Source organism: Mesorhizobium sp. P2_F8 (assembly GCF_056403655.1).
The window spans coordinates 1-82,785 of sequence record NZ_JBFUFB010000019.1 but is presented as its reverse complement, the minus strand read 5'-3'; the positions used below and the strand labels follow the sequence as shown (position 1 = coordinate 82,785).

General features: G+C 60.3%; 68 protein-coding genes, 1 tRNA gene and 1 pseudogene. 49 read left to right on the top strand and 21 right to left on the bottom strand.

The window, feature by feature from the left end:
- Positions 1-189: ATP-binding protein (locus AC1DZP_RS31385; protein ID WP_477302916.1), on the top strand; the 189-nt coding region annotated here is incomplete at its 5' end.
- Between the two features lie 306 nt (positions 190-495).
- Complete coding sequence (locus AC1DZP_RS31380) at positions 496-954, top strand: hypothetical protein (RefSeq protein WP_477307718.1); 459 nt, start codon at positions 496-498, stop codon at positions 952-954.
- Between the two features lie 98 nt (positions 955-1,052).
- Here the strand turns inward: AC1DZP_RS31380 and AC1DZP_RS31375 are convergent.
- Both AC1DZP_RS31375 and AC1DZP_RS31370 read right to left on the bottom strand, forming a co-directional pair.
- Positions 1,053-1,127: transfer RNA gene (locus tag AC1DZP_RS31375), tRNA-Gln, on the bottom strand.
- A gap of 127 nt (positions 1,128-1,254) precedes the next feature.
- Positions 1,255-1,599 carry a VOC family protein gene (locus tag AC1DZP_RS31370; RefSeq protein WP_095091959.1) on the bottom strand — a complete coding sequence of 115 codons (345 nt, stop codon included), beginning with the start codon at positions 1,597-1,599 and terminating at the stop codon, positions 1,255-1,257.
- 223 nt (positions 1,600-1,822) lie between these two features.
- On the opposite strand from AC1DZP_RS31370, the gene ppdK reads away from it, so the two are divergent.
- From ppdK to AC1DZP_RS31355, 3 genes are all read left to right on the top strand, one after another.
- Positions 1,823-4,507, top strand: coding sequence for a pyruvate, phosphate dikinase (ppdK, locus tag AC1DZP_RS31365; protein ID WP_477307716.1), 2,685 nt, complete (start codon positions 1,823-1,825; stop codon positions 4,505-4,507).
- Positions 4,508-4,768: 261 nt separating this feature from the next.
- Positions 4,769-5,872, top strand: a complete 1,104-nt coding sequence (locus AC1DZP_RS31360) for a glycosyltransferase family 9 protein (protein ID WP_477307714.1) — start codon at positions 4,769-4,771, stop codon at positions 5,870-5,872.
- Positions 5,873-6,043: 171 nt separating this feature from the next.
- A complete protein-coding gene (locus tag AC1DZP_RS31355; protein WP_477307712.1) occupies positions 6,044-6,784 on the top strand; it encodes a polysaccharide deacetylase family protein in 741 nt (246 codons plus the stop codon).
- Between the two features lie 170 nt (positions 6,785-6,954).
- On the opposite strand, the gene AC1DZP_RS31350 is transcribed toward AC1DZP_RS31355, so the two are convergent.
- Both AC1DZP_RS31350 and AC1DZP_RS31345 read right to left on the bottom strand, forming a co-directional pair.
- Positions 6,955-7,344 (bottom strand): DUF427 domain-containing protein, encoded by a 390-nt coding sequence (locus AC1DZP_RS31350; RefSeq protein ID WP_477307710.1) that lies wholly within the window; start codon positions 7,342-7,344, stop codon positions 6,955-6,957.
- Positions 7,345-7,482: 138 nt separating this feature from the next.
- Positions 7,483-7,839: a hypothetical protein gene (locus tag AC1DZP_RS31345; protein WP_457154218.1), complete on the bottom strand. Its 357-nt coding sequence runs from the start codon at positions 7,837-7,839 to the stop codon at positions 7,483-7,485.
- A gap of 190 nt (positions 7,840-8,029) precedes the next feature.
- Between AC1DZP_RS31345 and AC1DZP_RS31340 the strand changes: the two genes are divergently transcribed.
- Both AC1DZP_RS31340 and AC1DZP_RS31335 read left to right on the top strand, forming a co-directional pair.
- Positions 8,030-9,658 carry a fatty-acid--CoA ligase gene (locus tag AC1DZP_RS31340; RefSeq protein ID WP_477307708.1) on the top strand — a complete coding sequence of 543 codons (1,629 nt, stop codon included), beginning with the start codon at positions 8,030-8,032 and terminating at the stop codon, positions 9,656-9,658.
- A 156-nt stretch (positions 9,659-9,814) separates the two neighbouring features.
- A complete protein-coding gene (locus AC1DZP_RS31335; protein ID WP_477307706.1) occupies positions 9,815-10,600 on the top strand; it encodes a DUF1499 domain-containing protein in 786 nt (261 codons plus the stop codon).
- A gap of 10 nt (positions 10,601-10,610) precedes the next feature.
- On the opposite strand, the gene AC1DZP_RS31330 is transcribed toward AC1DZP_RS31335, so the two are convergent.
- Complete coding sequence (locus tag AC1DZP_RS31330; protein WP_477307704.1) at positions 10,611-11,519, bottom strand: MBL fold metallo-hydrolase; 909 nt, start codon at positions 11,517-11,519, stop codon at positions 10,611-10,613.
- Positions 11,520-11,643: 124 nt separating this feature from the next.
- Between AC1DZP_RS31330 and AC1DZP_RS31325 the strand changes: the two genes are divergently transcribed.
- The 15 genes from AC1DZP_RS31325 (at position 11,644) to AC1DZP_RS31255 (ending at position 29,684) form a co-directional block, all read left to right on the top strand.
- On the top strand, positions 11,644-12,234 hold the full coding sequence (locus tag AC1DZP_RS31325) for a biotin transporter BioY (RefSeq protein WP_477307702.1): 591 nt from the start codon (positions 11,644-11,646) through the stop codon (positions 12,232-12,234).
- Positions 12,235-12,271: 37 nt separating this feature from the next.
- The gene (locus tag AC1DZP_RS31320; protein ID WP_477307700.1) at positions 12,272-13,297 is read left to right on the top strand and encodes an NAD-dependent epimerase; all 1,026 of its coding nucleotides are present in this window, start codon (positions 12,272-12,274) and stop codon (positions 13,295-13,297) included.
- 133 nt (positions 13,298-13,430) lie between these two features.
- Positions 13,431-14,312 carry a glucose-1-phosphate thymidylyltransferase RfbA gene (rfbA, locus tag AC1DZP_RS31315; RefSeq protein ID WP_477307698.1) on the top strand — a complete coding sequence of 294 codons (882 nt, stop codon included), beginning with the start codon at positions 13,431-13,433 and terminating at the stop codon, positions 14,310-14,312.
- A complete protein-coding gene (gene rfbC / locus AC1DZP_RS31310) occupies positions 14,313-14,867 on the top strand; it encodes a dTDP-4-dehydrorhamnose 3,5-epimerase (protein WP_095091969.1) in 555 nt (184 codons plus the stop codon). It abuts the gene before it with no gap.
- Positions 14,868-14,889: 22 nt separating this feature from the next.
- The gene (gene rfbB / locus AC1DZP_RS31305; RefSeq protein ID WP_477226129.1) at positions 14,890-15,960 is read left to right on the top strand and encodes a dTDP-glucose 4,6-dehydratase; all 1,071 of its coding nucleotides are present in this window, start codon (positions 14,890-14,892) and stop codon (positions 15,958-15,960) included.
- Entirely contained in the window at positions 15,957-16,838 is an 882-nt protein-coding gene (rfbD, locus tag AC1DZP_RS31300; RefSeq protein WP_477226130.1) for a dTDP-4-dehydrorhamnose reductase, read from the top strand. Before rfbB ends, rfbD begins: the two co-directional genes overlap by 4 nt.
- Before the next feature lie 21 nt (positions 16,839-16,859).
- Positions 16,860-18,194 carry a class I SAM-dependent methyltransferase gene (locus AC1DZP_RS31295; RefSeq protein WP_477307696.1) on the top strand — a complete coding sequence of 445 codons (1,335 nt, stop codon included), beginning with the start codon at positions 16,860-16,862 and terminating at the stop codon, positions 18,192-18,194.
- A 279-nt stretch (positions 18,195-18,473) separates the two neighbouring features.
- The gene (locus tag AC1DZP_RS31290; RefSeq protein WP_477307694.1) at positions 18,474-20,207 is read left to right on the top strand and encodes a hypothetical protein; all 1,734 of its coding nucleotides are present in this window, start codon (positions 18,474-18,476) and stop codon (positions 20,205-20,207) included.
- Positions 20,204-20,902, top strand: coding sequence for a class I SAM-dependent methyltransferase (locus tag AC1DZP_RS31285; protein ID WP_477226133.1), 699 nt, complete (start codon positions 20,204-20,206; stop codon positions 20,900-20,902). Before AC1DZP_RS31290 ends, AC1DZP_RS31285 begins: the two co-directional genes overlap by 4 nt.
- 1 nt (position 20,903) lies before the next feature.
- Positions 20,904-21,884 carry a glycosyltransferase family 2 protein gene (locus tag AC1DZP_RS31280; RefSeq protein ID WP_477307692.1) on the top strand — a complete coding sequence of 327 codons (981 nt, stop codon included), beginning with the start codon at positions 20,904-20,906 and terminating at the stop codon, positions 21,882-21,884.
- Positions 21,871-22,785, top strand: a complete 915-nt coding sequence (locus AC1DZP_RS31275) for a lysylphosphatidylglycerol synthase domain-containing protein (protein ID WP_477307690.1) — start codon at positions 21,871-21,873, stop codon at positions 22,783-22,785. Before AC1DZP_RS31280 ends, AC1DZP_RS31275 begins: the two co-directional genes overlap by 14 nt.
- A gap of 136 nt (positions 22,786-22,921) precedes the next feature.
- Positions 22,922-23,980 carry an NAD-dependent epimerase/dehydratase family protein gene (locus tag AC1DZP_RS31270; RefSeq protein WP_477307688.1) on the top strand — a complete coding sequence of 353 codons (1,059 nt, stop codon included), beginning with the start codon at positions 22,922-22,924 and terminating at the stop codon, positions 23,978-23,980.
- 51 nt (positions 23,981-24,031) lie between these two features.
- Complete coding sequence (locus AC1DZP_RS31265) at positions 24,032-26,005, top strand: rhamnan synthesis F family protein (RefSeq protein WP_477307686.1); 1,974 nt, start codon at positions 24,032-24,034, stop codon at positions 26,003-26,005.
- Between the two features lie 415 nt (positions 26,006-26,420).
- Complete coding sequence (locus AC1DZP_RS31260; RefSeq protein ID WP_477307684.1) at positions 26,421-27,518, top strand: acyltransferase family protein; 1,098 nt, start codon at positions 26,421-26,423, stop codon at positions 27,516-27,518.
- 324 nt (positions 27,519-27,842) lie between these two features.
- Positions 27,843-29,684, top strand: coding sequence for a rhamnan synthesis F family protein (locus AC1DZP_RS31255; RefSeq protein ID WP_477307682.1), 1,842 nt, complete (start codon positions 27,843-27,845; stop codon positions 29,682-29,684).
- Between the two features lie 125 nt (positions 29,685-29,809).
- Here AC1DZP_RS31255 and AC1DZP_RS31250 read toward each other — a convergent pair whose 3' ends face one another.
- Both AC1DZP_RS31250 and AC1DZP_RS31245 read right to left on the bottom strand, forming a co-directional pair.
- A complete protein-coding gene (locus tag AC1DZP_RS31250) occupies positions 29,810-30,511 on the bottom strand; it encodes an ABC transporter ATP-binding protein (protein ID WP_477307680.1) in 702 nt (233 codons plus the stop codon).
- Positions 30,512-30,516: 5 nt separating this feature from the next.
- A complete protein-coding gene (locus AC1DZP_RS31245) occupies positions 30,517-31,308 on the bottom strand; it encodes an ABC transporter permease (protein WP_095089707.1) in 792 nt (263 codons plus the stop codon).
- A gap of 341 nt (positions 31,309-31,649) precedes the next feature.
- Here AC1DZP_RS31245 and AC1DZP_RS31240 point away from each other — a divergent pair, with 341 nt between their 5' ends.
- From AC1DZP_RS31240 to AC1DZP_RS31230, 3 genes are all read left to right on the top strand, one after another.
- Positions 31,650-33,638, top strand: a complete 1,989-nt coding sequence (locus AC1DZP_RS31240) for an SDR family NAD(P)-dependent oxidoreductase (protein WP_477307678.1) — start codon at positions 31,650-31,652, stop codon at positions 33,636-33,638.
- Positions 33,639-33,817: 179 nt separating this feature from the next.
- On the top strand, positions 33,818-34,750 hold the full coding sequence (locus AC1DZP_RS31235) for a glycosyltransferase family 2 protein (protein ID WP_477307676.1): 933 nt from the start codon (positions 33,818-33,820) through the stop codon (positions 34,748-34,750).
- 121 nt (positions 34,751-34,871) lie between these two features.
- The gene (locus AC1DZP_RS31230) at positions 34,872-35,411 is read left to right on the top strand and encodes a sugar transferase (protein ID WP_477307674.1); all 540 of its coding nucleotides are present in this window, start codon (positions 34,872-34,874) and stop codon (positions 35,409-35,411) included.
- A gap of 49 nt (positions 35,412-35,460) precedes the next feature.
- Here AC1DZP_RS31230 and AC1DZP_RS31225 read toward each other — a convergent pair whose 3' ends face one another.
- The 3 genes from AC1DZP_RS31225 to AC1DZP_RS31215 form a co-directional block, all read right to left on the bottom strand.
- Positions 35,461-36,408 (bottom strand): NAD-dependent epimerase/dehydratase family protein, encoded by a 948-nt coding sequence (locus AC1DZP_RS31225; protein WP_477307672.1) that lies wholly within the window; start codon positions 36,406-36,408, stop codon positions 35,461-35,463.
- Entirely contained in the window at positions 36,405-37,730 is a 1,326-nt protein-coding gene (locus AC1DZP_RS31220) for an O-antigen ligase family protein (RefSeq protein ID WP_477307671.1), read from the bottom strand. The genes AC1DZP_RS31225 and AC1DZP_RS31220 overlap by 4 nt, the downstream gene beginning before the upstream one ends.
- Positions 37,731-37,929: 199 nt before the next feature.
- Complete coding sequence (locus tag AC1DZP_RS31215; RefSeq protein WP_477307669.1) at positions 37,930-38,073, bottom strand: hypothetical protein; 144 nt, start codon at positions 38,071-38,073, stop codon at positions 37,930-37,932.
- Between the two features lie 138 nt (positions 38,074-38,211).
- On the opposite strand from AC1DZP_RS31215, the gene cysD reads away from it, so the two are divergent.
- From cysD to cysQ, 3 genes are read left to right on the top strand one after another with little or no spacing between them, the layout of a single operon-like run.
- Positions 38,212-39,117 (top strand): sulfate adenylyltransferase subunit CysD, encoded by a 906-nt coding sequence (gene cysD, locus AC1DZP_RS31210; RefSeq protein ID WP_095089719.1) that lies wholly within the window; start codon positions 38,212-38,214, stop codon positions 39,115-39,117.
- Positions 39,118-39,119: 2 nt separating this feature from the next.
- Positions 39,120-41,057 (top strand): sulfate adenylyltransferase subunit CysN, encoded by a 1,938-nt coding sequence (gene cysN, locus AC1DZP_RS31205; RefSeq protein ID WP_457151336.1) that lies wholly within the window; start codon positions 39,120-39,122, stop codon positions 41,055-41,057.
- A gap of 10 nt (positions 41,058-41,067) precedes the next feature.
- A complete protein-coding gene (gene cysQ / locus AC1DZP_RS31200) occupies positions 41,068-41,880 on the top strand; it encodes a 3'(2'),5'-bisphosphate nucleotidase CysQ (protein ID WP_477307720.1) in 813 nt (270 codons plus the stop codon).
- 14 nt (positions 41,881-41,894) lie between these two features.
- Here the strand turns inward: cysQ and AC1DZP_RS31195 are convergent, their stop codons facing one another.
- The 4 genes from AC1DZP_RS31195 to AC1DZP_RS31180 form a co-directional block, all read right to left on the bottom strand.
- On the bottom strand, positions 41,895-43,037 hold the full coding sequence (locus AC1DZP_RS31195; RefSeq protein WP_477226146.1) for a DegT/DnrJ/EryC1/StrS family aminotransferase: 1,143 nt from the start codon (positions 43,035-43,037) through the stop codon (positions 41,895-41,897).
- 257 nt (positions 43,038-43,294) lie between these two features.
- Entirely contained in the window at positions 43,295-44,218 is a 924-nt protein-coding gene (locus AC1DZP_RS31190) for a carbohydrate kinase family protein (RefSeq protein ID WP_477226147.1), read from the bottom strand.
- The gene (locus AC1DZP_RS31185; protein ID WP_477307667.1) at positions 44,215-44,661 is read right to left on the bottom strand and encodes an RbsD/FucU family protein; all 447 of its coding nucleotides are present in this window, start codon (positions 44,659-44,661) and stop codon (positions 44,215-44,217) included. Before AC1DZP_RS31185 ends, AC1DZP_RS31190 begins: the two co-directional genes overlap by 4 nt.
- Positions 44,661-45,887, bottom strand: coding sequence for an ROK family transcriptional regulator (locus AC1DZP_RS31180; protein ID WP_477226148.1), 1,227 nt, complete (start codon positions 45,885-45,887; stop codon positions 44,661-44,663). Before AC1DZP_RS31180 ends, AC1DZP_RS31185 begins: the two co-directional genes overlap by 1 nt.
- Before the next feature lie 210 nt (positions 45,888-46,097).
- Between AC1DZP_RS31180 and AC1DZP_RS31175 the strand changes: the two genes are divergently transcribed.
- From AC1DZP_RS31175 to bglA, 10 genes are all read left to right on the top strand, one after another.
- Positions 46,098-47,114, top strand: coding sequence for a substrate-binding domain-containing protein (locus AC1DZP_RS31175; RefSeq protein WP_457151332.1), 1,017 nt, complete (start codon positions 46,098-46,100; stop codon positions 47,112-47,114).
- 97 nt (positions 47,115-47,211) lie between these two features.
- On the top strand, positions 47,212-48,330 hold the full coding sequence (locus AC1DZP_RS31170) for an ABC transporter permease (RefSeq protein ID WP_477307665.1): 1,119 nt from the start codon (positions 47,212-47,214) through the stop codon (positions 48,328-48,330).
- A complete protein-coding gene (locus tag AC1DZP_RS31165; protein WP_477226149.1) occupies positions 48,306-49,109 on the top strand; it encodes an ATP-binding cassette domain-containing protein in 804 nt (267 codons plus the stop codon). Before AC1DZP_RS31170 ends, AC1DZP_RS31165 begins: the two co-directional genes overlap by 25 nt.
- 132 nt (positions 49,110-49,241) lie before the next feature.
- Positions 49,242-51,710: a glycogen/starch/alpha-glucan phosphorylase gene (locus AC1DZP_RS31160; protein WP_477307663.1), complete on the top strand. Its 2,469-nt coding sequence runs from the start codon at positions 49,242-49,244 to the stop codon at positions 51,708-51,710.
- A gap of 182 nt (positions 51,711-51,892) precedes the next feature.
- Positions 51,893-54,106 carry a 1,4-alpha-glucan branching protein GlgB gene (glgB, locus tag AC1DZP_RS31155; RefSeq protein WP_477307661.1) on the top strand — a complete coding sequence of 738 codons (2,214 nt, stop codon included), beginning with the start codon at positions 51,893-51,895 and terminating at the stop codon, positions 54,104-54,106.
- 50 nt (positions 54,107-54,156) lie between these two features.
- Positions 54,157-55,422, top strand: coding sequence for a glucose-1-phosphate adenylyltransferase (gene glgC / locus AC1DZP_RS31150; RefSeq protein ID WP_477226152.1), 1,266 nt, complete (start codon positions 54,157-54,159; stop codon positions 55,420-55,422).
- A gap of 91 nt (positions 55,423-55,513) precedes the next feature.
- A complete protein-coding gene (gene glgA / locus AC1DZP_RS31145) occupies positions 55,514-56,959 on the top strand; it encodes a glycogen synthase GlgA (protein WP_457153596.1) in 1,446 nt (481 codons plus the stop codon).
- A 3-nt stretch (positions 56,960-56,962) separates the two neighbouring features.
- A complete protein-coding gene (locus tag AC1DZP_RS31140; protein WP_477307659.1) occupies positions 56,963-58,591 on the top strand; it encodes an alpha-D-glucose phosphate-specific phosphoglucomutase in 1,629 nt (542 codons plus the stop codon).
- 11 nt (positions 58,592-58,602) lie between these two features.
- Positions 58,603-60,639: a glycogen debranching protein GlgX gene (gene glgX, locus AC1DZP_RS31135; RefSeq protein WP_477307657.1), complete on the top strand. Its 2,037-nt coding sequence runs from the start codon at positions 58,603-58,605 to the stop codon at positions 60,637-60,639.
- A complete protein-coding gene (gene bglA, locus AC1DZP_RS31130) occupies positions 60,626-62,251 on the top strand; it encodes a beta-galactosidase BglA (protein WP_477307655.1) in 1,626 nt (541 codons plus the stop codon). The genes glgX and bglA overlap by 14 nt, the downstream gene beginning before the upstream one ends.
- Positions 62,252-62,308: 57 nt before the next feature.
- Here bglA and AC1DZP_RS31125 read toward each other — a convergent pair whose 3' ends face one another.
- Together AC1DZP_RS31125 and AC1DZP_RS31120 are read right to left on the bottom strand one after the other, a co-directional pair.
- Complete coding sequence (locus tag AC1DZP_RS31125; RefSeq protein WP_477307653.1) at positions 62,309-64,075, bottom strand: hypothetical protein; 1,767 nt, start codon at positions 64,073-64,075, stop codon at positions 62,309-62,311.
- Positions 64,076-64,531, bottom strand: coding sequence for a TadE/TadG family type IV pilus assembly protein (locus AC1DZP_RS31120; protein ID WP_477226157.1), 456 nt, complete (start codon positions 64,529-64,531; stop codon positions 64,076-64,078).
- Positions 64,532-64,900: 369 nt separating this feature from the next.
- Here AC1DZP_RS31120 and AC1DZP_RS31115 point away from each other — a divergent pair, with 369 nt between their 5' ends.
- From AC1DZP_RS31115 to AC1DZP_RS31100, 4 genes are all read left to right on the top strand, one after another.
- The gene (locus AC1DZP_RS31115; protein WP_477226158.1) at positions 64,901-66,493 is read left to right on the top strand and encodes a peptide ABC transporter substrate-binding protein; all 1,593 of its coding nucleotides are present in this window, start codon (positions 64,901-64,903) and stop codon (positions 66,491-66,493) included.
- A gap of 164 nt (positions 66,494-66,657) precedes the next feature.
- The gene (locus AC1DZP_RS31110; RefSeq protein WP_477226159.1) at positions 66,658-67,581 is read left to right on the top strand and encodes an ABC transporter permease subunit; all 924 of its coding nucleotides are present in this window, start codon (positions 66,658-66,660) and stop codon (positions 67,579-67,581) included.
- Positions 67,574-68,695, top strand: coding sequence for an ABC transporter permease (locus tag AC1DZP_RS31105; protein ID WP_477226160.1), 1,122 nt, complete (start codon positions 67,574-67,576; stop codon positions 68,693-68,695). Before AC1DZP_RS31110 ends, AC1DZP_RS31105 begins: the two co-directional genes overlap by 8 nt.
- A gap of 1 nt (position 68,696) precedes the next feature.
- Complete coding sequence (locus AC1DZP_RS31100; RefSeq protein ID WP_477307651.1) at positions 68,697-70,316, top strand: ABC transporter ATP-binding protein; 1,620 nt, start codon at positions 68,697-68,699, stop codon at positions 70,314-70,316.
- A 27-nt stretch (positions 70,317-70,343) separates the two neighbouring features.
- On the opposite strand, the gene AC1DZP_RS31095 is transcribed toward AC1DZP_RS31100, so the two are convergent.
- The 3 genes from AC1DZP_RS31095 to AC1DZP_RS31085 form a co-directional block, all read right to left on the bottom strand.
- Positions 70,344-70,688, bottom strand: a complete 345-nt coding sequence (locus tag AC1DZP_RS31095; protein ID WP_477226162.1) for a hypothetical protein — start codon at positions 70,686-70,688, stop codon at positions 70,344-70,346.
- A gap of 287 nt (positions 70,689-70,975) precedes the next feature.
- A complete protein-coding gene (locus tag AC1DZP_RS31090; protein ID WP_477226163.1) occupies positions 70,976-71,296 on the bottom strand; it encodes a hypothetical protein in 321 nt (106 codons plus the stop codon).
- Positions 71,297-71,421: 125 nt separating this feature from the next.
- Complete coding sequence (locus tag AC1DZP_RS31085; RefSeq protein WP_477307649.1) at positions 71,422-71,844, bottom strand: hypothetical protein; 423 nt, start codon at positions 71,842-71,844, stop codon at positions 71,422-71,424.
- Positions 71,845-72,266: 422 nt separating this feature from the next.
- On the opposite strand from AC1DZP_RS31085, the gene AC1DZP_RS31080 reads away from it, so the two are divergent.
- Genes AC1DZP_RS31080 through AC1DZP_RS31070 form a run of 3 tightly spaced genes read left to right on the top strand, consistent with a single transcriptional unit; the run spans position 72,267 to position 74,445 of the window.
- Complete coding sequence (locus AC1DZP_RS31080) at positions 72,267-73,622, top strand: selenium-binding family protein (RefSeq protein ID WP_477307647.1); 1,356 nt, start codon at positions 72,267-72,269, stop codon at positions 73,620-73,622.
- Positions 73,619-73,990, top strand: a complete 372-nt coding sequence (locus AC1DZP_RS31075) for a 2Fe-2S iron-sulfur cluster-binding protein (RefSeq protein ID WP_095089772.1) — start codon at positions 73,619-73,621, stop codon at positions 73,988-73,990. The genes AC1DZP_RS31080 and AC1DZP_RS31075 overlap by 4 nt, the downstream gene beginning before the upstream one ends.
- Positions 73,991-73,995: 5 nt before the next feature.
- Positions 73,996-74,445 (top strand): CoA-binding protein, encoded by a 450-nt coding sequence (locus tag AC1DZP_RS31070; RefSeq protein ID WP_206073782.1) that lies wholly within the window; start codon positions 73,996-73,998, stop codon positions 74,443-74,445.
- 65 nt (positions 74,446-74,510) lie between these two features.
- Here the strand turns inward: AC1DZP_RS31070 and AC1DZP_RS31065 are convergent, their stop codons facing one another.
- Positions 74,511-75,725: an NAD(P)-binding domain-containing protein gene (locus tag AC1DZP_RS31065; protein ID WP_477307645.1), complete on the bottom strand. Its 1,215-nt coding sequence runs from the start codon at positions 75,723-75,725 to the stop codon at positions 74,511-74,513.
- A 53-nt stretch (positions 75,726-75,778) separates the two neighbouring features.
- On the bottom strand, positions 75,779-76,336 hold the full coding sequence (locus AC1DZP_RS31060) for an OsmC family protein (RefSeq protein WP_095089778.1): 558 nt from the start codon (positions 76,334-76,336) through the stop codon (positions 75,779-75,781).
- Positions 76,337-76,822: 486 nt separating this feature from the next.
- On the opposite strand from AC1DZP_RS31060, the gene AC1DZP_RS31055 reads away from it, so the two are divergent.
- From AC1DZP_RS31055 to AC1DZP_RS31040, 4 genes and pseudogenes are all read left to right on the top strand, one after another.
- Positions 76,823-77,710: a transglutaminase family protein gene (locus tag AC1DZP_RS31055; RefSeq protein WP_477307643.1), complete on the top strand. Its 888-nt coding sequence runs from the start codon at positions 76,823-76,825 to the stop codon at positions 77,708-77,710.
- Between the two features lie 431 nt (positions 77,711-78,141).
- Entirely contained in the window at positions 78,142-79,965 is a 1,824-nt protein-coding gene (locus AC1DZP_RS31050; protein ID WP_477307642.1) for an SLC13 family permease, read from the top strand.
- A 791-nt stretch (positions 79,966-80,756) separates the two neighbouring features.
- On the top strand, positions 80,757-81,839 hold the full coding sequence (locus AC1DZP_RS31045) for a transporter substrate-binding domain-containing protein (RefSeq protein WP_477307640.1): 1,083 nt from the start codon (positions 80,757-80,759) through the stop codon (positions 81,837-81,839).
- Between the two features lie 396 nt (positions 81,840-82,235).
- Positions 82,236-82,785 (top strand): annotated as a pseudogene (locus tag AC1DZP_RS31040) (tyrosine-type recombinase/integrase); the annotation flags it as partial.

Genomic DNA, 82,785 nt, shown 5'->3' with positions numbered 1-82,785 from the left:
GAGTGGGCCAGTGTCTTCGGCGATGCCAAGATGACGACCGCGCTTCTCGACCGACTGACCCACCATTGCCACATCCTGGAAACCGGGAACGACAGCTTCCGGTTCAAAAACAGCTCCGCACACGAGCCTAAAAAAGCGAAGGAGAAAGCCAGAACCTTGACCGTCAACACCGAACCGAAACATACATGAGAGGCGGGTCACTTCTCGGTGGAAATGCCGGGTCAGTTCTCGGTGGAAATCAACAGAAAGGACGACAACGGCGTTCTTGTAGCTGAAGAACTCATACTTCTGTCGAATGTCGTCAGGGATCCTTGCATCGACGGCCGCCTGCGGATCGGCGAACTTGGTCGATAGCGAGGTGTCGGGAAGGGCCTGTGCAAGGTCGTCCTCGCTATCAAGTTCGTCCTCGAAATCATCAGCCATGATATTCTCCCGAAAGGCGGGATAGCTGATTCTGTGACGGTGAGCTAACGGCAGTAGCTGGAGGGGTATCACATGCCAATGACACGCGAGGAAGCTATCGAGGTTCGGAAGCTGACTTATGAGGATTACCAGACGAGCAAGCGTCACGCTTTCCAGCTAAATGCCGACTATGGCCGATGGTTGATAGCTTCGCTCTTGCTGGTGCATGGTGCCGCTGTCGCCTTCCTCGCGCAAAACGATCGGCTGTCGAAGTCCATATTGCCTTCTGTGTTCTGGTGGCACGTCACCGGGCTGCTTCTGGCCTTCTTATGCGGCTTTCTCGTTTGGGCGAATTGGAGCTTTCAGGCTCGCGTTTATGAAGCCGTGAACCCCGGCATGATCTTCGAAGATGAGCATTGGCCAAAATTCGATGACGGCACAAACCGCTGGATCGGCTGGACCTTTTGGGCTGGCATAGCTGCGGGTATCCTGTCGGCGCTCTGCATTCTCGGATCGGCGCTACAGGCGTATTGCCTGATGAATACGCCGTGAATGCCGACTGAATGAGACCTAGATAGGTGACCTAGAATACCCCGCGCCTAGAAATTGAAATCTCTGTAAGTATGTGATTTTATTGAATTAAATGACGATGGCTGGGGCGCCAGGATTCGAACCTGGGAATGTCGGTACCAAAAACCGATGCCTTACCACTTGGCGACGCCCCAATTGCCGTCAGAGTCGCTTGTGCGGCGCGTTCTTAGCAGAGCAGCCGAAAAGCACAATCCTTATGAGCGACGATGGGAACGCCCAAAATGGGCAGGCAACGCAGTGCTGCCAGATGACATGCGATGGCTATTCGGCCCACACCGCCATCTCRTTTCCGGCCGGATCGACAAAGTGAAAGCGCCGGCCGCCGGGGAACGAGAAGATCGGCTTGACAATCGTGCCGCCGGCACTTTCGACGGCGTCGAGTGTCGCTTCCAGATCCCTGCTGTAGAGCACGGGCAGCGGCTTGGCGGGGGCTTCCGCCGCGTCGGCCTGGAAGCCTCCGTCCAACCCCTCGGCAAAGGCTGAGTAGGTCGGTCCATAGTCGGTGAACGACCAGGCAAAGGCAGCGCTGTAGAAAGCCTTGAGCCGGTCCAGCGTTCCGCCTGTCGCCGGCATTTCCAGGTAATCGAGTTTTCCGTGTAGTTTCATGGCGCACCTTTGTTCCGGTTATGTTCTATTCCAAAAGCTCCGGAATGACAAGTCTTTTTGCCGCATCCTTGGACAGAGCTTTTGCTTAATCGATTGTAGCGGCCGCACAACTTTGCCGACGCCTTGCGTTTCGCACTGCAGCATCATATCGCTCCACAGTCGGACACGGCGGAACTTTCCGTTTCGCCAATCTTTCCAATCTCCTGCAACCGGAGAGCAAAGCATGACCAAATGGGTTTTCACCTTTGGCGATGGTGCGGCGGAAGGCCGTGCCGGCGACAGGAATCTGCTGGGTGGCAAGGGCGCCAATCTGGCCGAGATGTGCAGTCTGGGCCTGCCGGTGCCGCCCGGGTTCACCATCACCACCGAGGTCTGCAACGCTTACTACGCCAATGGTCGCACCTATCCGGCAGGGTTGGAAACGGATGTCGCGGTCGCGCTCGATCATATCGGACGGCTGACCGGCCGCCGGTTCGGCGATCCGTCGAAACTTCTGCTGGTCTCGGTGCGTTCGGGTGCCCGCGCCTCGATGCCCGGCATGATGGATACCGTGCTCAATCTCGGGCTGAACGACGAGACAGTCGAGGCGCTGGCCGCCGATTCGGGTGACGCGCGCTTTGCCTATGACAGCTACCGTCGCTTCATCCAGATGTATTCCGATGTCGTGATGGGTCTCGACCATGAGGTGTTCGAGGAAATCCTCGAAGACCAGAAGGGCGGGCTCGGCTATGAGCTCGACACCGAACTGACGGCTCTCGAATGGCAAGGCGTCATCGCGCTCTATAAGGCCAAGGTCGAGGAAGAACTCGGCAAGCCGTTTCCGCAGGATCCGAATGAGCAGCTCTGGGGCGCCATCGGCGCGGTGTTTTCGAGCTGGATGAACAACCGCGCCATCACTTACCGGCGCCTGCACGACATCCCCGAAAGCTGGGGCACGGCGGTCAACGTCCAGGCCATGGTGTTCGGCAATATGGGCGAAACCTCGGCCACCGGCGTTGCCTTCACCCGCAATCCGTCGACCGGCGAAAAGATGCTCTATGGCGAGTTCCTGGTCAACGCGCAGGGCGAGGACGTCGTTGCCGGCATCCGCACGCCGCAGAACATCACCGAGGCGGCGCGCATTGCCGCCGGATCGGACAAGCCGTCCTTGCAGAAGCTGATGCCGGACGCGTTTCAATCCTTCGTCACCATCTCCGACAGTCTGGAGAAGCACTACCGCGACATGCAGGACCTCGAATTCACCATCGAGCGCGGCAAATTGTGGATGCTGCAGACCCGTTCCGGCAAGCGCACCGCCAAGGCGGCGTTGAAGATCGCCGTCGAAATGGCAAGGGACAAGCTGATCACGAAGGAAGAGGCGGTCGCCCGCATCGATCCGGCCTCGCTCGACCAGCTGCTGCATCCGACCATCGATCCCAAGGCGGCGCGCGACGTCATCGGCGTCGGGCTGCCAGCCTCTCCCGGTGCTGCCACCGGCGAGATCGTCTTCTCCTCTGCTGACGCCGAAGAGTTGAAGACGCAAGGTCGCAAGGCGATCCTGGTGCGCATCGAAACCAGTCCTGAAGACATTCACGGCATGCATGCGGCCGAAGGCATCCTGACCACGCGCGGCGGCATGACCAGCCATGCCGCGGTCGTCGCCCGTGGCATGGGCAAACCTTGTGTGTCTGGCGCGGGCTCACTGCGCGTCGACTACAAGGCCGGCACGCTGATGGCGATGGGGTCGACCTTCCGCAAGGGCGACATTGTCACCATCGACGGCGGCAACGGCCAGGTGCTGAAGGGTGCGGTGCCGATGCTGCAGCCGGAACTGTCCGGCGATTTCGCCGCCATCATGGAGTGGGCGGACGCCGTTCGCCGCATGAAGGTGCGCACCAATGCCGAAACGCCGCTCGATGCGCGCATGGCGCGCTCCTTCGGCGCCGAAGGCATCGGGCTTTGCCGCACCGAGCACATGTTCTTCGATGGCGACCGCATCGTCGCCATGCGCGAGATGATCCTGGCCGACACCGAGAAGGACCGGCGCACGGCACTCGCCAAGCTGCTGCCGATGCAGCGCTCGGATTTCCTCGAACTGTTCGAGATCATGGCAGGCCTGCCGGTGACGATCCGCCTGCTCGATCCGCCGCTGCACGAATTCCTGCCGAAGACCGAGGAGGAGGTGGCCGAGGTTGCCGCCGCCATGAAGGTGTCGCCCGACAAGCTCCGCCAGCGCACCGACGCGCTGCATGAATTCAACCCGATGCTCGGCCATCGCGGCTGCCGGCTTGCGGTTTCGTACCCCGAGATCGCCGAGATGCAGGCACGCGCCATTTTCGAGGCCGCCGTGGAGGCGGGCAAGAAGGCCGGCGCACTTGTCGTTCCCGAAATCATGGTGCCGCTGGTCGGCCTGGTGAAGGAACTCGACTACGTCAAGGCGCGCATCGATGCCGTCGCCAAAAGCGTCATGGAGGAAACCGGCGTCAAGATCGACTATCTGACTGGAACCATGATTGAACTCCCCCGCGCGGCGATCCGCGCCCATGTCATCGCCGCTACGGCCGAATTCTTCTCCTTCGRCACCAATGACCTGACCCAGACCACATTCGGCATCTCGCGCGACGATGCGGCCTCGTTCCTGGAGACCTACCGCCAGAAGGGCATCATCGATCAGGATCCGTTCGTCTCGCTCGACATCGACGGGGTTGGCGAACTGGTGCGCATGGCTGCCGAAAAGGGCAGGGCGACACGGCCCGACATCAAGCTCGGCATCTGTGGTGAACATGGCGGTGATCCGGCCTCGATTCGGTTTTGCGAAGAGGTCGGCCTCGACTACGTGTCCTGCTCGCCCTATCGCGTGCCGATTGCGAGGTTAGCGGCCGCGCAGGCGGCGGTGCTGGTTGCGAAAGCAATTCCCGGAAAAGTGTGAAGCAGTTTCCGTCCCGAATTGCGTCAAAGCAAAGAGCTGGAGCAATTCCAGGAAAAGTGTGATACGCTTTTGCCTCGGGAATTGCGTCAAAGCAAAGGAGATTCGCCGTTTCCGTGAACGGTGAATTGCTCTAAGGCCGGCCGCGGATAGGATCCATCCGGTCGAGCTTACCGTTTTGTAAAGCAATTCACACGAACGTGCTGACGGTATTGCGTAATCATTGCGTAATTTCGAAATCCCGCCAATTGTCCTGGGAAACAGATGTTGCAGACTGCACCCGCGCCGATTCGCTCGATCCTGGTCATTCAAACGAAGTACATTGGAGATCTCGTTCTCGCCTCGGTGCTCTCAGAAAACCTGCGGCTCGAATTCCCCGATGCCAGGCTGGTGTTTCTGTGCGACGCTCGCTTCGCGAGCTTCGTCGTCGCCCATGACATTGCCTCCGAGGTGGTCACGTTCAAGCGTGCCCACCTGCGCGGCACTCCCCTGCAGCGCGGTAAAGAGCTTTACGCCGTCGTGCGGGCGCTGCGCCGTTTCCATTTCGATATGACGATCGACCTGACCGATTCAAAGACGTCACGCATGCTCACCGGGCTGGTCAATGCAAAGACCCGTGTCGGCTACAATCCCACCGAGAGACCATTGCGTCTGCTGGAGCGGCAGCCCGCCAACGTGTTTGCCAAGCCATTTGGCTTTGGTGAAGAACATTTCGTCTACCGCTATCTTTCGCCGCTCCAGGCGCTTGGCGTCGGTCTCCATGTGACGGTTCCAAACCTCCAACCGCTCCCGCCCGAGACGTCAAATGCGTTGGCGCTGCTGGGCAAGCATCATCTTCATCCAAACGCTTTCATCGCCGTGCACGCCGGCGCAAGCTTCGAAGGGCGACGTTGGCAGCCGGAGCGGTTTGCCGAGGCGATTGGCGAGATTGTCGGCGAAACCGGTTTGGACGTCGTTCTGGTGGGCGGCCCGGACGAGCGGGAGATTGCCGAACGCATCGTCGCCAGGACAGCGTCGCCCGTCGTCAATCTCGTTGGAGCGCTGTCGCTTGAGACGTTGCTGGCGGTGCTGAAGCAGGCCCGGCTGTTTCTCGGCAATGAGAGCGGCCCGATGCACATGGCGGCTGCAGCCGGAATCCCGGTTGTCGGCCTGTTCGGCTTGACGCCGCCGTCGCAGTGGGGTCCCGTCGGCGTGCCCAATATCGCGCTTCAACCGCCGATGCCTTGCGACTGCGTGGCCAGCGACCGTTGCGGCCGGCCGGATTTCGGCAGGGCCTACTGCGTCTGGCGACTGGAGGTCAAACCAGTCGTCGATGCGGTGCGCGAACTCCTTTCGCGCACCGACGTGAAGCTCGAACGCGCCATCTGAGTTCATGCGTCGCGCGGACAACGGCCATCGCTGGTCGCGGAACAAGCCGCTCACACCGCGGACAGTCAAATTGTCGCGCCGGGCGCTTTCTGCTATGCACCAACCCGATTTTCGCCTTCATGCGGGTCTTGGTATGCCTGCTTGAAAGCACCCGGTCGGGAATTCGGTTTGATGCGCCTGCTGCAAAAAACTCTCTGCATGATCGCCATGTCGTTGGCCGTGGTGTCCAGCGGCCATGCCGCGCCGCTCGTCGAGCCGACATTGCACATCAGGCCCGAGGCAAGCGGAGCCGGCCGCGTTGCGCTCACGCTCGATGCCTGCGGTGGACAGACCGACACCCGGATCCTTTCGGCGCTGGTCGAAAACAAGATACCCGCCACCATTTTCGTGACCGGCATCTGGCTGAAGCGAAACGCTGCCGCGGTCGAGGTCATGCGGGCGCATCCCGACCTGTTCGAACTGGAAAACCACGGCGGCCATCATATCCCTGCCGTCGACACGCCGCAAAAGATCTACGGCATCCGCAGCGCCGGCAGCCCTGACGCCGTGCTGGCCGAGGTCCAGTCGGGTGCCGCCGCCCTTGCCAAGACCGGCGAGCCGGCGCCGAAATGGTTTCGTGGTGCGACCGCCGAATACAGCCCGTCGGCGATCGCCATGATCCGCAAGCTTGGCTTCAAGATCGCGGGATTCTCGATAAACGGCGATGGTGGCTCATTGCTCGGCGCCAGGGAAACCGCGCGGCGCATCGCGGCGGCCAAGGACGGCGACGTCATTATCTCGCACATCAACCAGCCGACCCATGCGGCCGGCGAAGGCGTGGTGCAGGGGCTTCTGGCGCTCAAGGCCAAGGGCCTGACCTTCGTGCGGCTCGACGATGCCGACGGCTTCGGCAATCACGGCACCACGGACTAGAGCAATTCCAGGAAAGTGTGAAACGGTTTTCCGTCCGGAATTGCGTCAAAACAAAGAGTTAGAGCCGTTCGCCGTTTCCGTGAAACGGTGAACTGCTCTAGGTGCGTTGAGATTCGGGTGATGTCGGCCCGACCTGACTCCCGATGCACCTGAGAGGCAAGTCGAAGCGCTCAGCCCGGGTTTGCTTCGATGCTGACCTTGCTGGCGTAGAATGCGCCGTGGTCGCGGATTTCAGCCATTTCGTCGAAAGGCTGCTCGTAAGCCCACATCGCGTTCTGGCCGGTCTCGCCCGCAGGCAGCACGCTCCAATAGCTGGCATCGCCCTTGTAGGGACAGTGGGTCGAGTGTTCCGTGCTGCTGAGCTTGCCGAAATCGATGTCGGCGAACGGAATGTAGAAGGCTGCGGGATAGGGAGGCTCGGTCAGCACCTTGGCCTTCGTCGATGAAGCTATGACCGTGTCTCCGACTCGCACCGTAACCGTGCCGACATAAGGCTCGATGGTGATGACCTTGTCGGGATTGCGCTGGAACCCGGGTGCCGGGTTGACGATCTGATCCATGCGGGTTCTCCTTGCCTCGGCTTTAAGGTGTGTCGCGCAAACGCGTTGCGCAAGCCCTGCTGCCGCCACGCAACACGCAAACAATTAGCCCAGGCCGGGTGCAGGCCCGATCACGGTTTCGAAGATTGCCTGAGATGGTCAGGCGGCGGTCTTGAACGCATCCATCAGCCCGGCATAGGCGGCTGCGATACCGGCCACCGGATTGCTGCTTCTCGACGTGGTCTCGACCTTCAGGGGGCCGCCACCGGTTGGCAAGGTGAGCAGCAGGAACTGGCGGTTGCCACCGTCGCCGATCGACGCGGCCGCGACGTGCTGGCCTTCGCCTTCGTTCTGGACGCACATCTTGAACAGCAGTGTGCCGCCGACCGCTTCCAGCGCGCCGCCGACAACTTCAACAAATTCATCTTCGGAAACAGTCTTTGTATCAGGGCCCAGATCGGCCAGACTTTCGGCAAGCGTATTCTCAAGGGACTTGTCGTCGAGCTGCGCGTCCATGCGAACCTCTTTCAGTCGCCAATCGCCCCTTGCCCGTTAACGAACCTTAACGCCGACGATGGCCGGATTGTGGCGGTCTTGTCCGTCATGCCGATCAATGCTGGGCTTGCCGGTGCTGGTGGCTGGACAATCCGCCGGTTCGCTCCACAATGGCACGAAAAGCACGACGCAAAGCGCAGGGGAGGAACGAATGCTGGGACTGATGCAGGAATGGCCGCTGCTTTGCCATAAGCTCATCGACAATGCCGAGCGGCAGCATGGCGTGCGCGAAATCGTGTCGCGCTCGATCGAGGGGCCGATCGTGCGCACCAGCTATGCGGACATCCATCGCCGCGCCCTGAAGGTCGCCCAGCGGCTGGAACGCGACGGCTATCGCCTGGGCGACCGCATTGCCACACTCGCGTGGAACACGGCGCGCCACATCGAGGCCTGGTACGGCATCATGGGCATCGGCGCCATCTACCATACGCTCAATCCACGCCTGTTTCCCGAGCAGATCGTCTGGATCATGAACAATGCTGAGGACAAGGCTGTCTTCGTCGACCTGACCTTCGTGCCGTTGCTCGAGAAGATCGCCGGCGCCGTCAAGTCACTGAAACAGGTGATCGTGCTGACCGACAAGGCGCACATGCCGCAGACGACCCTGCCGAATGTGGTTGCCTATGAAGAATGGCTTGATGAGGCGGATGGCGACTTCGCCTGGAAGACCTTCGACGAAGGCACGGCTGCCGGCATGTGCTACACGTCGGGGACCACGGGCGATCCGAAGGGCGTCGTCTACAGCCACCGCTCGAACGTGCTGCACGCCATGATCGCCGCCATGCCTGACGCCATGGGGCTGTCGGCACGCGATACGATCTTGCCGGTCGTGCCGATGTTCCACGCCAATGCCTGGGGCCTTGGCCAGAGCGGGCCGATGATCGGCGCCAAGCTGGTCATGCCCGGCTGCAAGATGGACGGCGCCTCGATCTATGAATTGCTCGACACCGAGAAGGTGACCTTCAGCGCTGCTGTGCCGACCGTCTGGATGATGCTGCTGCAGTATCTGGAGGAGACCGGCAAGAAGCTTCCCTATCTGAACAAGGTCGTCATCGGCGGCTCGTCCTGCCCGCGCGCGATCATGACCAAGTTTCAGCAGAACTACGATGTCCAGGTCATCCACGCCTGGGGCATGACCGAAATGTCGCCGCTCGGCACACTGTGCACCTTGAAGCCGGACTATGCCGGTCTCCAGGGCGAAGCCCGGCTCGATGTCCAGCAGAAACAGGGCTATCCACCCTTCGGCGTCGAAATGAAGGTGACCGACGACGACGACAACGCTCAGCCCTGGGATGGCAAGACATTTGGCCGCTTGAAGGTGCGTGGACCTGCCGTTGCCCGCGCCTACTATGGCGGTGTTGGCTCGGAGCAGTTCGACGAGGACGGCTGGTTCGACACCGGCGACGTCGCCCACATCGACGCCGGCGGCTATATGCAGATCACCGATCGCGCCAAGGACGTCATCAAGTCCGGCGGTGAATGGATTTCGACCATCGATCTAGAGAACCTGGCTGTGGGTCATCCCGACGTCGCCGAGGCAGCAGCCATCGGCGTCCATCATTCGAAGTGGGGCGAGCGGCCGTTGCTGGTCGTTGTCCGAAAGCCAGGCAAGGAACCGACCAAGGCTGACATTCTCGACTTCATGGATGGCAAAGTTGCCAAATGGTGGATGCCGGACGATGTCGCCTTCGTCGGCGAAATACCGCACACCGCCACCGGCAAGATCCAGAAGATCACCTTGCGTCAGCAATTCCGGGACTATCGCTTGCCGACGGATTGACGGGAATGTTGCGTCTTTCGGCTTCAAGCCGCCAGCAAAAGATTCTAGAGCAATTCCGGGAATTGCGTCAAAACAAAGAGATAGAGCGGTTTATCGTTTCCGTGAAACGACGAACCGCTCTAAGTCTCCGTTCGGGTTGGGGTGGTGCGGCAATTGATGGCAAGTATTCCTGAACGGCAGACCTCGAAGGCGGCCGGATGGTCGCGACGCACGGCCGCCTTTTCGGCGGTGCTGCTGTTGACCGCTTTCGTCGGCCATCGCTTCGACCTCGTCGAAACGCCTGTCTTCCTGTGGGTGATGGGTATTGTGGCGCTGCTGGCGGCCCTGGCGCTGTTGTTTGCCGGGTTTGCCTTTTCGCGGCTGTGGAACTTCGGCGACCTTGGTGGTCGTGACCTGACAGTCGGCGCCTTGCTGGCGCTGCTGGTGCTCGCACCCTATGGCATTGCCGCCTACTGGGCGACGATCTATCCGCCGCTCAGGGATATCTCGACGGATTTCGACAATCCGCCCGCGCTCGACGTGAGCGACCGGACCAAAGACATGAATGTGCTCTCCCCATCCACGCCTGGCGAACAGCGGCTGCAGACGGAGAGCTATCCGCTGGTTAGCGCACGCAGCTACGACCTGCCGTTCGACACCGTCGTGGATGCCGTCGAGACCGTGCTCGACCGGCGCGATTGGGACCTTTCCGAGCCCTATCCAGACCTCAGGGGGCAAACCGAGGTGACGATTACCGCAGTGGCCAAGGGTTTTGTGCTCGGTCTTCCCGCCGACGTCGCGATCCGCGTGACCGACGACGGGGACACGATCATCGTCGACATGCGGTCGGCCTCTCGCTACGGCCGCTACGATCTCGGCGACAATGCCGCGCATATCGTCGATTTCCTCGCTGAACTCGACCAGGAAGTCGCCGGTCAGGTTGGCGCGGCTCCGGCCGAATGAGCTTGGCGGCCTATCTGGCCGGCGTGAAATTGCCGTCAATGGCCGGTGCGGCGTCTGTCACGACCAGGCCGCGTTCCACCAGGTGCTCGAGATGGGCAAGCACCGACAATCCGGCAGCGCCATGCAGCCGCGGGTCGGTATCGCGATAGATCGCCTTGACCATGTCCACGATCGTCCGATCGCCGGCTCTGACCCGCTCCAGGATGGCGCGCTCGCGCATCTTGCGATGCGTCTTCAACCCGCGCATGAAACGGCGCGGTGCGGTCACCGGCCCGCCGTGTCCCGGCAGCAGCAGGCGGTCCCCACGTTCGATCAGCCGGTCCAGCGAGGCCATATAGTCGGCCATCGCCCCATCCGGCGGCGCGACGATCGACGTCGCCCATGCCATGACATGATCGGCCGAAAACAGGATCCCGCTTCCTTCCAACGCGAATGTCGCATGATTGGCGGTGTGGCCCGGGGTCAAAATCGTCCTGATCGACCAGCCGTCGCCGTCGACCACCCTGTCGTCGGGCAATGCGATATCGGGAACGAAAGCCGTGTCCGCACTGGCGTCGAGCGCGTTGGTCTCGCCGATATGCAGGGGTCTTGCAGGGCGATGCGGTCCTTCCGCCAGCACGGCGGCGCCGGTGCGTTCTTTTAACCGGGCCGCCAGCGGGGAATGGTCGCGGTGCGTATGGCTGACGAAGATATGGCTGACCGGCCGGCCTGCAATCACCTCGAGCAGGGTTTGCAGATGCGCCTCGTCGTCCGGCCCAGGATCGATCACCGCCAGCGTATCGCGGCCAACGATGTAGCTGTTGGTGCCGTGAAAGGTGAAGGGGCTTGGATTGCGGGCGGTGATGCGCTGGATATCAGGCGCGACGCTCACCGCCTTGCCATAGGCGGGATCGAAGCCGGTTTCGAATTTGAGAGCCATGGCAGGTGCATCGGTGCCTTGTTCGAGGAGACGGCAAAACCGATTGCCGCATAACACACAAGCCAATATAGGAGAACGCGAGGCCGCGAACATGAGATAGCGGCAATCGGATTGGGGAAATACGATGGCAATTGCAACAACGATGCGTCCGCTTGTGTCTCTGGCTTTGCCGCAAGAGGGCGCGGCGCGGCTGGCAACGCAGCTTTTCCTGGCGATCGCCGGAACGCTGCTGCTGACCCTGTCGGCCAAGACCAAGGTGATGCTCGGGCCGGTCGACATTTCGATGCAGACGCTGGCCGTGTTGCTGATCGCCGCTGCCTTCGGGATGCGTCTGGGCGTCGCCACCGTGCTGCTCTACATGGCAGAGGGCGCAATGGGCTTTCCGGTCTTCCAGAGCACCCCGGAAAAGGGTATCGGCATTGCTTACATGCTCGGCTCGACCGGCGGCTATCTCTTGGGTTTCGTGGCCATGGCGGCGATTGTCGGCTGGGCCGCCGATCGGGGCTGGGACCGTCATCCGGGCAAGCTTTTCAGCGCGATGCTGGTTGCCGAAGTCGTCATGATGGCGATGGGCTTTGCCTGGCTGGCGCTGCTGATCGGTCCCGAAAAGTCGTGGCAGTTCGGCGTCGTGCCATTCATCGTCGGCGATCTGATCAAGGTTGCCCTGGCGGCAAGCCTGGTGCCGGCCGTGTGGTCGCTGCTGAAGCGCTCCTGAACACCGGGAGAGATCGAGGACTGGACGGGCGCTTCTGATGAAGGTCCTGGTCACCGGCGCCGCCGGCTTTATCGGCTGTCACGTATCGAAGCGCCTGCTGGAGCGCGGCGACGAGGTTGTCGGCATCGATAGCGTCAACAGCTACTATGATCCGCAGATCAAGGAGGCGAGGCTGCGGCTGCTGGAGGAAGCCAGCCGCAAGACCAATGCGAGCTATCATTTCATCCGCGGCAATCTCGCCGACAAGGGCGTGGTCGATGGTTGCTTTGCGAACCACACGTTTGACCGGGTGATCCATCTCGCCGCCCAGCCAGGGGTTCGCTACAGCCTGGAAAACCCGCATGCCTATGTCGAAAGCAACATCATCGCCTACACCAACATGCTCGAGGCCTGCCGCAGCAGCGCCGTTGCGCATTTGACCTATGCCAGCACCTCGAGTGTCTACGGCGCCAACACCGACATGCCGTTTTCCGAGCATCGGCCGGCCGATCATCCGCTGCAATTCTACGCCGCGACCAAGCGCGCCAATGAGCTGATGGCGCATAGCTACAGCCATTTGTTCGGGTTGCCGACGACCGGGCTTCGCTTCTTTACGGTGTATGGTCCCTGGGGGCGTCCGGACATGGCGCTTTTCCTRTTCACCAGAAGCATTCTTGCCGGYGAGCCGATCAAGCTGTTCAACAACGGCAACCACACGCGCGACTTCACCTATGTSGATGACATCGCCGAAGGCGTCGTCCGGGCCAGCGATARCCCGGCTGTCGGCAATGCYGCCTGGGACTCCRGCCGTCCGGATCCGGCCACCAGCAGCGCCCCCTGGCGCATCTTCAACATCGGCAACAGCAAACCGGTGAAGCTCACCGCCTATGTCGAGGCGCTGGAAAGCGCACTTGGCAGGAAAGCCATCATCGAAATGCTGCCGCTGCAGGCCGGCGACGTGCCCGATACCTTTGCCGACACATCGGCGCTGGAGCAGGCGGTCGGCTACCGCCCGGTGACGACGGTTGCCGATGGGGTAGGGCGGTTTGTGGACTGGTACCGGGCGTATTTTGGACTGACCTAGCGGAGGGCGCGCCTGGCGCGCCAATAGTCCGGCTGTTTGTCGATCGCCGAGATTGACAAGCCATTGCATGGAACCTAAGCACGAGCGCGGTTTATGTCAGGGCTGGGGGTTTAGGCATGTCAAGGAGAACTTCTTGAAAGGAATTATCCTTGCTGGAGGCAGCGGAACGCGGCTCTATCCGCTAACGTTGGCAGTCTCCAAGCAAATCCTCCCGATATACGACAAGCCGATGATCTATTATCCGCTGAGCGTTTTGATGCTCGCGGGTATCCGCGAGATTCTGATCATTTCAACGCCGCGTGATCTGCCGATTTTCCGCGAGTTGCTTGGCGACGGATCGGAGTTCGGGCTTGATTTGTCCTACGCCGAGCAACCGCAACCCAACGGACTTGCGGAAGCCTTCATCATCGGCCGGAATTTCATCGGCAAGGACAGCGTGTCGATGATCCTCGGCGACAACATCTATTTCGGTGAAGGCCTGTCGCAACTCTGCCGTGCGGCGGCATCGCGCGAGACGGGGGCTTCCGTGTTCGCCTATCATGTCGAAGATCCCCAGCGTTACGGTGTCGTTTCCTTCGACAAGGTCACCGGAACCGCCCTGACGATCGAGGAAAAGCCAGACAATCCGAAATCCAACTGGGCCGTCACCGGCCTCTATTTCTATGACAACGATGTCGTTGACATTGCCCCGGCGATCCGGCCTTCGGCGCGTGGCGAACTTGAGATCACGGCGGTCAACAATGTCTATCTCGAGCGTGGTCAGTTGCATGTGCATCGATTGGGGCGTGGCTATGCCTGGCTCGACACCGGCACCCACGACAGCTTGCACGAAGCGTCTTCGTTCGTGCGCACGATCGAACATCGCCAGGGCATCAAGGTTGCCTGCCCGGAGGAAATCGCCTTCGAACAGGGCTGGTTGACGGCGGACGATGTCCTCCAGCGCGCCACCCGCCTGGGAAAAAACGAGTATGCCGTCTATCTTCGCCGGCGCGTCGTCGAGCGGTTGGAGGAGTAAATGCTGGAGGTCAGGTCCCTTGGCATCGAAGGCGTGCTGGAAATCATTCCGAAACGACATGGCGATGCGCGTGGTTTCTTCGTCGAAACCTATCATGCCGAGCGCTTTTCACAGGCCGGCATAGGCTTGAGTTTCGTCCAGGACAATCAGTCCTATTCCGCCGCGGCGGGCGTTCTGCGCGGGCTGCACTACCAGCTTGCGCCGCGAGCCCAGGACAAGCTGCTGCGTGTCGTGCGGGGTGCGCTGCTGGACGTGGCGGTCGACATTCGTCGCAGCTCGCCAACGTTCGGAAAATGGGTTGCGCTCGAAATTACCGCCGAAAAGGGCAACCAGATTCTGGTGCCGAAGGGCTTTGCGCATGGCTTCGTGACGCTCGTGCCGGACACCGAAGTCTTGTACAAGGTGACCGATACCTATTCGCCCGAGCACGACCGCTCGATCCGTTTCGACGATCCTGCCATCGGCATCGAATGGCCGTCATTGGCTGGCGGATTCCAGCTTTCGGACAAGGACCTCAAGGCGCCGGTGTTGGCCGCCGCCGAAGTGTTCGCCTGATGGGTTGCATGAGGACAGCAACATGAATTTTCTAGTGACAGGCGGTGCCGGTTTCATCGGTTCTGCGGTGTGCCGGCATCTGTGCGCCAACCCGGCCTATCGCGTGACCAATCTCGACAAGCTTACCTACGCGGGCAATCTGGCCTCGCTGCGGCCGATCGAGAATGCCCACAATTACCGCTTCGCTCATGCCGATATCTGTGACGAGAGGGCGGTGCTCGACATTCTGCATCGGGACGAAATCGACATCGTCATGAACCTTGCTGCCGAAAGCCATGTCGACCGATCGATCGACGGACCTGGCGCCTTCATCGAGACCAACATCGTCGGCACCTATAAGGTGCTGAATGCTACGCTGGAATATTGGCGCGGCCTTCCCGACGACAGGAAAAGCCGCTTCCGCTTCCATCATGTCTCGACCGACGAAGTGTTCGGCGATCTTCCCTTTGACGGCGGTCTGTTCGTCGAGGAAACGCCTTATGCGCCGTCTTCGCCCTATTCCGCTTCGAAGGCGGCGTCGGACCATCTGGTGCGGGCCTGGCACGAAACCTATGGCCTGCCGGTCGTGCTTTCCAATTGTTCGAACAATTACGGACCCTACCACTTTCCCGAGAAGCTGATCCCGCTGGTCATCCTCAATGCGCTCGACGAAAAAACGCTGCCGGTCTATGGCGCCGGCGCCAATGTGCGCGACTGGCTGTTCGTCGAGGACCATGCGCGTGCGCTGGAGCTGGTTGCCACCAAGGGCACGCCAGGCGAGAGCTACAATGTCGGCGGCAATTCGGAGCGCACCAACCTGGGCGTCGTCGAGACGATCTGCGATCTGCTCGACATCAGGCGTCCTCGGGCCGGCGGCAAGAGCTATCGCGATCTGATCTCTTTCGTCACCGATCGTCCAGGCCATGACCGCCGCTATGCCATTGACGCCTCCAAGATCGGTCGCGAGCTTGGCTGGGCGCCGAAGGAGAATTTCGACAGTGGCCTGGCGAGAACCGTGGACTGGTTTCTCGAAAACAAGTGGTGGTGGGGGCCGATCCGCGAAGAGCGCTATGCCGGTGAGCGATTGGGCGAAGCGCGCAAGGGGGCCGCGTGAGGCTCGTTGTCACTGGGCGCGAGGGCCAGGTCGCGTCAAGCCTTCTTGAGGCCGGCCAGAGGCACGCCGGCGTGGAAGTCATCGCCATCGGCCGTCCGGAGCTCGACCTGGCAAAGCCCGATACCGTCATCGATGCTATCGCGGCCGCGAAGCCGGATATCGTCGTGTCGGCTGCCGCCTACACCGCCGTGGATCAGGCTGAGGATGAGCCTGACCTGGCATTTGCTGTGAACGCTGTCGGCGCCGGCAAGGTGGCCGAAGCCGCAGCGCAGCTTGGCATTCCCGTCATCCATCTTTCGACCGACTATGTCTTCGATGGCAGCGCTTCCGGTGCCTATGTCGAAACCGACGCGACCGCACCACGCAGCGTCTATGGTGCCTCCAAGCTCGCCGGCGAACAGGCGGTGGCAGCCGCCAATCCGCGCCATCTGATCCTGCGCACGGCTTGGGTCTACAGCCCGTTCGGCAAGAATTTCGTCAAGACCATGCTGCGGCTTGCCGCCGACCGGGATGAGATATCGGTGGTCGCCGATCAGTGGGGAAATCCCACCTCCGCGCTCGATATCGCCGACGCAGTCCTGCATGCGGCGGCGACGCTGCATGGCAACAAGAGCTTCGCTGCGTTCGGTGTCTATCATCTGGCCGGCACGGGCGAGGCCAACTGGAGCGGCTTTGCCCGCCATATCCTGGACACAAGCCGAGTGTCTGGTGGCCCTTGGGCGCGAGTACGGGACATTGCTACGAAGGACTACCCGACCAAGGCGCGACGCCCCGCCAATTCCCGGCTATCAAGCGCGAAATTCGCCTCCGTCTTCGGATGGAATGCGCCTGACTGGCGGCAATCGACTGAAGCGGTGGCGCGTCGTGTCCTGGTCTGAAAGACGGGATGGGCTTGAGGCATGAAGAAGGACCTATCGCCGAAAGACATGCGCGATGCAGAGGCCGGCTCACAGGCGGTCGACTTAGACGCGGTCGGCCCGGAGGCAGTCGGCCCCGAGGCGGTCGGTGACGTCCCGGCGATTGTTCGGACCGAGGCGCATGCCATGCCGGTCAATGCGCACGCCCCTTCGCTTCACGACCTGTACAATGCCCATAGCGGCAAAGTGTCGGACAAATGGTCTAGCTATCTGGATGCATATGACCGCGTTTTTGTGGACTATCGGAAGAAGCCGGTTCGACTCCTGGAAATTGGCGTCCAAAACGGTGGTTCTCTCGAAATCTGGCCGCGATATTTCCCGAATTCGGAACTCATTCTTGGCTGCGATATCGACACGGCCTGCAGCGGTCTGGTCTTCGACGATCAAAAGATTGCTTTGGTCATCGGGGATGCCAATACTGATGAGGTAGAAAGAAAAATTGTTGCGAAATCCGCGACATTCGACATCATAATCGATGACGGGTCGCATACTTCATCAGACATAGTGCGCTCTTTCGCCCGTTATTTCTCTCATCTTTCTGATGGCGGGGTTTTCATAGCGGAAGATTTGCATTGCAGCTACTGGCGGGAATTCGAAGGCGGTCTCTATGATCCGCTTTCGTCGATGTCGTTCTTCAAGCGCCTGCTCGATGTGGTCAACCATGAGCATTGGGGACTGCCCCGCTTTCGGGCGGATGCCTTAGCCACGTTCTCCGACAGGTATAAGACCGTATTCGGGGAAGCCTTGCTGGCCTCCATTCATTCCGTCGAGTTTTTGAACTCGCTCTGCATTGTGACCAAGCGACCAAGTCCGCAAAATGTTCTTGGGACTCGCAATGTGCAAGGCCGGATCGCGCTCGCCGAAAGGGAAATGATTTCTCTTGCCGGCACGACAAGCAAAGCGTTCGATCAAGCCGGAAATCCATGGTCTCTAGCGTCGACGACCATGGAAGAGGAAATCGAGACCAACAGGGCGTTGGTGACGAGCCGCGGGGCGCGGATACAGGAACTCACCCGCGAGGTGGCCGAGATACGTGAACAGCTCCACAGCGGTCACGCCCAGATCGCACGGATGGAGTCGGATCTCGTCGAGAGGGCCGAAGAGATTTCAGCCGCGCACGCGACTGTTAGTGCGCTGCAGACCGAGCGCGACAACGAGATAGCACGTGGGCAAGCGCTCCAGGAAAGAATGGAGCAAAGTGAACGGGTCGTTCAAGAGTTCAAGGACTCAACGAGCTGGCGAATAACCAGCCCCCTGCGAGCGCTGTCTGCGATTGTCACGCTGTTGCTGAAAAGGATCGCCGCGGTTTTTCGTTGAAAGCGAAATTCAATTGGAGAGAGGCGAGCTCTGCTCTTGGCCTCTCCATCGGAAATCGGTTTCTTCAGAACAGGGGCAACATCAAGCCACCGGATATGCTTTCTCATTCATGCGACGGCTGATCGTTCCAGTCGCGCCAACTTGTGGCGTTTGAGACGCACACCGGACCGATCCGCCGGTCCGCTTGCCAAGTCGTCGAATTTTTGTTGCGCAGTCTGGCGGTGTGTGCGAGGTGCCACCTATGCCAACGCAAGGCAATACGCAGCAAACGCAGGACTAATGTCGGCCACCGTTCGCACCCTCTCTGTCAGCCGTTCAACCCCCGCTTTCGCGGTCGCGTTTGTTGGTCCGATCGCGGTGTTCGTGGTTGCGCTCCTGCTCACGGTGCAGGCGAGAGGTGTTCCGGATAACGACTATTGGGGCATTCTCCCTTCAATGGTCGGATCGCTGGACGGGGTACCGACGCTGAAGGACCTGTATGTAACGGCAAACGAGCATATTATTGCCGGCGCAAAACTGTTTTATCTGCTGAATTTTCACCTTACCCAAGGGGACAATATCGGCCTGTCGGTCACTGTTGTCGCGTTCTCCCTTCTCATAGCGTTGGTTTTTTCGGGCGCATTGTCGCTCTTTGCGCGATCCTGGTTTGAAGCATTTGTCGTCGGGATAGCCGTGTCGGTGTTTGTATTCAGTCCGCTTGCCGCACACAATTTCTTTGTTGGCATGAGTGGAGTAGCCTGGATCGGTGCAAATCTCTTCACCGTGCTGGCTGTATTGGCTTTTTGGCAGTCGACCGAAAAAGACATGCCTATAGGTTATGTGGCTGCGATCGCGTTGGCCGTTTTTGCCACGCAATTCTACAGCACGGGCCTGACCGCATTGTGTGTGATCGGCATCCAAGGATTTTGCACTGCCAAAACACGGCGGCTCGGCATCTTGATTTTCGCGGCGGGCTTGGCCCTCGTGATTTTTGTCGCGATGAATCAGAAAGTCCCCGATTATCACGCCGCACGCAGTTTCGATCCAATTGGGATTGCGCTGTTTTGCCTGACATTCATTGGTGGCGGCATCGTAACAACCGAAGCAGCCGCAATTCCGCTGGGCGCAATCGGAATCGCAGCGGCCGCTTTGATCGTTGGGTTTTGCCTTTTGCGGCCTGGCGAAAGCAGGTACCGATCAGCCTTCTGGATTGCGATCATGGCCTATGCCGTCATGTCGGGCGTGCTGGCCGCTATTGGTCGATCGAATATGGGAGGAGACGCGGCAGCCTTAGCCAGCAGATATGCAACCCTTCCGGCGCTTTTTTGGGTCGGACTGTTTGGAGCTGTTTCGTGTCTGGTGTGGCAAGTTGATTTCAAGCGTCGTCTGTCGATCGCCATATTCGCGGCGGTAGCCGCACTGATCGTCGTCAACGGCATGCCGAGGCTGAATGACGCTCTTGTCAGGGCTGAAGGAAAAGATCTCGCAACATTGGCATTGTCGCTCGGCGTCAAAGACCCCGACTTGATGCGATACGTTACATTGGCTGGGGTCGATTACTACAATGTCGAAGACAATCTGAAGAAATTCAATCACGTCCCGTTCAACGGCAGAGACTTCGGCTGCCCCTCGCTCGGCGCCGGGCTGGCAATCCCTACCCAGCCGAACAGCTTGACGGGCCACATTGATGCCGTGTCCAAAATAGAAGATCCGCAGTGGGGACGCGTCTCCGGTTGGGTCGCGGACACCTCGAACAAGTGGCCCCCACTGCTGGGCAGCGATATTCTTACCACCTACCGCTGCATTGCCTTCGTTGACGGCACGGGAACAGTCGTGGGGTTGGGATTGGGAGGAGCGCATCGGCCGGACGTGGCGAAGTTCCTCGGGCGAGGGCGTGACGACTATGGCTGGAGTGGCTACATAGATCTTCGACGTGTGCCGGCTAGCCCTGCTTCTCGATCGATATATGCAGTTTTGCTCACGCCGTCTGGGTGGACGAGATTGCAGGCACCTGGGGTTGGATTTCAGTTTTGAAAAGTACCTATGTAAGCGTCGTCAGATTCGCCCGGAAAGTAGCTGAGCGCTGTGGATTGCTTGCGGCGTTGGAGCGGTCGAACAACCGCTTTGCCCTCTGGATCAGAAGTCTGTTCGGCATATACGACAGCGCTGACCTGGTTCGGCTTGACATGCCGTGGTGGACATTCTCCGCGATTGATGCCGTGAACAGTTTTCTGGCCTCGCGCAATCACAAGGCCCGCGTTTATGAATTTGGTGCCGGCGCCAGCACAGTTTGGTTGGCGAAACGAAGCGGCTCAGTCGATTCCGTCGAGCATGACGCTCCGTTCGCGCAAACAATGGGCGGCATTTTTGGCGCCTATCCCAACATCGCCGTGCGAGTTGTGGAGCCGGTAGCCGCCTCTGCTTCCAGCAAGGCCAGGTCCAATCGAAAGGGTTATACGCAATGCTCTTTCGATCAATACGTGTCATCGATCGACCGGGTCGACGGCACCTTCGACCTCATTGTGATCGACGGCCGGGCCAGGGTTTCCTGCTTGGCGAAGTCAGTTCGCCGTCTGTCTCCGGGCGGTATGATTCTGTTCGACAACAGCAACAGGCCCGAATATCGCCAGGCCATCAATTCTTGCGGCCTGCAGGAGCGCGTGACACGGGGGCTTGCGCCTGCATTGCCATTCCCCAGCCAGACCTCCATTTTGACGCAGAGGGCCTGACGTGCAGACAGTCTCGATACTGGTGCCTGTAAAGGACGAGCAAGACACTGTTCAGGCTTTGATTGCCCAGATCGAGGCCGCCTTCGAGCAGATCGATGCCGCCTCGCTCGAGGAGGTCATCTTTGTTGACGACGGCAGTCGGGACAATACCTGGAAGGAGATTCTGGCCGCCACCAAGGCTTACCCCCATGTAAAGGGCGTTCGGCTTCGGAGGAATTTCGGCAAGGCAGCCGCGCTGCAGGCAGGGATCTCCAACGCGTCGGGCAATATCATCGTCACGATGGATGGAGACCTGCAGGACGACCCGAAGGAAATTTCACGTTTTCTGGACGAAATCCGAGAGGGCTCCGATGTCGTTTCGGGTTGGAAGCAGGTGCGCCACGATCCGCTCGGCAAGACGCTGCCCTCGAAGCTGTTCAATCGAGTGACGGCCAAGGTCACCGGCGTCAGCCTGCACGATTTCAACTGCGGCTTTAAAGCCTATCGCTCCGAGGTCTTTGACAACATCCGCCTCTATGGCGAGCTTCATCGCTTCGTTCCAGCCCTGGCCTACGCGACTGGTTTCAAGGTCAGTGAGATCGTCGTGCAGCACCACCCGCGCCGATTTGGAAAATCCAAATATGGGGTTGGTCGCCTGCTCAAGGGCTTCCTGGACTTGCTCACAGTCGTGACCATCACGAAGTTCAATTCGCGCCCCGGCCATCTTTTCGGTGGCTTGGGTGTGGCCGTCTTCTCGATCGGCTTCCTGATTTTCCTGTTTCTCTGTGCGCGATGGTTTGGCGGTGAAGCCATTGGCGGCCGGCCGTTGCTGCTTGTTTCGACACTCTTGATGATCGTCGGGGTGCAGTTCACGCTGTTTGGCATGGTCGCCGAGTTGATTGTTGCGACCCGTGGCAATCGCGACCCGGGCATTGTCGCCGAAATTGCAAGTTCCGACGGCAGGCTGCCTGTGAAGCCGATCGGCGCTCGTGCCGAACTCTAGGATCATTCGCGCCGGCGGTACCGTCATTGCCATTGCGGCAATGTACTTTGTCATACGCTCCGTCTACGGATATGCCGATCAGCTCGCCGATATGCTGCAGCGTCCTCGGTTCGTTGCTGTGGTCGTGTCCTGTGCGCTTCTTTACGCGCTCGCTCTGCAGCTGGTGGGCTTTGCCTGGTTCACCCTGTTGGTTTCGGTCGGAGAAAAGGCAATCTCCGCGGTCCGTGCAATGCGCGTTTTCGCGCGGACCCAAGTCTACAAATATCTGCCGACCAACGTCATCCATCTCGTCGGACGCTTTGTCCTGGCGGCCCGATATGGTGCTGCAAAGGATGCGCTTTCTTACGCGCAGGTGATGGAGATCGTTTTGATGGTCCTCGCCTCCGGAAGCGTGGCACTGCTCTTCTCCTTCTCCTTCCTGCTCAAGATCGGCGAGGACTACGGAATAAGCCGCTATCTGGCATCAGCAGTCTATATCGGCGCCGGACTGGCGGCCCTTATGCTGGCCCCCCTCGTTGCGGGCCGATATTTCAAGCAGAGCCGAAAACACCTCGCATTTTCGATGGCTGCGATCAGCGTCGCTTGCTACGGCCTGTTTTTCCTTGCCAATGGCTTGATCGTCGTCCTCCTTGTCCATGTGCTGTACGGACCCACGATCGAGTGGCAGATGGTGATCGGGGTCTCAGCCGCCGGCTGGTTGCTTGGTTTTGTTGTGCCTGGGGCTCCCGGCGGTTTGGGTGTGAGGGAAGCGGTTTTCATCGCGGGCCTTTCCTCGATCGGCATACCCGCGGCCGCGGCCACCGCCGTTGCGGTTACGCATCGGATTATCACCCTTCTGGGCGATGTTCTGTTGTCGGCTGGCGAGTTTGGCTATCGAAAATGGACCGCGGAACCAGATTAGCGCATGGCATTGCGCGTGGCTGCCCGAATGCGACACCTCAAATCCAATTCCACCGGAGAGGTGCTCTATACCTGTTCAAATGAGGTTGACGCTGATAACGAACAGCCTGGTTAATGGAACACGGAATGCTGCTTGAATGTCCAAGACATGTATGGTTACCGGTGGAGCCGGATTCATTGGATGCGCGTTGTCCACCAAATTGGCAGATCGCTTCTATCGCGTAGTTGTCATCGACAGTTTGCATCCGCAGATTCACGCTGAGCGAAAGCGCCCTGCCGAACTTGATCCTCGCGTTGAGCTCATGGTTGCGGATGTGACGGAGGCTTCCACCTGGGCGCAGGCATTGGAAACCACCCGACCTGAAGTTGTCGTGCATCTGGCGGCTGAAACGGGCACGGGACAGTCGCTCACAGAGGCTTCTCGCCACGCGATAGCAAATGTCCTCGGCACAACCCGCATGTTGGATGCCTTCGCCACGGTATCGCATGTTCCCGAGCGCTTTGTCCTGGCTTCGAGCCGCGCCGTCTACGGAGAAGGGGCATGGCGGTCCAGAAATCCAGGAGAGGTAACCTATCCGGGTCAGCGATCGAAGCAGCAGCTTGAACGCGCGGAGTGGGATTTCCCTGGGCTCGAGCCTCTGCCGATGGACGCGGAAAAAACGATACCGAACCCAACCAGCATCTACGGAGCCACCAAACTAACCCAGGAACAGATATTGCGAGCTTGGGCTCTTTCGTTCGGGACAACCGTCAACGTGCTCCGCCTCCAGAATGTATACGGTCCTGGCCAGTCCTTGACGAACAGCTACACGGGAATTGTGTCGTTGTTCATCAGGATGGCCAAGGAAGGCAAGAGCATCCCGATCTACGAAGACGGAGATATCGGAAGGGATTTTGTCTTCATCGACGACGTCGCCTCGGCGATTGACAAGGCCACAAGAGCAAATCTGTCGCAATCGTTCGCCTATGATGTCGGCACTGGCTACAAGACCACGGTTCTCGATCTGGCGAGGATCATCGCAAAGCGGTATGGGGCGCCGGAGCCGCACGTCAACGGCATGTTCCGCAACGGCGACGTGCGGTGCGCTGTCGCCAACATCGACAGGACGGTCCGCGAACTGGAATGGCGACCTTTGAAAAGTGTGGGCGAGGGGATCGACCAGCTTTCCGAATGGATAGATGCACAGCTCGGCTAAAATTTGGGCCCTGCTGGTTTGGAAAATCTGGATTTCTTGAGGGGACGACGAATGAGCTCTGTATTGCGTCGTGTTGCGGTGTTTTCTCTGTATAACGAACGCGGCATCGCGGACGAGTATGTCATATTTTTACTGACCAAACTGAGAGAACTGGTTGAAAGAATTGTCGTTGTCTCCAACGGCAATCTTTCAAAACATTCTGAAGTCGCGGTTGCAAAAGTGTGTGATCAGCTCCTGATTCGTAAGAACGAGGGATTTGATGTCGGTGGATACAAGGCCGGAATCGAAGCCATCGGCTTTGATGAGCTTTCCAAGTATGACGAACTTATCCTGCTGAACGATACTTGCTACGGACCTCTTTTCCCCTTTTCAGAAATGTTTTCGGAAATGGAAGGGCGGAACACTGATTTCTGGGGCGCTTCTGCCCATCGGGAAATGACGCCAAACCCATTTACCGGGACAGGCCATCTGCCCCGTCATCTCACGGCAAACTTCATTGCAATTCGCAACGAGATGCTGAAGTCGCGCGCCTTCAAGAGATATTGGGAGAACCTGCCGGAGATAAAAACCTACACCGATGCTGTTCTGCTTCATGAGTCGCAGTTTACCAAGCATTTTACAGACCTTGGCTATTCCGCAGAAGCATATGTTGATCCGGATCAGTATGGCTCGCACTATCCGGCGTTCATCAACGTCGACGAAACAATCATCAACCGCTTCCCCCTGCTAAAGCGGCGAACGTTTTTTCACGATCCGACTTTTCTGGAGCACAATGCCGTCGATCTGCCGCGCGCTTTGCGGATACTTAAAGAGACATCCGACTACGACGTTAATTTGATTTGGCGCAACGTTCTGCGCGTTTCGGAATTGAGGAACCTCAACAGCAACGCGGCGCTGATGAGCGTCCTGCCGGACAAGCGGATCAAGGATGACGACGCTGCTGCCGACTACGGCAAGGTGGCCGTCTGCGCGCATATTTACTACACCGAGTTGCTCGACGAGTTGCTGGCGCTGACCGAGAACATTCCGGTTCCCTACGACTTCATTGCCACCACGAATACGCCGGAAAAGAAGGCCGAGATCGAAGCCGCCTTGGCAAAGCGCCCTGGCGTGAAGAAGGCCATCGTTCGCGTTGTCGAACAGAACCGCGGCCGTGACATGTCGTCGCTTTTCATCTCGTTCCGAGATCTGTTCATCGACGATCGCTACGACCTTGTCTGTCGTTTGCATACAAAAAAATCGCCTCAAGTTCAGTCGTCGAGAGGCAATCTGTTCAAGCGGCACATGCTCGACAATCTGCTGAATACCCGGGGTTACGTGCAGAATGTTTTGGACATGTTTCACGACAATCCTTCAGTCGGCGTCGCCATTCCGCCGATCTTTCATATCTCGTACCCGACCATGGGGCACTCGTGGTTTGTCAACAAGCCTAGGGCCGAGGAAACGGCGCGCCTGTTGAACATCGACGTCAAATTCGATGACACCACTCCGGTGGCAGCCTATGGCACCATGTTCTGGTTCCGGCCGCGCGCGCTGCGCAAAATGTTCGAACACAAATGGAAATGGGAAGAGTTCAATGCCGAGCCCGATCATATTGACGGAGGCTTGGCTCACGTGCTGGAGCGGCTGATCACCTACTCTGCTCAGGATGCCGGATTTACCACGCAGCACATTATGTGCGCGCATCAGGTGGCGCACAACTACTCCATGCTGGAGTTCAAGATGCAAAGGCTTGTCGGCATGCTGCCACTCCACGACTTCCCGTGGCATGCTCATCTTTTGTCTGAGTGGAAGAACGCCGGTTATCCCTTGGGGGCGTCAACGATGCAGATTCCAATGACGCCAGCGACGCAGACGGCGCTGATGTCAGGGCCGCAGACGTCAGTGAAACACGCTCTGGCCAGACTCAATTTCGCCATCAAGAGCTCTCTGAAGTTCAGATCGCCTATCTTGTTCAGAATACTCAGACCGTTCTATCGCGGCATAAGGGCGGTCCTGAAGCCAATTCTCGGCGTACTTCTGTAGCGAAAAGAGTAGCGCTTTTCCTGCAGCCTACATTGATGCGCACGCTAGGCAATTCACGCCCCGATGTTCCGATCCGCAATAGGGGCACTTGCCAATCTCGGTCTCATTGGCCTGGACATGCAGCAAGTCAATGCCACGCCGCACCTTTTGAATTTCGCGCAATCTTAGAGCGGCGGCTGGGGCCGAAGGCGCCGGAACAGATTTGACCGCTGCCAATGGTATGCTGTCCGCCGATAGTCATAGTCCTCCCGGTGTCGATGGTGGCGCCGGCCTTGACGTAGCGCCTTTGCCGATGCCCCTCGCAAAGCCGACAGGTTGCGTAGCCGCCTTGTTCCAAGTAGGGGTGCTGCTAAAATCTCCGTGAGGTCCTAAATTGGCAGGCAGGTACAACGCAGCTCCAAATCGGGTGCCCTTCTTGGACGCCTTGCGTGGGCTGGCAGCCATTTGGGTCGTCGTTGTGCACGTAGCGATGCTTCCATCTCCGCGACTTCAAGTTGCACCGTTTCTCGATCTGTTTGTCGTAAACGGCACCATGGGAGTGGAACTGTTTTTCGTGGTGAGTGCGTTTTCACTCTGCCTCAGTATGCCGGTTCATGATCGGGAAGTTCGACCGATTCTGGGGTTCGCGCTTCGCCGTTTTTTTAGGATTGCTCCCCTATTTTACTTGATGATCCTGGTCATGTGCATTCACAATTTCAGCGGCGTAAAGATCGACGGCAAATCGATCCTATTGAATATGACATTTCTATTTAATCTGGTTCCAGGCTACCAGACGTCCATTGTTCCTGCGGGTTGGACGGTTGGCGTGGAAATGGTATTTTACATGATATTCCCCTTGTTGTATCGGTTTTCTAAAGGTGTAATTCTGTCGGTTTCGGTATTTTTTGTTTCTATATGCATAGCCACCCTTTTCTTTATGAATATAAATCTATTTGTTGCTGATCCATTCAATTACTATCTGTATTCAATTCTTTATCGCGCTCCAATTTTTACATTAGGCCTTATCGCTTTCTATTTGTTGCCGATATTGGAAAAGCGTCCGGAAAGGAAGCAGATAGGGTTGGCTCTACTGACGTTTGTGCCTGTGATGTTTTTTGCAATCACCGCAAATAAGGTTGCGATATTCGACAAGTATTATTGGGAAGGGGTGATGTTTGGTGCGTTGGTGGTCGGGCTTGGCCTTCTCCCCGTTGCTGTCATCGTCAATCCTGTTTCGGCATGGCTGGGGAGAATCAGTTACTCGGTCTATCTGCTTCACAGCATTTTTATCGTCGTGCTCATTCCGACCATGAGGTCGATCCAGGGGATGGTCGAGAGTCCAACGATTGCTTTCATACTCAGTCTGACGATGACTTTAGCCTTGGTAATCCCGTCTGCCTTCCTGCTCAATTATTTCGTTGAAGATCCAGTCAACAAATGGGGCAAGCGCTTTTCGTCTCGGGTCGCCGGCCGCAAAAACGTCGGCGCGCTTGCAACGGGGGAGCCGGTTCTCGCTGAGTCTTCAAGGGGGTAGGCCGCTTGTCCATTCCCAAGGCTTCTTTGGAGGTAACTCCGGTTACCTTCTGCATGGCTGATGTGTGGGGTCATTTGGCACGCCGCATGTCGGCGCCGGACAGGATCGCGTCCCTCCGGCCTTTTTTATCGGCATCGAATGGTCTAATGCGTGCACCTGATGTCCTCTGCAGGATAGCGCCCATATCACGGACTTCGACGAGACGACCCGGAGACATCATCCCTCGATGACGCCTGGGTGGCAGGATGCGGCCAACGCCTCTTTCGATCCGGTATCGGGGCGCTCCAATTTCAAGTGCTATATGCACCAAAGAGAGATACGTCGATGAGGCGTCTGGCTATCGCATTTTACTACGACCAGCACGGCAAGATAGATGAGTATTATTTTCACCTGATTGCATCGATCAAACCTTTTGTTGAGAAGGTTTTGGTGGTTTGCAACGGTCCGGTGGACAAAGAGGCCGAATCTCGCCTTTCCGAGGCCGCCGACAGCTTCCTGATCAGGGAAAACAAAGGGTTCGATGTGTGGGCCTATCGGACTGCGCTCGAACATATCGGGTGGGACGAACTTTCGAACTTCGACGAGATCTTGCTCTTCAACCACACCTTCTACGGGCCGATTTTCCCTTTCTCGGAAATGTTCTCGGAGATGGACCAGCGTCAGTGTGATTTCTGGGGGATCTCCGCTCACGGGGCGATGAGGCCCAATCCGATCGACGTCAGAAAAGCGGAGCTGCCCTTCCATCTCAACTCCCATTTCATCGCGGTGCGGCGGTCCCTGCATCAGTCAAAGGCGTTTCGGGATTATTGGACCCAGATGGGGCCCATCAACTCCTACATGGACTCAATCGCGAAGCATGAGACGGTGTTCACAGGGCATTTCCAGGCCCTGGGCTATGCCTGTTCGGTTTTGCTCGATCCCGCACGATACAAGACGTCATATCCAGTGCTGATGGAGCCGGACAAAACGCTGGAGGATCGCAGCCCGATCCTGAAGAAGCGGCTGTTTTTTCATGACACGCTGTTCCTTGAGCGCGAGGCCATCAATCTGCCGCGCGCGCTGGAGATCATAGAGAACCAATCCGATTATGATCTGTCGCTGATATGGAAGAGCGTTGGCCGCCTAGGCTCGCCTCGTACGCTAAATGGCAACGCTGCGTTGCTCTCCGTCCTGCCGGATGTACAGGTCGGTCCGCAAAGGAACTGGGACGACTATCGGATAGCGGTTCTCGCGCACGTATATCACGTCGACATGATCGACGAGATTCTAGGCTACACCGAAAACGTGCCGAAGGGTTACGACCTGATCATCACGACCGACAATGCAAACAAGCAGGCGTTGATCCAGCAAGCAATCGCAAAGGTGCCGAACGTTGGAAATGCCGTCGTTCTGGTTGTCGAGAACGACGGCAGGGATACCTCTGCTCTCCTCATCGGGTGCCGCGATTTCGTGCTTGAGGACCGTTACGACCTGATCTGCCGGATACATTCCAAGCAATCTTCCCAAGACGGCGCAAAGGGGGAACTGTTCAAGCTTCACACCCTTGAAAACCTTCTTCATACGCCTGGGTATGTCTCGAATTTGCTCGAGCTTTTTGCCAACAACCCAGCGCTTGGTCTTGTCATGCCGCCAATGATTCATATCGGCTACCCGACCATTGGAAACTCATGGTTTGGCAACAAGGACAACGTCCAAAAGATAGCCAAACAGCTGAATCTGATCGTGCACCTGGATGCCAATTCGCCGGTGGCTCCTTACGGTGGAATGTACTGGTTTCGTCCTGCCGCTCTCAGGAAGCTTTTCGAACATAAGTGGACCTGGGACGACTTCGCCAACATGGATTATCGGGATGGGAGTTTGGTCCACGCCATAGAGCGGATCATTGCCTATGTCGCAATCGACGCCGGATACACCTTCCGGCATGTGGTGACCGCGAGGAATGCGGCTCACAACTACGTCATGTTGGAAGCCAAATTGCAGGCATTGTTAGCGGACGGAGCGCCAGCGGAATTCGGAAACTTGGGAGTGGCAAGGTCCTTTCGTGGCCTTCTCTTCTCGATCAAGAGATCGATCGTGACCACATCGCCAACTGCGTTCAGGATCCTCAGGCCGATCTACCGCGGTCTGCGAAGGATGATCACGCTTGGTCGCGGCGCGACAAACTAAGCTCACCCCATGGCCAATTCACTCGGGAAAGGCTCCAGGCGACCTAAGGCGAATTTCGCTCAGGCGATATCCCATTTGAGGTTTCGGCACCCGAGGATAGGAGGCCAATCAATCGCGAGGCGCTGTTAAGTCAGCGACTCTACCCGGCCAGCTCGAAGCGTCATCTTCTTCGTGCAAACGCGCTGGATGAGCGACTCGTCGTGGCTGGCCAGCACGATGATGCCGGCCTTTTCCGCCAACTCGTCCATGCGTCGCTTGGCTTTTTCCTGGAATGACGCGTCGCCGGCGCCAATCCATTCATCCATCAGCAGAATTTCAGGTTCGAGCGCGGTCGCCGCTGCAAATGCCAGCCGTGCCGCCATGCCCTGGCTGTAAGCCTTGAACGGCAGGTCGATGAAATCGCCCAGCTCGCTGAAATCGATTATTTCTTCCATCTTCTCTTCGATCTCGGCCAGCGTCCAACCGCTGATCAGCCCCCTCAGCACGATGTTTCTGCGCCCGGTGGCCTCTGGACGAAACCCTATGCTGATGTTGAACAAGGCATCGACCTTGCCCGCGATCGATATCGTGCCGCCCGATGGCTGGTAGATTCCATAGAGAACCTTGAGCAGCGTGGTCTTGCCGGAGCCATTCGGACCGACGAGCCCCAACCGGTCGCCCGCCTTGAGTTCGAAACTGACATCGTCGAGCGCCTGCACGACCTGCTTGGTGCCCGACTTCGATATGTTGCCGCCGAGCGCGCTCCGACGCCGGCCAGGCGCCGAAAGCGTCAACTTTTCGAACAGGCGATAAACGAGGCTGACATTGTTCAGTTTGATGGAGGTCATGGAACTCAGATCAGGAAAACGATGCGCTTGCGATAAAGGCCCAGCAGCAGCAACGCAAGGGCCCAGACGCCGAGACAAACGTAGCCTGTCACCGTCAACGCATGCGTCGGAAAGATGCCCGCCGTGATCGGCTCACGCACGCCCTCCAGGAAGTAGGTGAACGGGTTCCAATGATAGGCGTATTTTTGAACGCCCTCTTGCCCGCTGTAGACCCAGAAGACCGGCGTCAAGAACATGCCCACCCGCATCAGGTTCCCGACGATGAACTCGCTATCGGGAAAGAACGCACCCAAGAACGCAAAAACCGTGACAAGTGCAGGCGTTGCCACGACGATGAGCAACAGACCCAGCAACGACAGCAGCCAGTTTGAGTTGATTCCGTAACCGGCCAGCAGCAGAATAAGAACGCAACCCGCCAACGAATAACCAGCCCGGATGATGCATTGCATCGTCAATCGCATCACATACACGAACAACGGCAGCGTCGTGCCTTGAATGAAGCTCGCTTCGCGCTGGAAGAGTGACACGCTCATGGTGATGGTTTCGGTGAGGTAGAACCACACCAGCATGCCGATGGCGACATAGGCTATGTAGCTTGGATCGCTGGCGTCCTTGGTCACGAAAACGAAGACAAATGTGCCGACGAAAGCAAAATAATTGACCAGCATCCAAAGCGGACCCAGGGTCGTGCGCCGGTGCTGGTCGCCGATGTCCTCATGGGCGAGCGCGACCCAGACCCGGTGCAACCGCACGGCCTTGGAGATATCGTCAAAAGCGCCGTTTAGTGCCGCAATCATCGTTGGGAGTATCGCAATCTGCTTTTTTCCAGCGCTTGGTTTTTCCGGCGCTTCATCGCTTCAAGGCCCGTGACGAACCACCACGGAGCTCTTAATAGCCATTGCGACGTGCTTATGGCAACGCACTGCGTTTTAATGTCGCGAGTTGGGCGTCGGGTCCGATCGCTTGCCCTCGCGCTCTCTTGAAAAAACATCTAGCTATGACTTCGAGGCCGCAGTATGCGATACAACAGGGCAGGGGCCAGGGATAGCACTTTGAAAGAGCGATCGGCCACGAAGCATATTCGTGCTCGCACCTTGGTGATGTTGATGTCCGTGAGCCTGGAGTCTAGTGCAGTCCAATGAATTCTTACCTCGAAGCTGTATTCGGACTCAGGCCGGAAATGCGGCGCGCCTTCATCATGGTCCAGGACGTGGTCATGGTCCTGGTCGCCGTGGCGCTCAGCCTTGTGCTTTCGCGGTCGAATCTTTCGTTCGATCCGCTCTCCAACCAGGGTTTGGGAACCTGGGGCGGCATTGTCGTCATCAGCCATCTCCTGTTCAGATATTGTGGTCTCTACAAGACCGTCTGGCGCTTCGCTTCGACGCCCGACTTTTTCAATATCCTGAAGAGCTGCGCGATTTTGACGTTGGCTCTGTACGCCACGTCGATGCTGGCTCGTTCCTTCCAGCCTGTGCAGGGGCTCAACGAGCGTCAGTTCATCGTCTTCTTCCTCGTCTCCTTCACGATCATATCGGCGCCCCGGCTGTTCTACCGCTTCCTGCGTGACGGCGCGAGCTGGGGCATTCTGAGCACCAAGACCGGCAAGACGCAGGCCAAGCAGGCGTTGTTCGTTGGCCGACTCGGCGAAGCCGACCTGATCATTCGCTTCACGCGCACGGCGGAGCCGGCGGACTATTCCATCGCCGGGATCATGGCGACCGAGCGCGCCGTACAATTGGGCACGCGGATTCAAGGTGTTCCCGTGGTGGCGACCCGACCGCGGCTGATCGACGTCCTGGAAGACTATGCGACAGGCACCGAAAGCCTGGACTTGCTGATTTTCGGCAGTGGCGCCGAGCACGAGATCGAGGAGTATTCGGAACTCGTCCGCGTCGCCCGGCATGGCGACATAAGTGTGGTGCAGTTCTCAGGTCTTTCGGAACTGGAACAGCAGGGAAAACTGGTTCTCGACGCGGTCGAGATGGAAACGATCCTACGCCGCCCGACAGTGCCTTCCGATGTCGAGCGTATCGGGACCTTTATTGGCGGCAAGCGCGTTCTGGTGACGGGCGGTGCCGGGTCGATCGGCCGAACATTGGTCAAACGGTCGTTGGAACTGGGGGCGGAGGCGGTGCTCGTCGCCGACAACTCCGAGTTCGGCATCTTCCAGTTGAGCCAGTACATTGACGAGAAGGACCACGACCGCCTCAAGGTCCGCATCGTCGATGTCGCGGATCGGCGCCAGATAACGCGTGTCGTCACGGAATTCAGACCGGACATCGTCTTTCACGCCGCGGCGCTCAAGCATGTTCCGCTGCTCGAGGAAAACTGGGATTCGGCCATCCAGACCAATGTCTTCGGCACGCTTGTCTGTGCCGAAGTCGCCGCCGAATGCGGGGTTGCCCAGTTTGTCCTGATATCGAGCGACAAGGCGGTGGATCCCTCATCGGTGCTTGGCGTGACAAAGCGGGCTGCCGAACAGATCATCAGCGCCTTGCATGGGCCCCCAGCCAGCGAGCCGGGCGCGCGTCGTTCGGTCACCAAGTTCGTGGCCGTTCGCTTCGGCAATGTCTTTGGCAGCAACGGTTCGGTGGCGACCATATTCCAGGCGCAGATCGAGGCCGGAGGGCCGGTCACCATCACGGACCGGCGCATGACACGCTATTTCATGACAGTGGCCGAAGCCGTCGATCTCGTCATCATGTCGGCCGCCGATGCCGCATCGCGGCAAAGCGGGGACGATTATGCCGTCTATATGCTCGACATGGGCAAGCCGGTGCCGATCCTTGAAGTGGCCGAAACAATGATCCGCCTGTCCGGAAAGAGCCCTTACACGGACATCCCGATCCGGTTCACCGGTATAAGGCCGGGCGAGAAACTTCACGAAATGCTGCATGGCGAGGATGAGGAACTCGTCGAGCTCGGCATTTCGAAGATCTTTGGCCTGAGCACGGATGTCGTGGAATGGTCGGATGTCCAGGCCGCGCTGGCAGCGCTGCAGCAGTCGGTCAAGAATCAGGACAAGGATGCTGCGCTGGCCGTGCTGGCAGGCCTTGACCAGGCCAAGAAGGCCAGGGGGAGCATCCATCAGGCCGTGATCCCGAAAACGGCCCGCCAAGCGACCTAACCCGATCCAGAAGCGATCTTGATCGTGGATTGGACAAACCTAGAGCAATTCCAGGAAAAGTGTGAAAACGGTTTTCCGTCCGGAATTGCGTCGAAACAAGAGATTGAGCGGTTCTGCGTTTCCGTGAGACGATGAGCCGCTCTAGCCATTCCCAGGCATTTGCAGGGTGTTTGAAGCTCGTGAGCAAAGAAGATCCGCGCATCGCAGTCCTGATGGGCACGAAAGACGGCGCCGCCTTCATCGATGAGCAACTGCAATCCGTGCTCGCGCAGTCGCACCCTCTGATCGACCTGTGGATCTCCGACGATGGCTCCGTCGATGACACGATCGCCATCATCGAGACGTGGAAATCCCGCTGGCCCAAGGGTCGAGTGACCCTGGTGGAAGGGCCGCGGCAAGGCTTCGCCCCCAATTTCCGGTCGATGATCCTTGATCGGCGTATCGATGCGGACTGCTATGCCTTCTGTGACCAGGACGATATCTGGGAGCCCGACCGGCTGGAGAGCGCTGTCCGCTGGATGCAGGCTTATGACGCAAAAATCCCGCTGATGTTTTGCTCGCGAACCGCGACCATGACCGAATCCGGAAGCCTCGTCGGCCATTCGCCGCTGTTTCGCCGGTCGCCATCCTTTCGCAACGCGCTTGTGCAAAGCATCGCCGGCGGCAACACCATCCTGCTCAACGCCGCGGCCCGCGACCTGCTGGCCAGGGCCTCAGCGCAAACCGAATTCGTCAGCCACGACTGGTGGGCCTATCTCATCGTGACCGCCGCCGGCGGGATCGTCCGCTACGATCCGCAGCCGCTGGTGCGCTACCGCCAACATGCAGCAAACCTGGTTGGCGCCAACGTATCGTGGAGGGCGAGGGTTTCCCGGCTTGGCCGTCTGTTCAAGGGCGACTTTGCCGGCTGGACGGATCGCAATCTTGACGGACTTGCCGTTAACCGCGACCTGCTGACCGAGGATGCAGCGGCTTGCGTCGACCTGTTCACAAAAGGGCGGCAGGGCAATCTTTTCCAGCGTTTGGACGGCTTGCGCAAAAGCGGTGTCTATCGGCAGACCCTTGCCGGCACCTTGGGGCTCTATCTCGCATTCATCCTGGGTCGCATCTGAGCATCGAACGGCTGCATGGTGTGCTTGGCCAGGAGATGACCTCATGCTACGTCGACCGTATTGACCGGCTTCGTCTGCGGCGTTGTCTCGGGGCTTTGGCAGGGAGCGCTATCGGCCGTTCATGAAGGCAACCAAGCAAATTTTCGATCTTGCCGGCGCGGCTCTGCTGCTGGTGGTCACATCGCCTGTTCTGGTGCTTGCCTTCCTTGCCGTTCGCGCATCATCACCCGGTCCGGCCATTTTTTCGCAGACGCGGGTCGGTCGCGACGGCCTGCTTTTTCGCTGTCACAAATTGCGCACGATGTATGTTGGAACGCCGTCATTGCCCACGCACGAGGCGCCTACGAATTCCGTCACCTCGGTTGGCAAGGTCTTGCGGAAATTCAAGCTCGACGAGTTGCCCCAGTTCTGGAACGTTCTGAAGGGCGAGATGAGCCTGGTTGGGCCGCGTCCCTGTCTGCCGACGCAAACGGAATTGATCGAGTGTCGCAGGCGACTAGGGGTCTTGGCGGCACTTCCAGGCATAACGGGTCTCGCCCAGATCAGGGGCATCGACATGTCGAACCCCGAGCTTTTGGCCAAAACGGATGCCGCCTATCTCAGCACAGCATCGTTCTGGCTCGACCTTCGGATCCTGTTTGGAACGCTCTATCGAAGCTGAGCAGGCCATGATCCCAAAACCGGAAGCCGGGTTTGGGACGAGATCATGGTCAAGCGAGAGGTCGACGTTCATGGAGCCGCGCAAGTTCGGCCAGCCGCTCCAGCGTACCGGTTTCCGGTGCCCAGCCCTGCGATATCAGCAGCGAAGGATCGCATATCTGCGTCGCGGTCATGCCGTCCCAAAACGCCCGCTTGCCCAGCACGGCCGCGGCCGGCCGCATCAGGCCGGCCGGCACCGTGATCAGGCGCGTCGGACGTCCGAAACCCCTGCGAAAGGCGGCAATGACGGCAGCGACCGTGACCGGTGGCACATCAGCGCCGACATAGATCGGGCGAAGCGGTTCCGAATGGCTCAGCAGGTGCGACACGGCTCGCGCCGCGGCTTCGGAGGACATCAGCGAGCGGATTCCCGCCAAGGCGCCTGTCGGCAGCGGCAGCGCCGTATCGGCCAGGCGCATCAGCGTCGCCAGGTTTCCCCTCATGCCGCTTCCATAGACCGGAGGCAGGCGCAACACGGCGGCATCGGAACGGCCGTGCGACGCATAGGCGCTCAGAACCTTGATTTCGGCTTCGCGCTTCGAGCGCCCATAGACGCATTGCGGGGCAGGAAGCGTGTTCTCGTCGATCGTTGCGCTGGCGCGAGCGCCGATCACGGCGCGGATCGACGAGAGGTGGATGAAACGTCCGCTGACCTGCGCGGCCGCTGCCTGCGCCAGCCGCGCGCTCAATTCCACATTGGCCGCCCGATAATCGGCTTCGGTGGCGTCGCCCTGATCATTGTTGAGGCCGGCGCAATGGACGACATGGGTCACATCCCTGGTCAGCGCCAGGAAGGCCGCGGCCGGCGCGTCGAAACCGGGCATAGCCACAGCTTCGCTTCCCGAACCCAGCCTCTCCGGGTGACGGGAGGCGAGGCGAAGCTCGGCGCCGGCGTCGCGAAGGTGGTGCACGACAAGACGTCCGATGAAACCCGTCGCACCTGTCACCAAGACTTTCATTGCCTTGCTCGCGACAGCTCTTGGGTGGCTTGTGGAAGCGCCTGCCCTTCCACCTCTGGTGGAAGTGCTTGCCCTTCCGCCAACGGAGCCTGACGTCCGGAGGCAAGATATGTCCCGCACACCAGGAAGACCATCAGCACCGAGTCCAGAATGTCATGGCCGATCAGGATGCCTGTCATCCCGGCTGTGAGATAGGTGATCACGACGATGACAATCATGGTCGCGCCGAACCGTTCGACCGGATCGCTGCTGTTTCGCAAGACCCGGACGGCATTTCCAGCGGCAAAGACAAAGATCGCCGCCAGCGTGATGGCGCCCAGAATTCCTGCTTGCACCAGGGCGGTCAGGAAGCCGTTGTGGAAATGGTTGAAGCCTGTGTCCATTGCGAACTGGTCATGAAAGCCCTGCTTGATCAAAAGCTGGCTCGCGCCCACACCATGTCCGAACACCGGCATGTCATGGAATGCCTTGAGGCCGATGTCCCAAAGGGCAACACGTATTCCCAACGAGGTGTCGTAGTTGTCGTGGGTGCCAAGCGCATCCCAATCGGAGCGCAGAAAGTCGACGCGCCCGGATATCGCCTGGGAGCCGAAAGCCGCGATCACGACACCGACTGCCGTCAGCAGCAGCAGCACGCGAACGGCATTCCTGCCTCTGAGCCTCTGATGGTTGATCAAAAGAACAGCGATGCCGGCAATCAGCAGCGCCAGCCAGACAATACGCGAACCGGAATAGATGATGGCGATCGTCCCGGCCAGTGCGGCGTAGAAGAGGGGGTTCCGGGCTCGCTCTATGCCTGACAAGGCACCGGCCACGCAGACCACCACGGCAAGGCAGACGACGGTTGCGAAGACGATCGGATTGCCGGCCCCGCCCTCGGCCCTGACCCCAATCCAGTATTGCTGGATGACAGCCATCAGCAGCGCGACAAAACAGGCGGCCATGCTGCTGAGCACGATAGTACGCGCAAGCGTGGCTTTCTGCGTGATGCTCCAGGTCGAATAGGAGATTGGGAAAAACAGGAAGGTAACGAGCGGGATCAGGTGTGGCGCATCTCTGACCAACGCATTGTTGACGATGGAAGCCATGATATTGGCCGCGCAATAGGCATAGATCGCGACCGTCAGCCAGATCATGGGCCGGTCGATGTTGAAGCGCCTTTTCCCAGCGGCAATCAGCGCGAGGGAGGCGAGGGCTCCGCCATTGAACACAAAACTGACCAACGATCCCAGAACCGGTGGAAAAAAGAAGCAAAGGATGGAGAAGTAGACATTCACCCGCGAGGCAGTGAATTGCTGTCTTATCGATGAAAACCGGTTCAATGCTCTAGGTCACAATTCTCTGGGAGCGATAGGTGTCGTCAGCGGCAACGGATATCGCCTCGAAATTGCACGTGTTCCATCATGCTTCGTGCTCGTCTTCAGCAGCCGGTATAGCGGCTTGGCCGTTTTTTCGATAGTGCGGCAAGGTGGGATTGGCGCCAGAAATCGATGGCCACAGACGATGGCCTGGGTGAGGCTATCACGTAGCAATTTGCATCTTCAGCCAGGCAATATTTTCCCTCGCTTTTCCTGGCGGCTCGCCCTGTGAGCAGGAATTTCCGGGTTTTGCCGCGGCCATGGAAAATTCATTCCCGAACCGTGCGCCGTGGGGCCAGTCCAGCATTGTTCTCTCCGACGGCGATCTGCTAGAACGCCGGCACGAGAGAGATTGTCCAGAAGCAAGGCTTGAACCGGGCGCAAAAAGCCCGATGATTTGAGGCAAGGTCTTCTGTCGGAAGGCACGAAAGAACGCTTACAGTCCATGACCATTGCACTTACGCATCTTCAACGGCTTGAAGCCGAGTCCATCCATATCTTCCGCGAGGTTGCGGCCGCCTTTGCCAAGCCGGTCATGCTCTATTCCGTCGGCAAGGACTCTTCGGTGCTGATGCATCTGGCGATGAAGGCGTTTTATCCCGCCAAGCCGCCGTTCCCTTTCCTTCACGTCGACACGACGTGGAAATTCCGCGAGATGATCGCCTTTCGCGATCAGATGGCGCAGAAACTCGGTTTCGATCTGCTGGTTCATGTCAACGAAGACGGCGTGCGCGACAACATCAATCCATTCGATCACGGTTCGAACACGCATACCCATGTGATGAAGACCGTGGCGTTGCGCCAGGCGCTCGACAAATACGGTTTCGACGCGGCCTTTGGCGGCGCCCGTCGCGACGAGGAGAAATCGCGCGCCAAGGAGCGCATATTCTCCTTCCGCAACGCGCAGCACGTGTGGGACCCGAAGAACCAGCGGCCCGAGATGTGGAAGATATTCAACACCCGCATCGCATCGGGTGAATCGATCCGCGTCTTCCCACTGTCGAATTGGACCGAGCTCGACATCTGGCAGTATATTCTGCAGGAAAACATCCCGATCGTGCCGCTCTATTTCGCCAAGCAGCGGCCGGTGGTCGAGCGCGACGGCATGCTGATCCTGCGGGACGACGAGCGCATGAAACTGCGTCCCGGCGAGACGGTGGAGAACCGGCTTGTGCGGTTCCGCACGCTCGGCTGCTATCCGCTGACCGGCGCCATCGAATCGGATGCTGACACGCTGGAAGCCATCGTCGGCGAAATGCTGACCGCGCGCACCTCCGAACGGCAGGGTCGCCTGATAGACCGCGATGAAGCCGGCTCTATGGAAAAGAAGAAGCGCGAGGGGTATTTCTGACCATGCGCCACATCATGGCAAAGAGCCTCGCACCCACCGACGGCGTCCGCGACTACCTGGCGGCGCAGGAGAAGAAGTCGCTGCTGCGTTTCCTGACCTGCGGTTCGGTCGATGACGGCAAGTCGACGCTGATCGGGCGCCTGCTGTCGGACACCAAGCAGATTTTCGAAGACCAGCTCGCCGCGCTCGAACGCGATTCGCGCAAACACGGCACGACCGGCGACGACATCGATTTCGCCCTCCTGGTTGATGGTCTCGAGGCCGAGCGCGAGCAAGGCATCACCATCGACGTCGCCTACCGCTTCTTCGCCACGCCGAAACGCAAGTTCATCGTTGCCGACACGCCCGGCCACGAACAATACACGCGCAACATGGCGACCGGCGCCTCGACCGCCGACCTGGCGATCGTGCTGATCGATGCCCGGCAAGGGGTATTGCCGCAGACGAGACGTCACTCGATCATCGCCTCGCTGCTCGGCATCCGGCACATCGTGCTGGCGGTCAACAAGATCGATCTCGTCGGGTTCGACCAGGCGGTCTTCGAACGCATCACCGAGGCCTACGGGCAATTCTCGCGCGATCTCGGCTTCCAGACCATCGTGCCGATCCCGATGTCAGCCCGCTACGGCGACAACGTCACCAGCCGCTCGGACAGCATGGCATGGTATTCTGGTCCGACGCTGATCGAGCATCTCGAAACCGTCTCGGTCGAGGAAGCGGTGGTCGAACTGCCGTTCCGTTTCCCGGTCCAGTATGTCAACCGCCCCAATCTCGACTTTCGCGGCTTTGCCGGCACGATCGCGTCCGGTTCGGTTGCACCCGGTGACGAGGTCGTCGTCGCCAAGTCCGGCAAATCCTCGCGCGTCAAGCGGATCGTCTCCTATGGCGGCGACCTGGCCCAGGCGGCCGCCGGCCAGGCCATAACGCTCGTCCTTGACGACGAGGTCGAGATCTCGCGCGGCAACATGCTGGTTTCGCCGGCCGCACGGCCGCAGGTCGCCGACCAGTTCGCCGCCAACATCGTCTGGTTCGACGAGCATGCGCTGCTGCCCGGCCGCTCCTACATCCTGCGCACCGAGACCGATCAGACCAGCGCCACCGTCACCGACCTGAAGTACCGGATCAACGTCAACGACTTCGCCCATGAGGCGGCCAAGTCGCTTGACATGAACGAAGTCGGCATCTGCAACATCTCGACGCGGACGCCGATCGCCTTCGATACCTTCGCCGAGAACCGCACCACCGGCGCCTTCATCCTGATCGACCGCATCAGCAACGCCACGGTCGGCGCCGGCATGATCCTGCACTCGCTGCGCCGGGCCGAGAACATCCATTGGCAATCGCTCGATGTCGGCAAGCGCGTCCGTGCCGACATGAAGAACCAGCGGCCCGCGGTGTTCTGGTTCACCGGACTGTCGGGCTCCGGCAAGTCGACCATCGCCAACCTGTTCGAAAAGAAGCTGTTCGCCACCGGCCGCCATACCTATATCCTGGATGGCGACAACGTCCGTCATGGTCTCAACCGCGATCTTGGTTTCACCGACGCCGATCGTGTCGAGAACATCCGCCGCGTCGCCGAAGTGGCGCGTTTGATGGCCGATGCCGGATTGATTGTCATTGTCTCGTTCATTTCGCCGTTCAGCGCCGAGCGGCGCATGGCGCGCGAATTGATGGCCGACGGCGAATTCATCGAGGTGTTTGTCGACACGCCCTTCGAGGAATGCGCCAGGCGCGATCCGAAGGGCCTCTATGCCCGCGCGCTGAATGGCGAGATCAAGAACTTCACTGGCGTGGATTCACCCTACGAAGCGCCGGAAAAACCGGAAATCCATCTGCAGACGCTCGGCAAATCGGCCGAACAGATGGTAGACGCCCTGGAACACTGGCTGAACGAGCGCGACATTGCCGAAGACCAATACGACAACGGCGGCGGCATCTGACGACAGGCTGATGCTCGAAATCTTCGAGCGGCTGGCCCTGGCCGCCGGCCGCGAGGTCATGCGTGTCTTCCATGCCGGCTGCGCGGTCGACCGCAAGTCCGACGCCTCGCCGGTGACCGAGGCGGACCGTGGGAGCGAGAAGATCATTCTCGCCGGGCTGCGCGCCGCATTTCCCGACATCCCGTGCGTGGCCGAGGAGGAAGCATCCGCCGGCATAGTGCCGCCGGACCTGCATGGCGCCTTCTTTCTTATCGATCCGCTCGACGGCACCAAGGAATTCGTCAACCGCCGTACAGATTTCACCGTCAACATCGCGCTGGTCCGCCATGGCGTACCGGAAGTCGGTGTCGTCTTCGCTCCATGCAGCGGCCGTTTTTTTTCGGGCCGGCCTGGCAGGGCGGAAGCGATCGAGGTCGACAACGACTACCGGATCACAGGCCGCCGGCCGATCTCGGTGCGGACGGCCGTGGAACCATTGGCCGTCGTCGCCAGCCGCTCCCACAACACGCCGGAAACCGAGGCCTATATTCGCGACCTCGGTGCTGCCGAGATCGTCTCGGTCGGCTCGTCCTTGAAGTTCTGCCTTCTTGCCAGCGCCGAAGCGGATGTCTATCCGCGCTTCGGCCGCACCATGGAATGGGACACGGCGGCGGGCGATGCCGTGCTGCGCGCGGCCGGCGGCATGACGCGCACGCTGGACGGCCAGCCCCTGGTCTACGGCAAGCGCAAGCAGAGCGATGACGAGGATTTCGCCAATCCGCATTTCATTGCCAGTGGCAAGGTTGGCGCCAGCAGCAGGGCAGGCGAGGCCAGCCGCAACTGAGGCGGGCCGGCAGCTTACTCGGCTGCGGCCTGCGCCGAATTCGAGCCGATATAGTTGCGGATCGTCTCGATGATCCGGTCTTGGTCGGCTTCGCCGAGATAGGGGTGCATCGGCAGGCACAGGATCCGCTTCGGCAGGTCCTCCGACACGGCAAGGCCGGTCGGCGTGCGCGGGTAGTCGCGATAGGCGACTTGGGTATGCAGCGGCTTCACATAATAGATGACCGACGGAATGCCCTTTTCGCCGAGATGCGCCTTCAGCCCGTCACGCTTGGGCGTCTCGATCGCATACTGTGCCCAGGCCGACCGGCTGCCGTCCAGATTGCGGGCCGCGGTGACGATATCGCCAAGCCCTTCGGCGTAGCGGTTGGCCACCACCTGGCGGGCCACCATCTCGTCTTCGAGGATGGCCAGCTTCTCGATCAGGATCGCCGCCTGTAGGGTGTCGAGCCGCGAATTGATGCCGACACGGACATTGTCGTACTGCGTCTCGCCCTTGCCGTGGAAGGCGAACGACCTGAGCTGTTCGGCCAGCGCATCGTCATTGGTGAACATCGCGCCGCCGTCGCCATAGCAGCCGAGCGGCTTTGCCGGGTAGAAGCTGGTCGAGCCAACCGCGCCGAACGAGCCGCACATCTTGCCGTCGCTTGACCCGCCCATCGACTGGGCGGCATCCTCGATCACCATCAGCCCTTCGCGGTTGGCGATCGCCATGATGGCATCGTAGTCGGCGGCAAGGCCGAACAGGTCGACGGGAATAATCGCCTTAGGCTTCAGCCGGCCTTCCTTCTTGATCATGGCGATGGCTGCCTCGAGGCTGGCAATGTCGATGTTGTAGCTATGCGGGTCGACATCGACGAACACCGGCTCCGCCTTGGCCAAGGCCACCACTTCGGCGGTGGCGGCGAAAGTGAAGCTTGGCACGAACACCGCATCACCCGGGCCGACGCCGGCCGCAAACAGCGGCAACAGCAGCGCATCGGTGCCGTTGGCGCAGGCCACGACATGCTTGGTGCCGACATAGGCGGCGAGCTTGTTCTCGAATTCGGTGACTTGCGGGCCGAGTATATAGCGGCCTTCTTCGACGACACGGTCGATCGCGGCCTTCAGCCGGTCGCGGATTCGTTCGCGCTGCGCGCCAAGATCGATGAACTGCATGTCGGCCTCAAAACGGGTTAGCCAGATAACCGGCCGCTGGTATCAGAGTTGTGCCGGGCGAGAAAGCCGCAGCAGCAAAACCGCGAATTGCGCAAGTGTCGCAGTCTGTTACCTGTATTTTCCGGCGTGTTCTTCGCGATATGCCGGAAATCCGGCCTTCGTCGGGCCCGATCCTACCTTGATAATCCCTGAGATCGGCCCTGCGAAACATAAAGTGATCGAGAAGCCCGATCTGTCTTGAGCCCTTCGAGACCTGGTCAGGCGATCTCATGCCGCCAGGGCGGATTGGCGCCAGCCCGCGAGACGGTCACGGCCGCCGCCTTGTTGCCAAGCGCCAGTGCCTTGCCGATGGCGTCCTGCGAAAGGCCGGCGATTGCTGTCTTTGTCAGCAGGCCTTGTTCCTGCAGCGAAGCGAGGATGCCGGCATTGAACGTGTCGCCGGCGCCGACCGTGTCGACCACCTTGACCTTCTCCGTCATCACCGTCACGGCGTGTTCCTTGGTGTAGCCTATGGCGCCTTCGCTGCCATGCGTGACGACGATCAGCTTCGGGCCGCGGTCGAGCCAGTTGCGGATAACATCCTCGTGCGAGCCAGCTTCGCCGAACCAGTTCAGGTCTTCATCCGACAGTTTCACGATATCGGCCATCGCCATCATGGCGCGGATGCGCCTGAGGTGCTTGGCCTTGTCAGGGATGAAGTTCGGCCTGATGTTGGGGTCGAGCATCATGACGCGGCTGTCATGCTCGCGCTTCATGAACTCCTCATAGGCACTGCCGGCTGGCTCGGAGATCAGGCTGATGGCGCCAAACAGCATGGCCTCGATCTCGTTGCCGAGCTGCGGCAGGTCGTCGACGGTCAGCATGCGGCCGGCGGTGTTTTCATCATAGAATGTGTAGGTCGCCTGGCCGTTGTCCAGCTTGACGAAAGCAAGCGTCGTTGGCCGTGGTGACGTGTGCGCATAGGTGGAGCTGACCTTGCTCGCCCCAAGCGCATCCCTGAACTGACCGCCGAACAAATCCGACGACAGGCCGGAAAAGAACCCGGCCGGCGCGCCCAGCCGCCCGAGCGCGATGGCCGTGTTGAACACGGCGCCGCCGACATAGGGGGCAAAGGCCGGCTCGCCGTTGGTCGTCGTGCGCGGCAGCATGTCGATGAGGGCTTCGCCGCAGCAAAGGATCATGGCTTCCTGGTCTCCGGCGGATAGATCACGCCCTTGCGGATGATGATGTTGGCGTAGAGCCGAGGCTCGCTTGTCGCGACGATGGCATGCGCCGATTTGACCCGTGCATAGAAGTCGGCGCCGGCCAGCGCAACCACCTTGCGACCGGGCGCGCGTTTTGCGCACAGCGCCTCGATCTCGTGATGCACGGGATCGGCAAGCGAGGGATCTCCCTTGACCGAGGCGCGAAACAGCGCCTCTGGCACGGAATCGTCGACCGGCAGCACGCTCAAGATCGCGTCGAGCACCGGCAGGAGATGATGACCATCGGCTCGGATGAGCCGGTTGGCCTGCTCTTCTGCCGGATAGTTTCCGTCGACAATCGCGATCTCGTCGCCATGGCCCATGGCGCGCAATGTCGCCAGAAGCTCCGGACCAAGCAGCGCCGGGATTCCGATCAGCATCAGGCACTCCTGGAAATCGTCGTCGAACCAATCAGGAAGCGTTCGGAGAGCGGCAGGCTGGCGCCGCCGAGCGCCCGGGCGTGGATGCCGACGGTTCCCTCGCGGACGGCAGGAAGCTTCAGGCCTTCTCCGTCGATCGTGGCGATGGCCGCGATGATGGCGTCGACCAGCCGGCGGCGCACTGCCGTCGGCATCCATCCGTCGATCACCGCTGCCTCGAAATCGATGACCGAGGATGCTGCAACGATGGCATAGGCGAGCGCCCGCGAGGCGCTGGCAATCCAGTCATCGAGTTCGGGGCCGATCTCGCCCCAGTCTTCCGGCGACGTCCACAGATGCGAAGCCTCGACGCCGCGCGCATTGAGCGCCTTTTCGAGCATGGCGATGGACGCCACATCGATCAGCTGGGTCGGCTTGCCATCCGTCCCCGGCACGGGCATCGAGCCGAGTGCTCCGGCATTGCCGGTTGGCCCGCCGAAAAGCCGGCCATTCAGCACGATGCCGCCACCGGCAAAGGCGCCGATGTAGAAATAAACGAAGTCGCGCGCAGCACCGGTCTGGCCGAAGACGAGTTCAGCGCCGCAGGCCGAAGTCGCATCGTTCTGCAGGTAAACCGGAAAATCGCACTGTGCCTGGATGTCCGCCCTGATGTCGCGATGACGCCATTCGTCCATGGCATCGCGCGGCGCGCCTGCGGTATCGGCCCAGTTCCACAATTCGAACGGCATGGCGATGCCCAGACCGGCGATGCGCTTGTCCTGCGCGGGCGTCAGCTCGCCACGCATCTTCTTCATGCCGGTGGTGACGAACTCCACGGTCTCGCGTGGCGCCGGGTAGCGGTAGGAATGCTGCAGCATCGAACGGACTTGGCCAAGGAAGTCGATCAGCACGAGTTCGGCGCTGCGGCGGCCGATCTTCAGGCCAATGAAGTAGGCGCCGTCGGGGTTGAGCGCCATCGGGATCGAGGGTTGGCCGATCTTGCCGCGCAGCGGCGCCTGCCGCAGCAGAAGGCCTTCTTCCTCCAGTTCGCGCATGATGACCGAAACCGTCTGCGCCGAAAGCCCGGTCATGCGGGCGATGTCGGACTTCGCCAGGCTGCCGTGCTGGCGCACCAGCGAGAGCACCAACCGCTCGTTGTGGTCCCGCATGCCGCTCTGGTTGGTGCCACGGTGCAGACGGCTCTCGGCTGCCTCAGGCGAACCGTGCCTCGCAATGCCGGTCTCCACCTTTGTTCCTCCCGTCGTTTCCCCTCACTGCTTTTGGGTCAGAATGGGTGAATGGCGCAAGGCTGTCAATAATAAATAAGAGTGATTTAATTATTGACAGCAATCGTCGACTGGTGTCTGTTGCGATAAGGCGTCCATGCTGGGAGAATGTCGTGGATGCCATGGAGGCCGGTTGGCCGGCACCCGAAAATGCATCACTGGGAGGAAGTCATGGGTAAATGGAATATCATGAAGGCGGCTGTTGCCGGCCTTGCCTTTTACGGCGCGATGGCAGGCGCCTCGTATGCGGCCGATACCGTCGGCCTGATTACCAAGACCGAAACCAATCCGTTCTTTGTGAAAATGCGTGAGGGCGCTCAGGCCAAGGCTAAGGAACTTGGCGTTACCCTGATCGCCGCCGCCGGCAAGTTCGACGGCGACAATGACGGCCAGGTGGCGGCGATCGAGAACCTTATCTCGGCCGGCGCAAAGGGTTTTGCCATCGTGCCGAGCGACTCGAAGGCGATTGTGCCGACCATCAAGAAGGCGCGCGACGCAGGCCTCAAGGTGATTGTGCTCGATACGCCGCTCGATCCGATGGACGCTGCGGACGCGACCTTTGCGACCGATAACCGCAAGGCCGGCATGCTGATCGGTCAGTGGGCTGCCAAGACCCTGGGCGACAAGGCAGCGGACGCCAAGATCGTATTTCTCGATCTCGCGACCAACCAGCCGACCGTCGATTTTCTGCGCGATCAGGGCTTCATGCAGGGCTTCGGGATCGACGTGAAGGATCCCAACAAATACGGCGACGAAGACGACAAGCGTATCTGCGATCACGAAATCAGCCAAGGCGACCAGGAGAAGGGCCGCACGGCGATGGAGAACGCGCTGCAGAAGTGCCCGGATGTAAACGTGGTCTACACAATCAACGAGCCCGCCGCGGCCGGTGCGTGGGAAGCGCTCAAGGCAGTAGGCAAGGATGACGGCAGCGTGATGATCGTTTCGATCGACGGTGGTTGCCCTGGCGTGAAGAACGTTCAGGCAGGCGTAATCGGTGCGACCAGCCAGCAGTATCCGCTGAAGATGGCGGCGATGGCGCTAGAGGCGATCGTCTCGGGCAAGATTCCGGATATCGACCCGAAGATGGGCTTCCTTGACACCGGTGCGCAACTCATCACAGCCAAGCCGGTTGAGGGCGTGACGTCGATTTCGGTCGAGGAAGGCCTGAAGCTCTGCTGGGGCTGAGCGCCTTTCAACATCATTCCATGAAGACTATTGTCCAGAACTCAAAGGGGGCGCACGTGGCGCCCCCTGACAGCGAGGCGTTGGGGAGGATTGCCTGATGAGCGACGATACCGCGGGTTCGGTCACCGCCGAACGCGGGCTGAAGGGTGCCACTGAAGCCCTGGCCAGTTTTGATGAGTCGGATGCCGGCGCGATCCGCCGCCTCCAGGCCTTCCTTCATCAATTTCCCACGTCCATTCCCTTTTTCGTTCTGCTGTTGGGTGTGGTCATCTTTTCGATTGCAGCGCCGGACAAGTTTTTTGCTCCGTTCAACTTTTCGTTGGTGCTGCAGCAGGTGACGATCATCGCTGTGCTCGGTGTGGCGCAGACGCTGATAATCCTTACGGCCGGAATCGACCTGTCCGTCGGCGCTATCATGATCCTGTGCTCGGTGGTGATGGGGCGGACCGCGGTCRTCTACGGCGTTCCGGTATTGATCGCATTTCCGCTCGGGTTGCTCTGCGGTCTGGCATGCGGCGTCGTCAACGGCCTGATCGTGACGATGCTGCGCTTGCCGCCCTTTATTGTCACGCTTGGCACCTGGAGCATTTTTGGCGCGCTGAACGTTTGGTATTCCCAGAGCGAAACCATTCGCCAGCAGGACATGGAGGCGGCGGCGCCATTCCTGCAGTGGACGGGTACGATCTTCAAACCTTATGATTTCTTCTCAAAAACGCTCGGGCTCGACTGGACCTTTTTGAAAGGCTGGGTGCTGACCTATGGTTCGCTGGTCATGTTGATCCTGGCGTTCGTTATTTGGTACGTGCTGAACAGAACGGCGTTGGGTCGACACATCTACGCCACTGGTGATGATCCGGATGCAGCCAGACTGGCCGGTATCAACACCAAACGGACCCTGATCGCCGTGTACGGGCTCGCCGGTTTCATCTGCGCGATCGCCGCCTGGGTGCTGATCGGGCGCATCGGTGGCGTAAGCCCGCAGGCAGGCCAGACCGCAAACCTCGACTCCATCACCGCTGTCGTGATCGGCGGCACCTCCCTGTTTGGCGGCCGCGGCTCGATCGTTGGAACGCTGATCGGCGCCTTGATCGTCGGCGTTTTCCGCAACGGCCTTGCGCTTTCCGGGCTTGAGTTGCTGTGGCAGGACTTCGCCGTGGGCGTGCTGATCATCGTTGCTGTCACCATCGACCAATGGATCAGGAGAATTTCGGCATGAACGACACTCCGGTCCTTCAAGCTAGAGGCCTCAACAAGCGCTACGGCAGGGTTGTTGCCCTCGACAATGCCGATTTCGACCTGTTGCCAGGCGAAATCCTCGCTGTCATCGGCGACAACGGTGCCGGCAAGTCGACGCTGGTCAAGGCGCTATGTGGGGCGGTCATTCCGGACTCAGGCACGATCGAACTCAATGGCCAGCCGGTGCATTTCCGCTCACCGATCGAGGCGCGTGTGGCCGGCATCGAGACCGTCTACCAGAACCTTGCGCTGTCCCCGGCGTTATCGATCGCCGACAATATGTTTCTCGGCCGCGAGATCCGCAAACCGGGCTTTGTCGGACAGTGGCTGCGAAGGCTCGACCGCTCGGCGATGCAGAAGATCGCCCGTGAAAAGCTCTCCGAACTGGGGCTGATGACCATCCAGAACATCAACCAGCCCGTCGAAACGCTCTCCGGCGGTCAGCGCCAGGGCGTTGCGGTGGCGCGCGCCGCCGCTTTTGGCAGCCGCGTCGTCATCATGGACGAGCCGACCGCCGCCCTCGGCGTCAAGGAAAGCCGCCGTGTGCTTGAGTTGATGCTTGACGTGAAGAGGCGCGGGCTGCCGATCGTGCTCATCTCGCACAACATGCCGCATGTCTTCGAGGTCGCCGACCGCATCCACATCCACCGCCTGGGCCGTCGCCTCTGCGTCATCGATCCCAAGCAATATACGATGTCGGATGCCGTGGCCTTCATGACGGGAGCCAAGGTTCCGCCGGAGGCGGCACTGGCGGCCTGAACTGTCAAATTGCCGCAGGGTAACTCCGCGCGGGTTCATCTAAATCGATTGAACATGTGGGAGTATCGGCTAGCATGGGCTGGGAGGAACGATGAAAGCCGGTATGATCATGGCAACCGTACGAGAGGCAGCATGACGCGCGCTATGACATCCGAACCCCTCCCGCCACTGCTCAAAAATCCTGACCCGCAGACGCTCGCAAGGGAAGTCTTGATGGCCCTCAAATACAGGGTCGGCAAGGATACCACCGTCGCGACCCAGTACGACTGGCTCACCGCCTCGATCAAGGTCGTGCGCGACCGTATTGTCGATCACTGGATGCAGGCGACGAAAGAGGCCTACGACCAGAAGGAAAAGCGCGTCTACTATCTGTCGCTGGAGTTCCTCATTGGCCGTCTGATGCGCGACGCCTTCTCCAATCTCGGCCTGATGGACAATATGCGCGAAGCCTTGTCCTCGCTTGGCGTCGATCTCGACCTCATCGCCGCACTCGAGCCGGATGCGGCACTTGGCAATGGCGGCCTCGGCCGGCTCGCGGCCTGCTTCATGGAAAGCATGGCGACCGTCGATATTCCCGCGCATGGCTACGGTATCCGCTACGCCAATGGCATGTTCCGCCAGGAGATTCACGACGGCTGGCAGGTCGAACTGCCCGAGACCTGGCTCGATCACGGCAACCCCTGGGAGTTCGAACGGCGCGAACGCTCCTTCGAGGTCGGTTTCGGCGGCTCGGTGGAATCGATCACCTCGAAGGACGRCCGGCTCGAACGCCATGTCTGGAAGCCGACCGAGCATGTCCTGGCCGTCGCCTATGACACGCCCGTCGTTGGCTGGCGGGCCAACCGCGTCAACACGCTGCGGCTGTGGTCGGGCATGCCGGTCGATCCGATCCTGCTCGACAAGTTCAATGCCGGCGACCACATCGGCGCGCTTGCCGAAAGCAACAAGGCTGATGCCCTGTCACGCGTGCTCTATCCCGCGGATTCGCACAAGGCCGGGCAGGAGCTGCGGCTCAGGCAAGAGTACTTCTTCTCCACCGCCTCGCTGCAGGACATCGTCCAGCGCCATCTCAGCCAGTATGGTGATCTTAAGTCGCTGCCCGACAAGGCGGCGATCCATCTCAATGACACCCATCCGGCCATCGCGGTGCCGGAGCTGATGCGTCTGCTGATGGACGTCCACGGTATGGACTTCGACCAGGCCTGGAGCATCACCAAGCGCACCTTCGGCTACACCAACCACACGCTGCTTCCCGAAGCGCTGGAAAGCTGGCCGGTGCCGCTGTTCGAGCGGCTTTTGCCGCGCCACATGCAGATCGTCTATGCGATCAATGCCGAAGTGCTTCTGGAGGCGCGTGCCTCCGACCAGTTCTCGGACGAGCAGATCAGCCGCATCTCGCTGATCCAGGAAAATGGCGACCGCCGGGTGCGCATGGGCAACCTGGCCTTTGTCGGCTCGCATTCGATCAACGGCGTTTCGGCCCTTCACACCGACCTGATGAAGGAGACGGTGTTCGCCGACCTGCACAAGCTCTATCCCGATCGCATCAACAACAAGACCAACGGCATCACGCCGCGGCGCTGGCTGATTCAATGCAATCCCGGGCTTACGTCGCTTGCCYGCGAGGCGATCGGCGACCGTTTTCTCGATGACATCGACGCCATCAAGGGTCTCGATGCCTTCGCCGACGATGCCGCCTTTCGCGACAAGTTCGCCGCTGTCAAACGCGCCAACAAGACGCGGCTGGCCAATCTCGTTGCCGACCGGCTCGGCATCAAGGTCGATCCCTCGGCGCTGTTCGATATCCAGATCAAGCGCATCCACGAATACAAGCGTCAGCTCCTGAACATCCTCGAAGCGATCGCGCTCTACGACCAGATCCGCTCACACCCGGAACGCGAGTGGATGCCGCGCGTGAAATTCTTCGGCGGCAAGGCGGCGCCCAGCTACCACAACGCCAAGCTGATCATCAAACTCGCCAACGACGTCGCCAAGGTCATCAACCGCGACCCGGCCGTGCGCGGTTTGCTGAAGGTGGTGTTCGTGCCGAACTACAATGTCAGCCTGGCCGAGATCATGATGCCGGCAGCCGACCTTTCCGAACAGATCTCGACCGCCGGCATGGAAGCGTCGGGCACCGGCAACATGAAGTTCGCGCTGAACGGCGCGCTGACCATCGGCACGCTCGACGGCGCCAATGTCGAGATCAAGGAGTGCGTCGGCGACGACAACATCTTCATCTTCGGCCTGACCACGGCCGAGGTCGCCGAGCGGCGCAACAATGGCTACAACCCACGCGCTGTGATCGAAGCATCGCCCGAACTGGCACAGGCCGTGGCCGCGGTATCTTCGGGCGTCTTCTCGCCGGACGATCCGGAGCGTTACCGCGACTTGATCAACGGTCTCTATCAGAGCGATTGGTTCATGGTCGCCGCCGATTTCGACGCCTACACAGCGACGCAGCGCGAAGTCGATGCCGTCTGGCGCAACAGTCCCGACTGGTACGCCAAGGCAATCCGCAACGTTGCGCGTGTCGGCTGGTTCTCCTCCGACCGCACGATCCGCCAATATGCGAAAGAAATCTGGAACGTGCCCGTCTGATGTGATTGCATGAGGCCACGAACAATCGGTCTCGTTGCATGTCGCCCAAAGTGCATAGCCGTTTTGGGACAATGACAGGCACGAAACAAACATTGGTGTATGTCGCCCAAAAGTGCCTAGCGGTTTTGGGATAACGACATGCACAAGAACAAAGAGTCGTGCCCGGGGAGGGACACTGCCTGATGAAGAAGCCGCGCGCGACCGCTGCGACAAGCGGGCCGGACGGACTGGCGGCAGCCAGCGATGTCGCGGCGATTGTTGCCGGCACGCATGGCGATCCCTTCGCTATCCTTGGCGTTCATGAGGTCGGCAAGAGCCTGTTTGCCCGCTGCTTTGTCCCGCACGCGGAGTTCGTCACCGCCTATACGCTGACCGGCAACATCGCCGGTGAACTGTCGAGGCGCGACGACGGTGGGTTTTTCGAAGGCAAGCTGTCGATCCGCAAGCGTCAGCCGCTGCGCTATCATGCCAGGAACGCGGGCGGCGACTGGTGGCTGACGGATCCCTATTCGTTCGGTCCGGTGCTCGGGCCGATGGACGATTACTACATCGCCGAGGGCTCGCATCTGAGGCTGTTCGACAAAATCGGCGCGCATGTCATCGAGCATGAGGGTGCCACGGGCGTGCATTTCGCCGTCTGGGCTCCCAACGCGCGGCGCGTCTCGGTGGTCGGCGATTTCAACGAATGGGACGGCCGCCGGCATTCGATGCGCGACCGACGCGACACCGGCATCTGGGAAGTGTTCATTCCCGATATCGGCGCCGGCCGGCCCTACAAATACGAGATCATCGGGCCCGATGGCGTCAGGCTGCCGCTGAAGGCCGACCCGTTCGCCTTCAAGTCCGAATTGCGGCCGGCGACCGCCTCGGTGACCGCGGTGCCGCCGGCCCATCCGTGGGGCGACGAGGCCCATCGCAGTTTCTGGCGCAATGCCGATCATCGGCGCGAAGCCATCTCGATCTACGAGGTCCATGCCGGTTCCTGGCAACTTCGCGACGACGGCACGTTCCTGTCATGGGACGAACTGGCCGACCGGCTGATCCCCTATGCAGTCGAGACCGGCTTCACCCATATCGAGTTCATGCCGATCTCCGAACACCCCTATGATCCGTCGTGGGGTTATCAGACAACCGGACTTTATGCGCCGTCGGCCCGCTTCGGCGATCCCGACGGCTTTGCCCGCTTCGTCGATGGCGCTCACCGCGCCGGCGTCGGCGTCATCCTCGACTGGGTGCCGGCGCATTTTCCGGTCGACGAGCACGGCCTCGTTCATTTCGACGGCACCGCGCTCTATGAGCACGCCGATCCGCGCAAGGGCTTTCATCCCGACTGGAACACCGCGATCTACAATTTCGGCCGCCGCGAGGTGGTGTCGTTCCTGGTCAACAACGCGTTGTTCTGGGCCGAGAAATATCATGTCGACGGGCTTCGCGTCGATGCGGTCGCCTCGATGCTCTACCTCGACTATTCGCGCAAGCAGGGCGAATGGATCCCCAACGAGAAGGGCGGCCGCGAGAACCTCGAGGCGGTCAGCTTCCTGCAGAAGATGAACAAGGAGGTCTACGGCCACCATCCGGGCGTGATCACCATCGCCGAGGAGTCGACCTCATGGCCGAAGGTCTCGGCACCGGTGCATGAAGGCGGGCTGGGCTTCGGCTTCAAGTGGAACATGGGCTTCATGCACGACACGCTGGAGTATTTCTCCAAGGAGCCGATATTCCGCAAGCACCACCACAACGATCTCACCTTCGGCCTGACCTACGCCTTCTCGGAGAATTTCGTGCTGCCGCTCTCGCATGACGAGGTCGTGCACGGCAAAGGTACGCTGCTTGGCAAGATGGCCGGCGACGACTGGCAGAAATTCGCGACGCTGCGCGCCTACTACGCCTTCATGTGGGGGTATCCCGGCAAGAAGCTGCTGTTCATGGGGCAGGAGTTCGCGCAGCGCCGCGAATGGAGCGAGGCACGCGCGCTCGACTGGAACCTGCTTGAGTTCCGCCCGCATCGCGGCGTCTGGCAAACGGTGCGCGATCTCAACTATCTCTACCGTTCGCGCCCGGCGCTGCATGGCCGCGATTGCGAACCGGAAGGGTTTTCCTGGCTGATCGTCGACGACAGCCAGAATTCGGTTTTTGCCTGGCTGCGCAGTGCACCGGGCGGCAGCCCGGTGGCGGTCATCTCCAATTTCACGCCGGTGCCGCGCGACAATTATCGCGTGCCGTTGCCGACGGCCGGAAACTGGCGCGAAATCATCAACACCGACGCCGCGGAATATGGCGGTTCCGGCAAGGGCAATGGCGGCATGGTCGAGGCGCTGGCGGAGGGAGGCGGCATCTCGGCAACGATGCTTCTGCCGCCGCTGTCGACGATCATGCTCGAACTCGTTGCGGACTGACCCCCGAAACCGGGTAACATGTCGAGACTGAGTAACTTGGGAGGCTAGAAATGGCAGACTTGAAACGGACCCAGCCGCTGGCGCGCGATGCCATGGCCTATGTACTGGCCGGCGGCCGCGGCAGCCGCCTCAAGGAACTGACCGACCGACGCGCCAAGCCGGCCGTCTATTTCGGCGGCAAGACGCGCATCATCGACTTCGCGCTCTCCAACGCGCTCAATTCCGGCATTCGCCGCCTGGGCGTCGCCACCCAGTACAAGGCGCATTCGCTGATCCGTCATCTGCAGCGCGGCTGGAACTTCCTGCGACCCGAGCGAAACGAGAGTTTCGACATCCTGCCGGCCAGCCAGCGTGTTTCGGAAACGCAGTGGTATGAGGGCACGGCCGACGCGGTTTACCAGAACATCGACATCATCGAGGCTTACGGGCCCGAATACATGGTCATCCTCGCCGGCGACCACATCTACAAGATGGACTACGAGATGATGCTTCGCCAGCACGTCGACGCCAATGCCGACGTCACCGTTGGCTGCCTCGAAGTGCCGCGCATGGAAGCCGTCGGCTTCGGCGTCATGCATGTCGACGCCAAGGACAACATCATTGCCTTCGTCGAAAAGCCCGCCGATCCGCCCGGCATTCCCGACAGGCCGGAGTTCGCGCTGGCCTCGATGGGCATCTACGTCTTCAAGACCAAGTTCCTGATGGAGCAACTGCGCCGTGATGCGGCCGAGCCGGGCTCGAGCCGCGACTTCGGCAAGGACATCATTCCCTATATCGTCCAGCACGGTAAGGCGATCGCCCACCGCTTCGCCAAGTCCTGCGTCCGTTCGACCGCCGAGAACGAGGCCTACTGGCGCGATGTCGGAACGGTCGACGCCTATTGGGAAGCCAACATCGATTTGACCGACGTCACGCCGGAACTCGACCTCTACGATCGCGACTGGCCGATCTGGACCTATGCCGAATTGAAGCCGCCGGCAAAGTTCGTGCATGACGAGGATGGCCGCCGCGGCTCCGCCGTTTCCTCGCTGGTCTCGGGCGATTGCATCGTCTCGGGTGCCTCGCTGAAGAGAAGCCTGATCTTCACCGGTGCGCGCATCAATTCCTATTCGACGCTCGAAGAAGTGGTCATGCTGCCCGACGTTCATGTCGGCCGGAACGCAAAGTTGAAGCGCGTCGTCATCGACCATGGTGTTAGGATACCGGAAGGGCTGGTGGTCGGCGAAGACCCCGTCCTCGACGCCAAGCGCTTCCGTGTTTCTGAAAAGGGCATCTGCCTGGTCACCCAGGATATGATCGACAAGCTGGCGCTTTAGAGCAATTCCAGGAAAAGTGTGAAACGGTTTTCCGTCCGGAATTGGGTCAAGACAAAGGGCTCTAGGACAGACAGGATCGGATTGTAGGCGCATGCAGGTTCTGTCGGTCACGCCCGAGATTTTTCCGCTGATCAAGACCGGCGGGCTTGCCGACGTGACCGGTGCGCTGCCCATCGCACTGGCGGCCAAGGGCGTGACCATGCGCACGCTTATTCCCGGCTTTCCGACCGTGATGGCGGCCTTCAAGAAAAAGAAGGCCGTTCTGCAATATCCCTTGCTGCAGGGCGCCAAGGCCTCCGTCCATTCCGTCCAGCTCGCCGGGCTCGAACTGTTCGTGCTCGACGCGCCGCATCTGTTCGACCGCCCCGGCGGCCCCTATGGCAATGCGACCGGCGTCGATTGGCCTGACAATTGGCGGCGTTTCGCGGCGCTGAGCCAGGTCGGCGGCGACATCGCCGGCGGGGCCATCTCCGGCTACCAGCCCGACATCGTCCATGCCCATGACTGGCAGTCGGCGATGACGCTTGCATACATGCGCTACGGCAAGGCGGTTGGTGTCCCCTCGATGATGACCGTCCACAACCTTGCCTTCCAGGGCCAGTTCGGCGCCGGCATCTTCGGCGAGCTTGGCTTGCCGGCGGTGGCGATGGCGCTCGACGGCGTCGAATATTATGGCGGCGTCGGCTTCCTCAAGGCCGGCCTGCAAGCGGCCTGGGCAATCACCACCGTCAGCCCGACCTACGCGCAGGAGATCCGCTCGGCCGAATTCGGCATGGGCCTCGACGGCCTTATCAACATGCGCTCCAGCGATCTCTATGGCATCGTCAACGGCATCGACACCGGCATCTGGGACCCGGAAACCGACAAGCATCTGGTCTCCGACTATACGGCCGCGACGCTGAAGGCGCGCGCGCCCAACAGGGCTGCCGTGGAGGACCGCTTCGGCCTCGAGCGCGACGACAGCCCGATCGTCTGCGTCATCAGCCGCCTGACCTGGCAAAAGGGTATGGACATACTGGCGATGGTCGTCGACGGCATCGTTGCCAGGGGCGCCCGGCTGGCCATCCTGGGTTCGGGCGATGCCGGCCTCGAAGGCGCGCTGCTCGCAGCCGCAGCTCGACATCGTGGCCGCATCGGCGTCGTCATCGGCTATGACGAGGGGCTGTCGCACATCATGCAAGGCGGCTGCGACGCCATTGTCATTCCCTCGCGCTTCGAACCCTGCGGGCTGACGCAGCTTTACGGCCTGCGCTATGGCTGCGTGCCGCTGGTTGCCCGCACCGGCGGCCTGGCCGATACGGTCATCGATGCCAACGAGGCCGCCGTCTCGGCCGGCGTCGCGACCGGCTTCCAGTTCGCGCCCAACAATGGCGGCGCCCTGCTGCACGCCGTGCGCCGCCTCGTCGACGCACATGCCAGTCCGGCGGTCTGGGAATCGCTGCAGCGCCAGGGCATGAAAGCCGATGTGTCGTGGGACAAGAGCGCCGAAAAATATGTCGAACTCTATCGCTTGCTGCTTTCGAAAAGGGTTGCCTGAAGCATGATACGGACCGTCCCCACCAAGCCCTATCCCGACCAGAAACCCGGCACGTCGGGCCTGCGCAAGAAGGTGCCGGTGTTCCAGCAGGAGCACTATGCCGAGAACTTCATCCAGTCGATCTTCGACGCGCTCGACGGGTTCAAGGGCAAGACCCTGGTGATCGGCGGCGATGGCCGCTTCTACAACCGCGAGGTCATCCAGAAGGCGATCGCCATGGCCGCCGCCAACGGCTTCGGCAAGGTGATGGTCGGGCAGGGCGGCATCCTGTCGACGCCGGCCGCCTCGCATATCATCCGCAAATACAAGACCTTCGGCGGCATCATCCTGTCGGCCAGCCACAATCCGGGCGGTCCGCACGAGGATTTCGGCATCAAGTACAATGCCGGCAATGGCGGTCCGGCGCCGGAAAAGCTGACCGACGCGATCTTCGAAAAGACCAAGACGATTGCGAGCTTCAAGACCACCGATATCGAGGCGATCGACATCGACAAGATCGGCACGGTCAAGGCCGGCGGCATGACGGTCGAGATCATCGATCCGGTCGCGGACTATGCCAAGCTGATGGAAAGCCTGTTCGATTTCGACGCCATCCGCGCCAATTTCAAATACGGCTTCCGCATGCGCTTCGACGCCATGCACGCGGTGACGGGCCCCTACGCCAAGGAGATCCTGGAAAACCGGCTTGGCGCGCCCAACGGCACCTGCCGCAACTTCAAGCCGCTACCCGATTTCGGTGGTCACCATCCGGACCCCAACCTCGTCCATGCCAAACATCTCTATGACGAGATGATGGGGCCGGACGCTCCGGATTTCGGCGCCGCCTCCGATGGCGACGGCGACCGCAACCTGATCATCGGCAAGGGCATATTCGTCACGCCGTCGGATTCGGTCGCCATGCTTGCCGCCAACGCCCGCCTGGCTCCCGGCTACAGCGAAGGCCTGAAGGGCATCGCCCGCTCGATGCCGACCAGTGGCGCGGCCGATCGCGTCGCCGAAAAACTCGGCATCGGCATCTATGAAACTCCGACCGGCTGGAAGTTCTTCGGCAACCTGCTCGACGCCGACATGGCGACGATCTGCGGCGAGGAAAGTGCCGGAACCGGCTCAAACCATGTCCGCGAAAAGGACGGCCTGTGGGCGGTGCTGCTGTGGCTCAACATCCTCGCCGCGCGCGGTGAGAGCTGCAAGCAGATCGTCACCGAGCATTGGGCGACCTATGGCCGCAATTACTATTCGCGCCACGACTATGAGGAGGTCGAAAGTGACCGCGCCAACGCGCTGGTCGACGAACTCCGCGCCAAGCTCGGTTCATTGCCGGGGACCAAGGTGCGCGGCATGACGATCGCCAGCGCCGACGACTTCGCCTATCACGATCCGGTCGACGGTTCGACCAGCGAACACCAGGGCATCAGGGTGCTGTTCGAAGGCGGTTCGCGTGTCGTCTTCAGGCTTTCGGGCACGGGCACGTCGGGCGCGACTTTGCGCGTCTATATCGAGCGCTACGAGCCGGACACGTCGCGGCACGATCTCGATACCCAGGCCGCCCTTGCCGATCTGATATCGGCGGCCGATGATATTGCAGGGATTCGCAGCCATACCGGCCGCGCCAAGCCGAGTGTCATCACTTAATGAAATCTGCGATGCCGGCCGATCAGCGGCCGCGATTTGGCGGGCTTGTTTCGGAGGGCGGCATTCGCTTTGCCGCATGGTCGCAGGCCGCCCGTCGGCTCTGGGTCTCGATTTTTGACGAGCAGGGCAACCAGGAAATCGAACGGCTTGAGCTGCAGCTGGAAGGCGAGGGCGTGCATGCGCTCTTCGTCGCCGGTCTTGGCCCAGGCACCCGCTACGGGTTTCGCGCCGATGGCGACTATGCGCCGGATCGCGGCCTATGGTTCGACCCCGAAAAAATGTTGATCGATCCCTACGCCCTCGGGATCGACAGGCCTTACGCCTATGACTGGCAGCTGACCCGGCGCCGGGGCGAGGGCCTCGATACCGCGCCGCTGATGCCAAAGGCCATTGCCGCTGCCTTGCCGAAACCAGTGCCGGCAGCGCCGCCGCTGTTCCAGCCCGGCGGCCTGATCTACGAAGTGCCGGTGCGCGCCTTCACCATGCTGCATCCGGACATTCCCGAGAACCTGCGCGGCACGGTCGCTGCTCTCGCCCATCCTGTGGTTATCGAGCACCTGAAAAAGCTCGGCGTCAGTGCTGTCGAATTGATGCCGGTGACGGCGTCGATCGATGAACGGCACCTGCCGCCGCTCGGGCTGCGCAACGCCTGGGGCTACAATCCCGTCACCTTCATGGCGCTTGATCCACGCCTTGCGCCTGGCGGCATCATGGAATTGCGGAACGCGGTCGCCGCGCTACGGCAGGCCGGCATCGGCGTCATTCTGGACCTTGTCTTCAACCACACCGGCGAGAGCGACCGGCTCGGGCCAACACTGTCGCTGCGCGGTTTCGACAACCAGGCCTATTACCGGCACACGCCGGACGGCAGGCTGGCCAACGACACCGGGACGGGTAACACGGTGGCATGCGACCACCCGATCGCTGGGGAGATGGTCCTCGACACGCTTCGCCATTTTGTCCGCTATGCCGGCGTCGATGGTTTCCGCTTCGACCTGGCGCCCATTCTGGGACGGGTCGAAGGGACATTCGACGACGAGGCGCCGTTGCTGAAGGCGATGGGCGAGGACGTGCTGCTGGCCGATCGCGTGCTGATCGCCGAACCTTGGGACATCGGTCCGGATGGCTATCAGCTCGGGAATTTTCCGCCGCCTTTCCTCGAATGGAATGACAAGTATCGCGATGATATCAGGCGCTTCTGGCGCGGTGACGCCGGCATGGTCGGCGCACTAGCGACCCGGCTTTCCGGTTCGTCCGATGTGTTTGCGGCAAACGAACAAAGCGCCAGCCGCACGGTCAATTTCATCGCCGCCCATGACGGCATGACCCTGACCGACATCGTGCGCTACGAGCGCAAGCACAACCAGGCCAATGGCGAGCAGAACCGCGACGGCCACAATGAAAACCTGTCCTGGAACAACGGCGTGGAAGGCGATGCGGACAAGCCGGCCGTAGCTACGGCGCGCCTCAACGATCAGCACGCGCTGCTCGCCACCTTGTTTGCCTCGCGCGGCACCATCATGCTGACGGCCGGCGACGAATTCGGCCGCAGCCAGCAGGGCAACAACAATGCCTATGCGCAGGACAACGCGATCACCTGGCTCGACTGGGCCGGGCGCGACCAGGCGCTGGAGCATTACACGGTCCTGCTTTCGACGCTGCGCCGAGCGGTGCCGGCACTCTCCGACACGCGCTTTCTCACGGGCCGGCCACCAGGAAATTCCGACATAGCGGACGTCGCATGGCTGACCGAAACAGGCGCGCCGCTCGACCAACAAAGCTGGCAGGACCCGCAGCGGCACCGCCTGGTCATGATTCTGGGCGGCGACAGCGATGACGAACGCCGTCTTGCGGTGCTCATCAACGGCGACCGCCGGGCCTGCATTTTCACCCTGCCGCCTCGCGAGGGATTTTTCTGGGAGCCGGCCATTGAAACGGCTGAGGCGGCCGACATCGAGCGGCCGGTATCGGGGCGGTCGGTGATCTTCATGATCGAACGCGCAGCTGCACAGGCCGGCACAGGGGAGAAGCGCAATGGCGGCAGGTGACCGGATCGGATGGTGGCGTGGCTGCGTCATCTATCAGATCTATCCGCGCTCCTTCCAGGATACGACCGGCGACGGCAGCGGCGATCTGCGCGGCATCGCCAACCGCCTGGAGCATGTCGCCTCCCTTGGTGTCGACGCCATCTGGCTGTCGCCCTTCTTCAAGTCACCGATGGCTGACATGGGCTACGACGTGTCGGACTATTGCGCCGTCGATCCGATGTTCGGTGGCATGGAGGATTTCGATGCGCTGGTCGCCGAGGCGCATCGGCTCGGCCTGAAAGTCATCATCGACCAGGTATTGTCGCACTCATCCGACAAGCACGAATGGTTCGTCGAAAGCCGCTCCAGCCGCGACAACCCCAAGGCCGACTGGTATGTCTGGGCCGATACCAAGCCCGATGGCGGCGCGCCCAACAACTGGCTCTCCGTCTTCGGTGGCCCGGCCTGGGAGTGGGATTCGACCCGCCGGCAGTACTACATGCACAATTTTCTCGCTTCTCAGCCGGATTTGAATTTCCACAATCCGGAGGTCCACGACGCGCTTCTGGAAACGGTACGGTTCTGGCTGGAGCGTGGCGTCGACGGCTTTCGGCTCGACACGGTCAACTACTATGTCCACGACCGCTGGCTGCGCAGCAATCCACCCTTGGCGTCAAGCGTCGCCGGCACCAACAGCGAGACCAACACCTACCTCTACCAGGAACATCTGTTCGACAAGACGCAGCCGGAAAACCTGGCGTTCCTCAAGCGCTTCAGGGCGCTGCTCGACGAGTATGACGACCGCGCCGCCGTCGGCGAGATCGGCGATGAAGGCCGCTCTTTGCAGACGCTCGCCGCCTACACCACCGGCGGCGACAAGCTCCATATGTGTTACACCTTTGACCTGCTTGGCCCACAATTCTCGGCGGCGCATGTGCGGGGCTGTGTCGAAGCCTTCGAGGCGGCGGTGTCCGACGGCTGGGTCTGCTGGGCGTTTTCCAACCATGACGTGGTGCGCCACGTCACCCGCTGGACGAGGCCCGACAGCGATCCCGATACGGTCGCAAGGTTCTCGATCATGCTGCTCTCCTGCCTGCGCGGATCGATCTGTCTCTACGAGGGCGAGGAACTCGGCCTGGAGGAGGCGGAACTCGCCTTCGAGGATCTGCGCGATCCCGTTGGCATCCGCTTCTGGCCGGGCGTCAAGGGCAGGGACGGCTGTCGCACGCCGATGGTCTGGGAGGCCGGTGCCGACAATGCGGGCTTCTCCACCGGTAAACCGTGGCTGCCGATACCGGCCAGCCATCGCGACCGCGCGGTCGACGTCCAGAACGCCGACACCGCCTCGGTGCTCGCCTTCTATCGGACCATGCTCGCCTTGCGCAGGGGGCATCCGGCGCTGGTCGGCGGTTCGATCCAGTTTTTCGATGCGGACGGCGAAATTCTCGCCTTCATCCGCGAAGACGGCGGTGAGAAACTTCTCTGTGTCTTCAACTTCGCCGAGGAGCCGGCGAATTGGCCGTTGCCGCCGGATACAGGAGCTGTCGTGGCTATTGATGGTGGCCGCGGGGTTGTTGAAGAGAGCCAGATCTCGCTGCCGGCGCTTGGCTGTTTCCTTGGTCAGCTCGACTGATTCAGTGCTTCGGCCGCCGCTTGCGAGGAAGGTGATCCCGCTTGGGCTGCTGATGCCTTATTGAACGAGAACCGCGCGCCCGCAGGTCGCACCGGTGACACGCACATCGGCCTGGCCGACGCCGATACCGAGCGCCGAAAGCACGTTGTAGAGCAGGTCGTCGACCGGCGCCGTTACGCCGTTCAGCACGGCCATGACTGCCGGCTTCACCGTTGCGAGCAGTGCGGTCAGATCGATTCCGAGACCAAGCGCATTGACCGAAAGCGACAGGTTGCCGACCAGCGATGTGGTCAGCGACTGCGATATGTTGCGCGTCGAAACGGTCTTGACCGTCTTGTTGGCGATGTCGGTCGCATTGAAGTTCAACGTCGTCGGGCTATTGTTGGTGATCGCGGTGGCGGCGGAACCCATCACCTGTATCAGCGGAATGTTGATCAGCAGCATATGGAGGCTCACATCCGCGATCTCCGCGTCGGTGAACGTCTGCGGCTGACTGAAATCGCCGAAGCCTGAACTGTTGCTGTTGGCCAGATGCAGCGAGGCGATACCCGGGTGCGCGGCGATGGAAACATTGATGCTGGAAGGCCCGGTCGGACAGGTGATGTCGGTCAGTTTGGCTTCGGCATAGGCGACTTCCACATTGAGCGGCAGATTGACGGCCAGCAGGCTGATACCGCCGCCGAGACCGGGCGTGCCGACACCGACGCTGGCAACCAGTTTGATGCGCGTCTGGGCGGTGCGCACCACGGTTCCGATGCCATCGACCGCCAGCCATGGCGAAGATTGCATCGGCTCGCCAATGGCAATGGTAAGCGCCGTGGACAGAAGCCCGGGTACGGTGGCGCCAAGATTGACCTGGGCCTGGTTGGTGCCGTTGGCCAGTACGGCGGCAGCGGTCAGCATGCCCATGGCGTTGGTGTCTAGCCCAAGGCCGGTTGGTCTTTGCCCGAGAGCCAAGCTGCCGACTGAACCGAGATCGACAAGCTTGTTGAGCGGGATCTTGCCCGTGCTGGTCGATTTCGAGGCGATGGTCTGCAGCGCCAGCTTGGCCGTGTTGCCAAGCCCGGGCACGTTGGCCATGGCGGTGGCGATCTGGCCGACAGTCGCATTCGATGCCAGCACGTCCGAATAGGTGACGCCGGTCAGGCTCAATTGTGTGGCAAGACCGTCTATGAACGAGAGCACGCTGACATCGGCCGAGATCAACCCGTTGTAGTCCATGACGCTGAGCGAGATGTTGCCGCCGAGAAGTCCACTGAGCAGCGCGTTGAGAATGCCGCCATTGACGCTGAGCAACCTCGACCCGACCGAGAACGTCGCCTGCGGCGTCATGCTGGCGGTGGCCTCGGTGCCGATGACGGGAGTGGGGAGCAGCGAACTCGCGAAATAGCGGGCAGGGATCTTCTTCAGGGTGACACGGACGGCATTGTAGGGCGTTACGCCGGACTGGAAGCGTTGGCTGACATTGGCGGTTGATGCCGCGTAGCGGCCGGGCGTGACCGACACGACGGTTTTGCCGACGGCCGGCGCGATCGTCTGTCCCGAGCCTTGAACGACCACGCCTGGCATGCCGTTGTCGGTCAGCGTGGTCACGACAGCGGTGTCGACTTTGGTGATGTTCGAGGCAGCGGTGATCGCAGCAAGGTCCACCATTGCCTGGGCTTCGCGGCGCTCGGTATAGATCGAGGCTTCGTCGATTGCCACCGCAGCCAGCGCCAGCGCGACCGGCGCGCTCAACGCGGTCATGACGGCGATGTTCGCCTGTCTGTCGGCCAGCATCAATCGGGCGAGCCGGCCGATCGCATCGCAAGCCCGCAGCAGCATTCAGATGCCCCCGACCCTTATCGTTGACTGGCGCTTGATCGTACTTCCCGGCATGGCAATGCCCGGGAAGAGATTCCAGATCGGCAGGTTGCGGGCATCGTACTGGATGGACACCACGAACTGGCTTCCGTCGGCCGTGCTGTCGTTGGCCTGGTAGGTCAACTTGCTGGCATCCACGAAGGGATACCCGCCGGCATTGTTGGTGACGAAGCTGGCGACGAGCGTCTGGCGCTCGGTCTGGTTCAGTCCGGCAATTGCTGTGCGGGCCGCATCCGCCGCGATCTGCTGGATCGAGTTTGCGGCGCCAAAATATATGCCGTATGCAACCATTCCGAGTAGAAGGAGGATGAAGATGGGCGAGAGCAGTGCGAACTCAACCGCAGAAGTACCGGATTCTTCTTGAAATTTCCGCATTAACTGACGGATTTCTATTGATTTACTTGTCCAGGTACTCATGACTGCCACGCGTCTGAGATGGAATCGTATAAAAGGCACCCATAATGTAACTTATGGTTGCTTAAGAACGCATTAACACATTCCGGCAAACTGGCGCGGCCACAGATTCCGGGTGAAGAATGGCGTCGAGATGAGGAAACCAAGTCAAGCTTCTGGTTTCGGCTGGTGTTTCGGCCGTCACGGCACAACTTTCGTGCCGCCTTACTTTGGGTGACCCAGAGAGTCTGTTGAAATAAAAATTCTCCGCGTTAGTGTCTGGGCACCAGCCGCAGGAAGGGAACCGGCGGCGCGCTCAAAGGGGTCAGACATCGGCTCCGGGGCGTCAACACTCAAAGGCGCGCCGACGGCAGCGCCGACAGGGAGAACTTCATGCTGAGAAACATGCTGAAGGCGACGGTGTTCGCCACGACGATGGCATTGGCAGCCGGCACATTCTACACGCCGGCTTTCGCCGAGACCGTCTACAACAGAGGCGCCGCCGCCGAGGCGGAGACGGTCGACCCGCACAAGACCTCGACCGTCTACGAAGCCGATATCATTCGCGACCTGTTCCAGGGACTGGTCATGCACGATCAGAAGACGAACCTCATACCGGGCGCCGCCGAAAGCTGGACCGTATCGGATGACGGCACCGTCTACACCTTCAAGCTGCGCAAGGACGGCTTGTGGTCGGATGGCAGCCCGGTGACGGCGGACGACTTCGTCTACTCCTTCCGTAGGCTGGAGGATCCGGCCACCGCCGCCGAATACGCTTCCATGCTCTATCCCGTGAAGAACGCCGAGGAAGTCAACACCAAGAAAGGCAAGCCCGAGGATTTGGGCGTCAAGGCGATCGACACCAACACCCTTGAAGTGACTCTGAAGGCGCCGACGCCCTACTTCCTGGAGATGCTGACCCACCAGGCCACCTATCCGGTCAACAAGGCCTCAATCGAAAAGCTCGGCGCCGACTGGATCAAGGCGGGCAATCTCGTTTCGAACGGCGCCTATACGCTGGCCGAGTGGATTCCCAACGACCACATGAAGCTGGTCAAGAATCCGAAATTCTGGGACGCCGCCACCGTCAAGATGGACGTCGTCAACTATATCCCGACCGAAGACCGTTCATCGGCGATGAAGCGCTTCGAGGCCGGCGAACTCGACAGTTACGGCGACCTGCCGACCGAACAGCTCGCTGACCTCAAGGCCAAGTTCGGCGCTCAGGTCCGCGTCGGACCGTATCTCGGCACCTACTACTATGCGATCAAGACCGACAAGGCGCCTTGGGACAATGTCGAGCTGCGCAACGCCATCTCGATGGCGATCGACCGCGATTTCATCGCCGAAAAGGTCTGGCAGAACTCGATGCTGCCTGGCTATTCGATGGTGCCTCCGGGCATAGCCGGCTACACGCCGGCAATGGCCAAATACGCCGACATGCCGCAGATCGACCGCGAGGACGCCGCAAAGAAAATCCTCGAGAAACTCGGCTATACCCCCGAGCATCCGCTGAAGATGGAGATCCGCTACAACACCTCGGAAAACCACAAGAACACCGCGGTCGCCATCCAGGAACAGCTGAAGCCGCTTGGCGTCGAGGTCACGCTGCTCAACACTGACACCAAGACCCACTATTCCTTCCTCGAGCAGAAGGGCAATTACGACGTGGCGCGTGCCGCCTGGATCGCCGACTACAAGGATCCCGAGACCTTCCTCGGCATCACACGCAAGGCCAGCGGCAACAACTATTCGAGCTATGTCAGCCCGGCATATGAAGCGGCAATGGACAAGGCGGCGGCTGCCGGTGGCAAGCCAGAAGAGCGCATGAAGGACCTTACTGAGGCCGAGCGCATCCTTGTCGATGACGTCGGTAACATTCCGCTTCTCTACTACAGCTTCCACGATATCGTTTCCTCGAAGCTGCATGGCTTCGACGACAATGTGATGGATGTGCATCCGTCGCGCTTCATCAGCAAGGACTGATCCCTGGCCAAGCCGCCGCGCATTGAATGCGCGGCGGCGCTGGTTTGCCATCGCATCGGCCCGGGAACCGGAATCGCTTTTCGGCAATGTCGGTGCGAAGATTTGAAGGCTAGAGTGCAATCGTCCAACTGGACGCGCGCTGCTCTGGATCAAGCGGGGCACCGATGCTGCGATATGTACTAAGGCGGCTTTTGACCGCCATTCCGACGCTGTTCGTCATCGTGACCATGGCGTTCTTCCTGATACGCGTCGCGCCGGGAGGCCCGTTCAACCAGGAGCGAGGGCTGAGCCCCGAGATCAGGGCCAATCTGGAAGCGCAATTCGGCCTAGGCGATCCGCTCTGGCTGCAATATGTCCACTATCTCGGCAATCTGCTGCGCGGCAATTTCGGACCGAGCTACAACATGCCGGATTTCACCGTCACCGAACTGTTCGCCAAGGGGCTGCCGATTTCGATCCAGCTCGGCACCTCGGCGCTTGTCCTTGCACTTCTGCTCGGTTCGGTGCTCGGCACCATTGCCGCGCTCAACCAGAACAAGCTTGGCGACTATACTGTGATTGCGCTGGCAACCGCCGGCAGCACAATCCCCACCTTCGTCATCGCGCCGGTGATCCAGCTCCTGTTCGGGCTGACCTGGAAGCTCCTGCCGATCGGCGGATGGGGCGATGGCGCCTTCATCAACAAGGTTGGCCCGGTGCTGACGCTCGCTCTGCCGCAGATCGCCATCGTCGCCCGGCTGATGCGTGGCTCGATGATCGAATCCTTACGGTCCCATCATATCCGCACAGCCCGCGCGCTCGGCCTCTCCGACTGGTCGGTGGTGGTCAAGCACGCGCTGCGCGGCGCCATCCTGCCGATCGTCTCCTTCACCGGCCCGGCAGCCGCCGCGCTGCTGACCGGCTCGGTCATCGTCGAGACGATTTTCTCCATTCCGGGCGTCGGCCGCTATTTTGTCGATGCCGCGCTCAACCGCGACTACACGCTGGTGATGGGAACGGTGGTGGTGATCGCCATCTTTACCATCGTCTTCAACCTGATCGTCGACGTCATGTACGCGGTCGTCGACCCGAGGGTGCGCTATGACTGACATTGCAGCCACGGCTCCCGCCGTCATCGGCCGCTCGCTCTGGGCGGACGCCTGGGCGCGCCTCAAGGCCAATCGCGCCGCCATGTTCAGTCTGTATTACCTTGCCCTGATCGGTGTCGTCAGCGTGTTCGGACCCTGGTTCGTGCCGCATCAATACACCACCATCTATGCCGACTATGTGCGCATGCCGCCCAGCCTGTCGGCCTATCCGAAGGCCGAGATGATCGAGACGGCGCTCACCGAAGCGATCAAGCGCATGCGTGTCGACATCAAGGAATGGCGGCAGGAAGGCAACCAGGTCTTCGTCACCGTCAAGTCGACCAAGCCGATCGACGACCGCAACATCCGCTATCTCGACCGTTCCGACGCCTTTGACGACACCAAGATCGAAAGCAAGTCGCCCGACGGCCTCGAAGTGACGATGAGCGCCTCGGTCAAGCAGCAGTATTTCCTGTTCGGCACCGACAACACCGGCCGCGATCTCCTGTCGCGCACGCTGATGGCCGGGCGCATCTCATTGGCCATCGGTCTGCTCGCCGGCGTCGTGGCGGTGGTCATCGGCGTCGTCTATGGCGCGGCGGCCGGCTTTGCCGGGGGCAAGGTCGACGAGGTGATGATGCGCATCGTCGATGTGCTCTATTCCTTACCCTTCATCTTCTTCGTCATCATGCTGGTGGTGTTCTTCGGCCGCAACTTCGTGTTGATGTTCCTGGCCGTGGGCGCCGTGCTGTGGCTCGACATGGCCCGCATCGTGCGCGGCCAAGCGCTGTCGATCCGCCGCCAGGAATATGTCCAGGCGGCGGAAGCCATGGGCGTCGGCCAGCGCGGCATCCTGCTGCGCCACGTCATTCCCAACCTGCTGGGTCCCGTGGTGATCTACATGACGCTGCTGGTGCCACAGGTCATCATCCTGGAGAGTTTCCTATCGTTCCTCGGGCTCGGCGTGCAGGAGCCGATGACCAGCTGGGGCGTGCTGATCTCGGTCGGCGCCAAGAACATCGGCACCGCCAACTGGCTGCTCCTGTTTCCCGCCTTCTTCCTCGTCTCGACGCTGTTCGCCCTGAATTTCGTCGGCGACGGCCTGCGCGACGCGCTCGACCCCAAGGACCGCTGAGATGGCTGCTTCCGAAACGATCCTCAGCGTCAAGGACCTGCGCGTCCGCTTTCGCACGCTCGACGGCGCGGTCGAGGCGGTGAAGGGTATCAACATCCACGTCAATGCAGGCGAAACCGTTGCCGTGGTTGGCGAGTCCGGATCCGGCAAGAGCCAGACGATGATGGCGGCGATGAGCCTGCTGGCGTCGAATGGCGAAGCCACCGGCAGTGTCGACTATCGCGGCCGCAACCTTCTGACATTGAGCAAATCCGAACTGAACAAGGTCCGCGGCGCCAAGATCAGCATGATCTTCCAGGAGCCGATGACCTCGCTCGATCCGCTCTATTCGATCGGCAACCAGCTGATCGAACCGATCCGCCGGCATCGGGGCTTGAATGCCGCCGAGGCGCACGAAGAGGCGCTCAAGCTGCTGCGCCTCGTGCATATCCCCGATCCCGAGCGGCGGATGAAATCCTACCCGCACGAAATGTCGGGTGGCCAGCGCCAGCGCGTCATGATCGCCATGGCGCTTGCCAACGACCCGGACATCCTGATCGCCGACGAGCCGACGACGGCGCTCGACGTGACCATCCAGGCGCAGATCCTGATGCTTCTGGGCGAGCTGCAACGCAAGCTCGGCATGGCGATCGTCTTCATCACCCACGATCTCGGCATCGTCCGGCGCTTCGCGGATCGCGTCTATGTCATGCGCCAGGGCGAGGTCGTCGAGGAGGGGGAGGCGGAAGCCATCTTCGTCAATCCGCAGCATGCCTATACGAAAATGCTGCTGGCGGCCGAGCCGACCGGCAGCAAGGCGCCGCCGCCCGCCAACGCCCCGGTGGTGCTCGAAGGCAGGAATGTCGAAGTGACATTCAGGATCGGCGGCGGGTTTCTTGCTGGCGAGCCGCTGATGCTGCGCGCCGTCGACCACATTTCGATCCGGCTGCAGCGCAACCAGACCATCGGCATTGTCGGTGAATCCGGCTCGGGCAAATCGACGCTCGGCCGCGCCTTGCTGCGGCTGTTGCCGAGCGATGGCCTCATCCGTTTCGGCGACCGCGACATTTCCACCGCCGACCGACAAGCGATGCGGCCGCTGCGGCGCGAGATGCAACTGGTCTTCCAGGACCCGTTCGGCTCGCTATCGCCGCGCATGACTGTCGGCCAGGTCATCACCGAAGGATTGCTGGTGCATGAGCCGAACCTGTCGGGCAAGCAGCGCGATCAGCGCGCGGTCGAGGCCCTGAACGAAGTCGGCCTCGATCCCAATGCACGCAACCGCTACCCGCACGAATTCTCCGGCGGGCAACGGCAGCGCATCGCCATCGCGCGGGCCATGATCCTGAAGCCCAAGCTGGTGGTGCTGGACGAGCCGACCTCGGCCCTCGACCGCTCGGTGCAGAAACAGATCGTCGAACTGCTGCGCAAGCTGCAGGCCGACCACGAACTGTCCTACCTCTTCATCAGCCACGATCTCTCGGTCGTGCGCGCCATGGCCGACTACATCATCGTCATGAAGCAAGGCAAGATCGTCGAGGAGGGGCCGACCGAGGCGATCTTCAGCAACCCGCAGCACGCCTACACACAGACGCTGATGGCCGCCGCGATCGACGTCACACGCTTCAGGCTGAGCGCCTGAAGCGCGCCCGCTCGGGAGAACTCAAGCTCATTGCGAAGGCGAGGTGCATCGGCGTGCCCTGGCGCTGGCAAGAGCCGCTTGCTGCTGTTTCAGGCGGTCGATCCTGGCCGTTTCGCGCTCCGCGACCGCGCCCTTCACGCGCGCGCCGCCCAGCAGCCAGCGTGGGACGCTGGTGTTGGCGACCTTGCCGCGGGTGATTGCTGTTTGCGAGATGTCGCGCGCGACGACACCCATCGCGCTGTTGAGCTCGGCGCAGCTCATGCTGTCGTATTTCGCCGGATCGACGGTTCGGCCGATCGACGAACAGCCGGCGAGAAGAAACAGTGCAATCACAAGAGCCGGTGGTGAGGCTGTCGTTGAAATCAGATTCATGTCCGCACCCGGCACAGCCGTTTCACTGGCTCCATCATATGCATCGAACTACTAGAGCCGACGGCCATCTTCGTCAAAGTTTCCGATCGCTGCGGAACCCATCACAGAGGCGAGCCCATCGCCACATGAACACACGGGGTTCCCGCAAATTTCAGGAACGTTCTCTGTCACTCGAAGTTGGTGTTCGTCGAGTGCACTAAAACAATGACTGGTAAACGGGAAAGCCCGTCCCGGCTGACGCTGGGGCGGGCTTTCTTTTCGTGTTCGCTTGGGCAGGCAGTGGGCGATCAGTAGCCGTCGTTTTCGATGACCACGGGGTGGTGGCGATAGTGACGGTGAGTGGAAACGGAGCCTGTCACGACGACGGTGTCTGGGCGATGATGCCGTCTCACGACGACCATGTCTCCGCGATGATGCCGGCGTCCATGGTCATAGAACGCAACTTCGCCATGGCGGCGGTGATGCAAGCGCTGACCGTCCTCGTTGATGATCCTGACGCTGTTGTGGTGTCGATGGTGGGTTCTGATAACCACATCGGCCTCGGCTGCCGAAGCTATGGCCGGCAAGCCGACGGAAAGCGCCAACGCGCACATGATCATTGTTTTCATTGCAGTTTCTCCATTTCCTGAATTGGCCCTTCGTTTGGATAACTGCCTGTGATCAATTTGGTTCCGGCCTGCTTGGGCCAGCCCGAAACGCTTGCGGCATGTCGAAAGAGGGGCGATCGCATCGCCTAGGGCTGAGAAGGGGCTGCCTCTCGCTGATGGTATTTGCAAAGAACGATGCGTCTCGACGCGTCGGTCTCGCTCACGTCGGGCAGCACAACGATCTGCCCCCAAAAATCGCAATATCTGGCTACTGCCTCCGGCAGCTCCTTGCCGCTCATGCCAGAGATCGCAGCGATATCACCTTCGCTACAGTTGGTCTTTCCGGAGAGCTGCGCTGCCGCCGCTACTATCTTGCATGACCGCTCGTCGTTTGCTTGCGAGGGCGCGCAACCGCAGGCAAGTGCGATTGCTGCTGTGACAACCAATTTGCGCATGATGGCTCCGGACCTGACCGGCATTCTGTCGCCGCCGTAACAACAAATATGAAGCGCAGCTAATACAAAGGCAAATTCACCAGGCCATCTCTCGATTTGCCAATGGCGGAACATTAGGCGCGCCTAATTGTTCTACTCCTCACAGCCGACATCCGTGTCTGCTGAAGATCAGCCGGCAAAGGCTGGTCGGCCCGCGTTCTCCGCCAGAGGCGCGGGCTTCCCCAGGCAACAGGAGAACGATTATGAACAACATCATTTGGCTCGTTGGCGCGGTGGTCATCGTAATTGCGATATTGAGCTTCTTCGGCCTCCGATAGGTGCGACGCGGGTTCTGGCCGGTTGCCCGTTGATCGGCCAGTCGGCCTTTCGTCGACTTTCCTGTTCCTCTGACGCTTCCGTGGGGAGGAGCGGGGGTGTTCGCATTCCGTCCCCCCGGCGGCCAACCCGGCCGTAGCGCCGATGCCAAGCATGCACTAACATTCCAGCCTGACCCCGTAGGGGCTGCCCAGTGATCTGTTCAAATTGGGGACATACCCATGACCAATCATTGCTGTGGACCGGGCTATGCTTCCCCAGCCGAGGCGATGACCGCACCTCGCGAAAAGCTGCTCTATACGATTGCCATCTACACCGGCACGGGCATTCAGAAGCCGGACTATTTGTGCACCATTGATGTCGACCCGGAGAGTTCGACCTACAGCCAAGTGATTTCACGTTTGCAAATGCCGGGTATTGGCGATGAGCTTCATCACTCGGGCTGGAATGCCTGTTCGTCGTGCCATGGCGATGCGAGCATGGAGCGGAAATATCTGATTGTGCCGGGTGTGCGCTCGTCCAATCTGCACATTGTCGATTGCGGCACCGATCCTCGCAATCCGACACTGTTCAAAGTCATAAGCGGCGCTGACATCAAAGCCAGGACCAACTTGTCGGCACCGCACACGGTGCATTGCCTCGGCTCGGACATCATCGTTTCCATGCTTGGCGACGCTCAGGGCAATGCCCCCGGCGGCTATTTGCAACTCAGCAAGGAGTTCGAGATTGTCGGCCGTTGGGAAAACTCCATGGGCGGTATCAAGTTTGGTTATGATTTCTGGTACCAGCCGCGACACAACGTAATGGTCAGTTCGGAGTGGGCCGCTCCCAATACCTTCATGCCGGGTTTTGACCTGGAAGAGGTTGGCCATCTAAAATATGGCCGGGAGATCCATTTCTGGGATTTTGAAAAGAAGGAGCCGAAGCAAACATTCTATCTCGGTGAAGATGGCCTCATCCCACTGGAAGTGCGGTTCCACCACAATCCCGACAGCAGTCACGGCTTTGTTGGCGCGGCCCTTTCAGCAAATATCATCCATTGGTGGAAGGATTCGGCGGGTGATTGGCAATGGGAAAAAATTATCGATGTCGACAATGAGCCACATCCCGAATGGCCGATCCCGATTCCGGGCGTGATCTCGGTCATCCTGCTCAGCATGGACGATAGATACCTCTATTTTTGTAACTGGTTACACGGCGACATCCGTCAGTACGACATCTCGGACCCTCACAATGCCAAGCTTACTGGACAAGTGTGGATGGGCGGACTTCTCGGCCGTGCGCCTGAGGTCAATGGCGTGAAAGTGACTGGCGGGCCCCAGATGATACAGCTCAGCCTCGACGGCAAGCGCCTGTATGTGACAACCTCACTTTTCTCCACCTGGGACAATCAGTTCTATCCGGAAATCCGCACCAATGGCGGATGCATGCTGATGGTCAATTGCGATACCGAAAACGGCGGCATGGAAATCGATCCGCGATTTGTTGTCGATTTTGGCAAGGAACCAAATGGACCAAGCCGCTGCCATGAAACCCGTTATCCCGGCGGTGATTGCACGAGTGACATCTGGGTATGACCAGCTTCACCATCACTCTCGCCAACCAAGGCGGTGCGGCCTTTGACGTCGATCACCGCAAGCCCCTCTTGCAAAGCTTGCGCGAGCAGGGCGTGGATTTGCCCTACGGGTGCCAGTATGGCGGCTGCATAAGCTGTGCGGCCAAAATAATCAGCGGCAAAGTCAATCAGCAAGCGCAGCGGGCGTTGAACAACCGCCAGATCAACAATGGCTACATAATCCTCTGCGTCGCCCGCCCTTTGAGCGACTGCACGCTGGAGGTCGGCGTTGAAAGTCACGACAAGCTCTACCGCAACCCCTTCCTTGACCCCCTGGCCGCTCATGAATTGAAAGCCGATATTGCGACCCCGTTGGACGAACAGAAATGACCCATATGAACCATGATGAGCCCTATCCGGAGGCTTATCTGCAAGGAATTCTGAAATCGGTCAAAACCATCGCGATGGTGGGGGCCAGCCCCGACAAGACCAAGTTCTCCTATGGTGTACTGCGGGTGCTGCACGAGATCGGCTACGATATGATCCCCGTCAACCCCAGTCCCGGCCTGGATGAAATCCGAGGGCTCAAGGTGTACCCGTCGCTGGCGGCCATCGACCGGCCTGTCGATATGGTCGAGGTTTTTCGTCGTTCCGAAGATCTGTTGGACGTTGCTGAGGAAGCCATCGCCATCAATGCCAAGGTTCTGTGGGGTCAGATTGGCGTGCGCGATGACGCTGCCGCCCAGTTGGCGGAGGAAGCAGGCTTGAAAGTGGTGATGAACCGCTGTCCAAAGATTGAGTTGTTCCGCCCCTTCTGGAAGCCGAAGTTGCACTTGGGAATATGATTGCGGGTCACCGAATTCGGAGCTGTCGCGGCAACCGACCTGTTCCCCTGGTCTTGGATTGAATTCTACCCGAGGTACGATGCCAGATGGGCGCTGAGATCACGCGCGTCGTCGCCAGCGCCGTCGATCAGCGCAGATTTGCGGCGGCGCAGAAACTGCATCCCCATCAGGTACAGGCCCGGATGTTCAGCAACTCCGCCGTCGTGACGGACGTAGCCCTTGCGATCGATGACCGGCAGTTCCAGCCACGAGTAGTCCGGACGGTAGCCGGTGGCCCAAATGATCGTCCTGATCGCGCCGCTGGCGAGGTCGAGGCCGAGCGGCGGGTTGTCCTCGACATGGGTCGGCGGCGGGCGATCCGGCGGCCCGACCGTCGCGTCCAGGCCGTTGTCGCGCGCCCATTCGTCGATGAGGTCGAGCAGCCGGGCCATCTTCAGATCAGAAAGCGCGCACATGTTGCGCAATGACCCCGCAAACTGGGCCTTGCCGTCTTCGGTGATGCCGGCGAGGCGGCCGACGAGCCGGACCCCGAGGTCGACCAGCGCATTGAGGTCGAGGGTGGTGCGGTCGGGCGTGCCGGCAAGCTGCAGCGAAGGAACCCGTCGTGCCCGCCTGATGTCGTCTACCTCGTCGTAGCGCTCGTTGAGCACGCCGGCGGCGTCCATCCACCACTCCAGGTCCTTGCCGCGATAGACGCGGGGCGCCCGGATGTGCTCGCCCACCGACAGGGTCACTTGGCGCCCCGAACGCTGCAGTTCCTGAGCGATCTGGGTGCCGCTGGCCGACGCGCCCACCACCAGCACGCCACCGTCGGCGACCTGACCCGGATTGCGGTAGGACTGCGCCGTCAGGATGGTGACCGACGGCGGCACGCGGACGGCGAAATCGGGCAGGCGCGCGATGTTGCACGCGCCCGACGCCAGCACCACGGTCCGGCACCGCCACTCGCCGCGATCCGTGCGCACAAGATATCCCGCCCCGTCGCTGCGAACCGAGGTGACGGTCGTGTGGGTTCTGACCGGAGCCGAGATCGCCTTGGCATAGTTCCCGAGGAAATCGATCACCTCTGGCATCGTCCGGTAGCCATCGGGGTCGTCGCCGTCATAGCGGAAGCCCGGTAGCCGGCTCTGCCAGTTCGGGGTGAGCAACCGCAGCGAATCCCACCGCTCGGTGCGCCAGGTATGGGCAATCTCGCCGCGCTCCAGCAGTACATGGTCGATCGAACGCTCCGCGAGGCAGCGGCTCATCGCGAGCCCCGCGTGCCCTGCACCGACGATCACGGTGGTGACGGAACTAATCGCGCCCTCTCAGAGTCTACCGCTCGAAGTGCCTTTCAATTCACCACGACCGTGACGTTCGTCGGATTGGTGACAATGTCATAGACCGCAGATCGCTTCTGCGACTGAGCGACGAGAGCCTCGATGTCCTCGGGCTTGGCGTCGGCGTCGATGTTGTACTTTACCGTGATGCCGCTGAAGCCGTTGCGGACGTCGCTGTCGATGCCGAGTATGCCGGCGAGATCCATGTCGCCTTCGATTGTAGCCTTCACCGACTTCAACTGGATGTTGCGGTTCTGGGCAACCGCGGCGATGCCGGCGGTCAGGCAACTCGCCAGCCCGACCAGCACGTATTCGACAGGCGTAGCGCCCTTATCCAAGGAAGCGAAGACCTCCGGATGGTCGGCGTCGAATGCGAACGTGGTCTTGCGATGCTGGTCCTGGCCGAGACCGTAGAAGCTCTCGACTGTCGAGTGGCTGTGGGTGCCATCCTTCCATTCGCAAGCCGCGCGCCACTTGAATTGCGCGGCCTCCGGGGCGTTGGAAAGCGCTTCCTTTGCGGCGAGAAGCGCCTCTACGTTAACGCCATTATTGGCCTGTACTTCGGAAGCCATGATTATCCTCCCTACCTTGCACTGGCTCAAACCCGACCGATTCCACTGACCTCCTGATCAGATTTCACCAAGGTGTGGCATGGTATGGGTAGCGAAGTTTTTCATCAAGTTGTTTCCGCAGGGATACAGTCGTCCCTCGCGCACCGAGTTGCGCTTGCCGGCGAAGGAGTGCCCTGCATGTCGGTCGACGGCGACCGTGGGACTGCCACAAGGGCATGCCGCGCGTTCACGCCCCCGACCACTGTGGGCGCGGTGGATAAATAGGCGAAGCAATCTGTGGGGTATCGGGAGAAACAAATACCTAAGTATCTGTTTTTTCTGGTCGGAGTGGCAGGATTTGAACCTGCGACCCCCTCGTCCCGAACGACGGGGTCGGCCAGCAAAAGCCCGGATTTGCTTCCGATCGGTCGCCTTGGCTGTGCCGCGAAATACCTGTACGCAGAAATCAGAACCGAATAGACCATTCGGAAGCTGGACGGACGCGAAATGGCGCGAATCAAGATTGTCCATACGACCGAGTACACCTACCGCAATCCGGTCGGCCTTTTGCGTCACCGGCTGATGGTGCGGCCCGACGACAGTCACGACTTGAGACTGCATCACGCCGATCTCAAGATGGAGCCGGAGCCAGCCTCCATCTACTGGAAGCACGACACATTCGACAATTCCATCTGTTTCGTCGAATGGCCCGAAACGCTCAGGACCAAGCGCCTAAGCATCATCTCGACGCTGGATCTGACGCATCATCCCGAAGGCCCGCTACTCCCGCAGTACAGCCTTGAGACCGCGGCTGAAAAGTTCCCGCTCTCTTACACCCAAAGCGAAACTGCTGATCTTGGGCGTCTGACCGGACTGCAAATGCCGGACACGGACCGCAAGGTTGAGGCCTGGGCGCGTCGCGCGGTCGCCGAGGCCGGCAGCACGAACACGTTGAAGGTATTGGAGGCGATGACTCGCGCCATCCAGCAGCAGTTCCGCTACGGCGCCCGCCACGAGGAAGGCACGCAGACAGCCGTCCAGACAATCGAGCTCGGCACCGGTACCTGCCGCGACTTCGCTGTCCTGATGATGGAAGCGCTGCGAAGCTTCGGCTTGGCCACCCGCTTCGTCACCGGGTACCTCTACGATGACACCTCCGGCACGACCCGTGGAGGCGGTAGTACGCACGCCTGGTGCGGTGTCTATCTTCCGGGCGCCGGCTGGGTCGAGTACGACCCGACCAACGGGCTGGTCGCAGGCGCCAACCTGATCCGCGTGGGGGTGACCCGCGAAGCTTCGCAGGCCCTTCCAATCTCGGGAGGCTTTGTCGGCAACGCGGGAGATCCGACTGGCCTGCATGTTGACGTATCAGTCTCCGCAGTTCCAATACGGTAAGGCATCGCTGATTGTAGGTAGTCTTCTCTTGGTGCGGTGTTTACGCAGCGTAGCTCGGTGTCATATTTGACTTCAGCCAAAACAGATGAGGGAAGACTGGCCAGGCGAAGGGCCCGAAAGATCACAATTCTCATGATCGCAGGTCCCTGCAAGGGCGGGGCTGGGCACCTTCGCGCCACCGTTGGGTGCGGCGGCAACAGCGTCATGGGGCAGGTCATGGCTTCCAGTCCAAGCCCGAAGCGTGAGGAACGCCGCGAGCGCCTCAAATGGGCCAGCTTATGGAAGACTTCTGCGACCCTGCTGGTGGGGATCCTGACTCTCGGATAGCTTTCCACCGAAGGAATGCCTTCCATTCCGCGACCGTCCGCCAGAACGAGTCAAGCTGCCTTCAACGCCTGCGCAGGTTGGTTGCCGTTGAACAGGGACGCAAAATGAATGCAGAACTCGCGCTTGTCCTCGCCCTACTGGTCTCCGCGATTGTCATGTTCGCGGTCAATAGGCCAAGGCTGGACGCCGTCGCGCTTATCATGCTGGTGGCACTCCCTTTTACCGGCGTGCTGTCGATCGGAGAGGCGCTCTCGGGCTTCAGCGATCCGAATATCGTCCTCATCGCGGCTCTCTTTATCATCGGCGACGGATTGGTGCGGACAGGTGTCGCCCAGCGGCTCGGCGACTGGCTCATTGCAAGAGCGGGATCAAGCGAAGTCCGGCTGACCGTGCTCCTCATGCTGGTCGTCTGCTCGCTGGGCGCCACAATGAGTTCGACGGCGGTAACCGCGATTTTCATTCCCGTCGTACTGCGTATTTCGCAGAGCACCGGCATAGGCCCGGGACGGCTGATGATGCCACTCAGCTTCGCTGCCCTCATCAGCGGCATGATGACACTCGTGGCCACCGCGCCCAACCTTGTCGTCAACAGTGAGCTCGAGCGGCACGGTGTGCCAGGGTTTGGCTTCTTCAGCTTCACACCGTTTGGCCTTCCGGTTCTTGGTCTTGCGATCGTATACATGATCTTCGCCCGACGCTGGCTGCCTGTCGAAAACGAGCAGAAGACGCCCCAACAGGCGACCTTCGGGGCGTGGGTGGAGGAATACAAGCTTGCTCATCGAGAGCGACGAGTGAAAATTTCCGACCGTTCTCCCTTGGTCGGACAGAATTTGGAGCAGTTGGACTTGCGAAGCACGTCTGGTGCCAACATTCTGGCGATCGAGCGCAGTCATAAGCTCCGAAAGGAAATTCTCAGGCCTACGGTCAAGACAGAGTTGCACGCTGGCGACATTCTCCTGATCGACCTAACGGCTCCCGGCAGTAAATTCAAGGAACTCCAGGCGCGGATGGTCCTGGAGGATTTGCCATTGAGCGGCGGCTATTTTGCGGATCGATCGCAAGAGCTCGGCATGGCTGAGGCCATCGTGCCGCCGACGTCGGAACTCATCGGCAAGACGGTGGTGGAGTCCAAGCTGCGGACGCAGTTCGGGGTAACGGCTGTCGGCCTGAACCGCGGCGACAGCCCGCATACGGACAATCTCCTGGCCGAGAGACTCAATACCGGTGATACGTTGCTGGTGATCGGACCCTGGAAGGAAATCGAGCGGTATCGGACCGACACGAAAGATCTCCTCGTCATCAAACTGCCCGTCGAGATCGAGGAACGGCTTCCAGTCCCAGGAAAGTCATTGCACGCGGTGATTTGTCTCCTTTTCGTCATCGGCCTGATGGTCAGTGGCATCGTGCCGAATGTGCAAGCGGCCCTCATCGGCTGCCTTCTCATGGGTACGCTCGGCTGCGTCGACTTTGCGAGCGCCTATCGATCAATCGACTGGAAAACGATCATCCTGATCGTCGGCATGTTGCCGTTTTCTGTCGCTTTGGAGCGAACTGGCGGCGTCGACCTGGCGGCGGAAGGCCTGAAGAATCTTACCGCCGGGGCCGGAAACAGCATTGTCCTTGCAATGCTCTTCGCCATCACGGCTGCTCTGGGTATGTTCATCTCAAACACGGCAACCGCGGTGCTGATGGCTCCAGTCGCCCTTGCTGTGGCCCATGAATTGGGTGTGTCCCCCTATCCATTGGCCATGACCGTCGCGCTGGCGGCTTCGACAGCCTTCATGACGCCTGTTTCCTCGCCCGTGAACACGCTGGTGGTTGCGCCGGGGCGCTACTCGTTTGGGGACTTTGTCCGCATCGGCGTTCCCTTCTCCGTCATCGTCCTGATCGTGAGCGTGATCCTGGTTCCGTTGCTCTTGCCCTTTTGAGGTTCACGCCGGGCACGATCCGCGTGAACGCGGTCCGGAAGCTGGCGGTCATCATGCATGCCATGCTGAAATCGGGTGAACTGTTCAGTCGGACGACCTACTGCAAAAGTTTTTACCGTCGATTGCGCCGAGACGTCCCTGCCGGGACGTGAACTGGCCCATTCCGAAGAACAGGCGTTGCACCGTCAAGCCATCTTGACGCGTGCGCTTCGTACAGTGGAAGGGCCATTCTGTGGAGACCAATCATGCCCCGACATCACATCGACTGCGAAGACGACCATGCTCCCGGCATACGACACTTCGTGCGGCAAAAAGGGCTTGGATTATCGGCTGCGATTAGACGACGCCGGACGGCACCCGAAACCCTTCAGCATGTCGGTCGTAGAGATCAGCTTCGCCGCGTCCTGAAAGCAGACATCTCAACCGAGGACTCCGGAGGTCGCGGTTTGCGCCCGGAAGGCGACATTCGAAGCGCTGTTCCAGGTGGACATACCTGCGACGGTCGAAATGTAGTGCGAACCCCAGCCTCTTGTGACACACGACCGGAGCTCCAAGCCTTTGCGCGACCTCACCGAATACTACGCCCGTGGCTTCCGTCGGCTCAGATCGCTTCGCTGTCTCCTCCCAAGCTAGACGGTATCTATCGGAAACGGGACACAAATTCATGATTTCGGATCGCACACCCATGAAGCTTGTTATAGATTCGGTAATGCGCGTTCTCTCAGGCCATTGTCTCGAGAAAGGCCGGAGGGGACGATTTCGTCAATGCCTCCGCAGGCGGGAACTCTTTCATGTCGAGAAACGCTCTCTGCCTAGCCGTGTTGTTCAGCCTGCTGGCCGTAAGCAGTCCACTTGGGCAGGAAACGCTTCAAGCCAAACAGCCAGTCGGCGTCGGCCTCTATCTCAGCCCGCCATTTGTCAAACAGGAGCAAGGTAGCTTCAACGGAATGGCGGTCGAACTCTGGGAGTCGATCGCGGCATCGCAGGGCTTGCAAAGCCAGTACCGCCTCTACCCGACGGTTAGTGCCCTGATCGACGCCGCGGCAAACGGCGAGATCGACGTTGCCGTCACCAATCTCACTATTACACAAGGCCGGGCGCAGCGGATCGATTTCACTCATCCGTGGTTCGATGCCGGACAGAGGATCATGGTCAACGAGCATCAAGGCACAGGATTCCTGGACGTTATGGCGGGTTTGAGGGACGCAGGCTTCCTTCGCGCCTATGCGTGGCTCGCCTTTGTCATCGCGGCGGCGACCGTATCGCTGACCATCTTCGACCGGAAGTTTGATCCCGCCTTTCCGCGTCGATGGCGTGACGGAATAGCGGAGAGTTTTTTCTCGATCATGTCAGTTGCCTCAGGCAAAGCATCCGGCCGAAAGAATGTTTTCGGTTGGATCGGACGGGTATGGCAGGGCTTGTGGCTAATATTCGGGATTGCTGTGCTCGCCTATGTCACCTCATCCGTAACGAGCGTGATGACCACCCTTTCATTGACCAACCAGGTCAACAGCCTTGCCGATCTTCCCGGCAAGTCGGTCGGGGTATTCACCGGCAGTGTGTCGGAGGATTTTGCCCGCAACTCCGGTTTCGACCGGCAATCGTTCCCGAACATCGAGGAAGCGGTAGCGGCTTTGCGTGACGGCAGCATCGACGCGATCGTCGGCGATGCGCCCGTGCTCGAATATTATGCGCATACGCACCCCGAAGAACGGGTCAGTGTCATCGGAGGCCTCTTCGAGCCGGATAAGTACGGCTTCGGTCTTGCACGCAACAGTCCCTTGACCAGGCGGCTGACGGTCGAAATTCTGGGCGCACATGAGCGCGGGCTCGTCGAGCAGCTGCATGCCAAGTATTTCGGCGAGTCACCATGAGCGCTGAGCGATGCGGGACGCAAACAAAACGTCCTCTCAGCCGCATCTAAGACCGAGGCTAACCCAAAGCAGACGGAACGACGACCTCCGAGAAGATCGCAGCGAAGCACGTCGCTCCCGATGCAATGTGGCCGCCAAGACCTGACCTTCGTTCATCGGAGAAATGTCATCCGATCTAGCTCGTCGTTTCGCCCGCTCTTCCAATGAGATTACGCGGCATCCCGCCGCCCTCAAAGCAGGGGCCGCTTTTGGCGCAAAGAGGGCAGCACAACGCTGGATGCAAAGGTCGGCTTTCTAGCGGAGTCATCCCGAAAGCGGACGTTCCGTTTTCGGCCCATGAGCCGTAGTGTCCTGCCACGTTTCACTCTCGGCCTATCACGGCCGAGGAGAACTTACATGGGCTATTCTCAATTCGATGATGCCAGCCGCGAGCGCGCAGCTTGGAACGCTGGAAAAAAGGTAGGCGCCAAGCGTCCATTCACCCAGAAGCAAATCTGGGCCATCCGCTTCCTCCTTGATCGCGAGAGACGCATCCGGGACCGAGCCCTGTTCGATCTCGCGATCGACAGCAAGCTTCGGGGCTGCGACCTAGTCAAGACCAGAATTCGCGATGTGGTGGCCGGGCCGGAGATCAGAACTCGCGCGATCGTTGTTCAGCAAAAGACATCGGCCTGTCCAATTCGAGATCACCAGTGACGTGAGAGCCAGCCTTCTGGCCTGGCTCGAACGACGTGGGGGCTCGGTCGAGGACTATGCGTTCCCGAGCCGGGTCGATCATTCATGCAACATGAGCACAAGGCAGTACGCGCGGCTGGTCGACCAATGGGTGACCGCGATCGGTCTGCGTTCGGAGGAGTACGGAACACACTCGCTCCGACGGACGAAGGCGTCGATGATCTACAAGGCGACGGGAAACATCCGCGCCATCCAGATACTGCTCGGCTCG

Coding starts and splice junctions, on each gene's coding strand:
- AC1DZP_RS31325 (WP_477307702.1), top strand. CDS start 11,644: ATGGCAATTGCAACAACGATGCGTCCGCTTGTGTCTCTGGCTTTGCCG.
- AC1DZP_RS31080 (WP_477307647.1), top strand. CDS start 72,267: ATGACCAATCATTGCTGTGGACCGGGCTATGCTTCCCCAGCCGAGGCG.
- glgA (WP_457153596.1), top strand. CDS start 55,514: ATGCAGGTTCTGTCGGTCACGCCCGAGATTTTTCCGCTGATCAAGACC.
- AC1DZP_RS31345 (WP_457154218.1), bottom strand. CDS start 7,839: ATGGACGCGCAGCTCGACGACAAGTCCCTTGAGAATACGCTTGCCGAA.
- AC1DZP_RS31110 (WP_477226159.1), top strand. CDS start 66,658: ATGCTGCGATATGTACTAAGGCGGCTTTTGACCGCCATTCCGACGCTG.
- AC1DZP_RS31090 (WP_477226163.1), bottom strand. CDS start 71,296: ATGAAAACAATGATCATGTGCGCGTTGGCGCTTTCCGTCGGCTTGCCG.
- AC1DZP_RS31095 (WP_477226162.1), bottom strand. CDS start 70,688: ATGAATCTGATTTCAACGACAGCCTCACCACCGGCTCTTGTGATTGCA.
- AC1DZP_RS31175 (WP_457151332.1), top strand. CDS start 46,098: ATGGGTAAATGGAATATCATGAAGGCGGCTGTTGCCGGCCTTGCCTTT.
- AC1DZP_RS31270 (WP_477307688.1), top strand. CDS start 22,922: ATGTCCAAGACATGTATGGTTACCGGTGGAGCCGGATTCATTGGATGC.
- rfbB (WP_477226129.1), top strand. CDS start 14,890: ATGAATTTTCTAGTGACAGGCGGTGCCGGTTTCATCGGTTCTGCGGTG.
- AC1DZP_RS31330 (WP_477307704.1), bottom strand. CDS start 11,519: ATGGCTCTCAAATTCGAAACCGGCTTCGATCCCGCCTATGGCAAGGCG.
- AC1DZP_RS31340 (WP_477307708.1), top strand. CDS start 8,030: ATGCTGGGACTGATGCAGGAATGGCCGCTGCTTTGCCATAAGCTCATC.
- AC1DZP_RS31045 (WP_477307640.1), top strand. CDS start 80,757: ATGTCGAGAAACGCTCTCTGCCTAGCCGTGTTGTTCAGCCTGCTGGCC.
- AC1DZP_RS31265 (WP_477307686.1), top strand. CDS start 24,032: ATGAGCTCTGTATTGCGTCGTGTTGCGGTGTTTTCTCTGTATAACGAA.
- AC1DZP_RS31120 (WP_477226157.1), bottom strand. CDS start 64,531: ATGAGTACCTGGACAAGTAAATCAATAGAAATCCGTCAGTTAATGCGG.
- AC1DZP_RS31140 (WP_477307659.1), top strand. CDS start 56,963: ATGATACGGACCGTCCCCACCAAGCCCTATCCCGACCAGAAACCCGGC.
- AC1DZP_RS31085 (WP_477307649.1), bottom strand. CDS start 71,844: ATGTTCCGCCATTGGCAAATCGAGAGATGGCCTGGTGAATTTGCCTTT.
- AC1DZP_RS31245 (WP_095089707.1), bottom strand. CDS start 31,308: ATGATTGCGGCACTAAACGGCGCTTTTGACGATATCTCCAAGGCCGTG.
- AC1DZP_RS31190 (WP_477226147.1), bottom strand. CDS start 44,218: ATGATCCTTTGCTGCGGCGAAGCCCTCATCGACATGCTGCCGCGCACG.
- AC1DZP_RS31335 (WP_477307706.1), top strand. CDS start 9,815: ATGGCAAGTATTCCTGAACGGCAGACCTCGAAGGCGGCCGGATGGTCG.
- AC1DZP_RS31255 (WP_477307682.1), top strand. CDS start 27,843: ATGAGGCGTCTGGCTATCGCATTTTACTACGACCAGCACGGCAAGATA.
- AC1DZP_RS31105 (WP_477226160.1), top strand. CDS start 67,574: ATGACTGACATTGCAGCCACGGCTCCCGCCGTCATCGGCCGCTCGCTC.
- glgC (WP_477226152.1), top strand. CDS start 54,157: ATGGCAGACTTGAAACGGACCCAGCCGCTGGCGCGCGATGCCATGGCC.
- AC1DZP_RS31195 (WP_477226146.1), bottom strand. CDS start 43,037: ATGCAGTTCATCGATCTTGGCGCGCAGCGCGAACGAATCCGCGACCGG.
- AC1DZP_RS31125 (WP_477307653.1), bottom strand. CDS start 64,075: ATGCTGCTGCGGGCTTGCGATGCGATCGGCCGGCTCGCCCGATTGATG.
- AC1DZP_RS31070 (WP_206073782.1), top strand. CDS start 73,996: ATGAACCATGATGAGCCCTATCCGGAGGCTTATCTGCAAGGAATTCTG.
- AC1DZP_RS31290 (WP_477307694.1), top strand. CDS start 18,474: ATGTCGGCCACCGTTCGCACCCTCTCTGTCAGCCGTTCAACCCCCGCT.
- cysD (WP_095089719.1), top strand. CDS start 38,212: ATGACCATTGCACTTACGCATCTTCAACGGCTTGAAGCCGAGTCCATC.
- AC1DZP_RS31115 (WP_477226158.1), top strand. CDS start 64,901: ATGCTGAGAAACATGCTGAAGGCGACGGTGTTCGCCACGACGATGGCA.
- AC1DZP_RS31360 (WP_477307714.1), top strand. CDS start 4,769: ATGTTGCAGACTGCACCCGCGCCGATTCGCTCGATCCTGGTCATTCAA.
- AC1DZP_RS31055 (WP_477307643.1), top strand. CDS start 76,823: ATGGCGCGAATCAAGATTGTCCATACGACCGAGTACACCTACCGCAAT.
- AC1DZP_RS31100 (WP_477307651.1), top strand. CDS start 68,697: ATGGCTGCTTCCGAAACGATCCTCAGCGTCAAGGACCTGCGCGTCCGC.
- glgB (WP_477307661.1), top strand. CDS start 51,893: ATGAAGAAGCCGCGCGCGACCGCTGCGACAAGCGGGCCGGACGGACTG.
- cysQ (WP_477307720.1), top strand. CDS start 41,068: ATGCTCGAAATCTTCGAGCGGCTGGCCCTGGCCGCCGGCCGCGAGGTC.
- AC1DZP_RS31350 (WP_477307710.1), bottom strand. CDS start 7,344: ATGGATCAGATCGTCAACCCGGCACCCGGGTTCCAGCGCAATCCCGAC.
- AC1DZP_RS31295 (WP_477307696.1), top strand. CDS start 16,860: ATGAAGAAGGACCTATCGCCGAAAGACATGCGCGATGCAGAGGCCGGC.
- AC1DZP_RS31250 (WP_477307680.1), bottom strand. CDS start 30,511: ATGACCTCCATCAAACTGAACAATGTCAGCCTCGTTTATCGCCTGTTC.
- AC1DZP_RS31380 (WP_477307718.1), top strand. CDS start 496: ATGCCAATGACACGCGAGGAAGCTATCGAGGTTCGGAAGCTGACTTAT.
- AC1DZP_RS31060 (WP_095089778.1), bottom strand. CDS start 76,336: ATGGCTTCCGAAGTACAGGCCAATAATGGCGTTAACGTAGAGGCGCTT.
- AC1DZP_RS31185 (WP_477307667.1), bottom strand. CDS start 44,661: ATGCTGATCGGAATCCCGGCGCTGCTTGGTCCGGAGCTTCTGGCGACA.
- AC1DZP_RS31240 (WP_477307678.1), top strand. CDS start 31,650: ATGAATTCTTACCTCGAAGCTGTATTCGGACTCAGGCCGGAAATGCGG.
- AC1DZP_RS31215 (WP_477307669.1), bottom strand. CDS start 38,073: ATGCTGGACTGGCCCCACGGCGCACGGTTCGGGAATGAATTTTCCATG.
- AC1DZP_RS31050 (WP_477307642.1), top strand. CDS start 78,142: ATGAATGCAGAACTCGCGCTTGTCCTCGCCCTACTGGTCTCCGCGATT.
- AC1DZP_RS31355 (WP_477307712.1), top strand. CDS start 6,044: ATGCGCCTGCTGCAAAAAACTCTCTGCATGATCGCCATGTCGTTGGCC.
- glgX (WP_477307657.1), top strand. CDS start 58,603: ATGCCGGCCGATCAGCGGCCGCGATTTGGCGGGCTTGTTTCGGAGGGC.
- cysN (WP_457151336.1), top strand. CDS start 39,120: ATGCGCCACATCATGGCAAAGAGCCTCGCACCCACCGACGGCGTCCGC.
- AC1DZP_RS31165 (WP_477226149.1), top strand. CDS start 48,306: ATGGATCAGGAGAATTTCGGCATGAACGACACTCCGGTCCTTCAAGCT.
- AC1DZP_RS31075 (WP_095089772.1), top strand. CDS start 73,619: ATGACCAGCTTCACCATCACTCTCGCCAACCAAGGCGGTGCGGCCTTT.
- AC1DZP_RS31230 (WP_477307674.1), top strand. CDS start 34,872: ATGAAGGCAACCAAGCAAATTTTCGATCTTGCCGGCGCGGCTCTGCTG.
- rfbC (WP_095091969.1), top strand. CDS start 14,313: ATGCTGGAGGTCAGGTCCCTTGGCATCGAAGGCGTGCTGGAAATCATT.
- bglA (WP_477307655.1), top strand. CDS start 60,626: ATGGCGGCAGGTGACCGGATCGGATGGTGGCGTGGCTGCGTCATCTAT.
- AC1DZP_RS31225 (WP_477307672.1), bottom strand. CDS start 36,408: ATGAAAGTCTTGGTGACAGGTGCGACGGGTTTCATCGGACGTCTTGTC.